Here is a 115343-nt window from a genome sequence, read left to right on the forward strand (position 1 = left end):
CGAGCCAATAAGCGTTCCGTTTTTTGTCGTCGTGTATTGAATTTGTTCCTTCCTGCCGCGTAATAGATCCTCATATTGTTGTTCTAAACCACTTCTACCAACTCGATCATTTCTGCTGTAGCCTTTACTTAAATAATTTGCTTCTTCTTCAGCTGGTATTCCTTGCTCTTGTGTCGTTATGCTACCAAGCAGACTCGTTAATGAAGAACCATATGGATATTTTCGGTTCCAGTCTGTTGTAGCATTTATACCTGGTAGTTTATCTAAATTCTCTGCAATTCTTGCATATTCCTCTGCAGTTACATTTTCATTTTTTACAATCTGAGGTGTTAAAGAATAAGCCTTATCCAATTCCTTCTTAATTGCTATTACTTCTAGCTCTTGTTTTGAAAAATCCTGGATTTCATCCTCGGTTATTCGTTCGAGTGTAGCTTGATATACTTCTGCATTAGACATGTCTTCTTTTTCTTCAGCTGAAAGTCGTTCATCTGCCTCCTCTTTATTTAACAAATACCAGTATTCTTTACGATTTCTTTCGGTAATCCCTTTAAGCGTCTTTTCATCATCCATCTTAATGTATTCCGCTAACGTCTCTGCGAGCTCTAGACGATCTTCTGCTTGTACTCCTTTTGGCGGTGTGTACGTTATCGAATATAATGCTTCATTATCAACGATAACATCACCATTTCGATCATATATTTTACCCCTGGGTACAGGGATTTTAGTTGTATCCAAGTTCGTCCGTTCGATTTCCTGCTGGAAGTCCTCCCCATTTAAAATCTGAACAACTCCTAGTTGCAGAATCAATACGGAAAACAATAAAAACACAACAAAAAACAACATATTAATCCGAAAGGGCAGCTGTGCTCTCTTCTTTTTTTTCTTCTTACTCATTTATTTTCCCCCAGTGAAAATAATAATTTTTTCATCAGTAAATTTGGCGATTTTAAGCCTTTAGGTAAATGTCCTGGTTGATCAGATAAGAAATTTTTATGCTATCTTATCTGATCAACAACCTTATCACTAATTTTACCATATTTAACGATTTTTTTCGTCTGTAATTTGCTCTTTTAATAAAATCTCTTTCTTTTTTGGGCTACCTAAATAAATCTTACGTACTGCAAAGTAAATCATAAAATGACCTGCACCGAAAATCGCAAGTAAAACGGGAATAACCTCCTCCGCCCGAAAGAAATATACGCCTGCAAGAAAAACGATTATTGATAGAACTCGTCCACTATTTAGAAACAATTCACGAACAACCATATATTCTACACGCATTTCTCCAGCTTTCCAAGCCTTACCGATTACATCAAAGGTAAGTGATACATACGGTACATTTATTACCGGGTACGCTATTCCAATTACAATTGCATAAATCATGAGTAAGAGATAGTTTATCTCGATAATGATAATAAAGAGGGAAAAGTAAAGAAGTATTGCTCCAACGAGTATCGCCTTTTTGCGCATGGAAGGTTTAATAAATTTCGTAGCAATTAAATAAAAAACTGCAGATAGACCCGATAGAAACATGTTAAATGTTCCAAGCGCGAATTCACTTTTTGTTACTAAGAAAACCCAGATTGAAATAACAAAAGCAAAAATTCCTTCTCTTAACCCCTGAAAAAAATGTGCATGAAGAATTCTGTTCCAATTTTTATTACGATGCCTTTCCCCTAAAATTCGCTTAAAGCGAAAAACTCCTTCTGCACCTCGGCGTTTCAATAGAAAACTAATTCCAACGGCACACGCAAATAAAGCGAAGGAAATCCCAAATATAACCGTATAACCAATATTATTGGTCATTTTAGCGATAATTGCCCCAGCTAAAAGTGGGCCTGTCATTCCACCTAAAGACTGCAAAATTCCAAGAAAACCATTGAAAAAATCTCTCGTATCAGGCTCTGTTATTTCGAATGTTAATACATTATAAGCTAGCCAATAAAAACCATAACCAATTCCCAATAAGCTACCGAGTAAGAAGTTATATTTTGAAGCTTGATCACCAATAAGAAGAACACTTAAGAAAAACACGCATAGAAAAATAACGCCCAATCTCAATACAATAATCCGATCTACCTTTTTGGCGAGCTTTCCTGCAAGTATAAAAGTAATTGGCTGAAATAGACAAATTGCTAAATTATAATTAGCAATAGTAATGTAGTCCCCTGATTGTTTCCATAAGTATATATTTACAAACGTATTGGATAGAAAAATCCCAAGTGAATAGAGTCCACCAATGAGCAGTAAAATCAATAAGTCACGATTACTTTCCATTTTATTTTGAAAAAACAGGATCACCTTTTGCATAGTCGATTACTCCTTTTGCGTCTCTCTTAGTGTGAACGAAGGAGTAACAGATATACCAAAAAAACACGCGGAATTAACCGCGTGTTTTTCTTCATTTATTTTGCTTCGTTATAGTTTTTTGCTACTTCATCCCAGTTAACAACATTCCAGAATGCTGAAATGTAATCTGGACGTCTGTTTTGGTAGTTTAGATAGTACGCATGCTCCCAAACGTCTAAGCCCAATAATGGTGTTTTTCCTTCCATTAATGGAGAATCTTGGTTTGGAGTGCTTGTGATTTCTAATTCACCATTATTTAATACGAGCCATGCCCAGCCTGAACCAAAACGTCCTGCTGCAGCTGCTGCAAATTGTTCTTTAAATGCATCTAGCCCACCAAATTTAGCGTTGATTTTATCTGCAAGCTCGCCAGTTGGCTCGCCCCCGCCATTTGATGAAAGAAGCTTCCAGAAGAAGCTATGGTTAGCATGTCCTCCACCATTATTACGTACTGCAGTACGAATGTTCTCAGGAACTGCATTTAAATCACTGATAAGTGCTTCAACTGATTTTCCTTGAAGATCTGTTTGTCCTTCTAGTGCTTCATTTAATTTGGTAACATACGTGTTGTGGTGCTTCGTATGATGAATATTCATTGTCTCTTTGTCGATAGTTGGTTCCAATGCATCGTATGCATAAGGTAACTCAGGTAGTTCAAATTTTGCCATAATTTTTTCCTCCTTAAATGAATCCAAGTTATTAAGGTTTGTCGAACCTTTAATTAAAAGGTTATCAGAGCTTTGCTATTCATGCAAATTTTTTGCCTTATAAAATACAAGAATCTTATCATTTTTTGGTAGATTAAATTATTTAATTTATGCAAAAGAAAAAACAAGCAATATGCTTGTTTGGAAAGTGGCTCGGGACGGAATCGAACCGCCGACACACGGATTTTCAGTCCGTTGCTCTACCGACTGAGCTACCGAGCCGTTATGTAATTATAAAATCTAGTCTGCTTATAAAATACTAAATGGAGGAGGTAGAGGGATTCGAACCCCCGCGCGGTTTGACCCGCCTGTCGGTTTTCAAGACCGATCCCTTCAGCCGGACTTGGGTATACCTCCGTATTTTTTTGGTGGACCCTGCAGGACTCGAACCTGCGACCGATCGGTTATGAGCCGATAGCTCTAACCAACTGAGCTAAGGGTCCTGGAATTTTGTTAAATAATGGGGCGACCGGTGGGGATTGAACCCACGTATGCCGGAGCCACAATCCGGTGCGTTAACCACTTCGCCACGACCGCCATTATGTAATTATTTATGTATGGTAGCGGCGGAGGGGATCGAACCCACGACCTCACGGGTATGAACCGTACGCTCTCGCCAGCTGAGCTACGCCGCCACTTGGCTCCACAGGTAGGATTCGAACCTACGACCGATCGGTTAACAGCCGATAGCTCTACCACTGAGCTACTGTGGAATAGTTAGAAAACATGTCTGAAATTTTTATTTCTATTTGTAATTTTAACTTTTTAGTAATTATTACTTCTTATAGGTTATTAGCGACAAAATATAATTTACCATGTTTTAGATTTGCTGTCAATACTTTTTTGCACAACACAAAACTTTATAATCAAACGCAAAATTATTATGTACTTGTCTTTTCTGCGACTGCGAGATTTATAGTATCACGTTCTAAAATTTATTTCAACACATAAATGGATAAATTGTTGTTTTTTGTAGAAAATTTTAATTTTATATAATAAAAAAAGGAGGTCTCCCCCCTTTTATTTACTCACCTAAAACTTCTTCGGCAATATTAACTGCATGATCACCAATTCGTTCCAAGTTACTGATAATATCTACAAAAACGATACCAGCTGACCCACTGCATAATCCTTCATTCATACGAATGATATGCTTTTTGCGGAATTGGCGCTCCATTTTGTCGATTTTATCTTCTTTTTGGATAACTTCTAATGCCGCTTCACGATCCATTTTATCAAGTGATTCTACTGCTTGCTTAACCGTTAAGAGTGTTAAGTCAAACATCGTATTTAAATCTTCCAGTGCTTGCTCTGTTAAGTTAACTTTATTCGATATTTTATAATCAATTAACTCAATAATATTCTCATAATGATCGCCAATTCTTTCAATATCACGAACTGAATTCATTAATGAAGTGTGCTTTACACTTTCCGCATCAGATAATGATCCAGCTGCAATATTAACGAGATAATCCGTTATTTTACGGTCTAAGTTATTTAGTGCGCCTTCAACCTGCATCGCCATTTCCGAATGTTTTTGGTTTTGTGTGGTAACGTACAGATTCGTTTCCTCTAAGCCTTGATGTGCATATTCACCCATCCGAATAATTTCTGCTTTTGCTTGATCCAATGCTAGTGTTGATGACTGTTGAATAAAAATAGGATCTAGGTGTTTTGGATTATATTCGATAATTGTATCCTCACCTGGAATAATTTTTGTTACAATCCATGCTAAGGCACCTATAAACCAAACTTGAATCAACGTATTAATAATATTAAAACTACCGTGCGCAAAGGCGATAGTCATTTCAGGATTTAAATTTAAGCTCGCCTGTAAATAGCCGACATAACTTGTAAATAATCCTAGGAATATAAGGAAAATGATTGTTCCTACAAGATTAAAAATAACATGTGTTAATGCAGCTCTTTTAGCTGTAATACTTGTACCTATTGCGGCCAAGACTGCTGTTATTGTTGTACCAATATTATCTCCGAATAATACTGGAATAGCTGCTTCTAATGCTATCGCACCTTCTGAGAATAGTCCCTGAAGGATACCAATCGTTGCGCTTGAACTCTGTACAATTAATGTAAATACTGTACCAACAACTACTCCTAATACTGGGCTTGCAGCCATACTTACTGTTAATTCATGAAATGCCTCAAGAGAACGCAATGGAGACATTCCACTACTCATTAATTCTAAACCGAAAAATAATGCTCCGAAACCAAAAATAGTTTGTCCAACTGCGGTAACCTTTTGATTTTTAAAGAAGAATAAAATTAATGCACCAATTGCAAGAATTGGTAAAGCGTATTCGCCAATATCAAGCCCGATAACAAACGCGGTTATTGTCGTACCAATATTAGCACCCATAATAACTCCAATTGCTTGTCTTAGCGTCATAAATCCAGCATTAACCAAACCAACCGTGAGTACAGTTGTTCCTGAACTACTCTGAATCAAACATGTTACGATAATCCCTGCTAAAACGCCTAGAAATGGGTTGGTGGTAAACCGGTCTAATATATTGCGCAGACGGTCGCCTGCTGACTTTTGAAGCCCGTCTCCCATAAATTTTATACCGAGTAAGAATATTCCTAAACCACCAATAAACTCGAATAATAACGTTTGTAAATCGATATCCACTATTGCTTTCATCCCTTCATTCTATGTTGAATCTTGTCGCTTGCGCCTCTCCCATTATTAATGATTTGTTAACCATTTGTAAAGGTTTAAGTTGAATAATTTACATTAAATTTACATAAAGATTTTTCTTCTATTTAGTAACTACCCTTAACATAGGTTTTTCATTCTTTTTTTCTCAAAAAAAAGACAATTTCCTAATACTAGGAAATTGTCTTTTAGAACATCTATGATATTTTTTCAACTAATATTTTTGTCCCATCTACTTGTGTAACCTTTACTTTACTATTCTTCGGAATCCATTGTCCGTCAGATACCGCACTATAATCTTTTTTGTTTATTTTTACAGTTCCAACAGGTCTCAGATCGTTTAACGTAATTCCTTCTTTACCAACTAACTGCTCATATTCCATATTCATAGAGTTATAGCCCGCTTCTTTTGTTAACTGGTCTTTCAAAGCAAGCTTTGTCCACATCTCTCTACGTTTAAATACTTTTAAGAAGAAGAAGGAAGCACCAGTGCCTAATAATACCCCTAAAACAGCGTATAATCCCGAAGTAAGATTATCTGCAGCCAAAGCAACAGACGTTAGCATACTTGCAAGACCTATAGTTGCAAGTGTTCCATCATTCAGTAGCTTGCCATCAATTATAATAAGTAATAATCCTACAAAATATATAATAAGCATAAGAATAAAAGAACTACTTCCAACGTAAGCTGCAAAGTATACGGTAATAAATCCAATACCTAGCAGTCCAAAAAAACCTCGCATATTAACTAAAACTTCACCAATTAAAAAAAGTGTAGCTAAAAATGTTATAACAAATCCTATCCATTGGAGATCAAAGATATCCATTTTTTATTTCCCCCTCTCTAATTTAATCATACGTATGGAATTGTAAATGGTTTCACCCAAAAGGAGAATTTTTATGTATACACTAAAAAAGCTTACACTCTATACACTCATTATATTGCTGATTATAAGTATTTTTCAAGACTTAATGGTTAGCAACAGCAGGAATGTTGAACATGACGCTGAACAAATAAAGATTTCCTCCAGTAATGAATATACAATTGCACATGTAAAAGTTCTACCTGGAGATACCATTTTTTCAATTGTTGAATCGCTGAATGAAGATAGCATTTCAATGTTTCATTCAGAGGATATAATCAAGCATTTTAAAGAATTAAACCCAACAACAGACCCACACAAACTAAAACCTGATACATTTTACTACTTTCCCTTATACCAATGAATCATTATATAAAGTCCTGTTAAACCATGACCGTTATCAAAAACTAAAACGTTGCTCTAACCATTCCGAGTGAGCGGAGGGCGGTTATTAATCGAAAAAAACAATTTTATTCGTGCAATATAAAAGCTGACGAAACATTCCTTGTCCTGTGGGAACAGCACGTGTTTGAAATCTCACCGGCTCTTCTTTCGGTGAGGCTGAATCCGTGCACTCTGGCGCGCATCCGAAGCGAACCGGACGGCAATAGTTGCTCATACTAAGCAATTAGGTTAATTCGCAGTTAAAAGGATTATTTATTGGTAGTAATGTTAATTTCTGTAAATAAAAATCAAGGTAATAAAAAGAGGCTGAAGAAATCAGCCTCATACGTTTTGTTAAAAGAATGGTAATATAAAAAGTGTGATTAAAATGGATATTGCTCCAGCTGCAATTGCTATATTTCCTAGTGTATCTGCGCCACGACTTCTGGATACAAAACCGAAGATTATTCCAGCGACTCCAAGAACCACTGGCCACATAAAGAAGGATATTACAGAAAGTGCTATACCAATCCATCCGTAAACAGTTGTTGCACCTTCATGACTACGGTCATCAGATTGCAGTTCGTAATCATCTGCTGTAAATTCGGCAGCAAATTCCTCATTCCTTAAACTATCTGACTCAATCCCGATAAAATCCTGGTCTTCGGTATGTTCTCCGTGATTTGGAGCTGGTGTCGTTTTATCTGTACGTCTGTTCATTTCGTCCATATCTTCAAGACCTCCTTATCCATTAATGAGGTGCAATTATAGTTTATGGAAAGAATCAATTTATAAAGGTGTTATTTATTGGCAGATAAGAAAATATAACACTTTTTTATCTGTTAAGTGCCATTGTGCTATCCGCCCAAAGCTTGTACTTTAAAGTATCAAGGACTTCTAAGTAAAGCAAAGACGCCTTCTAAGAGGTTAAATGATTAAATTTGAATTCACCAATTGAACAACTGGGCATAGAATAAGGTGTAATTATGAGGAGGATGAATGCATGTCAATATTTATTAAGGAAATGATAAAAAACAAACTAAAGAACCTTTCAGCTGAAGAGCTTCTACACTACAGTAAACAGTATGGTTTCCAATTAACTGAAAAGCAAGCACAGCAAATCGCCATATACTTACGTAAGAATACACGTGACCCATTTAATCAAAAAGCACGTCAAGAAATGTTTAAACATTTAGCAACAATAACTGATGAACAAACGGCTACTAAAGCAGAGCAATTATTGTATACATTAGTTCAATCCTATGGCTTAGAACATTTATTTCAATAATAAAGGAATAGCGCAGGCGCTATTCCTTTATTATGAATTCATAATTTTCTCTTTTAAATCCTCTACAAACGATCCGTTGCGAATCATATCAATTTCCAGCTTATATGGAGCTTTTTTATCCTTTTTATCTGTTCCTACATACGGTGTTTCAAGAATTTTTGGTAATGCGGTTAACTGTGGATGGTGAACAACATAATGTAATGCTTCGAAACCAATATGTCCAAAACCAATATTTTCATGTCGATCTTTATGAGCGCCGCGTTCATTTTTACTGTCATTTACATGAACAACTTTAATCCGGTCCACTCCAATAATTTTATCAAATTCATTCAGGACACCATCAAAATCGTTAACAACGTCATAACCTGCATCGTGAATATGGCATGTATCCATACAGATAGAAAGATTTTCATTATGTGTGACACCATCAATTATTTTTGCTAGTTCATCAAATGTACGACCTACTTCTGATCCTTTTCCAGCCATAGTTTCTAATGCAATTTGGACTGTGCTATCTTTTTCAAGCACTTCATTTAGCCCTTCAATAATCTTTTTTATTCCAACTTCCGACCCCTCACCAACATGGGCACCAGGGTGGAGCACAATTTGACTTGCTCCGATAGCTGCAGTGCGGTCAATTTCATTACGCAGGAAATTGACACCAAGTTCAAATGTAGCAGGTTTTATCGCATTTCCAATATTAATAATATATGGTGCGTGTACAACGATATCCGACATACCATGCTGCTCCATATGTTCACGACCCGCCATTATATTTAATTCATCAATTGGCTTTCTTCTCGTGTTTTGTGGTGCACCGGTATAAATCATAAAAGTATTTGCTCCATATGCTAAAGCTTCTTCACTTGAACCTAACAACATTTTTTTTCCGCTCATTGATACATGTGATCCAATTTTTAACACTTGTTGCACCTCTCCCTATTTCTATAAAATCTATTTCTTATATTTAGTACGCTTTGATAATTGACGTTTAATGGACTCTTGCTGTTTTTTCATTTTTTTCTTATAGCCCGGCTTTACCTTTTTCGCTTTACGAACCTGTTTCCAAGCCTCTTTTTCAATATTCGTGGTTGTTTTTGTGCGTAAGTGCCGTTCGTTCCAGGACTTTGCTTCTTTCCATTCTCCATTTTTCACTTCCATATAGGTGAAGGTTAGTCCTTTTTGTTCGAGTTTTTCAACTAATGGCAAATCCGCTTCATCATAGATGCTGATTGCTGTACCTTCCATTCCAGCTCTTGCAGTTCGGCCAACGCGATGAATATAAAACTCCTCTTCCTTTGGTATTTGAGCGTTAATGACGTGACTGACTCCTTTAATATCAATTCCTCTGGCTGCCAAGTCTGTTGCAACGACATATTGATAGCGTAAATTTTGAATATCCTTCAGGACACGTTTTCGCTCTCTGGGTGTTAGCCCACCATGAATTAAGCCAACGTCTAACCCTCTTTCCTGTAATGAATCAGCTAGTTCGTTTGCTTGTTTTTTTCCATTTGTAAAAACAATTGCCAAATATGGCTGGATTGCTTCTGATATATCATAAATAATATCTGCTTCATTACGATGTTTACGCGCAATTAATCGATGCTCCATCGTTTCCGGCGAGAAATGCTCATCTATTTTCACATATAACGGATTTTCCAAATACTTTTTGAAAAAATGCTGTAAACGTTGCGGAATTGTCGCTGAAAATACCATTAATTGAATATCTTTTTGCGACCGGATTAGTAATTGATCCACGTCTTCAATGAAACCAAGGTCCAGCATTAGATCTGCTTCATCAATTACAAAAGAAGTCGCTGAATAAATTGAAATCGCCTCATCCTTAACAAGGTCGAGAATTCTACCTGGTGTGCCGACAATTATATGTGGTGGTGTTTTTAATTTCTCCGCCATTTTTTGTTTATCAGTTCCACCTACTAATAGCTTCGCAACCCATGTGCCTTCTTTTTCCGCAAAGTCAATAATTGTTCTTACTTCGTTGTAAATTTGTGTTGCTAGTTCTCGTGTAGGAGCTGTTATCACAAATTGAACTTCTCGTTTATTCGTATTAATTCGATTAAAAAGTGGAAGTAAATAGGCATGTGTCTTCCCAGATCCAGTGCGCGATTGACCAATTACACTTTCTCCTTTTAGAATTGCAGGTATTACTTTGCTTTGTATTTCTGTTGGTTGGTTAAATCTCAGCTTCTCAATAGCATGATTTAATGGAGGCTCGAAAGCGAAAGGGTCAAAGTTATTTTTTTTCATAGTTGTAATACTCCTTTTGTCTTTTTCTGTTTTACACAAACTGAAAAGGATCTGTATTCGATTCGGAGACAAGAATGGTTAAATTTTCCTTATCCAAATGTTCCTTCAAATATGCTGCCGTAAATTGCTTCATTATTTTCTCAATATAGTGGCCGGCATCAATAACCCCAAGGCCCATAAGACTGGCTTCCTGCGCCATATGGAAAGTCATGTCTCCAGTAATGTAGACATCTGCTCCTTTTTTCTTTGCATGATGAATATACTTTTCACCACTACCGCCAAGAACAGCTACCTTCTGAATCTTTTTATTCAGGTCACCTGTAACGCGAAGAGCCGGAATATCAAGTGCTTTTTTTACATATTCACAAAAGCTATTTAGATCTGTTTTATTCTTCAAAGAACCAATTCTGCCAATCCCGTAACGCTTCCCTTCATTTTCCAGCGGGAAAACATCATATGCCACTTCTTCATAGGGATGGGCAGCAACGATAGCATTTATCACCTTATGCAAGATTGCTTTAGGGACAATTGTTTCCATCTTCACTTCATTTACCAATTCTAACTCATTTTTTGCTCCAAGAAATGGCTGACTACCTTCTAACGGTTTAAAAGTTCCCTGTCCTTTTGACTGAAATGTACAATGGCTATAGTTACCAATATGTCCAGCGCCACTTTCACCGAATGCCTCTCTTACCTCATCAATATGTGTTTCTGGAACATATACCGCTACTTTATACAGCTTTTCTCTGTCTGTCTCTACTAGCATATCATTTTCTTCCAATTCTAGTGCGTCAGTTAGCATATCATTCACACCACCAGGAGCAATATCCAAATTGGTGTGTGTTGCATAAACAGAGATATGATTTTCTAGCAATTTCTGAATAACTCTTCCTTGCGGTGTGTCTATATTAACCTGTTTTATGGGTTTAAACAAGAATGGATGATGTGCGATGATCAGATTTGCTCCCTTTTCAATTGCTTCATCTACAACATTTTCCATTACATCAAGTGTGATAAGAACTTTTGTTACAGGATTATGATAGGAACCAATTTGTAATCCAACATTATCCCAGTCATAGGCAAGTTCCTTTGGAGCCCATTGTTCCATAAGCTGAAAAACATCTGAATTAGTTACGTTGTTCTTCATCCTGTAATTCCTCCTTAATCCATAATAATTCTTTTTCAAATCGTTCAATTTTTTCGTTATCGACATTACTCGCTTCTTTCATTTGATTAATAATTCTTGATAGCTTCTTATATTCTGATTGCCATTTCTCATGAAATATATCAGTTTTATTTTTCAACAATATAGGGCCAAACAGTAACTGTCTTTCTAGTTGCTTTTTCGTATAAGGATCTATAAGTTCATCCGTTCCTTTTTTATCTGCTACAATTATTTCATAACGATGTCCATTTTCTTCCATAATAGTTTCATCGATAACAATAAACCCTTCTTTTAAAAGCCATCTGCGTACATTACGCTCATCCACATTCGGTTGGGCAATAATTCGTTGTACACTTGATAATTTGGATTTTCCTTCATCCAAAATTGTCTTAATTAAGGAGCCTCCCATACCCGCTATTACAACCTGCTTAATATCTGTATCGTCATCCAGCACCTCTAACCCATTACCAAGTCTTACATCAATGCGATTGGAAAGTTGATAGGCCTCTACAGTTGATTTTGCGCTATTAAATGGACCTATATTGACTTCACCTGCTACAGCCTTTGCTTTTTGATCACGTAAGCATACATAGCATGGCAGATAAGCATGGTCGGAACCAATATCAGCAAAATGAGCTCCTTCCGGAAGAAATGAGGAAACCTTCTTTAAACGTTCTGATAGTTTTAATGTATTTATCATCGTATTCTCCTTTTAGAGGATGTTTAAACACCTCTAGAATTTGAATCTACCTAAAGTCATATTTCTAAAAGCAAATTCCTATGTAAAAAAGAAAAGCTTTCTGTTTTAGCAGAAAGCTTAGACTTCATCTTACTCATTCATTATTTTTGTTCACTAAGCCATTCAGAAAGGGCTGTTAGCTCTTCACCAGCAACTTGGGATTGTGCTGGCATCGAACCGATACCATTTTGAATGATGTCTGCAATCTCATCAGCAGAATGAGTGGATCCTACAGTTGTTAAAGCAGGTCCCATTCCACCAGATAAGTCACCACCATGGCACGCCGCGCAGTTTGCCTGAAAAACTGCTTCAGGGTCTCCGCCTGTAGTTTCCCCTTCTTGTGATTCTTCTGTTTGTTCAGATCCGCCCTCTTCAGCAACTTGAATATCTGCACGCTGATTCAAGCCGACAAATGAAATAATGACTACTGTTAGTACCCCTAAAATTGCAATAATTGCATACGGTACAACTGGGTTTCTTCTCATTTGTAGTTCCTCCTTATGTACTCCCCATTATATATTTATACATACATTATATAGTTTACTCGAAAATTGGTTTTTTTTAAAGGAATAAGTTATAAATATAGAAAACCAGTATACAGCAAAGTAAATATTATCGCTAAAATACTAATTATTTGTAGATATTTTATTTTTCTTTGCTTACTTACTATAAACCAATAGATAAAATTACTAATTAAAACTGTAATTTGTAGCATATTACTATCCAGGATTAATTTCGAGATAAACGTAGTAAATAATAGCAATACTAATAGTGACGCAATAAGCGGTACGTGTAAATAAGGATGCCCAATTTTACGAAAATAATTCATTATCCATACTAAATAGCTAAAGAATAACAGTAAAATGCCGAGTTGCAAAACGGAAGCAAATTCAGTAAAATATAAGACAAGAAGTGAAAACGGTATCATGAGCAATGATAATATTAAATGTGTTACATCTAATACTGTCCATTGTCTTATTTTAATATTGTTATCCGCCTCTTCTGAGAAGGCTTCACCATTTGTGTATAATGCAAGAAGATAATCACAGTAGGTTTCAGGAAGCAAGCGGTTTTCTTTCCAATACTTAATTTCTTTAACAATAACAGCGATTCGTTCTGCCGCCAAAAGTATCACCCCTATGCAGGATGGATAGGATGGAAGCCAGGATAGTCATCATTCACAGTACTTGCGAATAATGACCACACCTATCAGTCCAAAAAGTCCTTTAATCGTTTGCTACGGCTTGGATGTCTTAATTTTCTAAGTGCTTTTGCTTCGATTTGACGGATGCGTTCTCTTGTTACACCAAAGACTTTACCAACTTCTTCGAGTGTTCTTGTACGCCCATCGTCAAGGCCAAAGCGAAGACGCAAAACATTTTCTTCTCTATCTGTTAAAGTATCCAACACATCTTCAAGCTGCTCTTTCAATAGCTCATATGCAGCATGATCGGATGGAGATACCGCCTCCTGGTCCTCGATAAAATCTCCTAAGTGTGAGTCGTCCTCTTCCCCAATAGGAGTCTCAAGTGAAACAGGTTCTTGGGCAATCTTTAAAATGTCACGAACCTTATCAGGACTAAGCTCCATCTCTTCACCAATTTCTTCTGGTGTTGGTTCACGGCCTAAATCCTGCAATAAGGAACGCTGCACCCGTATTAATTTATTAATCGTTTCTACCATATGAACAGGAATCCGGATAGTTCTAGCTTGGTCAGCTATTGCTCGTGTGATTGCTTGTCTAATCCACCATGTTGCATACGTACTGAATTTAAAGCCTTTACGATAGTCAAATTTTTCGACAGCCTTAATCAGACCCATGTTACCTTCCTGAATTAAATCAAGGAAAAGCATACCTCGACCTACATAGCGTTTTGCGATACTTACAACTAGACGCAAGTTAGCTTCTGCTAAGCGACGTTTTGCTTCTTCATCGCCTTCTTCAATTCTTGATGCGAGCTCAATTTCTTCAGCAGCCGATAATAGGTTTACTCTTCCGATTTCCTTTAAATACATACGAACAGGATCATTTATTTTAATTCCTAAAGGAACACTTAAGTCGTTTAAATTAAATTCCTCTTCTTTTGCGATCTCCTGCATGTTTGGATCTTCATCAGATTCACCAATCACTTCTACACCTTGTTCTTCCAGGTACTCATAGAATTCATCCATCTGATCGGATTCAATATCAAAGTTGGATAAACGGTCTGCCACCTCTTCATAGGCTAACGTACCGCGTTTTTTACCCATTTCAACAAGCTTTTCCTTTGCTTGGTCAAGCGTCATTTCAGTTTCCTTTGTTTGCGAAGGCTTCTTGTCGGTCATGAGTCCCCCTCCTTCTTGACTAATTAGATAATTAATTTGTATTTTTCAATTGCTTTTGAAGATTAATGATTTGCATTGCTATTTGAGCTGCTTTTAAGGGATCATTTTGCTGCTCAGCAATCTTTTGCTGCTCTTTCAGTGATTTGATATTAACAGAGTCATTCGATTCATGTTGAATAATCCGAATGTAATCATTAATTTCCTTATCACTTATTTCTTCTCTTATCGGTGTCATAGCGATCTCTGCTACAAGCTGTTTCAATCGGTCATCATGAAGCCTTTCAATAAACAAGCTCATATCAGCCGAATGTCCTTCTTCATAATAAGCATATAAATAGGTGGCAATAATTTTATAGTCATCAACATTAAATCTTGCACCTAATTCATTTTGTACCCTCTCTGTAATATGAGAGTTCTGCAACATATATGCTATTAATTTTTTCTCTGCGTTATAAAAAGCTGGAAGAAGTTTCTTACTACGTTGTTTGAATGCTGTGTTATTAGTATATCTGTTCTTTCCCGGCTTATCCTCAAGCTTTTCTTGTTTATGCCTGTAGCCTTGCATTTCCGCTGATAAAGTTTCAATAGAAATCTGATGTGCTTCGCTCAATTCATTTAAATAATATTCCCTTTCAATAGGGCTCTCAATCATGGCAAGCTCTTTCAATATATTTTCTATATAGGATATGCGGTCCCCTTCCAAATTTAGATTATAATCTTTTTGGAGGTAGCGCATATAGAAACTCATATACGTGTCACTTGCTTTTATGACCTGATTCATAAAAGCCTCTGATCCATGCTTTTTAATAAAGCTGTCAGGATCCATATCTTCATCAAGGTTTGCTACTTTTATTGCACAGCCAACACTTCGTAATAAATTCGCAGCCTTATATGTTGCTGCTTGACCCGCTTTGTCACCATCGTAGCAAATAACGACCGTATCAACATAACGATTTAAAAGTTTTGCCTGAGGTTCGGTCAACGATGTTCCAAGTGTGGCCACTACGTTTTTCACCCCAGCTTGATATGCTGAAATGACATCCATATACCCTTCAAATAAAACAACTTCATTTTGCTTGCGAATATGTTTTTTGGCTAAGTCAAAATTATATAGTAGCTTGCCTTTTTGAAATAGCTCGCTCTCGGGACTGTTTAAATATTTCGGCTGCTCATCTGTTATCGAGCGCCCACCGAAAGCTACAGTTTTTCCAATATGATTTCGGATTGGAAAAATTACTCTTCCTCTGAATCGGTCCGTAACCCGATTGTTATCGAGCTCGGAAATAATGCCAGCTTTTACTAATAATTGTTGCTGAAATCCTTTTTTAGCAAGAAATTCCGCAATGAAGTCTTGTGCATTAGGTGCAAACCCTAACTGAAAGGCTTCAATTGTTTCGTCATCCATTCCTCTTTCCTTCAGATAGTGATACCCTTCTTTTCCATCCTTTGTAAAGCGTAAAAGGTGATGATAAAGCTTACGTAGCCAGTCATACGCCGATAAAACATTCTGGCTTTCTAAAGACATTGATGATTCCTTATTCATCCCACTATCTGGAAGCGTAATCCCACTTCTATCGGCGAGGAATTTCAAAGCCTCATAGAAGGAAAAACTCTCGATCTCCATCATGAAAGTTATAGCATTCCCACCTTTACTACATCCAAAACAATGAAAAATCTGTTTTTCCTGAGTTACCGTAAAAGATGGTGTTTTCTCTCCATGAAATGGACATAAACCGACGTAGTTTCTACCTTGCTTCTTTAATTGTACGTACTCGCCAACAACATCTAAAATGTCATTGGACTTTCTAATCTCTTCAATAACCTCTTCTGGTATTTGATTGGCCATATTAACCACCATACTATACTAATATTCGTGACGGATTAAAAAAATCCTTCATGTTTCGACATTTTTTTCTTCAAAACCGAAAAAAATTACCCTCTGTTACGATCGGTAAGTCTAAGAAGGTCATTTCCATCTACTCCATATTTAATTACTATTGTACCTCCTGCAGCTAAAATATAAACTAACGAATAACCAACTATTGAGATTTTAACAATAGTAGAGCTATCTTTAATAAAGTAATTCTACATAATCACCCTAAAATCCTTCTTGTTAATGAATGTTTTATTTTTCAGAATAACAGTAGAGGATAGCTTTTTTACGTATATGTTTACACAAAGATTTATTATAATACATTTTATAAAAGATATCTATTATAATGACTTATTTTCCTAAGAACAGAAAACATTCTGCTCGTGTATAGGAGCAGAACGTTTTGCATAATCCAATTCAATTATTTTTGAATCATACGCATGATAAGATTCGCAGTTTCTTCTACTGCTTTGTGGGAAACATCTATTACTGGACATTTAATCTTGTTAATTACCTTATCAAAATAATCAAGCTCTTGATGAATACGATCCATATTTGCATATGTCGCTTGATCACCTAATCCTAAAGCCTTTAACCTTTCTTTTCGAATGCCATTTAATTTGTCAGCAGTGATACGAAGTCCAATACATTTCGCTGGGTCAACTTCAAATAATTCTTCTGGAGGGTCAACCTCAGGCACAATCGGTACATTAGCCACCTTAATGCGTTTATGTGCTAAATACTGAGATAATGGTGTTTTGGATGTACGAGAGACACCAACTAAAATAATATCTGCACGAGCTATCCCCCGGGGATCTCTTCCATCATCATATTTTACAGCAAACTCAATTGCTTCTATCTTTTTAAAGTAGTCCTCATCAAGCTTATGTATCAGTCCTGCTTCCTGTCGGGGACTTTTATCAAATACACGCTCCATTGCTTCAAGTGTTGGTCCCATTATATCAATAGCTTCTACTTGCATTAACTTTGATCGTTCGTTCAAATAGTTTCTTAACTCAGGATCAACAAGTGTAAACCCAATCATTCCTCTTTTTTCTTTCGCGATTTGCAGGAATTCATCGATTGTTTCTTTATCCTCAACATATGGTACACGCTGTATTTTGTAATCCCCATTCGCAAACTGACTTAGACCTGCCTTTACCACTAATTCAGCAGTTTCCCCCACAGAGTCAGATAATACAAAAACAATTGGTTGAGTATTCATTACGACAACTCTCCTCCATCCCTTTTGAAGTTTTCTTACACATGGTCACCTATTGTTAACTCTACTAATGCTTTTGTCATTGTCGTCTTCGTCACTCTGCCCACGACCTCAAGCCCCGCATCTATTTCTTTAACAACTGGCAATCCATCAATTTGTCTTGTTATCAATTTTTGAGCAGCATCAATTAGCAGGTCATCTTTTCGACATACTGCAATATTTGGCATCCTTGTCATAATTATATGTACAGGGACAGCACTTAAATTCTGTTGCCCAATACTTGCTCGCAACAAGTCTTTGCGGGATAGTACTCCTGTTAAACAGGAGTTATCATCTACAACAAATAATGTTCCGACATCTTCAAGAAACATGGTTGATATGGCGTCATATACAGACACACTATCCTTGACAACGACAGGTACTTGTAAAAATTCATGTACTTTGAATTTTTTTATTTTCTCTGTAAGTAATTCCGAACCAGTTTTCCCCGTATAAAAATAACCGACACGCGGGCGGGCGTCTAAGTACCCGGCCATGGTTAGGATTGCTAAATCCGGTCTCAAGGTAGCTCGTGTCAAATTTAATCGATCTGCAATATGTTCTCCTGTAATTGGACCGTTACCTTTAACTATTTCAATGATTTGTTCCTGTCTTTTGGATAATTCCACCTTTTCACCACCCGAAAACAATATGTCATACTATTTCTTTATATTATATAGCAAAAAGGGAAAATACGTTATACTTTTGATTACGTCCAGCTACAGCGCTAAAGCTGTAGCGAGACTTCCCTCACCTCCGTACGATAAAGAAGACTTGCCGACTGGCTAAGACATGAGGCCTAGTCGCACTTATACCCTTGCGGCGAAAGTCAACATCGCCTCTTGGTAAAGGATGGCCGACTAAAACCAGGCTGCGCCTAACGTCGGCATACCCCTAATGGGGCATGTTTCCTTTATCTTCTACGTAGGAATCTTCGACTCGTCGAACCACCCCAAAGTTCGGGGCGCAGTCCGTACGTCGCTAACCGGGCGCTTCCGCTCTTGTGCTTAAAAGTGCTGTTTCCATTGTATTAATTGTAGATCAGCATATTCTTTAATCAACATAGAAAGTACATTGATAAGCGAAAGACGATTCGTACGTATATCCTCTTCATCTGCCATTACCATATTATTGTCAAAGAATGTATGGATTGGAATAGCTAATTCCTCTAAGCATGCTAATGCCTTAACCGCATTTTTTTGCTTATTGTACGTATTGAATGTGTCGCGAACCACGTTATATTGCGAAAATAGTGCTACTTCAGATTCTGTTTGAAATAGTTCTGTACGTACAGTTGTACCCTCTGCTTTATCAGATAAATTAAGGGCTCGAACTAATGCCTCTTGGATATGCTTAAAGTTTTCATCATTACGCTTTTCAGATAAAAGTTTTGCCTTTGCAATTGTATAATCAAAGTTTCCTATTGCGCGATGTACAACCGCATTAATCACATCCTGCTCGACATTTAATTCTTTAAGCAAATAAGATGCGCGAAGTTGGAAAAATTCTTTAAGCTCTATCGCTACCTTTTCTTGGTTTTCCAGCTCGATATCTAATGTTTGATATAAAGAAGTAACAATCTCTAGCAGGGTTTCCAGTGAAATATCCCATTTTCTATCAGCTATGATACGTAATACACCTGTTGCTTGTCTGCGAAGTCCATACGGATCCTGGGAACCCGTTGGAACTAAACCTATAGAGATACATCCCACAATTGTATCCAGCTTATCGGCAATACTTACTATCGAACCAATTAATGTTTTAGGAAGCTCTCCATTTGCTTGCTTTGGTAAATAATGCTCGCGTATTGTTCCAGCAACAAGTGAATCCTCACCAAAATGAAGTGCGTATTTTTCGCCAATAATTCCCTGTAGTTCAGTAAATTCATTAACCATATTTGTCATAAGATCAAATTTACTTATTGTTGCAGCTCTTACTACTTTTTCCTTTTGATCACCATCGAGTCCAATTAAATCTGTTATCTTTGTACTTATATGAACAACTCGCTCCACTTTATCATGAATCGTTCCTAATTCTTTCTGGAAAACAACACGTTCTAATTTTTCCTGATAAAAATCAATGGATTGTTTAAGGTCTTCTTCCAAGAAAAACTCTGCATCTGCTAATCGTGCACGGAGAACTTTTTCATTTCCTCGAATTACAGTCGCAAGTTCATGTACATCTCCATTTCGAACCCCAACAAAACGTGCTAATAATTGCCCGTCTGTAGCTGTTACAGGAAAATACCGTTGGTGTTCTTTCATAGAAGTAATGAGAACCTCTGATGGTAAATTTAGAAAACCTTCTTCAAATGCCCCTATGAATACTGTTGGATATTCAACAAGGTTCCTTACTTCATTTAGTAAATCAGCGTCAACCGGAATCAACAGATTATTGGCCTCTTCCAGTGTTTTAATACCTTCAATAATCATTTCCTCACGTTTTTTAGGATTTACAATTACATAATTGTCAAGCAAGGAAGACTCGTATTCAGAAGCTGTAGCTAAACGGATCTCTTTCCCTAAGAAACGATGACCATATGTTATATTGCTTGTTTGTACGCTAGTGATTTCAAACGGAATAACTTCGCTCCCGAATAATGCAACAAGCCAACGAATCGGACGGGCATAACGAAGTGTTTCTTTTGCCCAGCGCATATTTTTGCCAAATTGAATCGACTCTAGTATTGCTTTGAAATCAGGAAGCAATTCTTGAACAGGCTTCCCCTCAATATGCTTTTTCACAAAAATATAGGATATACCTTTAATCTCTTTCGTATAAATATCGTCAGGTGTTTTCCCTTGGCCTCTTGTAAAACCAATAGCTGCTTTTGTCCAATCGCCATTTTCATCTTTAGCGATTTTCTCAGCAGGCCCCTTAGCTTCTTCCTCAATTGTGGTTTGGAATTCTTCCATTTCGTGAATATAGACAGCTAAACGTCTCGGTGTTGCAAATGAAGTAATCGAGCCGAAAGGAATTCGAAGTCCTTTTAACCACGCTTCTGTTTTTGATAATAATTGCTGCTCTGCATCATCGATAAATCGTGCAGGTAGCTCTTCTAGTCCGATTTCAAATAATACATCTCTTGCCATTTAATTTTCCTCCTTTTCAAGCATTGGAAATCCTAACTTCTCACGTTCTGCAACATAGGTTTTGGCGATACTGCGGGCTAAGTTGCGGATTCGTGAGATGTAACCAGTCCGTTCGGTCACAGATATAACACCTTTGGCATCAAGTAAGTTAAAGGTATGCGAACATTTTAAAACATAATCATATGCAGGAAATACAAGTCCTTTATTCATCGTGCTCTCTGCTTCTTTCTCATACATAGAAAACAGCTGGAAGAGCATTTCAGTATCAGATTCTTCAAACGTATATTTGGAATGCTCGAACTCCGGCTGATAAAAGATATCACGCACCGTTACACCGTTATTCCATTCTAAATCAAACACATTTTCCTTATCTTGGATGTAGGAAGCGAGACGTTCAATTCCATAAGTTATTTCGACGGTTACTGGATTTGCTTCAAGTCCACCGATTTGCTGGAAATATGTGAATTGGGTTATTTCCATACCATCAAGCCATACTTCCCAACCGAGTCCAGCAGCACCTAATGTGGGATTTTCCCAATTATCCTCGACAAAGCGAATATCATGTTCAAGCGGATTAATTCCAAGCTTTACTAAAGAATCTAAGTAGAGTTGTTGAATATTAGCTGGAGATGGCTTCATAATCACTTGAAATTGATGATGCTGATACAAACGGTTTGGATTTTCACCATATCGGCCATCTGCAGGCCTTCTTGATGGCTCTACATAAGCAACATTCCATGGTTCTGGTCCAAGACTGCGTAATAATGTCATTGGTGACATCGTTCCTGCTCCTTTTTCCGTATCATACGCTTGCATCAAAATACAATTTTGATCTGACCAATGCTTTTGTAATGTTAAAATCATTTCTTGGATATTCATTAAAAATTACCTCCAGATTCATTAATCTTAAAACGTTAAAAAACCGTCCCTATGTCTACATGTTATAGACATAGGGACGGTTTTTACCGCGGTTCCACCCTATTTGCTCCATATAATTGCGTGTTCAAAAAAAGGATGAATAGCAAGCCTGCAAGCTTCCACAAGTTGTGATGACTTCGATACTCGACACAGAACGTGTTGATAGTTTCGTCTTAGTCAAAGATCAACACCCTTATGTTGTGTCATTTTCATCGGCCTTTTTGAACAATCTGTATTAGAGCCACTTTATTTTCTTTGCTCAGGAGTTCCTTTCCCAGACATCTAGTTATCCAGCTCACACTATCCTGGACTCGCTTTAAATAGAATTGGAACTGGTACTTATCTCCATCTTCGCAAATCATTATTTAATATTGAAATATGTAAAAATCATACTTTATCATTTTCATTCTGTCAATCGTTAGCTACATTAATTTGTCAAGCTGTGTTAGAAATTTCCTTGTTTTTAAATAAAATCCACCATATTGATCATAATATGCATTTAATAAATTTCGAAGAAGCTCCTTATTTTCTGGCTTGATGGAGATAGTCCCGATACGTTCTAAACCAACTGATGAAAACATAAAAAGTAATTTAGCGATCGTATCTGGAAGCCCGATTGCCTCCCCATCAATGTACCTGCAGCGGGTACAGAGCATTCCACCTTCAGCAATTGAAAATGCGAATGGCATTTGTCGATTGCCACAATTGGTACAACGGTCAACAGTAGGAGCAAATCCTCCTTTTTCGAATAACTTCAACTCATACATCATTAATGGTATCTCGGCTTCTTCATTTTCAGATATCCAAGTCATGGTTTGAACAAATTGATCAAACAGGTATGGATCTGGACTTTTTTCATCCAGTAATTTATCTGTAAGCTCTGTCATATAGGCTGCATAAGCGGTTTTAACAATATCCTCCCGAATTGGACGAAAGGAATTAACGATTTCTCCTTGCTGAATCGTGCTCAAGCCTTGATTCACATATACAAATAGTTGAGCGCGTATAAACGGCTGTATAACCGCAGCCATCCTACTTTTTGGTTTTTTAGCTCCTCTAGCAAGCGCTGTGAATTTTCCAATGTTTTTACTAAGGATTGTTACAAGCTTATGGGTTTCTCCATAATCCCTTGTTTTAATGATGATTCCATCTATTTTCTCTAGCACACAGCTTCACCCTTTTTCTTGTACAAAAAGAACCACAGATGCAGATTATTTCATCTCCTCCTATGAAGATGAAAGCTTCGGTTAAGATTATTGATTATTGCTTCTCATTGGTGGAATGGTTCTGCCAGCCTATTTACTCACACAACCATTCCTTCAGTTCAAACCTTCATGGTATTCGATAATGTTATATTTTTGCATCTAGTGTTACTTCTGTTTCAGTCTGTCCAAACTCTTGTTGCGATGTTGCATTTTCTATTTCCTTTAATAATAAATAGGTTTCAATGTTTCCTGTCTGACTAAATATTTTCCACGTTAGTTCGATCACAAGAAACCCCACCTTTCTTTAATGTTTAATGAAAATGTAACTTACTATTTAGAGTGGCACTTTAGCTGAAATTCATTAGTATTAAAAATTACCAAGTTTAAAGGTTGTTCAAAATGCCCGGTAAAAATGACACGTCAAGTGCTGAAAATCTGCAACGTCAGATACATTATTAGTGTTGCTATGGAGATTGCAACCATAACAGACCTCAGTCCTTTTTATCCTCTTTTCGAGTATTTATTTAGTACTCATCACTGCGATAGCCATATTCAAGCAGTTGACTTTGTCTATTCCGCCAATCTTTCTTAACCTTAACCCAAAGCTCTAAGTATACTTTAGAGCCCAGTAAAGCTTCAATATCTTTCCTGGCATTTTTCCCAATATTTTTAAGCATACTTCCTTGCTTACCAATTAAAATACCCTTTTGTGTGCTTCTTTCTGTAATAATTGTTGCTTGAACGAGCAGCTTCTCTTGCTCTCTTTTTTCGATATTTTCTATTGCAACTGCAATCGAATGAGGTACCTCTTCTTTTGTTAAATGCAATACTTTTTCCCGAATTAGTTCAGCAATAATAAAGCGTTCCGGATGGTCGGTTACTTGATCTTCTGGATAGTATTGAGGACCTTCAGGTATGTGACTTTTCAGAACATCGACTAAATGATTTACATTGTTTCCTTCCAAGGCAGAAATTGGAATAATTTCTTCAAATTTACACTTATCTTTATACTGATCAATCAATGCCAGTAATTCATCGGGATGAACCAAATCTATCTTATTAATGATTAAGAAGATTGGGCTATTTACTTTTTGCAAACGATCTAGAATATACTGATCACCTTTTCCATAACCTTCCTTTGCATTAATCATAAACAAAACAGCATCCACTTCATTAAGTGTACTTTCTGCTACGTTTACCATAAAATCGCCCAGTCGATGCTTCGGTTTATGAATCCCCGGGGTATCGATAAATATAAGCTGAGCATCCTCCGTTGTAAGCACACCTTGGATTTTATTTCTGGTTGTCTGTGCCTTATCACTCATAATAGCAATCTTTTGCCCTATAACACGATTCATAAATGTTGACTTACCAACATTGGGTCTTCCAATTATTGTAATAAATCCTGATTTAAACTGATGATTTGTTTCCATGCTGTGTCCTCCGCGACGATTTCTTTAATATGTGATTCTTTACATTATAATACTACAAATAATGCAAGCTTTCATTCAATCGACAAAAGCTTTAAAAAGATTATCTTTTCACCTAAAGTACCACAATAAATTCCAAATGCAAAGATTAACATAAAAATATGTAAACTTAACCTTCTCTTACCCGTATTATATGAAAGTAAAACACGCCAAAAAGAAGAGGCTGGGGCAAAAGTATTTTAACATAGGAAAAATACGAACAACCAACTCTAGAAATACACTTCACACATTTAGAGGTAACTGGTGAGCCCCCTGTGCTATCGCACTTCGGTGTCTCACCTATCACCTTCTCTCTCGCAGAAGTCTATGTCACTAAGTTTGTGCACGGTTCGCCTTTAAAGTTAAACACTTTCGTTATATCCCGGCCTCTTCTAGAAAAAATTATACAATTTTGGCAAAAATATAAGCAATCCAATAACCGCAGCAATAATAGCGGCAATTAATACAGCACCAGCAGCAACATCTTTTATTATTTTAGCTGCAGGATGTATCTCCGGTCTTAAGTAATCAATAAGCTTCTCAATAGCGGTATTCGTTACCTCTGCCATAAGTACCAGTCCAATGGTTAGAACAATAATAGCCCACTCTACCATTGTTAGCTTAAATAGAAACCCGGCAGTTATTGTCAATAACGTTGCTAACAAATGTATTCTAAAATTACGTTCTGTTTGCGCGATCTCCTTGATCCCGTTCCAGGCATAATTAAATCCAATTTTACGTTTCTTATCTTTCAATTCCGAACGCACCTAGTATTTCTTCTTGTCTTTTAAACATTTTCGCTTCATCTGATTTATTCATATGGTCATATCCCAACAAGTGCAAGAAACCGTGTAGCGTCAAAAATGCAAGTTCTCTTTCATAGGAATGCTCATATTCGGTTGCTTGCTCCTTCGCCTTATCTACGGAAATAACTATATCTCCAAGTGCTAACGGCATATCCTCACCAACTATTTCAATCTCCCCTTCAACCGATTCCTGCATCGCAAAAGAAATAACATCGGTAGGTGCATCTTTCCCGCGATAATTACGGTTAAGCGCTTGGATCTCTTTATTATCAACGAAATTAACGGACATTTCCGCTTCTTTAGATATACCCTCTTTGTCAGCTGCGAATTGAAGTAAACGTTCTAATAAATCAACATAGTCACTTGTCACAGTATTTGTTTCATCATGAAAATCAATGTACATTATTTTGCCTCCTTCGATGGATATTGAATTCTGGAATGAAATATTCCTTTTAACGATTCAATAATGGTTCGGTGAATAACATGTAGCTCCTTTAATGTTAAAGGACTTTCATCTAATTGTCCATCAGCGAGTCGACTCTTTACGATGGAGGCTACGATATCTTCAATTTTTTCGGTTGTAGGCTCTTCTAAGGATCGGACTGCTGCTTCAACCGAGTCACAAATACAAATAATAGCTGCTTCTTTTGTTTGCGGCTTAGGTCCCGGATACCTAAAAACGGATTCTTCCACATCCGGATTCTTTTCCTTCTCCTTATAATAGAAGAATTTCAATAAGGATGTGCCATGGTGTTGTTTGGCAATATCAATAATTTCTTTAGGCATTTTATGCTTATTTAACAATTCAGCTCCGTCATATGGGTGTCGTATAATAATCTCGGCACTTTTTTTCGGATCGATAAAATCATGGGGATTCCGAACAGATAATTGATTCTCTATAAAATAATGTGGTCGGGCCGTTTTACCTAAGTCATGATAATAGGCACCAACTCTAGCCAGCAATCCGTTTGCACCAATCGCTTCACAAGCTGTTTCGCTTATGTTTGCAACCATAACTGAATGATGGTAAGTTCCAGGTGATTCTGTTAATAATTTTTTCAAAAGTGGTTGATTTGGATTAGAAAGCTGTAATAATTTTATATCTGAAAGAATTCCAAGTATCGTTTCGAAAAATGGAAGTAAACCAATAGCTAATACTGTTGCTAGAATTGCTGACGTTAGTCCGAAGCTTGTATGTACAAAAAGGTCAAACCAGGAATATTTTTCAAAGGAAAGAAATAAAAATAGTAATACAGTAACAATATTGACAAGAGCTACACCAAGCCCAGTCTTTAAAATGGTTAGTCTATCCTTCACATTCATTAAAAAGATAATCCCAGCTAATTGACTGACAAGGAAGTAAATCCCAGCTTCCACATTTAAAGAACCTGCTATTTGCCCATTAAATATAACACTTCCTAAAATAGCATAAAGTATAGACATCACAATAGCTAATCTTTCATTGATTAACATTTTAATTAGTATAACCCCCGTGGCAATTGGGGTAACGAAAAAAAGCTGGTTGGACTGTGTTGTATAAACACTAATTATCTTCATTAAAGAAACGACAATCATGCTAATAAAAAAGATTGCAAGCATTTTTTCCAAGCTCCATTTATTTTGCTTGGATAGGTGATGCATCTCTATAGTTATAAAGCTGCAAATCATGATAATAAGCAAAGCAAGCCCGATTACTGGATAAATATTACTCTGCTCGTCCAGCAATCCAACAAGATCCAGCTTTTCATAAATTTCATTCGTTATCGTTTGTCCTTCTCTAACAATTACCTCACCAGCACGAATCATAGCTGGATCAACACTGCTTGCAGCCTCTTTTCTTGCCTCTGAGGTTTTTTCCACATCAAAAAAAGAATTTTCAACCACAGCAAAATTTGTGAGCTCCATTAATGGTTCCTTCAACGTTTCTTCTATATCCGCATATTCAATATACTGATTGACATTTGCCTTTGCAGTTTCCAAATTCTCTGTACGTACACCATTGTTTAATGTTTCCTCAAGTGCTTCTGCCAGTATCTCTTTTCCCGCATCCAATTCGTCTTCACTGAATTGTAGAAGGTGGATCAATGTACCGTCTTTTACAGAGTTGCTTATTTCATCAGATAAAATTTGCTTTAATTGGATTACTTTTTCTTGATCTGTAAGAGGTGCAGGTGTTTCCTCTTCATCACGCCTACCTTCACTTTCTTCTTCTAGTTTGAAAATACCGTCAAATATTTCCTCCACAAAACTTACTTGCTCCATCGTAACTTCATTGGATATGCTATATCTATCTTGCACAGATTGAACGGTCTCCCTTGTTTTCCGTTCCGTTTCTTGTTCATTCTCAATTGTGATAGGAGAACGAATCGTTTCACTTGCATTACTGAATCGTTCAATATCGTAGATTTCTGTTTGAACATTATTTAGCGTTATAAAAAAGAAAAAGACACCTAATAAAACTACTGGTAATAATATGAATAGCCAATTATGTTTTTTCCCTAACGACTCGAGCTTTTTACTTATTCGCTCTTTCATTCGTATCACCCCAATTTATCACGCATCAACGTACTGTATCCCCGCTCTAATTTTAGAAACCAAATATGTAAAGGGCGGGGGAAACAGTCCCGTGAATTCCTTATTCTGTTTAATGGTCTTTAGCTCATTCCCTTGTATTTCTAACAAGCAATGGGGAGGAAAGTGAAACGCTACTTTACGGGGTTTCACTTTATCAAGCATCTATACAGAAATAAGACCCGTATAGCCTAGGGTCTTTCCTGTTTTATTCTATTTCTAGTTTTCAGTTTCATATGCTGCAATGATACGTTGAACTAGTGGATGCCTTACAACATCCGTTTGATTCAAATGTATCAATGAGATTCCCTCTATAGAAGCTAATAGCTGCTGTGCAATATGCAAACCCGATTTAACCCCTTTAGGCAAATCAATTTGGGTAATATCACCAGTGATAACCATTTTTGAGCCAAAGCCCAATCTGGTTAAAAACATCTTCATTTGGGCTGGTGTTGTATTTTGCGCTTCATCTAAAATAACGAATGCATCATCCAGCGTCCGTCCACGCATGTAAGCAAGTGGCGCAATTTCAATTGTCTCTCTCTCGATCAAACGCTGTGTATGTTCCGCCCCTAACACATCATGAAGTGCATCATATAGAGGACGTAAATAAGGATCTACTTTTTCCTTTAAGTCCCCAGGTAAAAATCCGAGGCTCTCACCAGCTTCTACAGCTGGGCGCGTTAGAATAATTCGTTTAACAAGTCCATTTTTTAATGCATGCACTGCCATTACTACAGCGAGATATGTTTTACCGGTTCCGGCTGGACCGATTCCAAAGACAAGGTCATTCGCCTTAATCGCAGCGATATAGTTTTTTTGACCAAGCGTTTTTACACGAATTGATTTGCCTTTTACATTTTTCGTAATTTCGTCTTCGAAAAGCGCTTCTAGTTGTTTAATTTCACCTTTTTTTGCTAAGTCAACAGCGTAAACGACATCTCGTTCAGAAATGGTTTGCCCTTTTCTAATAACCGATAAAAGAGTGAGAAGAATTTCTTGGACAAGCGCAATCGCTTCCTCCGAACCAGAAACTCGAACAGCTTCTCCACGAGATACGATGGACACGTTTAAAAGATTTTCTAGCTGCTTCAGATGCTTATCGTTTATGCCGAATAATGCGAGCGCTTCATTCGTACCTGTTAAATGCAATTCAATTTCAATTAAGTTACCTGGCATAATCAGTCTCCTTGATTTAATGGTTCTACTCTTACAATATTTTCTTCAACTGAAACAAATAGGGTTAAGTTTACTTTACCATGCTCGATACTTTCATGCAAAACTTTTTCAGACAATATTGTTGCCTCAGCACCTAGTTCATTTTGTAGTTGAATAATAGCTTGATCAATTCCTGCTTCAATAGCTTCTTCTTTTGTTCGGCTCACTTTATTATACGTCTTCTCACTTAAAATGGTTTCAACAATTTCTATCGGGAGCTCCCATTTAAAAAAACGTAGGTTATTACCATTTGATTCTCGATGAATTTCTTTATAATCAGGCTCTCCAAATCCCCAAATTGGTAACTGAAATTCTCCTGTTTTAAGATAATATTTCTTTTTTTGGTTTCCTGTTATCTCTTCATAATTAAATTCAAGCGGTACCGTAACGGAAACCTCATACCAGGTATTTGCTGTAATTTCAGCTTCAGCAGCCACTAGCTCTTTAGCTTGTTCCTGTCGTTCTTCCGATTCATTTTCTTCGTCTTCTACCTCTTGTCCTTTCAATATTCCAGAAACCAAGAGATCACCAGGTTCCACATAATCATTCACTTGTACATGAGAGGTCCCTTTTGATACATATAAATTTGTAATAACGCCTTTTTTCGCAGCAACTAAATTTCGGGGTTGTTTTGGATCCGCTTCTTCAACGACAACCTTTTCTACTCCCTCTAAATAGAAGGTTGTCCCTTTTTGATCCACGCCAGCCCAAAGAAGTTCAGGCACATCCTTCATTAGTTTTTGTTGAATCGCTGTTGGAGGATCCAGGGAAAAAAGCCAAGCCCCTGGATGAATTCCGTAACTAACTAACTGCTTGTCTATCTTTTCTTCAATATCTTTTGGAACACCACTAATTTTAACTTCCCAAATAATATTCGATAAAAAAAAGAAGAGAAGTACACTGAAAAATAACCCAAGTACCAATGGCTTCTTTTTTAAAAATCGTCTAATTAAAAATGGATAACCGTTCTTACCAGTAAACGTAATTTTATAAATTGTTTTCCTTCTGATATGTTTCATTTGTTTGATATCGGAGAGCTTTATATTACCTTCACATAAATCGGTGTCTCTTTTTTTTACATCCCAAACGGAAATTCCAGCATTCGCACATTTTTGAAAAAACATCTCAGGAGCTGTACCTTTTACTAGAATTGTGACATAGCCAGTTACTGCTTTACTATTTAAATGCTTCAATTGTATCCTCCTCTTGTTCAAGGCTTTAGTTTCCTAAGAATTTCACTTCAGAAATAGTTCCTTCGAGTAAAATTTCTTTAGGAAGCATCATTTTTAGCACAAAGGAAGTACCCCTAATTTGAACATAGCCATTATTGGTTTTTAACTTTAGTTCATTTTCGGAATATACAGCCAAGCCTTGATGGTTTTCAATGTATATGTGTATGTTTCCAATTACCGTAATTCTAGGCATTTCAAGGATTATATCAGAAGGAAGAGAGAATTGTTCTGTTAACAAGGTGCGTAATCTTTGTTGCCATTTAGCCAATGATGATCCCCCCTCACATACATATGTATGAAGGTGCTTAATACATAAGAACAAAATGCTTGATAAAAAAGTGGGTTTTATGTGGTCTGATGATTTATATAAAATATAAACTTCACACTAATGTGCATTGATGAATTGTGGATTTATCCGCTGTGGAAACACTACGCCAGAATGGGCTCACTGATTTTCACTAACATAGTTGATTGAAACAGAAACAGTACTTTTCACTAACTAGTCCGGATGAGGCTTCAGACACCTGCCCACGGAAAGCATTCGCCCGTAGCAATCTCGGAGGGGTATTATTGCACATATTTGCAAGTTTCGTCGCAGTTTCCTTGCAAATGAGATAAAATCATAAAAAACCACTGCTTTATAAGCAATTAAGCTTATGTAGCAGTGGTTAAGATTCAACTTATTTGATTCGATCGTCTAAAACATTTTTATATGACTTTTTAGCTCTCGGTGGTCCTAGTATTTCAGACATGATAATGCCATTAACTAATCCTTTTGCACCAAGATTGCCAACTACTTGTTTCTTCAGTCTTTCTTGTTTTTTACTTGTTTCCTTCTCAGGCTCAAGTAAAATACTTCCACTATCCGCCTGTGACTTCAAATCCTCAATTTTTGAATTTGAAATAGTGCTATACTTACTAGCCAGCTTCTCCATTTGCTGCTTTTGCTGCTCTGCAATTGAGGCAGTTGAAACCGTATCTCGTGATCTTTCTTCACGATACACTCTTTGCTCTGCTACAGGCTGCGGCTTGCGTTCTGGAGTTCGCGTTCCTTCTGACACTGTTCTTCCCGGCCTTTGTGGAGGTGCTTTTTTCTTCTCTTTTTCTTGTTGTTTCTGCTTCTCATTCGAGTTGTTAAAAAAGCCGATAATCCCTGAAATAATAATGATAATTATGAAGAGGTTATCGAAAATCCAGCCCATCAGACCCCTCCTTCAATTTCATGATCCAGCTCCAGTGCCCAGCGAATAGCCTTCGTAGGAATGTTCGACTCGTCGAACCACTCCAAAGTTCGGGGCGCAGTCCGTACGTCGCTAACCGGGCACTTCCGCTTTTATTGATGAACATTATTTTTGATCATCTTCACTGCTATCTTTAGTTAATTTACCAATTGTATCACGCATACCAGTATCAGCATCAATGTTTTTATAATTCATATAATCCATAACACCCATTTTTCCTGTGCGTAATGCTTCGGCAAGTGCTTTTGGAACCTCTGCTTCAGCTTCCACAACATGCGCACGCATCTCTTGAACTCTTGCAACCATTTCTTGCTCTTGAGCAACCGCCATTGCACGGCGTTCTTCCGCTTTTGCCTGTGCGATATTTTTATCAGCTTCAGCTTGGTCTGTCTGTAGGATAGCTCCAATGTTTTTACCGATATCCACGTCGGCAATATCAATCGACAGAATTTCAAAAGCTGTTCCTGAATCAAGGCCTTTACTTAAAACTGTCTGTGAAATCGAATCTGGATTTTCTAATACTTTTGCATGTGTGTCTGAACTACCAATTGTACTTACAACACCTTCACCAACACGAGCGATAACTGTTTCTTCCCCTGCTCCACCGACAAGTCGATCAATGTTTGCACGTACAGTAATTCTAGCAAGTGCTTTTACTTCGATACCATCCATCGCGATACCAGCAATAAATGGGGTTTCAATTACTTTCGGATTTACACTCATTTGAACAGCTTCTAATACGTCACGCCCTGCTAAGTCGATAGCAGCCCCGCGTTCAAATGGAAGCTCAATATTTGCACGATGCGCAGCTATTAAAGCATTTACTACTCTATCTACGTTACCACCCGCTAGGTAGTGACTTTCCAATTGGTTTGTTTTGACGTTTAAACCTGCTTTATGTGCTTTGATTAAAGGATTAATTACACGGTTTGGAACAACTCGACGTAATCGCATTCCAATTAGTGTAAAAATACTAACCTTTACTCCAGCAGCTAAAGCACTAATCCATAGCGCCACTGGTACAAACGTGAATAAAATTGCAACTGCAATTAAGATTACCGCAATAATAATAAGCGGCATTAATTCTGTTAATGACATTAAAAATTCCTCCTTATGATTTTCATGTATAGCATTATACTTCTCTAACTACGACACGAACTCCTTCAACTCTTACCACTTTAACAGACTTATTACGATCAATAAAGCTTCCTTCTGAGACAATATCAATTCGTTCACCGTCAAATTCTCCAATGCCCGATGGTCGTAAAGGGGTGGCAGTAATACCTTCCATACCGATTAACTCCAACCGATTTGTGGATGATACATATCCTTGCTCTGTTGCAGTACTATCCCTAAGAATAATATGTCGAAAAACCCCTTTATCCATGCCAATTCGTTTAAAAAGAATAATTGCAACAATTAGCGTAACAAGAAATGCAATTCCGATACTCATCGACATATGACCTAAATCGTATCCTGACATAAATAATGAACCGATGATGGCACCAATTCCAAGGAGTCCTAAAATCCCACCTGGGACAAAAAATTCAGCTACAATCAAAATAATACCTAGTACTAGTAGTATGACAGCTTCCATACCTGCTAGTCCTGCAACGATATGACCGTAGAAAAATAATAATAAAGAAACAATCCCCATTATTCCTGGTACTCCAAATCCAGGAGAATACAATTCCACGATTAAGCCAAGACTTGCCACAGATAGAAGAATTGGGATTACAATTGGGTTTGTTAGAAATCGTGCTACTTCCTCTGCGACAGTCGGTTCTGTCTCAATTATGGAAGCATTCGACAAACCAAGTTCATGCAGCAATTCCACTCGATCATCCACAATTCCATTCGCATAACCGACTTCTACAGCATCTGCTGGGCCAAGTGTTAAAAACCTTCCTTCAGGTGCCCCGTATTCAGGCAGGTCAATACTACTATCGGCCATAGCTAATGCATAAAGTGGATCTCTCCCAGTAGATTCAGCAGCACTTTTCATTGCCGCAAACCAAGCTGATTGCGCTTTTTCATCTGCTGCTGTACCATCAGAATTAATCACACCGCTTGCACCCATTGTTGCATGTGGCTTGAAGTAAATGGTTTCAGAAAATAACGCGATATAAGAACCAGCTGATAATGCCTCATTAACGATAAATGCTGTTGTCGGGATTGGTAGACCCTGGATAATTTGACCGATTTGACCTGCTGCATCGACCCTCCCGCCTGGAGTATCAATTTCAAAAATAATATGATCGGCACCAGCTTCAACCGCTTCCGAAGTTGTGCGCTCTAAAAAAGCCTCTAGCCCACGCTCTACTTCTCGTTCAATCGGTATAACATAAACTGACTTTCCACCACCTTGTTCCTCGGCACTAGCAATTGAAATATTATCCAAAACAAGGTAAATAAGTGCTATGGAGATGGCTGCAATTATGAGTATGTATTGTTTGAGTCGTTTCCTCGACATCATTATTCACCTCCCTCAGCCTGTTATCAATTAATACGGAAGTGGTATGGGATTGGTTTCAATTTTTAGCAAATAGAAAAGTATACATCATTTCAATTTGCACAAATGCACCAACGTATCGACCAAAGACCTAGCGACTAGTAGTTCTCTAACAGGAGTTATGTCATAATTAGATACTATCATAATCTTATCCATTGAGAAACTTTGATGGTGCTTATCTTCCACATTTCTAAAAGGCTTATAATTTTCATATTGAATAAAAGTGCAAGCGCCCGGTTAGCGACGTACGGAGGTGAGGCAAGTCTCGCTCTAGTCGTTGGGCGCTGGAGCTGGACGTAACTGTTTAGATAACTAAGTTATCCACAGCATTCAAATTTTTTCGTTTACTTACGAACAAGAAAAGAATCCCAAGCCTAATGACTTGAGATTCTTTAACTTATTATTGTAATTCTTGTTGTACAAGTTTTTTTATTTGAGAGCCATCTGCTTTGCCCTTAACCTTAGGCATTACAGCGCCCATCACTTTACCCATATCTTTCATTGATGTAGCATTTACTTCCTGAATCGTTACTTGGATAATTGAAAGTAGTTCTTCATCCGAAAGTTGCTTCGGTAAATACTTTTGTAAAATTACCAATTCATTTTCAAGTTTTTCAACTAAATCTTCACGTCCAGCAGATTTAAATTCTTGGAGGGAATCTTTCCGTTGTTTAACTTCTCTGGATAAAATTGTTAGATCTTCGTCCTCAGATAGTGTATCTTTACTAAGTTTAATCGATTCATTCTGGATAGAAGCTTTCACCATGCGAATAACGCTTAGCGTTTCTTTATCCTTGTTCTTCATAGCTTGCTTCATGTCTTGGTTCAATCGATCAAGTAACGTCATACGCTTGCACCCTCTTTAGAATTTACGCTTTCTAGCAGCTTCAGATTTCTTCTTACGTTTAACACTAGGTTTCTCATAGTGTTCACGTTTACGATATTCCTGTAGTGTACCACTTTTTGACACACTGCGTTTGAAGCGACGAAGAGCATCCTCAAGAGACTCGTTTTTACGAACGCGAGTTGTATTTGACATGCTAATTTCCCTCCCTCCGAAGCACAAAACCAATTTATACCGACATGACTACCTTCTCATGCCTTTTTAAAGTATAATATATTCCTACAATCTGGTCAACGATTATTTAACTAATTATACTAGTAAATACTTCTTTTATTACTAATTTTGCTGAATTAATAATCGTCAGTGCCTGTAATTCCATTGATAATATCGACTCCAGCACTAGCACCAATGCGGGTTGCACCTGCTTCAATCATTGCGTTCATTCCTTCTAAATCACGAACACCGCCAGATGCTTTAACCCCCATTTCGGCACCAACTGTCTCGCGCATCAGTTGAACATCTTCAACCGTTGCACCGCCACTTGCAAAGCCTGTAGAAGTTTTAACAAAATCAGCACCTGCTTCTTTTGCTAATTGACAAGCACGAACTTTCTCATCATCAGTTAACAAAACTGTTTCAATGATTACTTTTGTTAAAGCTTTCCCTTTAGCCGCATTCACAACAGCTTGAATATCAGCTTTTACAAGATCGTCATTCCCAGACTTTAATTCTCCAACATTAATGACCATATCCACTTCTGTTGCACCGTCTTTGATTGCTTGTTCTGTTTCAAAAGCTTTAACAGTCGTTGAATTAGCTCCCAGTGGAAAACCAATTACAGTACAAACCTTTACTGTTGTTTCTTTTAAGTTCTCAAAGCAATAAGCAACCCAATGCGGATTGACACATACAGATGCAAAATCGTACTCCTTCGCTTCTTCAACCAATTTCTTTATTTGTTCCTTCGTTGTATCCGGCTTTAATTGTGTATGATCAATATATTTAGCTAATTTATTACTCACCTTAAACTTCCTTTCTAAATACGTTATTGATTAACTATCTTTTCACCAGCATGTGTTGCATGTTCCATAACCCTAACAAATGTACCTTCATTATATGGATATCCAGATTTCGTGATTTTCACACGAACAATCTTGCCAATCATGTCTGCAGTGCCTTCAAATTGCACTTTCATATAATTATCTGTATAACCTACAAGCAATTCAGGGTGGTTCTCGTCCAGGATACGCTCTTCCGGAATAACTTCGAGAACTTCATTCTCATACCCGGAAGCATATTCTTTCGCTAATTGGTCAGACAATGAAATAAGGCGGTGAACACGCTCTTCTTTCACTTCATCATCTACTTGATTATCCATACGTGCAGCTGGGGTACCAGTTCTTCTTGAAAACGGGAATACATGAAGCTCTGAATAACCAATCTCTTTTATAAAATTGTACGTTTCCATAAATTCTTCTTCCGTTTCGCCTGGGAATCCAACAATAACATCTGATGTAATTGCCAAGCCAGGTAACGCTTTTCGAATTTTACTTACCTTCTCTTTATAGAAAGCTGTTGAGTATTTTCTGCGCATTCTTGCTAAAACAGAATCAGAGCCAGCTTGTAATGGAATGTGTAAATGCCTGACAATTTTCTCTGATTTATCCAATACATCAATCACTTCGTCTGTAATTTGACTTGCCTCAATGGAAGAAATACGAATCCGTTTCAATCCTTCTACTTGTTCCAATTCCCTAAGAAGCATTGCAAAGTTATAATCCTTCATATCTTCACCATAACCTGCCGTATGGATACCAGTGAGGACAAGCTCTTTATAACCAGCTTCCACTAATTTCTCTGCTTGTCTGATTACATTCTCAGGTTCTCTTGAACGGAGTAATCCACGTGACCATGGGATAATGCAAAATGTACAGAAATTATTACAGCCTTCTTGAATTTTCAAGGATGCTCGGGTACGGTCTGTAAAAACAGGTACATCCATTTCTTCAAACACACGGTTTTTCATAATGTTAGAAACACCATTAACCGGTTCTTTCGTTTCTTGATGTTCTTCAATATACGTAAAGATATTTTTTCTTTCCTGTGTTCCTACTACAACGTCGACACCAGGAATTTCCATAATCTCACCTGGTGAAGTTTGAGCATAGCAGCCCGTTACACAAACAACTGCATTCGGGTTTTTCCGAATTGCTCTTCGTATTACTTGTCTGCTCTTTTTATCTCCGGAATTGGTAACTGTACAGGTATTAATAACATAGACATCTGAATCGTGATCAAAATCAACACGTTCATAGCCCTTTTCCATAAACATCCGCCAAATTCCTTCTGTTTCATAATGGTTCACTTTACAGCCTAATGTATGAAATGCTACTGTTGGCATTCCGAACACCTCATTTCTTCAAAATGATACGATATGCTTGCGAGCGCATAAAGCGCGGCAGTCTCTGTTCTTAAAATCCTAGGACCTAGCCGAACGGGAAGAAAATCGTTTTCTTTTAGTATGTTTACCTCTTTCTCAGAAAACCCACCTTCTGGACCGATACAAACTAGAATGTTTTGTCCAGCTTCAAATCTATTAACTATATTACCAAAAGTATTAGGGTTCGAAACCCTTGCCTCTTCCTCATATGCAAAAAGTTTCACATGATAGTTTTTGCTTTCTTCAATCAACATCTCAATCGACATTGGTTTTTTCATATGAGGAACTATATTACGATGACTTTGCTCACTTGCCTCTTTAATGATTTTTTCAAATCGTTGTTGCTTTTTTTCTGCCTTCTTTTGATCCCAAATTGCTATCGAGCGTTTAGCTTGAAATGGAATAAATGCATACGCACCAAGCTCCGTTCCTTTTTGCAGGACTAAATCAAATTTATCGCCTTTAGGGATACCTTGAGCAATTGTAACATTAATTGGTAATTCTGCATTTTCGTCAAGCCAAGTTTCAATTGTAGCTTGAATTTCATCACTTGTTACTTGTGAAATCTGACAGAGGGCAGCCTTACCATATTCGCTATTACAAATAATTTTATCCCCAATATTATATCGCATGACACGGGTAATATGATGAACATCATCACCTGTAATTCGAATTAGCTTGTCTTGAAAATGAGAAGATGGAACGAAATATCTTTGCATTTGCACACCCACTTCATGTATGTCACTTTTTTTATTTTTTTCTAGCTACAATGGAAATCCAATCTTCCATCTCATTTACAGCTATAATTTCGAAACCTTGTTCCGTAAGTTTATCTTTGACGAGTTGCTTCTTATTCTGAATAATTCCTGATGTTATAAATAATCCATCACTTACAAGATTATCCCATGCATCGTCCACAAAACGAACGATAATTTCTGCCAGTATATTGGAAACAATGACATTTACTTGTTTGTTTACGTGGTCAAGTAAATTATTCTGAGCAACAACAATCTGGTTATCAAGCCCATTTAGCTTTGCATTTTGCTGTGTACTTTTTACAGCTATTTCATCCAGGTCATATGCATAGACTTCTTTTGCGCCAAGCTTTGCAGCAGCAATACTAAGTACACCCGAGCCACAACCAACATCGATAACTGCATCATCACTTGTTAAATAGGTTTCTAACGCCTGCATGCTTAGCACTGTTGTAGGATGTGTGCCCGTACCGAAAGCCATGCCAGGATCTAGTTCAATAATGATTTCATCACTGGAAACTGGTGTATACTCTTCCCACGTTGGTGTTATGGTTATTTTTTGGGAAACCTTCACAGGTTTATAATATTTCTTCCACGCAGTTGCCCACTCTTCCTCATTAACCTCGCTTAAGGAAACATGGTTTTTGCCTAGATCGATATCATAAATCAATAAATTATTGATGGCTTGTTTTATTTGTTCCACCGTTTCACCGAGAAAGCTATTCATCGGTAAATAAGCCTTGATTCGCACACCTTCTTCAGGATATGCATTTGGATCTAAATCATAAATTTCTCCATAAACATTATCACGTACTTTTATTAAATCCTGCGGGTCTTCAATGACTAATCCACTTGCACCCGTTTCATGTAAAATATTAGAAATCGGCTCAATTGCTTCATTTGTCGTATGAATACAAACTTCAGACCATTTCATTATATTATTCACCCATTTCATTGGATAGTGACTCTCTTGGATATATACTGTGCTTCTTACCCTTCAAGATGCTCACCTGAAAATTATGTAGACGATGCTGCTGAACAGCATCGTTAATCACCTTTAAACGCTTTTTTAAAACGTTGGAAAATATTTTCGTCCTGTTCATCAGTAGATTCATTTCCACCAATTTCATTGAACTCACGAAGCAGTTCTTTTTGTCTATCAGTCAATTGTGTAGGAGTCATTACCTTCACTTTAATATGCTGATCTCCCTGACCACGTCCACGTACATTCGGTGCACCTTTCCCTTTAAGACGGAAGGTTTTCCCGGTTTGAGTTCCAGCAGGCACTTTCAGTTTTACTTTTCCGTGTACAGTAGGAACTTCGACTTCATCACCTAATGCTGCTTGGGTAATAGTTAATGGCAATTCACAGAAAATATGATCTCCTTCACGTATAAAGAAGTCATGTGGTCTAATCTGAACGACAACATACAAATCACCAGCAGGTCCACCGTTTTTACCTGGCTCACCTTTTCCAGTTACGCGAATTTGTTGACCTTCATCAATACCAGCAGGAATGTTGATATGAATTTTTTTGTTCTTTTTTACGCTTCCAGTTCCACCGCATGTATTACATTTATCTGGAATGATACTACCAGTTCCATTACAGTAATGACATACTCTACGGTTAACAACACGACCGAATGGCGTGTTCTGTTCTTGATTCAATTGACCAGATCCATTACAGTGTGAACATGTTTTCTTGCTTGTGCCTGGCTTAGCACCAGAACCGTTACATGTATCACATTCTTCTTCACTAGGGATTGTAATATCTGTTTCTTTCCCAAAAATTGCTTCTTCAAAATCTAATACCATCGTATATTGCAAATCTGCTCCTTGTTGTGGTGCATTTGGATCACGTGTACGACCACCGCCACCGAAGAACATATCAAATATATCGCCAAAGCCACCGAAGTCTTGTGCTCCACCGCCAAAACCACCAAAGCCCTGACCACTAGCTCCAGCATGACCAAATTGATCATATTGTGCACGTTTCTGATCGTCACCTAATACTTCATATGCTTCTTTAGCTTCTTTAAATTTATCGGCAGCATCGTCTGCTTTATTCACATCTGGGTGATATTTCCTTGCCAATTTCCGATACGATTTTTTAATTTCTTCTTTTGAAGCGCCTTTTTCGACTCCAAGTACATCATAATAATCTCGCTTGCTCAACCTTCTTCACTCTCCCGACACACTATAGCATAGGTTTTATCATATCATCAATGATTGCTTTATAGCAAATCATGATTTTCTTTAAAAAAGTCAAAGTCAAGAGAATCCTGACTTTGACTTTTGGTTAGGTCTATCCTTTATTCATTACTTACTTTTTTTCGTTGTCATCTTCAACTTCAGAGTAGTCTGCATCAACAACATCATCACTTGAATCATTTGCTTCCTGACCTTGCTGAGCTTGTGAATCTTGTTGCATTTGCTCATACAATTTTACGGATAGCTGTTGTACATGTTCTTGTAATGCTTCTTTCTTCTCTTTAATTTGATCGATATCATTCGCTTCAATTGCAGCTTTTAGTTCTTCTTTTGCTGACTCTGCTTTTTGCTTATCCTCTTCAGAAACTTTATCTCCAAGATCTTTAATTGTTTTATCTGTAGTAAAGATTAATTGGTCTGCTTCATTGCGTAATTCTACTTCTTCACGACGCTTTTTATCAGCTTCTGCATTTTCTTCAGCGTCCTGTACCATTTTTTCTACTTCTTCATCTGAAAGACCTGAAGATGATTTAATTGTAATAGATTGTTCTTTATTCGTACCCATATCTTTTGCACGAACATTAACGATACCATTTGCATCAATATCAAAGGAAACTTCAATTTGCGGAATTCCTCTTGGTGCTGGCGGGATATCCGTTAATTGGAAACGTCCTAATGTTTTATTATCTGCAGCCATTTCTCGTTCCCCTTGAAGAACGTGGATATCAACAGCTGTTTGATTATCAGCAGCAGTTGAGAACACTTGAGAATGACTTGTAGGAATTGTTGTATTACGCTCAATTAATTTTGTAAATACAGATCCCATTGTTTCAATACCTAATGAAAGTGGTGTAACGTCTAGTAGGACAACGTCTTTTACGTCACCTTGCAATACTCCACCTTGAATTGCAGCACCTAATGCTACAACCTCATCTGGGTTAACTCCTTTAGATGGATCTTTACCAATTTCCTTTTTAATAGCTTCTTGAACAGCTGGGATACGAGTTGAACCGCCAACAAGGATTACTTTATGAATTTCATTTGTTGATAACCCTGCATCTGATAGTGCTTTACGAGTTGGAATCATTGTGCGTTCAACGAGATCAGAAGATAATTCTTCAAACTTCGCACGTGTTAAATTCATTTCCAAGTGCAACGGTCCTGCTTCACCAGCTGTGATAAATGGTAATGAAATTTGTGTTTGAGATACACCAGAAAGATCTTTTTTCGCTTTCTCTGCAGCATCTTTCAAACGTTGCGTAGCCATTTTATCCTTCGACAAGTCAATTCCGTTTTCTTTTCTAAATTCTTCTACCATATAGTTAATGATAACATCATCAAAGTCATCTCCACCTAGGCGGTTATCCCCTGCAGTTGAAATTACTTCAAATGTACCGTCACCAATATCTAGAATGGATACGTCAAATGTACCACCACCAAGGTCATACACTAAAATTGTTTGGTCTTGATCATCTTTATCAATACCATATGCTAAGGCTGCTGCAGTCGGTTCGTTAATAATACGCTCAACTTCTAATCCAGCAATTTTACCTGCGTCTTTAGTTGCTTGACGCTCAGCATCATTAAAATAAGCTGGAACAGTAATTACCGCTTTATCAACCTTTTCACCAATATAATCCTCTGCATAAGATTTAATATATTGTAGAATAATAGCTGAAATTTCTTGAGGTGTATATTCTTTATCTTCAATTTTAACTTTGTAATCTGTTCCCATATGACGTTTAATGGACTGAATTGTATTTGGGTTTGTAATTGCTTGACGTTTTGCAACTTCCCCCACTTGTCTTTCACCATTTTTAAATGCAACAACAGATGGAGCTGTACGGTTCCCCTCCGGATTCGGAATAACTACCGCTTCGCCGCCTTCCATCACTGCTACACATGAATTCGTTGTTCCTAAGTCAATACCAATAATTTTACTCATAATTACAATATCCTCCTTAAACTACCTATCCGATTATTTATTCACTTTAACCATTGCTGGACGGATTACGCGATCTTTGAGCAGATATCCTTTTTGTAATTCTTCTACAACAGTATTCGATTCGATTTCTTCATCTTCGATTTGCATTACTGCGTGATGTAAAGTAGGATCAAAAGCTTTTCCTTCTGTTTCAATCACTTCAACACCTTGTGACTTTAATGCATCTTGAAATTGACGATATACCATCGTAATTCCATCAAAAAGACTTGCGTTTGCTTCCGTAACTTCTACTTGTAGAGCTCTTTCAAAATTATCTAGAGCAGGAAGCAGTTCATTGATTAAATCTTGTGATTTATACTTACGTTCTGCTTCTTTCTCTTTTTGCGAGCGTTTTTTGAAATTATCATATTCAGCCTGTAAGCGAAGCAATCGGTTGAATACTTCATCCTTTTCCGCTTTCAGTGCTTCATTCTCTGTTTTTAGCTCTTCCGTGCTAGCTGAATCAGTTTCGGTTGATTCCGTTGTCTCTTGATCGGCAGAATCAATCACTTCAACTTCATCATTGGTGATGGATCTCTCATCTGTTATTGTATCTTTATTTTGATCTTCCACCAATGCCACCTCCATATTAAAAAATTCTTAGAAAAATTACATTCGCCAAGGCTTTCAGCAAATGACTTCACCTGTGCATTGTCAATAGAAAAGTATTACTTTCCTATTTACCAAGTAAGACTATATCATGAATAGCATTTTAATGAAACTATATTGGTTACTGAACTAGCATAGATGCTAAGACCTAAGGTTAATTAATTGATTCATTTATGCATCATCATTTTTGTACCACATGTACAATGCGTCTGTCATTTCATTTGATAAGCCTCTTAGTAGAGTGATGACTTTTCTATACTCCATTCTCGTAGGACCAAGTAATGCAATAGTTCCCATATGGTCCCCTTCCATGTGATAAGAAGCAGTTATCAAACTTAAGTCCTTAATTGCTTCTACTTCGTTCTCATTACCAATCGTTACTTCAATACCACTTTTCGTGTTTTTGAGTAAATTAGCTATCTCGTCTTCTTTTTCCATCATGTTAAAGAATGAGCGAATTTTATCAACATCGTTGAATTCAGGTTGCATCAATATATTGGATTTACCTCCAATATATAGTTTGACAGGATGTTCACTCAAGAAAACAGATTTCAAATAGTCAAACGATGTATCAAAATCATCAATATACATCTTCATCAGTTGAGCAACCTCTGTTGCTAATTTCTCTTGCAATTGAACAATCGGCACTCCCTTAAGGCTATCATTCATTATATTTACCATTTTCTCTAGATCCGAAGCACGGACCTTTTCAGGTATTGAAAATGAACGGTGCTCCACATGTCCTGTATTTGTAACCAGAATAGCTACAGCGGTATGCGCTGAAAGCGGAAGAATTTGGATTTGTTTCAGTTTCGTTTCAAACATTTCTGGACCGAGAATAATCGATGTATAGCTCGTAAGCTTCGATAGAACCTCTGCAGACATTTGCACGATTTGTTCAAATTCAAAAAAGCCATCGTCGATAATATTTTTAATAATCGTTACTTCATTTGGGCTCGGACTTATAATCGGACCAATCAAATGGTCTACATAATAACGGTAGCCTTTCTCTGATGGAACTCTCCCGGAAGATGTATGAGTTTTTTCCAAGAAACCCAGTTCTTCTAAATCAGCCATCTCATTTCTAATCGTTGCTGCACTATATGGAAGGTTTTCTTTTTTAGAAAGTGCTCGTGACCCGATTGGATGCGCTGAATCAATGAAATCATCAATTATGACTTGTAAAATTGTAAGTTGCCTCTCTGTTAGCATGATGATCACTCCTGTTAGCACTCTATGTACCCGAGTGCTAATACTACTATAAAATTATCAAATGACTATTTTTTTGTCAATTAGAACGTCTTAATGCGTGTTCAAAAAGTAGGATGAAAAAGACCGAGGTCGTCTAAAGTCGCAATGTCATGGGGCTGCGATTACTCGCCCCTAGAAAAGCCTTGTTGCGATGCCGACACTAGCACGTCCTGTGCGTCGCAGTTCGAGGCAGTGTAGCTTTGAGCAGACGATCTTGCACGCAGGAAAAAGTGATTTTCTTTTCCAAGGAGCAGAACGTATGCAGTTAATACGTGCGGAACGGACTTGCACAGGATGTGTGACTTCGACATTCGACAAAGGGCGTGTCGATACTCAGTCGAAGGTCTACTGATTTCGATTTTTGTCATTTTCACCGTTTTTTTTGAAAAACCTCTCTTAGGAGATTGTTTCTATTGTAGGATCTCTGTCCAGCAGGAATTTTTCAAAGACGCGATTGCCAAGAAGCATCCCTTGTTCTGTTAACCGAATCGATTGAACATCCTCGTAAATCAAACCATTATTCAGTAGATTTTCAAGCTCTTTTTTATATAACCGTTCTATTTCGATTCCAAACCGCTCTTGAAAATGTTTCTTGTCAATACCGTTTATTTTTCGAAGTCCTAGAAACATTTCTTCTTCAATTCTTTCTTTTATGCTAACCTTATCTACTTGCAATATTGGTTTTCCATCTGCAAATGCTTTTTTTACATAAGCTGGCAGTGGGCGAATGTTTGTAACTCGTTTTCCAGGTAAATAACCATGTGCCCCAGCACCAAAACCGTAATAATAATCGTTATTCCAGTAGGTTAGATTATGTTTGCTTTCAAATCCCGGCAAAGAAAAGTTGCTTACCTCATATTGATGAATACCCTTCGATTTCATCGTACGCTTTAATATTTCATACATCATTACCTCATCGTCTTCCGGCGGACGATGGAGCTGTCCTTTTTTATGCTTTTGATAAAAAATAGTTTTTGGTTCAATTTGCAAAGCATACGTGGAATAATGTGGCAGCCCAAAAGAAAGGGCTTCATCCAACGAAGCTTGGAATTGCTCAACCGTTTGATTTGGTAGAGCATATATCAAATCAAGGCTCACATTTGCAAAATCACGCTGCTTCAGTAGATGCACTGTATCATAAACATCCTTCACACGATGCACACGACCAAGCTGTTCAAGCATCCTATCATCCATTACTTGTACACCAAATGATATTCGAGTGATACCATAGTCCTTTAATAATTTGGTTTTATCCGCATCAATATCGCCTGGATTTATTTCAATCGAAACCTCTTCAAAACTTGAAAAATCAAATTTTTTATTTAAAAATCGAAATAAAGTGTGTAATTGTTTCATCGTCAAGGCTGTTGGTGTACCACCACCGATGTACATTGTTCTCATCTTGTGCTTGTCGCCTGGCAAAACAGTATCTATTTCTTGAAATAAAGCCTCTAGGTATTCTGTAGCTAGTTCCTCATTATAGAAAAACTTTACAAAATCACAGTAATGACAAATTTGTCTGCAAAATGGAATATGAATATAAACCGATTGTATGGATTCCATAAATTGTTCAACTCCCGTAAACGAAAAAGTCAAAAAGGAAAACCATCCCACAGAAAAGCTGTGTTCAAGTTCTCCCATAAGACACAATTCTATTAATTAATCGTCGCCCATTTGAAGTACAGCCATGAATGCTTCTTGCGGCACTTCCACAGATCCAACCATCTTCATTCGTTTCTTACCTTCTTTTTGTTTCTCAAGTAATTTACGTTTACGTGAAATATCTCCACCATATAACTTGGCTGTTACATCCTTACGTACCGCTTTAATCGTCGAACGTGCAACAATTTTATTTCCAATTGCTGCTTGGACAGGAACCTCAAACTGCTGCCTCGGTATTAGCTCTTTCATTTTATCGACGATTTGTTTTCCACGATCATAAGAGAAATCACGATGGACGATAAATGATAATGCATCAATTGTATCACCGTTAAGCAGAATATCCATTTTCACAAGCTGGGAAGGCTGATAGCCAATTAGTTCATAATCAAATGAAGCATATCCCTTTGTATGCGATTTTAACTGATCGAAGAAATCATAAACGATTTCAGAAAGCGGGATATGATAAATAACATTCACACGAATATCGTCTAAATACTGCATATCAATAAACTGCCCACGTTTCTTCTGAGCAATTTCCATTACTGCACCAACATAATCATTCGGTACCATTATGGTCGCTTTTACATACGGTTCCCGAATTTCCTGGATCACTTGTGGATCAGGCATTTTGGATGGGTTATCGACCGTTGTAACTTCACCATTCGTCTTTTCTACTTCAAAAATAACACTTGGTGCAGTTGTTATGAGATTAATATTAAATTCTCTTTCAATTCGTTCCTGAATAATTTCCATATGCAACAAGCCAAGGAAACCGCAACGGAAACCAAATCCTAGTGCCTGAGAGGTTTCCGGTTCATATTGCAAGGAAGAATCATTCAATTCCAATCTCTCTAATGCTTCTCGTAAATCGTTATAGTCATTTGAGTCAACTGGATATAGCCCACAGAACACCATAGGATTTAACTTTCGATAACCCGGTAGTGCTTCATCAGCTGGTCTATTCGCAAGTGTTATTGTATCTCCTACCTGTGTATCTCCAACGTTTTTTATCGATGCTGTTATATAGCCTACATCTCCGACAGTTAGTTCATTCTTAGCAAGTGCTTTTGGGGTAAATACACCAACTTCGTTTACTTCAAACTGTTTTCCAGATGACATCATTTGAATTTTATCTCCGACTTTAATCGTTCCTTCTTTAACACATACATAGGAAATAGCCCCACGATAGGAATCATATAAAGAATCGAATATCAATGCTTTTAATGGTGCTTCTGAGTCACCAGCGGGCTCTGGTACAACTTCTGTAATTCTTTCTAATATATCTTCAATTCCAATATTTGCTTTTGCTGAAGCAAGAATTACTTCATCGCCATCAATACCAAGCACATCTTCTAATTCCTTTTTAACACGTTCTGGATCTGCACTTGGCAAATCAATCTTATTAATGACAGGAATTATCTCTAATTCATTTTCCAATGCCAAATAAACATTAGCTAAGGTCTGAGCCTCGATCCCCTGCGCGGCGTCCACGATAAGGATAGCTCCCTCACAAGCAGCGAGACTTCTGGAAACCTCATATGTAAAATCGACATGTCCAGGCGTATCAATTAAATGAAAGATAAATTCCTCTCCACTTTTGCTCGTATATGACAATTGAACAGCATTAAGCTTAATAGTAATCCCACGTTCACGTTCTAAATCCATTCCATCCAGTAGCTGTTCCTTCATTTCACGTTTTGTAACAGTTTGTGTATTTTCTAAAATTCGATCTGCTAAAGTTGATTTCCCATGGTCAATATGAGCTATAATCGAAAAATTACGTACTTTTCGTTGTTTTTTCACCATTCGTGTTGCTCACTCCTACAATACTTTCAATCCACTATCCGGGTGAAAGTTTCAAAATAAAAGCCAATAAATACTAGGTTGATTATAGCAATAGAGGCTGTTATATTCAAGAACAAACGCATAAACGGCCAGATTTATATCAATCTGAATGAGATGCAGTACGATTACATCCCTTTGGATGATTTCCAATACGTTTTGATAAACCACCGATATCATCACTTAATCTTTATAACCTAGAAAAATAATTGAGCAGTTTGATATAACACTTGCATTAATAGTTCAAAAAAGCCTTTAACCCCAGCCCCTAATATAGATGCGGCATTTTGAGTATATTGCACAGCAGTGTCCTTGCCCGCATCAGCCATCGGTTGACTTACTGGTATCGTAACTGTTTCAGCAGTAGATGCTTGCTCCTCTGTATCTTCTATTACTTCAACAACAGCCTCGTCTTCCTCTGCTGTTTGGGGTGCTTCTTTGTTCATCCCATATACTATCCCTGATAGAAAGAAAACTGCGAGTAAAAGTAGAATTAAAATAAATCGCATTGACCGTACCTCCTATGGATTTGCTTGTACTGCTTCTGCATCCCAATAATAATCACTAAATACATCTGCAACTGCATCTGCCGCTCGGTATAATTCATCTAAATTATTGTCAACACCGCCAAATTCAATTAGAACCGCATTATCTGAGAGATCTTGATTATAAATGCCGTCAACACCTGAACCTTCTTTCTGGACAACACCTCTGCTTATGCCTGGATACTTTTCTTCAATCAAGTCATGTAACTCAGAAGCTATTTTTATGTTTTTCTCATGTTCAGGGTGCTCCATTCCAACAACAAACATAATTCTGGCATACGATTCACCATTTATCACTTTTGTTGTCACATCTTTACGAGCTGAGTCCCGGTGCAAATCAAATACAAATTGGATTTCATCATTCATTGCTATTGCCTCTTCTACAAATTCTCGAGAGGCATCATAAGCTTGCGAGCGCTTCATACCTTTATCATTAAGTACTTTGTCAATATCCGTATCTTCTACCTCAGCCCCAATCCCTTTTGCCTCAAGAGCTTTGGCGAGATGGTCACTTACCTTTGTAATATTCACCTCACCATGGAAAGCGAGATCTGGATCTGTAACGTCTGGTAAATGTGGTAAGAATGATTCACGTGTATGTGTGTTATAAATATAAACCACTTTTCTACCATCTGTTGTTGGGGTTTTATTTTCACTACCTTCTTTATCCTCTTCTTTTTGATCCTTCTCCTCATTCGGTTCATCGATTAAAGCCTCACGGTCTCTCAAAACTTCTTCAAGAGGTGGTGACGATTCAAAAGGCAGGTTTGTATAGTTTGTTCCTTCACCAGCAATTAATATTTGCCTATCATAGATAGAAAATCCAGGAATTTCATTTCCCAATAAACTTCTTGGATCATCTGGCTTTAAATTCGTTGCAACATGAAAGAGCACACTTGAAAGCTTAGGTAGTTGGCGATCCTCCGGAAATGCTTGTTTAAAAGCTCGATTTTCCATACTTAGCAAGTTATAAAATACAAAACCATCAATATCTCTTGTCCATTCTGTTAATAGACTGGATGAGAAACGGTATGCCGGCTGTACAGTTGTTAAAATTCCTATACTGATAAATAGGATAAGGATACTAATAAGATAAAGACCACTTTTCCTATATATGCTATGCCCATTTCGATTTAGGTGATTGTTTTTCATAAAAATACATGATCCCACCTTCCTAACAGTTAACTCTTGTTTTAAATCTATGAGTTAAATGTGGAAGGTAGAACCATGTTTCTAAAAAATAGAGCCAATTAATAGAGTAATCGGCCCCCTTTTTAATTCATCGACTGTATGAAGCAAAATTATCGACGTTCACATTTTCATGAAGGGCAGCATTTAAACCATTAGCAATGACATTCGCCATGTCAATCATAAACCCATCAACTTCTTTTGGCGTAACCATCAAATTATGCCCTATAGGTGTTAATACCTCTGAAATAAGCTTTCGTTTCTCATCTTCAGAAAGTCCACCAACCATCCCCAAAACGGTTTGACGCTGCTCATCATTCGGCAAATCAGCTTCTGTTAACTTCTTCCCGCCGAATGCCATTCCCGCCGGTGCTAGAGATTTAGACGGATTATCTTTCTCATTCCATTCACGTCCAAAGTGTTTTAATAGAAAATCGATTGTATCACTAGTAATTGTTACAGCATCAACAACCGTTGGTACACCAATTGCTAAAACCGGTACACCCAATGTTTCCTTGCTTATTTCCTTTCTTTTATTTCCAACACCTGATCCAGGATGAATTCCAGTATCGGAAAGCTGTATGGTTTCATTCACCCGCTCAATTGATCTGGAAGCAAGCGCATCAATCGCAATAACAAAATCAGGTTGATACTTATCCGTAATCCCAAAAATAATATCACTTGTTTCAATACCTGTAACTCCCATTACTCCGGGGGTTACAGCTGCGACTTCACGATACCCTTCAGCTACTGTCTCCTGCTGAAGTTTAAATAAATGACTTGTAACAAGTATTTTTTCAACAGCCATTGGTCCTAAAGCATCTGGTGTAACATTCCAATTTCCAAGACCAACAATTAATCCAGTGGCATCGGTCGGTATGTTATTGCGAACAAGCAGTTGCTCAATCTCCTTCGCAAGTACTTTGGCAGCAGCTTCTTGTCTAGCTGTATCCTGTTTTTTAACACCATCAGCATAAATCGTTACATAATTTCCTGGTTTTTTCCCAAGCAATTTTGCTCCTGTTTCATCAATATCAACGTAAGAAATTTTTATATCGGCCTCGTGTCTTTCTTTAAACGTAACACCTTTTAACTCACTTTCTTTTTCCACTGTCTCTGTATACATATCCCTAGCTTCAACCGCTAAATCTGTCCGTACCTGGAACACCTTATTTTCATCAGCCATTAGCTTGTCTTCCCTTCATTCAATACTTACAATACTTATCAGTAATAGAATGAACCATTGACAAAAAAACATACGAAATGTTCCATGTTCTAACAATTTTATTGAAAACATCCTGTTCCTTTGGTAAAATACTCTTTGTCCACATTGAAAGTTAAACGAATGTAATGATTGACTTTGATAGGATTATTGAACATTATTACGAAACGCTTAGAATTTCGTTCATTTTTAGGAGGTGAATTAAATGGCTAATATTAAATCTGCAATCAAACGTGTAACGGTTAATAATAAAAAACGTGCGAATAACGGACCACAAAAAACAGAAATGCGTTCTGAAATCCGTCGTGTAGAAAACTTAGTTGAGGCAAATGACGTGGAAAACGCAAAAGCTGCATTAAAAAATACTGTAAAACGTATTGACAAAGCTGTTCAAAAAGGACTTATCCACAAAAATGCTGGAGATCGTCAAAAATCCCGTCTTACTAAAAAAGTAAACAGCCTATAAAACGTAAAAAACGATCCTTCATGGATCGTTTTTTTAGTGGCTCAGAAAGATTAAATATGAATGCTGTTGATTTTGCTGCCGAAACAGCCACGTCCACCTCTACATACTGCTATTCAAGAACTTTCCTTTTTTGCACTACGAAGCCGTTTGAATTAGATCATAAAGCAGAAGTTCAAAAGCAAGGTCCTTTTCCATTTTACCTTGCTTCATTACTGCATCTGTATCTGCCAATTTCCGGATAACATCCTGAAGTTTTTGAGTAGAAAATTGTCTTTCTCTGCTTAAAGCAATTTTTACGACGTATGGATGGGCACCGATGCTTTTTTGTATTTGGGATTGTCCATAACCTTTCTGCTTCAATAGCTTGACGCGCAGTATAGTTCGAAATTGAAAAGCAAGCAGACCAATCAAGGCAATTGGTTCTTCTTTCATTTTTTCTAAATCCTTAAATATAGCAATTGCCTTATGTAAATTCCGCTCCATAACAGCATCTACCAGTCGTAATGATGAGCTGCTTGAGGTGTGTGAGACTAGGTTCTCAGCGACTTCTTTGGTAATTACACCACCCTCTCCAACATATAGAGCTAACTTCGATAATTCATTTTCCAGCAAATGAAGATTTGTAGACAATTCAGTTTCGAAAATTTCGTATGCATCTCGATCAATTGTTATTTGTAGTTGGTTTGCTAAAGTATTAATCCACTGTGTTAACTCTTGCTCTTTCACTTCGTTGCAAACTGCGATCGTTGCATGCTTTTTCAATTGCTTACTGATTTTTTTCCGTTCGTCGATTTTCTCATACGGCGCCATAAGCACAAGCACAGAATACGATGCTGGTTCACTTAGATAACGCTCTAGAGATTCCAGTCTATGCTCAAATGGTAATTTACCGGGCTTGGCCTTTAAAAATTCAGGGTTGGTGGCAATGACTAGTTTTTTTTCTCCAAAAAACGGGTAGGTTTCTGCATCGGCAACAACTTCTTGAATCGGCGTTTCTTCAAGATCGTATAACGACAGATTCTCCTCTTCTCCATTCAAGACACGTTTAGTTAATTCCTGTTTTAAATTTTGCAAGAAAAACGACTCTACACCATACGCAAGATAAACAGAGGAAATTTGGTTTTTCTTTAATTGCTTGACTACTTCTATATAAGACATCTATAATCCACTCCAACTTAATATAGTTATAATGGTAAATCGGAACAGATGGAATGGCAAGAACTTTTGTTTGAATAGAGATGCCTTCATACCGAAAGCACCTCTAAATGCATCTATATAAACGCCTGATATTCAGCTCTAGAAACTGTACAGCAGACGATATTTTCACTTGTCATTAGCTTATACTGACACAGCAAAAGTATAGATGTTAAGTCTTACTAAATATGGTGATGAATAATTTTAAAAACACCTTTTTAGCATTAAGTAGATTTTTTTTATCATTTAATTTATACTAATGTTGATGACATAGGAGGGGTATATTGTGAATGAATTTGAGAAAGATGTGCAGTATAAAGGAAATGATGTAGTTGACTCCGCTCTAGGATTTGTTTTTTCATTCGTTTTCTTTTTCTTAATCTTTGCGGTCGGAGCGGCAATTAGTTTCTTCGGATAATAGCAGGCTGTACATGTAATCGTTACCTTTTACCTAAAATTTGTTGAAAGAGACTGTATCCCACAGTCTCTTTGTTCATTTCATTTGTCTTCTCCACGTAGTTTATGTAAAAACGGGAAAAATGTTCCTCCATCATCGTACTTAAATTGTACCGCGCCATGTTGATCGGTTCGTAATATTTCCACATCAAACTTTTCAAGTGTTTCTAAAACCTCTGGTGTCGGATGCCCGTAGGAATTATCTACCCCAACAGGAATGAGAGCAAATCTTGGATCAGTCGTTTCAATAAAGTCTTGATCTGTAGATGTACTGCTCCCATGATGTGCAACCTTTAATACATCCACCGACAAATTAGGATAGTTTTGTATTAACACGCTTTCTTCCGTTTTTGTAATATCACCTGTAAATAACCAGCTTACTCCACCAAATTCGGTAAATACTACAATGGAATTTTCATTTGATGATGCACGATCTTGGTCTGGGGCAAGCACATGTAATTGTTGATCGGAAACCGTAATTATATCTCCGCCCTTCACTAGAACCAATTCCGGTTTCTTTCGTATCTGCGACCATTTTTGCAACACAGATAAATCAAAATATCTACTTACAATTAATTGTTCAACTTCCATTTCTTTGAAAATAAATTCAGCGCTCCCTATATGGTCCGTATCCTCGTGTGTAAGTATAAGTGAATCGAGCTCTCTAATACCGCGAGAATAAAAGTAGGGTCGTAATATCTGCTGATAAACACTATCTGTAGGATTCATATCTTCAAAAGAAAATCGAGAACCAGCATCAATCATGATGACGCCTTTCCGATATGGCAGTTCAATTAAAAACGCGTCTCCTTGGCCTATATCGAACATTGTTACGGTTCCCTCCGAGGAAAAATACGGTCTAGCAACGATACCCATTATCAACAACGTCATTAACAAGCCTGAACGAAATGCTTTAATCAACATCCCTCGTTCCAAATCATGCATAAACAAAAGGAACAACCCAGAATAAATAATTATCGCGATAAACGGAAATCCTGAGGTTAAAAATGGATAGTAAAGAACAGAATCGATTAAATCAATAAAAGCAATAATCATTTGATGAATAAGAAAAAATAATGAATCCAATAAATTGATAAATACATTCGGCAAAAAGCTTAACGGAACAAGTATATACATCAATGGAATAACAAAAACGGTAAAATAAGGAATCACAATTAAATTAAGTATAATGGATAAAGGTTGGAAAATAGAAAAGTAATTAAATTGAATTGGAATAATAACCATTTGGGAGACGAAGCTAATTTGTAGTAATTGCCAGAAGGGAGATTTCGTTCCACCAACCAAATTCTTCGATAAAAGAATGGCAAACGTTACGAGGAAAGATAATTGAAATCCTACATGATACATAATGGTATTATCAAGAAATATGAGTAAAATAAACACAATGCTCAATATATCTGTATAACTAAAACGAAAGTTAAATTTATTTAGCAGAATGAACAGCACCACCATGATCGATGCCCTCCATACAGAAGGATCACCACCTGCTAACAGAGCATAAACAGGTAAAAAGAAAACCATAAGCCATTGCGCTTTTTCTTGTGTAAGCAGATTTAGCTTTACAAGTAAAAAATAAAACAACGCAACAATTAAACCGATATTGGAGCCAGAAATAGCGATAATATGCGATAGACTCCAACGTTGAAAAATATCCTCTGTTTCCGAATCCATCTTTGAATCATCACCAAACACAATAGCAGTTAACCATGAAGCAGTATATGCACTAAACCGACTTTCTACATGAGTTAGCAGCTGTTCGCGCAGCATATAAAAACGTTCAAGAAACTTAGAGCCGCCACATTCTACGTGTGTTAAATCTTCTAGTATAAGCTGGTAGGTTATGCCGCTTTTCAATAAATATTCTCGATAGTCAAACTGGGCGGGGTTTCTGCTTTTATTCGGAAGTTCCACACTGCCACTTACCATACAACTTGCGCCATACTTGAAGCTATCTAGGACGGGTTCAATCTCGGCCGTTTGTTTATTATTATCAGGAAAATAAAGAATGAGGATGTTATGTTTTGAATGTTGCTCTTCTAGGACAAATTCCAGCTTGTCTTGTGTTAACTGGACAGGGGATACAATTTCACCAATATAATGCGCAGTCTCACTTGATAATGCTGTGGAGGATTGACTAGTCGGTGGAGGGATATAAAGTGAAAAAAAGAAGAACATAATTAATGAAATGAAAATCGGAACTTTCTTTAATCTTCCATGAAAGTATAAGTACGATATCCAAAGTAAGAAAACAATAATTATCCAATCATTAGCGAAATAAATTCTAACAATCGCTGCACCTACTGCGAGCGCAGCAAAATGCCAATATCCTTTCAATTGAAAATTCACCTATTTCCGTTTATGAAATTGTTCTTTAGGCAGAGAGCTTCTCACCTATCTAACCTGAATAGGTGAGTTAAGCTTTTTTTCTGCATTTGATTAAGCTATTTTAAAAACAGTTTTTCAGCTTGTTCTCGAAGTACATGTGCTTCCTTATCATTTCCTGCTACTGTATCTAGTTTATCCAGCACATTTTTCATCAGCTCTGCTTTTTCCTGATAGTTTGTATCTACAGCAAGATAATCAAGTTCTACTTTTTTCGTTTGAACGCCTGCCTCTTTAAATAATTGAATGGCATATTCATGATTGTGATAGTCCTCCGCATAATAAACCGTTCGGATACCACTTTGAATTAACTGCTTTGTACATTGTAGACATGGAAAATGCGTTACATAAATGTCTGCATTATCTGTTGCAACACCAAATTTTGCACATTGCAAGAGTGCATTTGCCTCTGCATGAACAGTTCGTACACAATGACCATCAATAACATAACAACCATCATCAATACAATGAACACCGCCAGATACACTTCCATTATAGCCACCTGCTATTATCCGCTTGTCGCGGACAATTGTTGCTCCCACCATTAGTCTTGTACAAGTACTACGAAGCGCAAGCAAGTGACTTTGTGCCATAAAATATTGATCCCATGAAATTCTTTCCATATGTATTCCCCTTTGCGTATTCTCCCCCTAGTGTACATTCCAAAGTGAATTTTCGTCAATTATCAAAATCATAGATTAACCGGCTATAAACCCCATATCTGTAGAATAAGTAAACCAAAAGACAAAAAGGTGAGGGGAAACTCGCATGAATTTCGGATTCTGAACAAAGCCTGCTGGTTTCCCTTGTAGTGCTGGCAATCAGCCGGAAAGAAAAAACAACTTTATTTAAAGTTTCATTTTACGGAATTTGTATGGTGTCCTGCATGTTCTCCAATGTTTTTTGACCAATTCCTGAAACGTTTAGCAAATCTTCAATCGAATTGAATAAACCATGCTCCTCTCGGTGTTGAATAATTGCTTGTGCCTTGGCTGGACCAATTCCTGGAAGCTGTTCGATTTCCTCCTGCGTGGCCATATTTACTTTAATCTTTCCATTACTTTCAACAGAACCTGCTCCACTCTCAATCTCATCCCCAATTTTAGGCACAATAATAATCATTTCATCCTGCACTTTTTGCGCGAGGTTAATTTGACTTTGGTCAGCATCAGAAGTAAACCCTCCTGCTGTTAAAATAACATCATTCACCCTTGCATCTGGTGATACTTCATAAACTCCTGGTTTTGCAATTGCACCTTTAATATCAACAACTGCAGCTGTATTTGAGTCTTGAATTGCTTCTGCTTGTTTATCAAATGGATCTTCTGTGGATGAAACAGCTTGTAAATCTAGAATCGTTTCTTGTTCTTCGGTCGCATCACGAGTGAAAATGAGGAATAAAACAACTAAAATCGTTAAGGCAATGAAAAACGAGGATTTTTTAAGAAGGTTTAACAACCCTTTTCACATCCATTCTATAATAGTTAGTAGGAGGCGTTTCTACAGAAGATAATTCCTGTAGTTATAGATATATTCTTCATCATTTTATAAAATCCTGCTAATAAAAAAAGATCAGGAATCTCAATTATCCTGACCTTTTTTCAGCTAAAAAGAAAATTCGCTCTGAATTTTCATCCACATTATTCACTTTTGTTGAAAAATCAGCAAACAATTTAATGTTTTCAAAGCCTGACTCTTTTAATATTTTTTTATAAAATGTTACCGGATACGTTTTTTGATGATGAAATTCATCAAAACGTTTATATGTTTCTTCTTCTAAAGCAAAGAATGTCAAATCATGAAACATCTCACCAGGATCATCTCCAGCTGAACAAAACCAAATATAAGAAGCCTCATCAGTTACCTCAGCAAATGTTTGATTCATATAATTTTTCTCTACATGAGACAAGGAGTGAACATCAAAAATGAAAAGCCCACCTTCCTTTAAGCACTTCGCTATATTATGGAAGGATTTCTGCAAATCCATTGGTTCTGTTATATAATTCATAACATCACAATAACTGATAGCTACATCATACTCGAATAAACCAGTAAGTTTCGTTAAATCCTGATGTATCCATTGTATAGAAAGATTTTTTTCCTCTGCTTTATGTGCTGCATGCGTAAGCATTTCTGTCGAATAATCTACACCAGTTATATGATAGCCACGTTCTGCTAATCTTGTTGCAATTTCTCCAGTACCACATCCAAGGTCAGCTATCCTTTCAGCTTCTTTTCCAGTTTGCTTTATCATTTCTTCTGTGAAAGAAACCCACGCATCATAAGGAGCGTTTACCATTAATTGATCATACAAGGAAGCCATTTGCTGATATGCCATGATTAGCCTTCCTGACCAAGTTGTAAGGCTACGCGAGAAGCATCTCCCCATAGACGTTCTAAATTATAATAATTCCGTTCATCCTTGTGAAAAATATGACAAACAATGTCTCCAACATCGACAAGAATCCAGCGTGCGGATTCAAATCCTTCTATTCGCTTAACTTGAATTCCATTTTCATCCATCACATCTTTGATTCCACGTGCTATTGCCTGCACCTGTCTTTCATTGTTACCATGACAGATTAAGAAATAATCCGCCACTAATGATACTTGATTCATATCTAAAGCAATAATATCTTCAGCTCGTTTATCATCGCAAGCTTCAGCAATTAAATCGATAATTTCTTTATTTTTCATATAAGGAACTACCTCCAGTAATTTGTCTTGTTAAATCATTATACGCATGAAAACTATCTGGATAAACGGTTACGTTTTTAGACATTAAATAGGTTATTGTATTTTTGGATGCCATCCAACACGCCTGTGTTAAATCCTGCTCAGCAATACCTCTAACTTTGTCTATTCCCGGAAAAGATCTGCCCGGCTCGATATAATCCGCAAGAAAAATAATCTTGTCAAGTTTGCTCATCCCAGCCTTACCCGTCGTATGGTACTGAACAGCACTTTGAATTTCCTTATCCACAATACCGAATTCCCTCTCTATCAAAATAGCCCCAACTGGTCCATGCCATAGTTCATGATGATAATCGAGAAGATCTTTTGGAAGAGTGGATTTCCTTATCCAGCGCTCCATCTCGTCAAGTGAACGGTATTTTGCATAATCATGAAGAATAGCAGCAAGCTCTGCCTTCTTTGGTGACGCTTCATAGAGATGAGCAAGCTTAACAGCAGTCTCTGCAACACGCTGCGTATGCTCAAACCTTTTCACTGTTAAATGGGGTTTTACTTTTTCAGTTGCTTCTGTTATATTCATACAAATCTTTCTCCTTAATGTAGGAAATGACAGGTTCTGGTACAATGTAATGAACCGACCGCTTCCTACGCAACCAATTTCTCAACATCGATGATGAGATATCAATCATTGGAATATCGATTTCCGTAATCGGATATTCTGTAACAAGCTGATATCCCGATCGCTTCACCCCCACAAAGCGTACAAGTGAAAATAATTCATCTACTTTATGCCAATTCGGTAAGTATTCAACCATATCTGCGCCAATAATAAAGTAAAACTCTTTTTCAGGGTGCAACTTTTGCAATTCTTTCATTGTATCTACAGTATATGATTTACCTGTACGTTCTATTTCAATTGTATTCACTTTAAAGTGAGGATTACTCTTCGTCGCTAAGTGCAGCATTTGAATACGATCCTGTGCACTTGTCTTGGATGCTGTTTTATGCGGAGGTGTATAAGTAGGGATAAACCAGATTTCCTGAAGGTCCATCGCTAACCTTACTTCCTCAGCAATCAATAAATGACCTAAATGCGGGGGGTCGAATGTTCCACCCAATATTCCAATCCGTTCCATGTCAAACTCCTCTACCGTTCATTCTTGACAAATGTTAGTAAACCGAACACTTGGATCTTATGGTAATCTTAGTTGTTTATTTTCCTTTGACTCTTTATAAAGCACAATTTGATTTCCTATGATTTGAACAATATGAGCATCCGTCCCATCAGCAATCTGCTCAGCAACAGTGTCCTTATCTTCCATACAATTTTGTAGCACACTTACTTTAAGCAATTCTCTTTTTTCTAATGCTTCTCCTATTTGTTCAATCATATTATCATTAACACCAATTTTTCCAACCTGAAATATTGGCTTCAGATGGTGTGCTTCAGCTCGTAAAAAACGTTTTTGTTTACCTGTTAACATAAAAATTATCTTCCTTCCAAAATAGTTTGTAGTTGTAAATCCAAATCATCCATAGGTACCTTTTGGTTTGTCCAAATTTCGAAAGCATATTGTGCTTGGTACAATAGCATTGTATGCCCATAGTGTATAGCAGCGCCATTCTTTTCTGCTTCTTTGAGAAATTTTGTTTGTAGCGGCTGATAAACAATATCACTGGCAATTGCATTTTCTTTCACCTGGCTAAATGAAAGAATGGAAGTATCAACATTCGGTTTCATTCCTACGGACGTTGTTTGGATAATTAAATCATAATTTCCTATTCCCTCTTCAGCCTCTTTTAAAGATACAACTTTCGTATTACTTGATAGGGTGGCGAGCTTTGCTATTTCTTCTGCACTTGCCTTCGTTCGGTTTGCGATATCAATACAATCAAACCCAGCTCTATCCAGTGCATAGTATATTCCTCTTGCTGCTCCACCAGCACCAATCAACAAAATACGTTTTGATTTGTTCTGAAAAAAGGTAGGATATTTGCTTTCTAATGATCGCAGATATCCGATTCCATCTGTATTATAGCCAATCCATTTTCCCTCTCGATATACAACCGTATTTACAGCCCCCATTTGCTTCGCTGTATCATCAAGCATATTCAAATATGGAATGATCTCTTCTTTATATGGCACTGTAACATTAAAACCATCTACTTTTTCTTTTTTTAAGGTTAGTACATTTTCGTCAAATGATGCATCAGGACTAATCTCATGCAACGTATAAGTTCCTTTTAGATGTGTCCGCTCCAGGAATTTATTATGTATCCATGGAGACAAGGAATGCTGTATCGGATAACCAATCAGCTTTAAGCGATAATCCATCATTCTCCCTCCCCTTGATTACAACAATGACTTGCGAATTGTAACGGAAACGCCTTTCGGACTATGCGCAGCTACTGTCGTGTCACTACCTGAAATACTTACCCAGCCAAGCCCTGGAAAAACAATATCCGTTTTCTCCCCGTTCAATTTAAACGTACTCTCGGTAAGTTTTGGTAACTGCTCTAACGTGGTCTGATTCGGCGGTGATAATAATTCTCCTACATGGTTTTTATACAATTCATCTGCATTTTCTAGTTTGGTCCGGTGAATCGGAAGCTCGTTTGAGAAATAGCAAACAAACGACTGCCGATCTCCTTTAATAAAATCAATTCGAGCCAACCCTCCAAAATAGAGTGTTTGTCCATGATTAAGCTGATATATTCTGGCTTTTATTTCTTTTTTTGGCGTAACGATTTTCAAATCTTCATCCGATAAATAGTGAGTTAATTGCTGTTTGTTGACAATCCCTGGTGTATCAATCAATGCGCTGCTATCATCCAGCGGTATTTCGATAAAACCTAATGTGGTTCCCGGGAAATAGGAAGTTGTAATGACGTCAGTATATCCGCTTGATTGTTTAATTAAACGATTAATAAAAGTAGACTTCCCAACATTGGTAGTTCCAACAATATAAACATTCTTATTTTCACGATAGGCATCGATTTGCTGCGAGAGCTCTTCAATTCCTGATCCTTTTGCAGAAGAGATTAAGAAAACATCTTTCACTTTTATTCCTATTTCTTTCGCTTCTGAACGCAGCCACTGAGTAAGCTTGTTCTGGTTCGTTGATTTGGGCAACAGATCCACTTTATTCCCTACCAATATAATTGGATTATCGCCTGTTATTCTTGGGAGGCTTTTAATTAAGCTTCCATTAACATCGAAAATATCGATCATATGAACAACAAGACCATTTGCATCTCTAATCGTGCTGACCATTTTTAGAAAATCATCATCCGTGATTGCAACATCCTGTATTTCATTGTAATGCTTTAAACGAAAGCATCTCTTACATAATACCATTTCTTTATTTAATGAGGATGCTGGTGTATAACCAATCTTTTCTGGATCAGTTGTCTGAATTTCAGCTCCGCATCCTTGACAATAAATAATTTCCAAATCTATTCCTCCCAGCTAATCTTTCCTTTTCTGCGCATGTAATTTAGAATTCTCCGCTCGATTTTTCGGTTAATCCTTGTAATTTTTCCATCTGTTTGAACGATAGGAACAACAAGAATCGTATAGAATCCAGCGAAATTTCCTCCGAGCACATCTGTCAGGATTTGATCCCCGACTACTACAATTTCCTCTCTTTTCAGACCCATCTCTTTCGCTACTGTTTTAAATGCACGACCTAATGGTTTTCTTGCACTATACACAAAGGGCGTCTCAAGTGGCTCCGAGAAAACCTGTACCCGTTCTTGATTATTATTTGAAATAATAGTCACTTTAATATCATGATCTTTCATCAGTTTAAACCACTGAATAATTTCAGGAGTAGCATTTTTTACATCCCAAGCTACAAGTGTATTATCTAAGTCCGTAATAATCCCTTTGATACCTTTTCGCTTCAGAATTTCTGGTTGTATGTCGAACACGCTTTTTACATGTTCGTTAGGCAAAAAATTCGATAACATCCATTACACCTCAATATAACTGCAAATCAGTTCATTTTTTATCCAATACCACATTATACCCTAATCGTATAATAACTTACTAGAGATTTAAAGCAGTTGTTCAAAAAATCTCCCCCTTTTGAACAGACATTCAAAGCGCAAGCAGTTTAGTTTGCACATTTAAGTGTAACTATTATTTATATGAAGTTTTCCTGCTTTGCATTCGTTGTTTATCGCTAAAATCCGAAAGAATCGTTCGACAAATTCATACAATTTTCTAATTGTGGATAACTTTATCAACAATATTTGTTGTTCTCATATTAGCAACATCAAGCATTCACAAATCCTTATACACAAGTTATCTACAGGTTGATGTAGATAACTTGCGCCTTGTTCTTACTGTATAATCATGTTAAATTATTAATAGATTCAGCAAGCAAATTCTAAATTTTAGGAGGGCTGTATTATGGAAAATTTATCAGATGATTTACTATTAGAATCCTATTATACAGCATGTGAATTAAATTTAAGCCCTGACTTTTTATCGCTATTTGAAGAAGAAATTCACAAAAGATGTCTAACACAAAAAATTAAACGTTCAGGTTAACAAAGCATAATATAAGAAATAAAAGGCCACAACCCTATTCATGTAAGGGTTCTGGCCATTTTTTATTTTCCAAACTATTAACCCTCTGTTAAAATCTCTTCCTATTTAAAAGGAACTGTAAGATGCTGAAAATTGACGCATTGTAAGACATGCAACTCACTTAAAATTAGGTTATACTGTAAAAAGGGTCAAAATTCATCCGACATTTGTTAAGTAAATATAAAAATCTGGACCTTATTTCATTCTACTTAGAACGGTTGTTCAATTTCTAAATAAAGGAGGAATTTTATTTGACAGCTTTACATTGGGCTACGATTTCCCCATTTTTATTAGCCATTCTCATCCCGTTCATGTACAAATATGTACGCAGGATACATACGGGCTGGTTTGTATTAATATTACCGCTCGTTTTATTTATTTACTTTCTATCCTTTTTACCTGTAACAGCGAATGGGGACGTTGTTCTACGCTCTGTACCTTGGGTTCCTTCACTTGGAATCAGCTTTGATTTATACATAGACGGGCTTAGCTTATTATTTGCATTACTAATATCAGGAATAGGTACACTTGTAGTTTTATATTCTATCTATTACTTATCTAAACATAAAGAAAAACTCAATAACTTCTATGTTTACCTATTGTTATTCATGGGCGCAATGCTAGGAGTCGTTTTATCAGATAACTTGATCGTCCTTTATGTATTTTGGGAAATTACAAGTATTTCATCGGCTCTCCTTATTAGCTATTGGTTCCATCGTGAGAAATCTACATATGGAGCACAGAAATCTATGTATATTACCGTTTTTGGCGGGCTTTCCATGCTAGGTGGATTCTCACTGCTTTATGTCATGACAGGAACGTTTAGTGTTCGGGAAATTATTGCAAATGTTGACCTTGTTGCAACTAGCTCACTATTCTTACCTGCAATGATTTTAATACTACTCGGCGCATTTACCAAGTCGGCACAATTTCCATTTCATATTTGGCTACCTGATGCAATGGAAGCCCCAACCCCTGTTAGTGCTTATCTGCATTCGGCAACGATGGTTAAAGCTGGGATATATTTAGTTGCCAGAATGACACCTATTTTTGGCGGTGCTGCCGAATGGTTCTGGATTATTTCACTTGTCGGATTAACAACACTCATATGGGGTTCAATTTCAGCGGTAAGACAAAAGGATTTAAAATCTATTTTGGCTTTCTCTACGGTAAGTCAACTAGGGATGATTATGAGTCTGCTTGGAGTCGGCTCTGTTGCCTATTATTTTAATGATGGAGATAATGCACTCTATACAACTGCAATCTTAGCTGCTGTTTTCCATTTAATAAACCATGCGACATTTAAAGGTAGTTTATTTATGACAGCAGGCATCATTGATCACGAAACAGGTACACGTGATATTCGTAAGCTTGGTGGTTTAATGACACTCATGCCGATTACTGCTACTGTTTCTTTAATCGGGTTAGCAGCAATGGCCGGACTACCGCCGTTTAATGGCTTTCTCAGTAAAGAGCTTTTCTTTACTGCAATGGTAAACGTAACTGAATACGGCATTTTCAGTGTGGAAACATGGGGAATAGTTTTACCTGTTTTGGCGTGGATTGCTAGCATCTTTACATTTTTATATTGTGCTATTCTTTTCTTTAAAACGTTCACCGGAAAATTCCAGCCTGAAAAGCTTGCAGTCAAACACGTGCATGAGGCTCCAATTGGGATGCTGATCAGTCCAATTATTCTGGGTTCACTTGTAGTTATTTTTGGTTTATTCCCAAATATTCTTGCTTACACATTGATTGAACCGGCTATGGCTGCCATTCTTCCAGGTATTCTAGAGCCAGGAGAGCAATTTTATGTGAACATTTACCACTGGCACGGGTTTATTCCAGAACTGTGGATGACGATTGGTGTCATTGCTATAGGAACCGTTCTTTTCCTAACCATGAAAAAGTGGTCACAGTCTGCTTTTTATCAACATGAGCAAGATATATTTAACCATGTATATGACAGTGGCTATAATGGATTGATTAAAGGTTCACAAGTACTTACCAGAGCACAAATGACAGGAATGTTACGGGATTATTTTCTTTATATGTGTACGTTCATCGTCCTGCTCATCGGTTATACGATGTTCCGTTACGATGCATTTGCAATCAATACGGATAACTTGTCACCAATTGATCCTTATATGTGGATCGTTGCGATTCTATTAGTAATTTCTGTTGTAGCTGTACCATTTATTAATAATCGAATTACAGCTATTATTGTGGCGGGTGTTGCCGGTTTCTTAGTTGCACTAATGTTTACGATATTCCGTGCTCCTGATTTAGCATTAACACAGTTATTAGTAGAAACAGTTTCTGTTATCTTGTTTATGCTTGTTTTCTACCACTTACCTGAACTTCGTAAAGAGAAGATTAAACCGTCGTTTAAACTCATTAATTTAATTGTTTCAATTGCTGTAGGTGTTATGATAACTCTCGTTTCACTGAGTGCATTCGCTCTAGGCAGTGAAACAGATTTCACTTCCATTGCAGCATATTTTATTGAGAATTCCAAGGTTTTAGCTGGTGGATACAATATTGTCAACGTTATTCTCGTCGACTTCCGTGGACTTGATACGATGCTTGAAATCCTTGTATTAGGAATTGCAGCTATTGGAGTGGTATCAATGATCAAATTGCGACTAAAAGGGAGTGAAGATGTGTGAAACAAATGAGACCAAATGATATGATGTTACAAGTCTCTATGCGGCTCATAACATTAATCATCTTTGCTTTTTCATTCTACTTATTCTTGGCTGGTCATAATAATCCAGGTGGTGGTTTTATCGGTGGATTAATGACAGCAAGCGCTATTTTAGTTTTATATTTAGCTTTTGATATGAAAACAATTAAGAAGGCAATACCTTTCAATTTCACGACCATGATCGGCGTTGGATTGCTGTTCGCTGTTTTTACGGGAGTCGCATCCATGTTATTTGGATTTCCGTTCTTAAAACATTTCTTTGATTATTTCCAATTTCCGATCTTTGGCGAGGTAGAATTAACGACTGCACTCCCATTTGATTTAGGAGTGTATCTCGTTGTAGTCGGAGCTGCCTTAACAATTATTTTAGCAATTGCGGAGGATGATAAATAATGGAAGTACTAATGTCAATTGTAATAGGTATCATCTTTACCGTAAGTGTCTATTTATTCTTGTCGAGAAGTATCATACGCGTTATTTTAGGAACTTTACTGTTATCTCATGGTGTGCACTTACTACTGATCACGATGTCAGAACTTCAGCGTGGTGCACCACCACTATTAAATTTAGATGCCGATGCCTATACAGACCCATTGCCACAAGCTCTCGTCTTAACAGCGATTGTTATTGCTTTTGGAGTTACTTCGTTTCTTTTAGTAATGGCTTATCGGACGTATAAAGAACATAAGACAGATGATTTAGAAGAATTAAGGGGATCTGCTGATGAATAATTTAATTATCCTTCCGATAATTATTCCATTTATTATCGGAGCTGTATTAATTATATTCCCAAAACACCATCGCCTTCAGCGAGTGGTGAGTGGGTTCACTGCTGTTGGGATGCTGTTGCTGTCAATCTATTTAGCAATTGTTGTCTATCAGAATGGGATTATTGTTTTAGAAGCAGGAAATTGGTCTGCACCATTTGGTATTGTACTGGTTGCTGATATGTTTGCAACATTAATGATCTTACTTACCAGTCTATTAAGTGCAGCTTGTTTATTCTTTGCATTTAAAACCATTACACCACAGCGTGAGAAGTTTTACTTTTATCCTTTCTACTTTTTCTTGCTGGTTGGGGTAAATGGTGCTTTTTTAACAGGTGATATATTTAACTTGTTTGTATTTTTTGAAGTAATGCTGTTGTCCTCTTACGCTCTTATTGTTAACGGTGGGACAAAATATCAGCTTCGTGAGTCATTTAAATATGTCATTATAAATGTTTTTGCCTCAGCGCTATTTGTCGTTGCAGTTGCATGGCTATATTCTGTGACAGGCACACTAAACATGGCTCATATTTCGGAACGAATTGCTGAACTTGAACAAACTGGAGTGGTAAATGTCATTGCGATTATGTTCTTTATTGTATTCGCATCTAAAGGAGCCTTATTCCCACTTTATTTCTGGCTTCCAAAATCATACTTCGGTCCACCTGCTGCTATCGCTGCCCTGTTTGGAGGCTTGCTAACAAAGGTTGGTATTTATGCTATTATTCGTGTATTCACATTGGTTTTCTACCACGAACCGAGCTATACACATAAAGCTGTTATAGTTACAATTGCTGGATTTACAATGTTGTTTGGAGTGTTAGGTGCAGTTTCTCAATTCGATTTCAAACGAATACTTTCTTATCATATCATTAGCCAGGTTGGCTATATGGTAATGGGACTTGGAATCTTCACCCCTCTAGCAGTTGCCGGTGCAATTTATTATATTGTACATCATATGATTGTGAAAACCGCTCTCTTCTTATTTGCAGGAGCTGCTGAGCGAGTTACTGGTACAACGGATTTGAAGAAAATGGGTGGGCTGCTTAAAACGCACCCTGTATTATCTTGGTTGTTTTTTATTAGTGCTATTTCACTTGCTGGTATTCCGCCTTTCAGTGGTTTTTTCAGTAAGTTCCCGATTATTTTAGCTGGTTTTCAGGAAGAACAATATATTATTTCCGGTGTTGCTTTACTAGTCGGTTTACTAACCCTTTTCTCTATGATGAAGATATTTAGTTATGCTTTTTGGGGAAAACAAAAACATACAAATGAACGAGCAAAGCTGCCTATCGGTAAACTTTTATTACCAATTGCGCCTCTCGTAGCACTAACAATCATTTTAGGTATTGCTGCTGAGCCTATTTTCCAATATTCGTTACAAGTAGCTGAACAAATCATGGATCCATCAATTTATATTGAATCTGTTCTGAAGGAGTAGTTGCTATGGCTTTCCAAATTTTAGTCAATATAATAATTGCCGTTACATGGATGTTTCTACAGAATAGTTACACGGCTACTAGTTTTCTTTTTGGATACATAATAGGAATTATTATATTGTTCATCCTGCGCCGTTTTCTTGTTTTTAATTTTTATATGAATCGAGTGTGGGCAATTATTAAGTTGATCATGCTTTTCATTATCGAGCTCATTAAAGCTAATCTTGATGTCATTAAAATTGTTCTAAGCCCAAAACTTAATAATCAGCCTGGAATTGTAGCAGTAGAAACGAGATTAGAAACGAATGTTGAAATAACCTTACTTGCTGCACTTATTTCCTTGACACCTGGTACTGTATCAATGGATTTCTCAAGCGACGGAAAGACTATTTATATTCACTCTATCGATGTACCGGATAAGGAAGATATGATCGAACAAATTCGTAACTCATTTGAACGAGCGATCATGGAGGTGACGAAATAATGTTTCAAGTTATTCTTTATTTTTCACTTTTAGTATTATCAATTTCTTTGGTTCTGTTCTTAATAAGAATAATTAAAGGTCCCTCCACTCAAGATCGAATACTTGGATTGGACTGTATTGGAGTAACATTAGTTGGTTTTATCGGGATTATCATGATCCTTCAAGAAACCATTGCATACTCCGACATTATCCTTGTGTTAAGTATTCTGGCTTTTGTTGGAACGGTGGCCATGTCAAAATTCATGGAAAGAGGTGCTGTCTTTGACCGTGATTGAGATTATTACGAGCATATTCATTTTAATCGGTACGTTTTTCACTATTTTAAGCGCAATTGGTGTCATTCGCCTTCCGGATGTATATAGTAGAATGCACGCTGCTGGTAAAAGTTCAACCCTTGGGGTTGTCACATTGATGCTAGCTACGTTCATCTATTTCATTCCGACAGGTATAATCAACGGAAAGGTTTTGCTAGCCATTCTATTTCTGTTTATCACAGCACCTTTATCAGCGTTGATGGTTAATCGTTCTGCATATTACAATGGGGTACCTCTCGCTAAAAACAGTATACAGGACGATTTAAGAAAGAAATTTGAACAAGATAAAGAATAAGGATAAATCTTATTCGTAATGATAAAGAATTAAATTTTAAAAAATGGATCATCACAAGCTGATGATCCATTTTTTAATTTCCTCTCCTGCTTCATATGTAAATTCTCGATTAAAAAATAATAGAAACGGGAATACCTATGGTTAGATGAATTTATTCGTTTTGTTAACACTGAATAGAGAGGTTTTCCACGTTGAATACTTACGAGTTACTAAGCAGCTTAAAAATAAAAGCAATATATGGTGCACTACCAGAAGAAGTCCATTCCATTGAACAGGATTCCAGAAAAGTGAAAAAAGAATCATTATTTGTTTGTATTAGAGGCTTCCGATCAGATGGTCATTCTTATTATTCACAAGCCATTCATAATGGAGCAACAATTATTATTGCAGAAGAAAAACTTCCTATTGACCTTACAAAGTTTGCTTTAGTTATTGTAAAAGATACTGCAAAAGCACTGGCAATTCTTGCAAATAAGTTTTATCATTATCCTTCAAACAAGATGACGGTGTACGGTGTGACTGGAACAAATGGTAAAACAACAGTCACAACACTAATTAAGCAGTTACTTGAAAAGAATAATCAGCAAGCTGCATTGCTTGGTACAAATGGAATTGATCTTCTAAATGAATCCGTAGAAAGTGATAACACCACATGTGATGTACTAACGAATCAAAAAATACTTCATAGAGTAGCCGAGCATGGAATGGGTCACATAGTTATGGAAATTTCTTCTCATGGTCTCGCACAAGGAAGGCAACGTGGAGTTAATTTTGATGTAGTAACTTTTACAAACCTTTCACAGGATCATCTTGACTATCACAAGACGATGGAGCAGTATGGCTACACAAAAGGTCTCCTTTTTGCGCAGCTTGGAAATAATTTGACAGAAGAAAAAAATGTTATTCTAAATCGGGATGATCTATGGTATGAGATATATAATGGCATGACACCATTTGAAGTGATTTCTTACGGCATTTATAACGAAGCTGACTTTCGAGCAACCAATATTACCTACTATGAGGACCGTACCTGCTTTACATTAGGATCTCCAGAAGGGAATTTTCCCGTCACTACAAAATTAATTGGCGAATTTAATGTATATAATGTAGTAGCTGCAATCGCAACCGTATATAGTAAAACAATGATTTCTGTAAAAACGTTAGTCCGCTCACTCGCTAATATAGCCCACATAAATGGCAGAATGCAAAAGCTCGACCTTGAAGCACCAATATCAATTTACATTGACTACGCACATACCCCAGATGCGATAGAAAAAGTAATCGCTTCTGTCCAACCATTTAAGCAGAATCGTATTCTATTAGTGGTTGGTACCGGCGGAGATCGAGATGAATCGAAACGTCCCATTATGGCTGAGAAAGCATCTGTAGCTGATTTTGTAATTTTAACAATTAATGACTCAAGATATGAGGATTCTAATGCTATCTTAACGGATATGGAACAAGGAATGAAGCACAATAATTATATCTGCATTCCGAATCGAAAGGCTGCCATAAGCCTTGTTATCGACAAGAGTGAACCTGGAGATATTATTATCATTGCTGGTAAAGGGCTTGAGAAGTATCAAATCACAGAAGATAAGAAACACCCGCATAGTGACAAGGAAATCGCAATACGAAATTGTTCGATTAAGTATAATCTAAGTGTGTAGATCTAGAATCAGTAAGGACTAATTTACATTCAAACTGCAAACATACAACAAATTGCCTTAGGCTCTATCAAAGATCCCAGGGCAATTTGTTATTTAAAGAAAAGGTTAATCTTTTCCAAAGTACCATTTCCAAAGAGAAAAACCAACAATAGCATATATAGCAATTAGACCATATAGCCAAACTGTTAACATTTCATTAACAAACAATCGCTTCTCCCCCATTCTCTAATCCATTCACTTTGCTTCTTGTATACTTTCATATTCTTGGTCGGGTTCCTTAAAGATTTTTGACAAAATCAATATGACTGCGATTCCAATAAATGTTGCTACTGCACCGGCAGACATTGTACTGGGGATGATCCCGCCAAAATATAAGATAAGATATGATAATAATCCAATAAACATCGATCCTTCTGCTGCGCGTGGAGATACTTTCCTTTTAGCATAAACAGCATACAAGATTGGACCGAGGGTCCCCGCTGCTACACCTGAAATCCCAATCCACATGACGTCCCCCATATACCTTGGTGGGTTAAGCACAAGCAGAAATGCTGCTAATCCGACTAGTGGAACACTCCATCTGCTAATGAGAAGAGCGATTTGTTGCGCCTTTTCTTCACTCACATTTACATATCCGCGTTTCACTAGAAATTTAAGAAAAATATCATTAGCAAATACGGTTGAAATCGATACAAATAACCCATCAGTCGTTGACATAGCTGCAGCAAGTATAACTACACCAAATATCGCAACAAAAATTGCTGGGAATGCCCATGCGATATACTCCATAAGGGCTAAGTCAGTTGTTTCTGTTCCACTACCAATAGCTACTCTGCTATACAATCCACCAAACAGTACTAACACACATAGGGAAGCTGTTATAACATAAACTAAAATCATTTTTCCTAAATCACTTTCTCTTTTCAAACCCAATACCTTATTAAATAAATGGGGTGCCGAGGCAAAAGCCCACTGGATTGTTATGGCACCTATTACCGGTCCGATTGAATAAAAATGTAGTGATTCCGGATTAAAAACCTTAACAAGGTTACCATCCTGCGCAGCTAAATTATCAACAATACCTGCAAAAGTTGCAGTGACTCCCCCATCCCAAAATATAACAATCCCTGAAATAAATACTGCTAATCCAGCAATAGCCATCATAATTACCTGTACAGCATCTGTATAGATATCCGCAAGTGCGCCACCTGCAAACACATATAACACCACAATAGCCGTAATAAGAATCAAACCTGTTGAATAATTCATACCAAGCAGATACTCAAATATCCTTGCACCAGCTACAAATTGCGCAGCTATGTAAAAAATATTAAAAAGTAAAATTAACCCTGTTCCCACTCGCAAAATATCACTATTATAAAAATCGCCAAGCCAGTCTGGTAATGATAGTGATTTTTGTTTGGTATTCAACTTTCTTACCTTTTTTGCAACCATTAGCATTCCTATTGGGCCGCCACCTATCATTGCTAAGAAAAGCCATAAGTTAGATAGACCCCAGTCATAAGACCATCCTGGATATCCTAGAAAGGTTGCAGCGCTCAAATAGGTTGCAGCAAAAGATAGGCCTAAGATGACTGGTCCTAACGTTGTTCCTCCAGTTGCAAAATCACGGACATTTTTCGTTTTTCTGGCGCCAATATAACCAAGAAAAAGCATAACCACAAGAAAGAGTGAAAAACCTATCCATGTATATAATGTGGTAGCTTGCATGCACTGACCCCTTTCTCTGAATTATCAGCTAATTAATCGTAGTAAAAACACTATGTGCTTGGTTTTTGAATGTAAGTATAAGAATTTAAAAATACCATCACACCTTATACATGTAATTTCAATTTTCTTGCCGGATGATTGTTGGGCAAATATGGACTTTTGGTTTCAAAAAGATTTTCTCTTAATGTATTACCTTCGTAATCTGTTCTATATATTCCTCGCCTTTGTAATTCAGGTACAACATGGTCAACAAATTCCCGAAAAGTTTCTAATGAATACGATTGTGCAATATTAAAACCATCTACGTTAGCCTCAACAGCCCATTTCTGTAATTTATTTGCTATTTGTTCTGGTGTGCCAATAAATTTTGCCGTGCCATTGCCTAGACCATGATTTTGAAGTGCCTCACGAAGTGTCCACCTTTTTTGGGGATCCTTTGTATACATGTCTAAATTCCCCTGTACTGCTTCTGTTTCCATATCATCTAAATACTGATCCGGATTATATTTAGATAGATCGATACCTGTATGCCCAGATAGCAATGCAGCTGTCCCCTCATAACTAACAAGGCTTTTTAATTTCTCGTATTTAGCAAATGCTTCTTCCTCTGTAGAACCAATAATGGGAAGAACCATTGGAAAAATACGAATATCCGTTGCATTTCTTCCCTGCTCTACTGCACGTTTTCGAATATCTGCAGCGTAATTTTTCATTGCTTCCAGTGAATGTCCCTTTGTGAAAACTGCTTCAGCGTGTTTGGCTGCAAAATCTCTTCCTCTCGAAGAAGCACCAGCTTGAAAAAGTACTGGAGTCCGTTGTGGTGATGGCTCCGTCAAATGTGGACCAGGTACATGATAAAATTCACCTGTGTGATCGATCGTATGTACTTTTTTAGGATCTGCAAAGGTATCCGTCTCCTTATCATAAACAACCGCTTCGTCTTCCCAGCTGTGTTCCCATAACTTGTAAACGACCTCAAGAAATTCATCAGCACGGTCATAGCGTAAATTTTTAGGCAATCTACCTGACAGGCCCAGATTAATTGCCTCACTCTCTAAATACGATGTGACTACATTCCAAGCAATTCTTCCTTCTGTCAAATGGTCCAGTGTTGAAAGCTGGCGTGCAAGTGCGTATGGCTGGGCATAGGTTGCTGAAATCGTTGGAGCGAATCCGATGCGCTTTGTAACCGCTACCATAGCTGCAATTGGCATTAATGGATCATGTGCCGGCAATTGCACAGCATGCTTAATTGCAGCATCATGATTACTACCATAAACAGAATACGTGCCTAGCACATCGGCAATAAATACGGCATCAAATTTTCCTCGCTCTAACACTTGCGCTGTTTCTGTCCAATAATGAATTCGATTATGAAAAGCCCCCTTATCTTTTTCATGTTTCCATAACCCCATGGAATGAGGCGATGGTGAATTTTGTACAAAGCCGTTCAGATGAATTTGTTTTTCCAACTGGAACACTCCTCCTATAAATTTGCTTAGATATGGCTTTACTGCTCGCACGATTATCAGAAACAATACTACTCGTCAAAAGCGTTTAAGGCATTTACACTATGTGCGATTGCCGATCCAGCTTTCAGTGCTACAGCAACAAAAATTGCTTCAGAAATCTCTGCTAAGTTTGCTCCTGTATTTTTTGCATTTTTCGTATGCAAATTAATACAATACGCACAACCTGTTGTATGTGCACAAGCAACTGCAATTAACTCTTTTTCTTTTTCACTTAAGTTTTCTGCTTTTATGGAATGGTGATCAAAATTTAAAAATGCCTTAAAGGTTTCATCGTTCAACTTAGAAAATTCCTTTATTCGGTTGAAATACGATGCTTTATACAATTCCTCGTCACTATTTCCATCGTAAGCATTTAGTGCATTTACTCCATGTGCCGCAGCTGATCCCGCCTTTAATGCTGTTGCAACGAAAATCGCCTCTGCCACCTCTTCCTTACTTGCTTTCTGCTTTTTGACATTTTTCACATGTAAATCAATACAATACGGACATCCAGTAATGTGTGCCACAGCAACTGCAATTAATTCCTTTAACTTTACGGATAATTCCCCTTCAGCCAATGCTCGATTATTAAAAGCAAAAAATGACTCGAACGCATCTGGTGCATATTTCTTTAGTTCCTGAAGCCTTCCAAAATAATCCTTTCTGTACAAGCTATCTGTTTTTGTTACACCCATTTTCTTCGCTCCCTTTTCAAATTTACCTATTCATCGCAATATAATCTTTCCCATGATATTACTTGGTTTTTAATCAAATGAAAAAACCTCTTCTGATGAGGAAGAGGTTCTAAATCACTCATCTCATCTTTCAAGCATTTGCTTGCTGGAATTAGCACCTTGTTACATCATTGTAACGGTTGCCGCAGGATCGTAGGACCAGTTCCTCCCCTGACTCTTGATAAGAAAAATCATATTCAATTAATAGGAATTGTTCACATCATACACCTGGTAACGAATCATGTCAACTCTGTTTTTTGAATTTAATACAAAAGTTAGATATTTAGCGCAAGATGACGTTCATTTGACCTATATGAAACTATTTATTGTAACGTGCTCATTCCAAAGTTATATCGTCAAAATCTTTTGCTTTGCTAGCTCCTGTGCTACTCCAATAATCCAATCCTCTTGACCACCTACTGCACCCATTTATTGGATGCGATGAACGTTTTTTTAATCTTATCGCTAGTATGTAATATAGGTACGAGTTACAAACCAACCTTTATCTTTTCACAAAGTATTTGATGAATAAGTCCGTTATCAAATCAACTAAAACCTTAAAAAGCCTGTTTCCATAACAAATTTTCGTGGACAGACACGAATCCTCTCTTTAAGTCATAAAGATGTTATATAGGCAAAAGCCCAATCTTGAAGCAGACTGTTCACTTAGGAGGTGATTGCGTTTGTCCGGGATTTTATCTGTGCTTGCTCTTCTAATTAAGGAAGCCCTCTTTTTTGTTTCTTATGTAAAAAACCATGCATTCCCGCAACCATTACCCTCTGATGAAGAAGCGAAATACATCGAGGAAATGCAAAATGGAAGTGAAACAGCCAGAAACAAACTTATTGAACATAATCTAAGACTCGTTGCTCACATTGTAAAAAAGTTTGAGAATACTGGTGAGGATATGGAGGATTTAATTTCAATTGGAACCATTGGTCTTATAAAAGGGGTCGAAAGCTTCTCAACAGATAAGGGAACAAAATTGGCAACATATGCTGCTCGTTGTATAGAAAACGAAATATTGATGCACCTTCGCGCATTAAAAAAGGTGAAAAAAGACGTTTCCTTGCACGATCCAATTGGTCAAGACAAAGAAGGCAATGAAATCAGTCTAATTGATATTCTTGAGGCAGAGAATGATAATGTAATTGAATACATCCAATTGAATATGGAGATCGCCAAAATGCAAAAGTATTTTTCTGTTCTCGATAAACGAGAGCGAGAGGTAATTGTTTATCGCTATGGATTAAATGACTATAACGAAATGACACAGCGAGAAATCGCAAAAAAGCTAAACATATCACGAAGCTATGTCTCACGAATTGAAAAAAGAGCGCTCATGAAAGTGTTTCATGAGTACTATCGAAAAGAGCGCAATAATTAATTTGGAAGGCTTCCAAATGATAAAAAAGCCCAGAAACATGAATTTATCATTGTCTCTGGGCTTTTGCTTTTTATTTAATTCTCGTTTATAAACTCTTAACTACAGCGATAATGAGCTGGGCTGCATTTTTAGCCGCTGTTTCAAGAAATTGATCAAACGAGATGGACGATTTTTTTCCGGCAATATCAGATAATGCACGAATAATAACAAATGGCTTGTTATACTGATGGCAAACCTGTGCAACAGCTGCTGCTTCCATCTCTGAAGCAAGCATCGTCGGAAATTTTTCATGAACAAATGCAACACGCTCGGGATCTTCCATAAACGAATCACCAGTTGCAATAATTCCCTGTTCACAATTTATATCCATGCTTTTTACTGCAGCTACTGCTTTTTCAACTAACGTTTTATCTGCCTTGTACATTGGAGGTAGTCCAGGCACCTGTCCATAGCTATAATTAAAGGCAGTTACATCAACATCATGATGGACAACCTCAGTAGAAATGACGATATCTCCCACTTCCAGATTGCTAGCAAAACCGCCAGCAGATCCTGTATTAATAACATGTGTTGGTGCAAAACGTTCATGCATGATGGTAGTAGCCATTGCCGCATTCACTTTCCCAATCCCTGATTTTAACAGAACTACAGATTTATCCTGTAATTTCCCTTGAACAAATAAGCAATTTGCTACTGTTTGTTCTTGTTTTTCTGTCATCTGGTCTAATAATAGTGCAACCTCTTCATCCATTGCACCAATAATTCCGATTGTCATACTATATCCTCCATCAATCTACTTCTATTTTTTATCATTTTCAATTAGAATTTCAACCTTCGTAGGCTGCCATCCTTCATTATCAACCCACGATAGAAATACTCGAAATACTTCCGTTTCTGCTGTGTCAGATACAGTAGCAATTACCTTTTGATCGCCACCATTTTCAATCCACCATTCAATCATATCATCTCCGGTTAAACCAGTAGCTTGTGTAATTGCTCTTCGCATTTCGATTCGATCTTGTGAGCCTTCATCAAATGTTGTTGTATGTGGACCTTCTTGTTCAGTTCCAACAGGTGACCAATCTCCAGTATATGCTTCTGCAACATTATCATCTGAAGGTTCAGCGGTCTCTGTTTCAATTTCCTCATCAGCATTATTTTCTTCATTTTCATTTTCAGCTTCCTCGTCTGAAGCTAAATCATTTTCGCTTTCTTCCTGTTCAGGATTATTACCCTCAGCGTCCTCCTCATCCTCTTCCGTAATTAGAAAATCTGAGGATTCATTTTCATTATTTCCTGTTTGCTCTTCAGTTTCATCATCGCCACCGCCAAATAACCACATACCAAGCAATATGATGATGAGAAGTGCACCAGCGATAAGGAAAATGGAAATTAATTTTGTGTTTTTTCTGCGTTTTTCAAATTTGTTTAAACGTGAATGTTTGTCTGATTCACTCATTTCATTTCCCCCTTCCTAAAGTTCATGTTCAAAATAAAGAATAACATAAGTTTATTACATCTGTTACGGGAAAATCAACCGAACTCCCAATGACATACTGATAGTTTATTGAATATCATCTATCTCTATTATAGTATCATACCATATATAATATGCTGATTCATATACATCAATCACTTTTTGCTTTTACGGTTCTTATGTCGATAAAAACCCTTCTGATAAACACTTCTTTTGTATATCGGACCGATAAATATACCTACTAAAATTACTCCGATAATGATAGGTATACAGAAAGCAACCTCTCCAGCATTATCTGCGTGAAAAACAGTGGTTCTTTGCGAATAAGAGCATATGTTATATATTATTCATTTAATCAGATCCATAAGTTCTTCGTATTGGTCCCCATATCCATCCTACCAATACTAGGAAAATACCTAACAGCACTACAATAGGTATGACAGTAGCTGTTATTACACTGTCAACAATCCCTGTTTGAAGCAATAGATCTCTAAAGAATATAATTACCCATAGTATTGACTCAAAAATAAAGCGAAAGATAGGCTCAATTATACCTCTGACAAAATCAATTATGGTTGCAAAAAAATCAGCCATTCATGAATCCCTCCTTCTAAATTAATTAAAGCTGTATAATGCAATATTATACAGCTTTCTCGATGTATCAGTACCAATTTACGCAGTAAAATTCAGATTTACACATTAATTAAGATCATCAATCTGATCATCAATTTTATCTATTGCCTCTTCTTTTTCATCTTTATCCAAATCATCATTTGCTTCAATCAACTTTTTTTCCCTTTTCAGTGCTGTAATGTGAAGCTTTTTATTATCAAGATCTTTTGCTAGTTTAATTGCTTCCTCTGTATCATCTAATTGAATATAACTTCTTGCTGCTAATAATTTTGCACGCTTGTTATCTGCTAATGCATCATAAAACGTTACAACTTCCTCATAAGATTTATTGATCCAAGCTTGTTCAATTTGTACCTCGGTCAGACTGGATTCAATTGCTAAAATTGCTTCTTTTGCCTTATCTGAATTCTTTGCAACAAGTGATTTTATAACCTCTATATGATATGCTTCCCCCAGGCCAGCTGCAGCTGTAAGACTTTCAACAGTATCTAATTCAATATATTGTTCCATTAATGTACGTTCTGCACTTTCATCCAGTTGATTTGCTGATTCAAATTGCGTAATTGCTTCTTCAGTATCTCCTACAATCGTAGAACGATATGCATGCATAACGGTTCGGTTATCATCTAGTAACTGCTGAATCTCTTTATTTTTCTCAGTTAGCATTTCGATATTCTCCTCCGACTTCGCTTCCCCTTCAGCTGCTGCGGAATTTACTTCGTTGTTAAGTGGAATAACTTGAATCACATAAATGACAAGCATCCCAATAATAAGACCGAGAAGCACTCCTGATAAGAGCGTCATTTTTTTATTCGGATTTTGCGTTTTTTCAGCTTGCTGCTTAATTGGTGGCGGTGCAGGTGATCTTTGTTCCGTATGAAGGATTTGTTTTAAATCACTTATTGACTGAACGCGACGAATACTTTCTGCAATCGGCTCATTAAATTTCAGGCCGGCCAGCTTTTCGCTAATTTCATTAAATTGATAGGAACTATAAACGTATAACAAAACCCTCTTCAGTTCTTCTAAAAGCTCAGCTGTATTCATTTCCTCTTTTGGAAAGACAGAACGAATTCCTCGGTGAGCAAATTTAATATCACCTTCTGCATTTACATAAATATTTTCGGGATGAACCAATGTTGTATACTGGGTACCAATCAAGCTCTCTATCTTCAACATGTTCAATGCAGCTTTTTTCTTTAATTCATTGGATACATGCCTATAATCTTTTAATTTTTTATAATTGCTTTCTTTTTTATAAAATATCCGAATGATTTGCTGTTCAACTACATAATGCTGACATTCAAAAAACAAAGCATCCTTTCGTTTCAACTCTTCAAGCTGCTCTGCTTCTACTAGATTCGTTTCCGCTATTGGTATTTCATATACGACGACATCATCTTTTTCCTCAATCGTTCCAAATTGCAGCTTTTCTTGCTCTGCCATGCATGTTACCTCCTCAAATTTTAGTTTAGATAAATGAAATGATAATGTAACCAATTAATACAATCGATATCGATACAATTGAAATGGGACGAATAATCGACCAATCCCACTTTTGGCTCCTTTTATTTTCCCATTCTTCTTTTGCTTTTAGCATTAATATCTTTGCCTCTCGAGCATCTTGAAGGCGATCTTCTGGCTGGAGTTCAACTAATTGTGTAACACATCTATCAAGACTTTTGGGAAGCCTTTTATGTAATTTTTTGATTGGCTTTTGAACGATATAGACATATTTCCCTTGGGATAATAAGTAATATAATAATGCTCCGAGTGAAAATAAATCAGTTCGCGTATCGGTTTGTTTTTTTTCAAATTGTTCCGGGGCTGCAAAACCAACTGTGCCAACTTGAACGGTGTCCTTCATCCGATTATGCTGAAACTTCCTTGCAATTCCGAAATCAATTAGCTTTATCTCTCTATCCTTATTGATCATAATGTTTCCTGGTTTAATATCTCGATAAACAATAGGAAATGGTTTCTGTGTATGTAAATAGTGAAGTACATCGCACAGCTGTACTCCAATTTTTATGATCGTATCTACTGACAATTGATTATTGTATAGCTGAAAGTAATCCGATAATGACACTGCATCAATGTATTCCTGAACTAGGAAGAAATAATTCTCTGTTGAGAAAAAATCAATGACACGTGGCAAGTTAGAATGTTCTAGTTCACTTAGCAGCTTTGTCTCGTCAATTAATTTGGATGCTAGCTTACTTTCCATATTTGTAATTTTTACCGCCCAGCGCCGATTTGTATCGTTCACTTCCTCAACGAGATAAACTTCTGACATACCGCCTGAAGCTATATGTGACAGAACGTGGTATTTTCCATTTAAAATATCGCCTTTCTTAATATGGATATTATGTTTATTCATCGCAAAACACCTCGTCTATCACAATTTGGTTCCTTTTAAGAATGAAAAGAACCCTTTCTTTTCTGCTGCATAATCCGTATTTACATATAAATTACGAATAAGCATGAGCGTAATATTATCATTTGCATCGGAAAAATTAGAGAAATTAATTAAGTAATCACAGATCGCTTGAAGATTGGTGTACTCTTTTTCCAAACTAACCAGCATATTCTTAATTTCTTCATTGGAGAACAATGAGTAAAATCCATCACTGCAAACTAGAAAAAGGTCACTTGCTTGATAAGTTCCTTTATGGCTATACACATTAATTGTACTTTCAATTCCAAGACATTGCGTGAGTACATGTCTTTTTGGGTGGCTTCTTGCCTCTTCTTCACTCAATATTCCATTTGTTACTTGTGCCTGCACCCACGAGTGGTCTTCCGTCAGCTTTAGAAGCTCAGGCTCTGTTTCAAGAATTTCTGTGTGCTGTTCCTCTAATAGACTCGACAGATATTGCTCGTTTACAGCTTCTTGTTGAAAATATTGCTGAAGACCGTAATTCCAGTTTTTCATATGATAGATTCTACTGTCACCTATATGAATAACTGCGTACGATCCTTGATACATGACAATCATCGAAAGTGTAGTACCCATCTTCTTCCCTGTTTGCTGTGATAGAGCTTTAATTCCTTTATTAATCTGCTGCAATATATGTTCAGTTTCTTTTAAAACACGCTCGATTGTATCTTTTCTTCGAATTAACTTTGATATTCGCTTATTCCACCATTTCTCCAGCTCTGCAATCGCAAAACGACTTGCAATATCACCAATTTGATAGCCACCCATGCCATCTGCAACTACAAATAAAGCAATTTCATTTCCATTTGTATCTTTCTCCATCAAATGTAAATAGGAATCTTCATTTTTACTTTTTTTCATACCTTGGTGTGTAGCTACACCGGTTTGCCAATTTCTGCTCATTGTGAACTGCTCCACTTGAATGTATAATGTGCTTTTCCAAGTTCGAATTCATCATCTTCCTTTAATGCGTAGACCTTATATGGAACCATTGGATCTCCATTTAATTTAGAGCCATTCTTCGAGCCTAAATCCTTAATACCAAAGCTTGAACTATCAATTTTAATAATTTCAGCATGTATTCTTGAAACGCCAACAGCTGTATCAGGGTAGTTAACTGCCTCTTCGTTTCTGCCGATTAAGAAGTTATTTGTATGGATTGCAATCGTTTGTGGTGCTTCATCTGCTGACGTACGGATGAGTGTAGCCGAAATGTCAACTTCCTTCTCCATCGTAGCAACGGATAAATTAGATTCTTCCTCTAAAAGCACTGTATCTTCATTATCTGGTGCTAATAACGTTGTATCTGCCTGCGCTGCTGCAACTGGCGCAACATTTGAAGGACTAAACTGTGTTTGATACTGTTGTTTCGGTATCTGTACATTAAATCTTTGCTGCTTTTGTCTTACTTTTGGTTCCGGATTTGATTGATTATGTATTGGTTGATCTATTGCTTGTGGTACTTCTGTCTCAACTGCAGCAACACCTGGTCGCCAGATTTTCCAAAATACAAATACGGCTACAATGACAGCAACTGTTAAGATACTGCTTGTTAGCAGTACGGCTGGATTTCTATACATGTCGTAAAGCTTCCAAATGAGAGCTATGGCTAATAATGAGCCCATGATTAGATATACTTTCGTTCTAGAAGTCAATGGCGGTAGCTTCTTTTTCCCTTTTTTCTTCGTCATACTTTGACTGCCAGCAACAATTGGCTCAGAACGCGTCTGCTCTGCTGCGTTTTGATTTTCCGTAAAGCTTCCTTCCATCTGGTTACCATTCAGATAATCATGATTCGAATACATTTGGTTGACATTAGAACGAAGTGAAATCAACTCTAATAATAATGTTTTTAACCCACTTAAACTAAAGGATGCATTTTTAATGTAGTTCAAAATACTTTTAAATTCATTTCCTTGTAGACCTTCAATTTCACCAGCGACGTCCGTTAATAGTTTTTTCATATCTTCTATTACACTAGTATTTTTATCAAGGTCAATAACTGGTAAATAGGTTAAATATACATCGCTCGCATTTTGCCCGATAAATAGAAATTCCATCTGTAAGATATAATTTTTCTGATCAAGCATATAGGAACTGGCTTCCTCAAGTGTATTGATAAGAGAAAGAAATAACTGATAATAATCATTCATTGATGCTTTATTATCACGAAAGTAGGAAATTAGCTTCTGTTTTGAATTTATATCATAATGGAGCTTTGTAACCAGGTCAATATGCTCCAATGACATTGGCAGCATATGTGGTATTCGATTAGACTGAATCATCTTCAATTGAACCGCATTTAAATCATCTGCCGTTAATTTTTTGTTGTCTTTTTTGGAAAATACGATTGATTGACCATTCTCTGTCGAATAATCATATTCCAGATTGTAAATTGTTCCCATTCTTTTTCCTCCTACATGATTATGTACTATTTAAATAAATAGTTGATTGTTTTCCAGCTAGCCTTAAATACCATTCTTAATCTTTAATAGACACAACTATTATTGCTGTGCATCAGCATTCTTAAAAGGAAAACAAGTTGCTTTTGTGACTTTATATTCATACAGCTTCCTAAAATCTCGATTTAATATGAAAATGAGGTGTTGGAAAAATGCGTTTATTCATTTTTTCATGCATCAAATAATTGGATATATGTAAGTGATAACAACTGCTGGAACTACTGCATACATAAATGGAAATCTTGTAGCCTTGTTTTTTTTATAATCCTCTAATTTACGATAGTCTTTCATATACAATGAATCTCTTAAATAAAAAAACGCATCAATCATTTTTTTCATAAATGTTTTCGTTAATAATAAAATTAGTGCACTAAGTATTCCAGCAAAAACGATTGAAAGAACCATCATATTAACCACCATATCGAAGCCTACCAAAGAACCAATTGCTCCAAATAACTTAACATCCCCAGCTCCAATAGCTTTAAAGATGTACAAAATCAGGAAAATCCCGCCAGCAGTTAATAACCCAAGAAGAGAAAATAAAAGACCGCCAAAACCATCTGTAATGAAATGATAAATTATCCCGACAACTATCCCGCCGGCAGTTAGCCAGTTCGGTAGTTTTTGATTTTTAATATCGGAAATGAAAGCAATTATTAAAAATAGAAAAAGTATATAATCATGAACCCCGAGCATCTGACTCTCCCTTTCTCGTAACTAGAAACTTCCTTTACATACAAAAAATGAAATTAAGAATACTTAAATGAATAGAAAGGTATAAGTTAATATAACCCCTGGAAGGACTGCATACATAAAAGGGAAAGAAATAATTTTCGATTCTTTATCAATAATGGCAAATTGTTTATCCCATTTTCTATTTAAAAAAAGGATTCCTTTATTATACAAAATATACAGCTTCGTTCTAGTAATTATTAATAGAAGTATACCAATTACCCCTCCACAAACAATGGAATACATAAGGATATATAATACGATTTGAATCCCTGCAAATCCACCTATTGCTGCAAATAGCTTCACATCACCTGCACCAATTGCTTTAAAACCATAAAGTACCAGGCATACCACAGTTGCAACGATCAAACCAAAAACAGAAAACAGGAATCCATCAATACCATTTGTAATAAGATGCAAGATAAATGCTAGCAACATCCCACCTGCTGTTAACCAATTTGGTATTTTTTGGATTCGGATATCCCATAAAAATGCAATTATGATAAATAAAAAGAGGAAATAATCATTCATTTGCAACATGTGTTCACCTTACCTACGTATTATTCTTCTTCAAATTAGTATCCGCCAACCCAAAGACGTTCATATGCCTGCTTTTTAATTGTTATCGTCCTATCAACAAATGGTACAGTTAAATCTAAGTCGTAAGTTGCCGTAATGCCAATGTACGAGTCAGCACCACCATTGATCGATCCTGGTAATTCAACTTCAACATTTATATTAGATCCCGTGGCGGAATTGGAATTCATATTATCTGCAAATTTCTCTTGAACGATTGGAGTTACAACTGACGCTCCAAGTTGGTCTATATAATTTGAACTTGAAGGATCAAAATCCAAAAGCTCTTTTAACGATGTGCCAACTAATTTTTCAACGTCCTCCAAACTAATAATATTGGTACTAATACCAGACAGTTTATCGCTTGCAAGATTCTCGACTTGATCTGATAGAATCGTTGCCGGATAGGCATGTGTTGAAATGATTTGTGCTGTTTCAGATACAGACTTGTTCAGTGCAATTTCTGCTACAGAGATACGGATGATAGAAGCCATAAAAACTATAAATAACATAAAGAACGGTAAAACTAGCGCAGCTTCCAGTGTAATACTTCCATTTTCACTTTTTAATCGCATTCTGCATCCTCCAAACAGACTTATAAACCAGAACTATTCTTACTATTATAAGAATAGCCCCAGTATGTTCGTCTATATTTCCATGTTATTTAGCTTCGTCTTGTGTAAATTCAAATGCTACTACATTGGATAGACCAGAAAAATTTCTTCCGGTATTTAACACATACAAGTCATTAACTGGAAGATCATACAATAAAACTCCAGTATGTGACTCACCGGGTGCTATTTCTGGCCACTCTTCTGCAACACCATCCATATTAAACCATCCAAATCCAGTTGATTCCCTGTCTGTAGATAGGAATGTATTACCTAATGCATCTGCACCAGGAATCGGTTCATTCGTCAGGTTTTTAACAGTCACGTCTACAAGTACATAATTCCCTTCTCGTGATGGATCATTAGCAACTTCATCTTTTATTTCCACTGAATTTAACGTAATCTCAAATTCGCCAAAGTTGCTGCCGATATGTCCAGTATCGCCAATACCTAAACCTTCTTGATTCTCAGGATACTCCCCGTTGTTTTCTGATGCTGATTCATTTGACTCATCTTCCTGATTATTTTCTTCACCTTCAGAAGTATCTTCATCTTCATTCTCGGTAGCCTCATCCTCAGGTGTTTCTGATGTCTCTTCTTCCGTAACTGGAGTGTCCTCCACTTCTTCATCTTGTTCATCATTATTACAAGCAACGAGCAAGCTTGATAATAATGCAATAGAAAACAGACCCATAAACAGTTTTTTCATTTCATATTCCTCCTGTCATACTTAGTAAGAGTAGTTTGTTTCCGTATCGATATAGTATCTGCCATTTCTTACCTGACCTTCTAATATATTTGTACTTCCAAGCATATCAATGATTCCTGGAAGAAACCACAAATCAATCGAAGCTTCTGCATTTGCTGTGGCATAGATGGGTGCATTTTCTAAATCATCAGATGATTTCTGATCAATGACAGACTGAATTCGAGTGATACGTTCATCATCCGGATCTGGATGCAGAAATAAGAAAAGCCTTAAATAAAATTTGTAATCTGTTGAGAATGATCTAACTCCCCTAATTTTCAATAATGGAACTTCCTCACCTTTAGTCAACTTTGTAATATCATTTACTGTCTCGGTAAAAGACCAACCTACTGCGGCCAAAAATTTTGGTAACGGAAGTACTACTGCTTGCACTTGCGGTTGTGAAAATGATGAAATAAAATTAAACGCAAATCTTGTTGCTGATAATTCCAATAATGCATTTGCATAATTTATTCCCGGTGCATGATGACCATATAAAATATATTCCACTTCTCTATTTATAAATAGAAAATTTTCCGGATAACTGCCAGGTTCCATTATACCTAAACTGTCATCTGCTTCAAATCTCGTAAGAATATACTCATTTATATATGCTTTGTTTCTAATTTCAGTGGATAGGTCCCCAAGACTCTTAAATAAATTTGATACGATATCAAATGCATCTGATGCACTATCTTCAGGATCCTCCAAGTCAAGGTTTCCCGGGTTGTTCAACGAAGCATTGCCATATGTTTGAACTAATGATTCTAGTTCAGTATAGACTGGGAAATCCTGCGTAAAAGCAATTCCTTTTTGAAAGATGTCTTTTATTTTTTCAAGTTCTCTCAATGCATCCGAAAGACCACTGTTATCTTCTCCACCATCAACTCCAGTGTCTGTTTCCTCATAATTATTATCAATATATTTTCTGGCCTCATCTGTATCATTCAGTGCTGTATTAAACTTACTGATAATATTATTGAATGGTGGACGAAAAGCTGTTAAATCAAATTCAAGTATCTCAGATAATGTCTCAATTTGATATTTTACATATGGCAAAAGCCTTGTCGATGCTCCTGGTTGACCGCCATCATCAACACTATCCAAAGCCTCTTCAATATTAGAACGGGCTGTTGTGAAAAAAGAGCTATCCAAAACATAATCGTTTATCATATCCGTTAATTCACTTATTTCATTTTGAACATCTGACATGGAGCTATCACTACATTGACTATCGGAAAGGTCTCCATATTTTCCTTCAACTTCTTCCCTTGTATCATCAATTTTTTTCTGAATAGCTTCATTAATTTCCTTTGCATTGTTCAAATCAACAATTGCAGCCTCTAATTCGGTTTTATTTGTATTTGCATTATCCCGAATATCTTTCAATAAATTCCTGAGGTCATCTTCAAACTCTGAATCTTCATCTTCAATGTATGTTGGAAAATGATCTATCGCATTACCAAGATTATTTAGGTTAGGATATGTAGATGCATTTGTACCATTAACCTTATTATCAACTGAATCTAATTGATTATAGGCATTCTTCATATGGTTAATTGCTTTTTCCATTTCTGCATCTCTATCTTTAACTAAATCGTTAACATCTTTGGAAATATCAACATATATTTCTGCTTCCAGCATGGTACAGGAATAAGGCAGGATACCATCTAGTATAACTTTCCCAAACTCTATCGGTGCAGTGTATTTCATATCCTCTAATATCTGGTGTTTAACAATTTCCTTATTAGAAAAAGTACGCCCAGAATCAGGTGCGAAGCTAGTACTCTCCATTTTCGTATCTACAAATCTGAAATAGCTACCTTCTTCTACTTGTAAATTATTTTCAAATACCTTCTCAAATATCTCTCCTGGATCTTCAGCATTTTCATTTATGATAAACAATCCTTTATTCTGTACGTCCTTATTGTAGGAAGAGAATGCAGAACGAATTGCGCTTTTAGAAGCCTGCTCCACCTGGTTCTCAGCCACCATTATTCGAACAAAATCTATTAATACTGCATTAAATAAGAATAGTAAGAGGGTAACTATAATAACATAAATAGAAACAGCTCCATTTTCATTCACTATAAAGTGCCGAAATGCTGTTTTAAATCTTTTCTTCAAAATTACCCTCCTTTAATTTCCAGATATAAATTTTGTTATATACCCGGAGTAATCTGCTATTGATTTTACAGCATACATAACCAAGTCTGTTGTTCGAATAAATTCAGTAGGTTCTGTAACTACATGACTGGCCTCTGCCTCAATTTCATTTATACCAAACAAGCTGCTTAATGAGGAAGGCAAATTCAAGGGACTTCTTAATTTAACAACGATTTCACTACCTGCTAACCCATTGTTGTATTGCACTTCACCAGTGGCTCCGGGTGGCAGGATATCCGTTGTAGCTCTTCCCAGCTTTTGCTGTGGTAAACTGCCACCACCGCCAGAACCAATTTGTACGGTTGCATTTCCTTTGGAGAATATATCAATTCCAAACTGAGATAGGTACTGATCACTTGTTAATCTCCAGTAGAGACCATCTCCACCAGGGAATGTAGTATATTTATCAAATTCCCCAGTATCAATATCTTTATCACTGTTATCCCAAACAAATGCCAGTCGTTCTGCTACTGTATTTGCACTGTAGTGGAGAACGGATTGCTGATAGATTACCAGTGCAAAAAAGATAAAACTTAAGGTTAAAAGTAATAATATCGGGAATATTACTGATGCTTCGATAGTAAATGCCCCATGCTCATCCTTTTTAATTCTTTTTAAATATTTTTTCATGAATTGCATAATTTAAGTCCCCTCAAAAGGTTACTCCTGCTGGAATTCACCAATATTCTGATCACCGAAATTCAATAAATCCTCAATCCAACCCATAATTCGATCTCTAAATAGTAATGCAATTACGACAATAACAGCTATAATCAACATAATTTCCAATGTCTGTAAGCCTTCCTCATCATTCCAAAAGTTCTTAATCGATTCTTTAATCATATTCATTTTTCTTCCTCCTAAAATTCTTTTGTTTTATATTTTGTAACCTGTACTTACAAGATGGTAAGTGCAGGAAAACCAACAATAATCATAACCGCTACAAAAATGAGTATAAGCGGGAATACGAGCTTAGATGACGCCTCTTCCCCTTTTGTCTTGGAAATGGACTTTCGCTTCTCCCATAACTCATGAGACAATTCACGTAATGCAAGAATTAAATCATTACCACCCTTACGATAATTTAATAAAATTGTTGTAGTAAAAATCGAGATTTCTTGTACACCACATTTTTTACTTAAATCATTCAATACTTGATGAAAAGGTTCATTACTCACCATTTTATTAACTGTTTCAGTTAATTCTTTAATTAGTGGAGAATTCGGGTCATTTGTTTGCGTAACACATCGGATTAATGCTTGCTGCACTGTTTCCCCGGCATTCACTAACAAAATAATTTTATTCACTACTTCTGGGAGCTCCGTAAGAATTTTTTCCTTCCGTTCCTTTTCTTGACTCGAGAGCTTGCTAATCATTGCATATGGAATTAGAACAGTGAATAAAATCCCAACGATAAAGATCGTCACATCACCTTCAGATAATAACGTAAATAAAAATGTTCCTAATAAACATACAAGTGACGTTGAAATTAGTTGTGCCACATACATTCTCGTATGCTGCAACGCTGTTCTGTTGCCATATAAACTAATCATTTTTTGTTGTATTTTTGCAATTTGACTGTATAGCCGCTCCATAATCTTTAAATTATCAATAATAAATAATGATACAGGAGCCATAAACATTAGCGGATAGTCGTTTTTAAAGTCCTCAACAACTACATCATATTGCTTCCCAACTTTAACGGAAATTCCAAAATATATAAAAATTATCACTAAGGTCAATATGCCATAGACCATCATACTTCATCACACCTTAATATCCATAATTCGTTGCCCAAACCAATAGGAAAAAATAAGGATCCCCAAACAAACTGTCATAATCAGCGGACCGCCCGAACTCCAATCATACATTGGAGCTAAGTAATCCTCTGCACTGTATTTCAATAATAAAATCATTCCTACCGGTGCAACACTTAAAATTCGTGATTCGAATTTCTTGGATGCAATCATGACGGCAACTTCTTGCTGAATATCAATTTTTTCACTAATAATATCTGACGTTCTTCGAATAACTTCTACGAGGTTCCCGCCAGACCGCTTACACGTAATGAAAACATCCGCAAAATTTTGAATATCTTCAATATCGGAACGGATACTGAAATCTAAAATTGCATTCTCGATTGTCTCTCCATTTTCAATTCGCCGATTAATAATCTCGAACTCCTGAATAATTTCTGTTTTTGGATCTGGATATAGAAGATATAGATCTGACACAACTTCTTTGAAGCTATTCTCGATTGACCTACCTGCTGCAAGCGATGAGGACAGCGAGGCAATTGCTTCCTTAAATTGTAATTTTAATTTTTCCTTGCGTTTTTCTAAGAGTGTTTTCTTCTGGATTTTCGGATAAAACAATCCAGCAGCCCCAAAGATAATCGCAGCTATAAAGCTTTCATAAAATAAATAACCGATAAATGCGAAAAATATGATTGCAAGAGCTGCATAAAAGATATACTCTCTCATCAAGAGGTGATACTCCGCGTAATCGACAAGATGTGACTCGATTTGCTTATCTGATCGATGACGCATCCGTTCCATAAAATGCTTCTTTTTTAGTTGTTCCAGCTCTGTATTTTTGGCAACTTCATCCGCCAGTTCCGTTTGGTTTTCCTCTCGTTTCTTTCTTTTTGATACAGCGATAATATACCCTGCTACTAAAGCAACCAATAGGATAACTAAAATAATATCCGCCATAGCATCACCCGCTTACCTTTTCATGATCTACTTCGATACCTGCAAGATTCGCTTTTGACTGGTTAACCAGATTATTACCTGTAGAAACGAGTTTTCCGATTACTTCACCATTCTCTTTTTCTCCTTCTTCCACGAATTCATAAAGTGGATTTAAAACGACTTCACCATTTTCAACACCAAGCACTTCACTTATCGCGACAATTTTCCTTGAATTATCTCGCAAGCGCATTAAGTGAATCATAATATCAATCGCTGAAGAAATTTGCTTACGAATAACTTCCACTGGTAGGGTTGCACCATTCAGCACCATTGTTTCAAGTCTGCTCAGCATATCTTTTACAGAGTTAGCATGACCAGTGGAAAGCGAACCATCATGACCAGTGTTCATCGCCTGCAGCATATCAAGTGCTTCGGCACCACGTACTTCCCCGACGATGATTCGATCTGGCCGCATACGCAAGGAAGATTTGATTAAATCACGAATTGTAATTTCTCCCTTTCCTTCTGTATTTGCATTTCGTGTTTCCAAACTAACAAGATTCGGAACATTTTTAATTTGAAGCTCAGCAGAATCCTCAATCGTAATGATTCGTTCGTGTTGCGGAATAAAATTTGAAAGTACGTTTAAAAATGTTGTTTTTCCTGAACCCGTACCTCCACCAATAAAAATATTATACTTCGAGATGACAAGTTTCCTTAAGAATTCAGCTGCTTCTTCGGAAATCGAATCATATTTGATTAAATCCTCAATGAGCAGTGGTTTATCAGGAAATTTCCGAATCGTCATTACTGGGCCTTTTAAGGCGATCGGTGGAAGAACCACATTTACCCTAGATCCGTCTTGTAATCTGGCATCAACAATTGGTGAAGATTCATTAACCACACGATCCACTTTCGATACAATCGATTGAATGATATCCTCTAATTTTTGCTCACTTTCAAACTGAATATCTACCTTTGTCGTTGAACCAAATCGTTCGATAAAAATCTCTTTATGATTATTAATCATAATCTCTGTAATTGTCTTATCATCAATTAATGGCTGTAGAACGTCATAACCACGAAATGAGTTATAGACTCGCTCAACGAGATATTTAATCTCCGTAGACTTCAAATGTTGCTCCTTCGCATAGTCAAATACTGCAGCCTCTACATATTCCTTTAATTCATCATTCGTAATCGAGTGCATTAAATCTAAGGTTTCTCTAAGCTGCCGAATGAGATTCTTCACAATTTGTTCCTCAACCAATGGTAGAAACCCCCTCCAGTTCGACTATAATCTTATCGTGAATAATGGATTGAAGCTCTTGATTAAATTGTTCATTTCCTAATATTTCAGAGCTGGATTGCATGTTGATCCAGTTTTCTATAAATGGCAGGTAGCCATCTACGGATATCCCATACTCCCCCATCGTACCTACCATCGATCCAGTATACTTATTTAAAAGAACTGTTAGCTTATCTTTAACGATGTTTTCTTTACCCATCAACTTTAGTTCTTCTTCAAAAAACGACTTTGTTTTTAATAAACTTTGCACATCGTTTGCAATTGGCCAGATGATCTGGTCGCATTCTTTGATAGCTGCGATGTTTCTTTCGTGCAAGGAACTATCAAGATCGACAACAATATAATCATAAGCACCTGTTTCAACAATTCCATTAATTAATCGCTTTACATCAGCCTCATTGAATTCAAGCAACTCATCGGCACTAATCTCAATGTCGAAATAATCAACCATTGAATATGCGTCGTACTTTTTCAACGCTTCAATTTTAGACAAAAGCTGAGGTGATTCTGCTTTTACATAATAAAATATTTGCAATGACGGATTATCTTCAGCAGATGTAAAATATAGTCTTGTAGTATTTAATAGCTCAAGATTTAAATAAAATACTTTCGCATGATTAAGTGCCAACTGCTTACTTAAGTTTGTAGCAATTGCCGTCTTACCGCATCCTCCTATTGGAGAATAAACTGTTATTACTTTCGTTTTCTTGCTTCTTGCCAGCAGCTTACCTGCTGATTGATTTCGCTCATAATAGATTGCAAGGATACTGGAAATAAGTTGATTTAACCGCTGGTATCGAAACACAGCTTCCATCGATTCTCTCCTTGTCGATAGCTGATCATCCTCGAGTAGAATAATGCATGTTTCAGGAGCTATATTTAGCATTGGATCATATAGCTCTGGGCTAATTAACATAATGTCGATTATGTCTCCTCGTTTTAAATAGGATTCCAGTTTACCTTGTTCAGAAAAATATGTAACGATAAATCGTGACGCTTCCTCTGATATGCGCAAAAAGGCTGATAATGATTCCATATAGCTACTATTATGGTCTGCCACGACAATTCGTATTTTTTTCAATTCATTCACCACCATATTAATTATGCCTTCACTTTTTACTCACATAATATTACTAAATCTGTCACATAATTTTAAGGGGTTTTACCAAAAACAGTTATATAGTCCTGGTTTAGTTCGGGAATTATCTTGAATTTAAGATAAGGATATAGTTTTAATTTAAGATATTTGGATAAATACATATGATATATCAACAATTTCGATTAAACGTTCGTATTCTAGTCTATTTTTGAAAGAATCATTAAAAAATAGAATGCTTTATTTTATTTTCAAAAAATTATTCATATTTCCGATTGGGAAAATAAGGAATTGTATAATCGCATTGACATAGATCAATATAACTAGATGGAGATGATTAGCTGACTTTTTTCGGGAATGTAATGTAAATGTAATAATAATGAAATGTTTGTTAACGTTTTCCATCTTTCAAAAAATCGCTTTTTGATAGTACTTTATAAATAAATATGTGTATATTACGAACTAAAGTTTGAGTGCGACTAATATTAAATATACTAATATCTATTGAAATAAACAGTCTATAAGTAGCATCCTATTTCGTTCGTCTTATGATAATATGAAAATACTTACATAGATTAAAGGGAGGAACTATTTTTATGAAGTGTCCGAATTGTGGCCACAATCTTTCTGGCGTAAAGAAATTTTGTCCGGAATGCGGGTCTAACGTTTCAGAACAAAAAGCACCGAGAAATAAGAAAATATTTCTAGTCATAGGAGCTATTGTAGGAGTATTATTCATTGCAGTCATCAGTTTATATGTAGTTGGAAACAAGTCTTTTGGTACAGAACAAAGCATATCTGCTTTCGAAGATGCAGTTGCTAACGAAGATACAGCAAAACTTAAGTCCTTACTCGTTCCAGCTGTTGAATCATTTGAAATAACCGATGAGAATACAAGTGCATTTATCAATTATCTTAATTCTAATCCCGAATCACTAGATGAGCTTATTTCCAAGTTTCATAGTCAAGCAGAATTTATCAACCAAACCGATGGAAATAATGGCACTGCATACATGGATGATGTTTATGCGACTTTAAATCTTATCCATGATGGGAAGGCCTGGGCATTATTTGACGATTACAAGTTTGAAGTTATTCCTGCTATGATTACCCTAGCAGCAGAAAATGAAAACATTACATTATCCATAAATGAAGAAGAGGTTGCTACTACAACAGAGGAAACTTTTGAAGAAAGCTTCGGTCCATTTATGCCTGGAGTCTATTCTGTGCAAGCTTTATTTGATAATACATATGTAACGGCAGAGCAACATGATGATCTTGAACTTTTTAATAATCGTCAGCAAGCAGGGTTCCATGAATTTGAACTTCCGCTTGCACCGATTACTGTCCATGCACTTGAGGACGATTTTACGTTATATATTAACGATGAAGAAACTGACATAACGATTTCGGAAGGCGAACAATCAATTGGTACCTTTCCAAATGACAATTCTGTTTCCTTGGATATTAGAAAAGATTATCCATGGGGAGTTGTAAAGAGTGAAGAGATAACAATTGATAGTGACCACGTGAATTTTAACAAACTACATGCACTAAATGACGAAGCCCTCCATGCGTTAATGGAACAATTGAATGAAACGATCGCACAGTATCAAATAGCACTTTCTGAAAGAGATGCATCACTACTAAAAGATGGTATTACTGAGAATTTCAAAGAAAAATTAGAAGATCAAATTACTGACGTCGAGAAGGAAGATCCAGATTATACCGGAAAGCTAGTTCACACTACTTATGATCTATCAAAAGTAAGTGATCCGAAATTTGACGAAAACAAGGATGCTTATACGCTTGAATTTTATGTACACCATGTGTTTCATGAACCAAACAGTAACCTAGGATGGCTATTACGGGATAGGGATGAGGATCAGTACACGAGATCGAGAAAACTAACAGTCATTTATGACGAAAATGCAGGAGAATGGAAGCTTGATTCCAATGTAAATGAATACTTCATTATTGTTGATTCTGAAGCTGAGGAATTTGAGATTGCGGAGTAAATGATTTTAATAAGGGTGACAGATGTACGTTCCAAATATACATCTGTCACCTCTTCTTTTATTCCTGCTGAATTGGCATTTAAACTAAAAATGCCGGATAATAATGTTTTATAAACTTCCCAATTCATTTTTATCTTTATGAAAAGCGTATCGACTTCAATATGCCCACTTCCCCACGTTGAGTCAACACACCATTTTTTTCTTCATCGTGTTGTCAGAACATAGTTCCCTGTGGAATAGGATTGTTTCTCTTTTCTGAGGTAGTCATTTACGGTACTCCTCTACTACTTGAATAATACGGTCAATTGCATCAGTTGCGACCTGATGATTTTGTGAGAAATTTATGCGAAAGCTATCTTTAAACTTTGGTCCAAATTCAGTACCCGGGGTTACTGTAACAGCTGCTTGAACGCGAAGTACCTTTACGAAATCATATATAGAAATAGTTAATTCGGGGAACTGTGGAAATAGATAACTCCCTGCCTCTGTAGCTCTTACCTTAAAGCCTTGCGCATTCCAGAACTTTTTAACCAAATCATCCCGAATTGCCTGGTGTTGTGCAATCCTTTTTTCCATCCATCCTTTCGGTTCAGAAAACCAAGATTTCAATACGGCTTGGTTATAGCCGCCAGCACGCAGGGACACGATAGCCTGTAGTTTCTCCATACGATCGATGATTTTGGCAGACCCAAATGCTACTCCAAGCCTATACCCACTTAACGACTCAGTTTTTGATGGACCCATAATCGTGATTATATTTTCGGGATTTAAGATATTCTGTGCACAAAGATGTGTATACGCACGTCCATCAAAAATTTGACGGGAATACAGCTCATCAACGATAACTGCTACCCCATAGTTTTGAGCCAGTTCTGCAATCTCATAAATTTCTTCCTGTGAATAAATGACGCCTGTAGGATTATTAGGATTAGAGAATAAAAAGAGTCTAACACCAGCTCGGAAAGCATCCTCTAACTGCGTTAAGTTCAAACCTGCTGAATTGTCATTATCGAAATAGTCCATATGGACAGGGACAACCTCACCATCAAAAAATTCGACTAGTTTTCGGTTAGCAAAATAGTCTGGTTCTACAATTGCAACTTTATCCCCTCTTGAAATAGAAGCTCCCATAGCTAGAAAAAGTGCACCTTGCGTGCCTGGCGTAATAATAAGATTCTGCTCTGCATTAATCGTTGTACCCGCAAAAATCGAAAGCTTTTCTGCTGCATCCTCACGAATATTTTTACTTCCACGATACTCCGTGTAGGCCTGTTTCCCACCAGAATTTACACCTTCAATAAAAACGTCCAATGATCCTGGTATTGGCTCGAAAGCATCAACATCACCATGTGAAAAATCAACAGATGACCCAAGCATTCTCTTCTTGTGAATATCAACCTCAACGGTATTCTGTCGTACTTCTTGTCCTGGCGCATATTCAGCACCTAGTTTTAAAAACTTTTCTTCTAATAAGCTCATACGTATTCCCTCCCTCTCTTTGTCATTCCTTACCACTTTGCATAATCCTTGATTATTCTCTATAGTTATAATAGTAGCTCTTTAAGGATTACAACTCCAATACGAAAACATTTATAATGATATATCCTTTTCTCTATATGCCAAATAAAATGGTACATAAAAAGTGAATGTACATACTTCTTTTTAAAAATAGTATAAAAGGGAAATTTTTAAAGTACGTCTATAGTAAAGGGGATTCCAGGACTCTAATGCTCAAAAATATGGATTATGTATATGAAGTATATTTGAATAGAAGTTTCTCAAAAGCAGCAGAAAAGCTTTATATTTCACAGCCAGCACTTAGTGCGACAATTAAGAAGGTAGAGGCAGAAATTGGTCTTCCTATTTTTGATAGGAGTAGTAATCCAATCCAACTAACACCAGCAGGAAGATATTATATTGAATCAATCGAGTACATCATGCATCTAGAAAAAGAAATGCGATCCTATTTTAATAGCTTAGCGGATCATAAACAGACGTCTATCAATGTTGGGGGAGCTTCCTTCTTCTGCACTTATATTTTACCAACAGTCGTTCAGGAATTTAAACTTAAACATCCAGATTATATGGTGCATCTCCTCGAGGCTAATGCAGATGATTTAATGAAAGATCTGCGTTCAGGCACTGTTGATATTGTGATAGATGTTGAAATGAAAGGAGATCCTAAAGTATTCGATTCTTATGCTTGGGAAAGAGAAAATATTATACTTGCAGTTCCTTCCTATTATAAAATAAACAATGCCTTGGAAAAATATCGTCTAACTTTCAAAGATGTTGTAAATGGGCAATATTTGAGTGAGAAATATCCGAAAGTCAATCTAAAGGCATTTGAAAAAGAAAATTTCCTATTGCTAAAAAAGGGAAACGATATGTACCAGAGAAGTTTGAAGATGTGTAAAAAGGCAGGTTTCACACCCAGTGTAACCATGTATCTAGATCAGATGCTTACTTCCTATTATATTGCTTGTAATGGAAAAGGGATTGCTTTTGTACGTGCTGGAGTTACCCATTACGTAGAGGCAACCGATAAATTATTTTTCTATAAAATTAATGATATAAACGCTTATCAAAATATTATGTTGTATTATAAAAAGTCCCAACCACTTTCAAAAGCCGGTATGGATTTTATTACATTTTTAAATAAGAGGAGTTTGTCTTCCTTTAAATCAGAATAAACGCTCACTCCAAGATGAGCGTTCAAAAATTTGCTCTATTTCTCTTTCATATGATACTTTTTATATTTCTTTCAACGATTTTTTGTGTAACTTCTAGGAATTCTTCAATTTCCTCTACAGTGTTACAGTGTAAAGGCGATATCCTAATTGCACCTTCCATTCCAAATGATTGCAACATTCTTTTGGAATAAATGCTTGATGCTACACGATCATAAACAATAATGTTTTCAGCTCCATATTGATTAACCGCTTCATGATAGTCAAAAGACTCTATACGAATAGCAACGATAAAATCCCTTTTGGACAAATCTTCATAGTCAAGATAGACGGTGATGCCCGGGATATTTCTTAACCCTTTTGCTTTATCTGTTCCATCCAGCATAACTTCAAGAAGAGATCGTTCATGTAAAGCAATCCGATTCATTCCTTCTACAAACATTTTTCTTCTATCATGCTCATCGGAAAATTTACTTCCTATCCAGCAAACATAATTTACAACCTCACTGATGGAAGCAAAATGTCCAGGTGTTGAACTGCCAAGTTGTAAATCACTGTTATCCTTTCCAAACAGGCGGTGATGTGGAAGTTTTGCAGCTCTTTCAGAAAGATAAGCAATCCCGCTTCCCCTCACTCCGAAAAATTTATACGGTGCTATATTCATCGCATCTACAGGGGTTTTTTCGATATCAATTAAACCATGTGGGGCATGCTGCACAGCATCAATAATAATATATAAATCTGGTTTTATTCTTCTTGCTTCTTTTACAATTGTCTCAATATCTAAAATGGCGCCTGAAATATTCGATGCATAAATAACACTCAAAAAACAAGTGTCGCTGTCAATAAGTTTCGTTATTTCATCTACATCCACTCCTCCTGTTACAGGGTTAGTGTTAGCAACACGAAATTCCTTTCCTAACTTATTTGCATAAAACTTGGCAGCATCAAATGCAGATGGATGCTCTAATGCGGTAGTAACAATATTTGATCCCTCAATATTCTCAGCAATCACACCAGTAATTTCAAACATAGCCTGGGAAGCAGTTAGGTAAGTTGCAATGCTCCCTTCTTTCGCATTAAATATTGTTCGTGTATCATTTATTCCTTGTTGTTCAATTTCAAATAAAAATTTTGCTGTTTCATGGTCACGTCCGGGATGATCTGGAATCAAATCGAACTGCGCAAATTTTTCATTGGCGCTTTTCAGTCGAAAGGATCCTCCTGCGTTGTCAAGAAACAGTCGCTTCTTCTGTGTATGGGGATCAATATCAACAAATGCAAACTTATCTCTGATTTGACTTAGTAAATCATTACTAAACAATGTTTCAGTCGTCAGCTTAACCAATTAGTAGCACCTCCATTATTTTCTAATAGGTCTTACAATAATAGTAATACTTCTAAATTGGTAACTCCAATACGAAAAAGTTTATAATGATATACATTTTTCTCTATGATTATCTAATAAAGATCGAATGTGTTAGGATTAAAAATACATAATATGTTGTTACGGGGAATAAAAAGTTGGGTATACCTATAAAAAATAGTGGCTACCATGTCCATTTAAACATAGTATCCACTACTCATTGTAAGATTGATTTATAAATTACTACTCCACTTTCGTAATTTTAACTTGAATATCGCCACCAGGGGTTGCCACTGCTACCTCTGTCCCAATTTCATGACCTAATAAGCTTTTTGCCATTGGAGAATCATTGGAAATTTTTCCTTCAAATGGATCCGCTTCCGCACTTCCAACGATTGTATAGGTTTCTTCATCTCCATCAGGTAATTCCATGAAAGTTACGGTTTTACCTAAAGAAACAACATCTGGATTATCATTATCATTTTCAATGATGACTGCATTGCGAATCATTTTTTCCACTTGTGTAATACGTTGTTCAACAAATGCTTGGTCATCTTTTGCCGCATCATACTCGGAGTTCTCAGATAGATCGCCAAAGTCTCGTGCAACTTTAATTCGTTCCACAACCTCTTGACGTCGATCTGTTTTCAAATAATGTAATTCCTTCTCTAATTTTTCTTTCCCCTCTTGTGTCATATAATAACTTTTCTCTACAACCATTCAAAACACTCCTTCTTTTCACTATACAAATAAAAATAAGCGTTAAAGCTTATGCTGACGATAAAAAAAATATACTAAAGATTACTATGGCAGATTTGTAACCGTTTTTCAATCTTTTTGTTTTAGTGGTCGTTCAAAAAGTCCGGTGAAAATGACACTTCGAGAACAGATGACCTTCAACTAACTTCCGACACGTCCTGTGTCAACGTCGAAGTCACCACATGCTATAGAAGCTCGTTGGCTTACTTTTCCACTCTTTGGAAAAGAAAATCACTTTTCCTGCGTGTAAAATCGCCTGCTCCAAGCTACGCCGCCTCGAACTGCTCGGTCCTTTCCATCCTTCTTTTTGAACCTACACTTTATTTTTTTGCTAAGATTGTTTCGATTTTAGAAGCCATTATATCAATCGCTACATGGTTTTGTCCACCTTCAGGAATTATAATATCTGCATATCGCTTCGAAGGCTCGATAAATTGTAAATGAGCAGGTCGTACACTATTAATATACTGGTCAATAACGGAATCTAATGAGCGACCTCTTTCCTTAATATCCCTTAATAACCTGCGAATAATACGAAGATCGGCATCTGTATCAACAAATACTTTAATATCCATTAAATCAACTAGCCGTGGATCTTCAAGTATTAAAATTCCTTCAACAATAATTACTTCTTTCGGTTTTACATGTATTACTTCATCTGATCGTGTATGAATTTTATAATCATAAACAGGCTTTTCGATAGGTTTATGATTCATTAAATCACGTAAATGGTCAATTAGCAAATCATTATCAAACGCTAATGGATGGTCATAATTCGTGTTTAACCTTTCCTCCAATGGAAGATGACTTTGATCTTTATAATAATAATCTTGTTCTACAACAAGAATGGTTTTATCTGTAAAGCGTTGACAGATGGAGCGTGTTACAGATGTTTTACCACTGCCACTTCCACCGGCTACACCGATAACTACTGGCTTGTCCCGCACGAAAAAGCACCTCTCCTTATTTCATTTTATAACTTACTGCTACTCCATCTCCTATTGGCAAAATCGTTGTTTTGAAGTCGGGATGATTCGTTAGCATCTCATTGTAATTTCTTATTTTATCTACCATCTTCTGATAACGCTTCGGAACATCAAGAGGGTTCGCGACGAATCCTCGGAATAACACGTTATCCGAAATGATAATGCCATTTGGATTTAACATTGGGTTAGCAAGTTCAAAGAAACGCTCATATTGACCCTTTGCCGCATCAATAAAAATCAAGTCAAACCGTTTTCCATGTTCAGCTAGTTCTACAAGTATGTCTAGAGCATCCCCTTGTATTACCTCGATGTGTTCTTGTTTACCTAATGCTTCAATGTTTTTTACTGCTTGAAGATAGCGTTGTTCGTCTTTTTCAATTGTTATAATGAAAGCATTGGAACTCGCTGCTTGCATTCGTAAAGCAGAATATCCAATCGCTGTTCCTATTTCTAATATTTGCCCGGGACGTGTTAATCGCACGAGCTGTGCTACAAAGTTCATGCCTGACCTATCCATAATCGGCACCTGATCAGCTTTGGCTTCCGATTCGAGTTTAGTTATCCAATCTTCTTGATCTGGTAATAGAGCTGTTAAATATTTAGTTATTTCTTCGTTCATTCTTTTACCTCTTTGCTCGTTATAGTACCTTTTATACTTATAAAAACGGGAAATGTGAAATAGATATTTCACATTCCCAGATAATTATTTCATATATTCATCCCTGTTTTGTAAATGCTCCTCGTACGTTTCAGCATAATATATTTCCCCTTTTTTGTCGTGCAGGAAATACATATAATCCGTATCTGCTGGTTCAACTACGGCGTTTAAAGAGCTTTCCGCAAAATTGGCAATTGGGCCAATTGGCAATGCAGTGACTTTATATGTGTTGTACGGGGAATCTATTTCCAAATCCTCATACGTAACAACCTCATTATGCTCCCCTAAAGCGTATAGAACAGTAGGGTCTGTCTGAAGTGGCATCTCCGCTTCCAAGCGATTATAAAATACTCCTGAAATTTGTTGTCTTTGTTCCTCGCTTGCCGTTTCTCTTTCAACGAGTGAAGCAAATGTAAGTGCTTCGTGTACATTAAAATCTAGTTCCTCAATAGCTGGCATATATTTAGATACTACGTTTTGTGTTTGATCAAGCATTCCCTCAACGATTGATTCAATGCTTGGGGATTCGACGTAATAATCATAAGTCGAAGCAAATAAATAGCCTTCTAATGGTGTTCGAATATCGGGATCGAGTATTTCTTCTGATAAAAGATTTGGGTATCGTTCCATCAATTCTTTAACATAAGCTCGATCATTAACGGTTTCGAGAAATTCCTCTTTTGTAAAGTCAAATCGCTCACTATATATTTCAGCAATTTGATCAATTGTTAATCCTTCAGGAATGGTCACGGTATGGACCGCATCCAGTATTACGCGTCCATTTTTCAGTGACTCTATAATTTCATCAAATGTCATGGCAGGTGTAAAGGTATATTCACCCGCTTGAAAATCAGACTCATTATTAAATTTTACATAGAACCGAAAAACTCTTCCATCTTTAATAATTCCGTTTTCCTCTAAAATTGCAGCAATATTTGAGCTTGAAGAACCGATTGGTATTTCTACTGTAATTTCTTCTTCACTTTCTGCATCTACAGGCTCCAGAGCCGATTTCACGTATAAATAGCCTGAAATTGCACCAATGGCTAATATCAGGAACAAAGCAACAAGTATAATCAATACAATCTTTCTTACAGTACTTGCCTCTTGGCTTCTGGTAATAAGGTTGTCCTTAAAACTGCCTGACCCTTTCTTTTTGGACATCCAATATCCCCCTTTCATCCGCTATATTATACTAAAAAATGATATTTTTATCCATAATATAGCGGAATTCAACAAAGGCACATGCGGTTCTATAGCAATAATAGGTTGATTTACAGTTTAAAAGGTTTAGCGGATTTTTATCCTTCCACTTTTTTAATGATTTGGTTTGGATAAGACCTACCTTTCTGAAATAAACGTTTTGATATAGATAGCACGTCTTAACCTTCCATCAATCAAGCAAAAGCTGATGTCAAAAATGACATCAGCTCCGTTTTTATGAAATTAATACTTACGATTCATCTTCTTCCTCTGCTAATGTGTTTAGCATTTCTTCAACGATGTCCCATTCTTCATCTGATTCAATTGGGAAGAGTGATAAGTCGGAGTCGTCTGTTTCCTCATATCGGAATGCATATACTTCTACTTCCTCATCATCTGCTTGTTCAGCAGGAACAACTGCAATATATGTTTGTCCTGTTTCATCTACATCAAATGTAAATAATACTTCAAATAGATGCTCTTCACCATTTTCATCTGGTATAATAATTCTTTCCTTTTCTTCTAATCCCATACTATCACTCCTTTATTTTTGATCAAGATAGCCTTGCAGTATCATCACTGCTGCCATTTTATCAATTATCTTTTTTCTTTTTTTCCTACTCATATCTGCTTCCAAAAGTACGCGTTCTGCTGCGATGGTTGAAAGCCGTTCGTCCCACAACTCGGTTGGTATACCATGTACTTCTTCCAAATGACGTGCGTATCTTTTTGATGCTTCACCACGTTCGCCAATTGTACCATTCATATTCTTCGGTAATCCAACGATAGCTTTTCCGATTTCATGCGTTTCTATAATTGATTTTAGTTCAGCATCCGCTGAATGAATATCGGCTTCATCCCATTTTATCGTTGTTACACCCTGTGCTGTCCAACCAAAAGCGTCACTCACTGCTACACCTATCGTTTTTGAACCTACATCTAATCCTACAATTTTCATCTGCTTATCCTTTACTTATCTTTATGCTGTTCCAAATAAAACTTAACCAATTCTTCAATAACTTCATCTCGTTCAACTTTGCGAATTAAATTTCTGGCATCATTGTATCTTGGAATATACGCTGGATCGCCCGACAATAAATAACCTACTATCTGATTGATCGGATTATATCCCTTTTCTTGCAGAGACTCATGTACCGTCAGAAGAATATCTTTTATATCCTGGTCGAATGGTTCCTCTGAGAAATTAAATTTCATTGTCTTATCTATTGAACTCATCGTGACACCTCGTTCCAAGTTTGCCTTGTTATAATACAATCGCTTCTAATTCATATTCTAACATGTTTATACAAATTATTATATCTTTTTCCAAAGAAGGATACAAACTGTCCCTACTTTTCGTTAGAACTTCAGTCCAAAAATGTTGCTTAAGCCTGCTTAATATTTTCAATTATATAATGTTTAGCTGCTTCTAGTGCTTCTGCAATTTTTGCTGGATTTTTACCACCTGCTTGTGCCATATCTGGGCGTCCACCGCCACCACCGCCGCAAATGGTTGCAGCTTGTTTGATTAGGTTCCCAGCATGTAAGCCTTGCTCAATCAAATCTTTTGACACACCTGCAGCTAATTGAACCTTTCCATCATTTTCAGCCGCAAGTAAAATGACACCAGAATCTAACTTTTGCTTCAATTCGTCGAGCATCTTACGTAATTGATTCATATCTTTCACGTTTACCTTTTGAGCTAGAAGGCTTATATCCTGAATGGATTCTACCTTATCTAAGATAGATGAAGCTTCTAAATTGGATAATTTCGCACTTAAGGACTCATTCTCTTTTTGTAATCCTTTAATTTCTTGATGCAATCCTTCGATTCGTTCTGGAAGCTGTTCTTCTTTTGATTTAGCAAGCTTTGCAGATCTGCTAAATACTTCTAATTTATCATTGAGGTATTCATATGCATGTTTACTTGTAACAGCTTCAATTCTTCTTGTACCAGCCCCAATACCGCTTTCTGATACAATTTTGAATAAGCCAATTTCAGAAGTGTTCGTCACATGGCAACCACCACATAACTCTAGACTGTAATCACCAATTTGAACAACTCTTACAACATCGCCATATTTTTCACCGAATAAAGCCATTGCACCCATCTCTTTTGCTTCATCCAGTTTCTTATTATCTATAAACAAGAAAATTGATTCCCACACTTTTTCATTAACAATGTGTTCAATCTGTTTCAGTTCATCCTTCGTTACAGGATTAAAATGGGAAAAATCAAAGCGTAATCGCTCTGGTGTCACTAATGAACCCGCTTGGTTTACATGTGTGCCTAAAACGTCCTTCAACGCCTGATGGAGCAAATGTGTTGCCGTGTGGTTTTTGATGACTGCTGTACGGAAGCGCTCATCCACCATTGCTTTTACGCTCTCACCTGCATGAAATTCACCTTCTTTAATTTCAACACGATGAATATGCTGGCCTTTTGGTGACTTCTGTACATCCAGTACATACGCAGATGCATTTTCTGTGTATATCCAACCATGGTCTGCAACCTGCCCACCACTTTCAGCATAAAAAGGAGTCCGATCTAAAAATAATAAAACTTCATCACCTTTTTTCATGGTGTTTACAACTTCTTTTCCACCAATAATGGATGCTATCGTTGTATCCACTTCAAGCTGATCATAGCCGACAAATTCACTTTCAATCTTGATTTCACTTAAAACTGTATCTTGAACTTGCATGGAATCTACCTTTTGTCTTGCATTTCTAGCACGCTCACGTTGCTTTTCCATTTCCTGTTCGTAACCTTCCTGATCAATAGTGAAACCTTGTTGTTCTACATATTCTTCAGTAAGCTCTTTCGGGAAACCGTACGTATCATAAAGTCGGAATACTTCCTCACCAGGAAACATCGTATTTCCTGCAGCTTTTTCTCGATCCATAATGGATGATAGTATATGCAATCCATCATTTAGCGTTTCATGGAAACGCTCCTCTTCCACCTTGATAATATTTTGAATAAATTCACGCTGACGTAAAACTTCTGGGTAGAAGTCTTTCATTATTTCACCAACGGTATCGACTAATTCATACATAAATGATTTCTCAATTCCAATTTCTTTTGCAAATCGAACTGCTCGTCGTATGAGTCTTCGTAGTACATAGCCTCTGCCTTCATTTGATGGAACCGCACCATCACCTATTGCAAAGCTTACCGTGCGGATATGATCAGCAATGACCTTAAATGCCGTATCACCCTCATCACTATTTCCATAGGTAGTATTTGCAATAGCTTCCGTTTTACGGATAATTGGCATAAATAAATCCGTATCAAAATTCGTTGGTACCTGCTGAATGATCGATGTCAATCGCTCAAGGCCCATTCCAGTATCAATATTTTTCTTTGGCAACGGTGTGTACGTGTCATCTGGATTATGATTGAACTGGGAAAATACAAGATTCCACACTTCCAAATAACGGCTATTCTCTCCACCTGGATAAAGCTCTGAATCATTGGGATCATTTCCATATGCTTCACCACGGTCATAGAAGATCTCCGTATTTGGTCCACTTGGTCCTTCACCAATATCCCAGAAGTTTTCCTCTAAGCGAATAATTCTCTCTTTTGGAATTCCAATTTCATTCAGCCAAATGTCATATGCTTCATCATCCTCTGGATGTACGGTAACAGATAGTAATTCTTTATCAAAACCGATCCATTTCTCATCCGTCAAAAACTCCCAGGCCCAAGTTATTGCTTCTTTTTTAAAATAATCACCAATGGAGAAATTCCCTAGCATTTCAAAAAATGTATGGTGTCTTGCTGTGAAGCCAACATTTTCAATATCATTTGTGCGAATGGACTTCTGTGCATTCACAATACGCGGGTTTTCCGGAATTACTCGACCGTCGAAATATTTCTTCAATGTTGCAACCCCACTGTTAATCCATAATAATGTTGGGTCTTCGACAGGAACTAGAGAAGCACTTGGTTCTACCTGATGTCCTTTCTCTTTGAAAAAGTCAATAAAGAGTTGTCTTATTTCTGCTGAGCTTAATTGTTTCATGAATCATTCCTCCAAACGTTTTATAAAGCGAAACTTCATTCAGTGGGGTTTTCGTTCTTCCTCCACTGAATGTTAGTTGAACAAAATTAGGAATTTACAGGCTGTTTCCCCCAACCTTCACGCGATTCGGGTTCCCTCACACTTAAAAATGGGGGGATTACAGCTCGTTAATGCGTGATAAAATTAAAAAATCCCCTCTCTGCATTGAATGCAGGGACGAGATTTGTTCGCGGTACCACCCTAATTATGAATGATAAAATCATTCATCACTTAAACATGGTAACGGTATGAGACCGACGGGGATTAGCCGTACTCCAGCTTAGCTTTCCATGAGGCTATGTTTAGGATTTCTTTCAACCAAGGAAACCCCTCTCTTTAAACTAGCTGCTCATGTACTTTGTGCCTTCTTCGCGTTTCATTTATTATGATAGCGTAATTATAAAAAACTTTTGTTGCATTGTCAATGATTAGACCGTAGAGAAACAAACTGTATGGCAATCACTTTTAAAATCGTTAATGCAGGGACAGCCAATATCATACCCCAGACCCCAAATAATTGACCACCTAATAATAAAACAAAGATGATTGCTACAGGATGAATTTTAACCGTTTTCCCCATAATATACGGAGATAAAAGGTTCCCTTCGATTACTTGAATGACAAAAATAGCAATAATCACAAATATTACAGTGTTCCCCCCTATTGTATAGGAAATCATCACCACAGGGATTGCACCAATGATTGGTCCGAAATACGGAATAATATTTGTAACTCCCATTACAATCGCTAAAAGCAGCGCGTAATTAACATCAAGCAATTTAAAAATGATTAGACATGCAATACTAACAAATAAACTGACGATCAGCTGTCCTCGAATATAGCCTCCAAGTCCTTTATCAACTTCTCTCAATAATTCAGCCGCTTCATCCTTATATTTATTTGGAATAAACCACATAAAAAAAGATTCGATCTTCACATAATCCTTGATGAAGTAAAAAACGAGTACTGGTATAACCGTTATAATAAGAATCATGTCGAAAATTCGTGTAAAGCCTAAGGCAAGCCTACCAAGTAAATTATCCAAGGATGTTTCTAAAGTTGCTATCAGCTGATCAATTTTGTCATGTACTGTTTCAGGTAAAAACGAAGTATAGCTGTATACTTGATAAATCCAGCTTTCGTACATGCGAATAAATTCAGGGAGATTTTCGTTTAAATCACGGACCTGGTGAACAATAGCTGGATATCCTTTGTAAAATAAATAACCAACCCCGCCAAAAAATATTAAATAGATTAACAGGATCGCTAGACCTCGATGGATATTCCACTCATGTAGTTTTTCCACTAATGGATGAAGCAAATATGCAATTAATGCTGCAATTAAAAACGGAATGAAAAGCTTCCATAAAAATGAAAAAAAGGCTTCGTAATATGGCATTGTTTTTACAAGTAGAAAGGAAAATATAAATAACACAATCCCAATTAATAGCCAATACAGTAATCGAAAGCGCTTTTTGTCCTCAACCATGATAAACACTCCTCGGGGGCATTTTGTATTATCTCGCTATCCTAAGCCGGGAGTGTTTATGGTAATTTTCTTTCCTCTTTGGTAAACAAATCATCCAATGAGCTTAAGCTTCCATCAGCTTCGATTTGATGCACCATTAATTCATTGCTTGTCACTGTCATTTCAATAAAGCAAGTCCAGCAATAATAATCCTGTGTTCCTATCTTTCCAATGTCTTTTCCATTACAGTTCGGGCATCGTAGCATGATTTTAACTCCTTTTCGAGTATTACGCTACTATACTTGCCCGCTTGTATATTTTTTATACCTTCATTACATGAAATCATACGGTGAGATTTCTTCCTCATCCACTTCTTCGGCTTCTTCCATTTTCAAATCTTTCATTCTTCCACTTAATTGCTCTTTCAAGGACGTATAGCGTTTATTTGTATCCATTGTTTGAATCCCTTTTAAAAATGCCTGTTGTTCACCACAAATAATTAAAGACTCTTTGCTTCTCGTAATTGCTGTGTACAATAAATTTTTTCGCAGCATTCGATAATAGGTTGATACAACCGGAAGAATTACAATTGGAAATTCACTGCCTTGTGACTTATGAATCGAAATACAATAAGCATGTGTAAAATTAATATAGTTGTTTCGTTCATAAACAACTTCTTTATCATCAAAAGCAATCACAACCTGCTCCACATTATCTACATTCTCTTCCTCTCGAAAAATAGCAACAACTTCTCCAATATCGCCATTATATACGCCATCCTCTGGTTGATTGACAAGCTGAATCACTTTATCTCCAACTCGGTAAACCACATCATGGTACTTTACTTCCCGCTTCGTTTTTGTTTTTGGATTAATCAACTGCTGTAACTGTTGATTAATCATCGTGATCCCTGCCTGACTTCGATACATAGGAGCCAATACTTGAATCTCCTTGACATCAAGTCCTTTCTCTTTAGCCTTTGTGAAAATTGATGTTACTACTTGAAGCATTTGATGTTCATTACATGCAATAAAACTAAAATCTTTATCATTCTGTAACGATTGGACTGTCAGTTGATTATTTTTTATTTCATGTGCGAGCTGAATGATTTTCGATCCTTCTTTTTGGCGGTATACTTCATTCAGACGAACTAGCGGTAGTAATTTACTATTTAATAAATCTGTTAATACTTGTCCAGGTCCAACAGATGGAAGCTGGTCTTCATCACCAACAAGCAATACTTGCATTTCATCTGGAATTGCCTTAAATAAACTGTTCGCAAGCCAAATATCTACCATGGAAAACTCATCAACAATTAGAATTTTTCCGGATAGCTGTTCTTGTTCATCCTTATTGAACCCATTGCTCCCATTCCAACCCAGTAGTCTATGAATGGTCAGTGCTGGAAGACCAGTCGACTCATTCAAGCGTTTTGCAGCTCTGCCTGTTGGCGCAGTTAAAACGAATGGAAATTCAGCTGGATCATCATAATCTTTCGGATTAAGTGAAACATCATGTATTGTCGCATATGCTTTTAAAATCCCTTTAACAACCGTTGTCTTTCCAGTTCCAGGTCCACCGGTTAGAATCATTACTTTTGAATGCAACGACTGATTAATCGCAGAAAACTGTTCTTTCCCATAGCTAAGTACTTCCGATTCTTCAATATCACCCGTTATTTTCATCATTTCAGCTAGCGGTGTTTCATCTTTAATGGGCTTCTCCATAATCCGTTTTAAATTCGCTGCAAAGCCATCTTCTGCATAATAAAGCGAAGGTAGGTACACCTTAGTGTCTTTCATGATAACTTTCTTCTCTTTATTCAATTCTTCCATTTGTTCAGTAATAATACGAACCTCTTCGGAATGGATGCTAAGTAGCTCTCCAACTTGGTCTGCACAAAGTTCTATAGGAAGATATACATGACCATCCTGAATACATTTTTGCAGGATATAAATACACCCAGCTCCAATTCGGTTTGGGTGTGTCATTGATAATCCATTCTGTTTTGCGATGTCATCTGCTGTCCGAAACCCAAATCCTTCTATTGTGAACACATACTGGTACGGATCTTCTTCTAAAACTTCAATAGCTTCATCTTTATATTCTTTATAAATACGCTGTGCCATTTTTAAACCAACACCATAGTTGGCCAAATAAACTGCAACATGTTCAAATCCTTGATTCTCCTGTATACTCGATGCTAAACGTTCAGCAGTTTCTTTTTTTAGTCCTGGAACTCCCTGCAAAATACTTCCATCATTCAAAATTTTGGTGATTGCTGTTTCGCCTAAATGCTCAACGATTCGTTCCGCAGTCTTTTTCCCAACACCATAAAAGAGATCGCTTGATAAATAGGCTACTAAACCATCCTTTGTATTTGGTACAATCGTTTTATAGGAAGAAACCTTATACTGCAGTCCAAACCTGGCATGTCTTTCAAACGTTCCATAAAAGAAATAGGGGGTTTGCTCTTGGAGGTTGGAAAAATAGCCTTTTGCAACTATCTCTTTTTCTTTAAAATCTTCATTTGTATCCTGAACTCGGATCTTAATGATAGAAAAATGTTCTGTTTCATTATGAAAAATGGTATACAAAATTTCACCTTTAATATACCCTCGTTCATCTATTGTTTGTTGATCCTGTTCCATTTGAAACAACCCCACTATCTTATTTCAGCTCCAGCCCCCCCTCACCGCATGTCCCATGATGCAAACATCGACACCATACAATTTTTTGGGTCGCTATCTTCTTCGATGGGACGGTCGATACGGCAAATCTCACTAAATGAGGAAGTTATTCGTAAATCGCTAAACTGGAAGCTACACCTTTTATTTCTTGTTTTCGTTTATAAACTGCTCCACGTTTTGCTTACCGTTTAATGCAAGCAGATGGTCTGGTTGAATGCGTAATGCTTCATCAAAATGTTTCAATGCATCTTGCACCTTTTCATTAAACAATGAAATAACGCCTAAATTGTAATGGGCATCACTATGTGCCTGATTGATTTCAAGTACCCGTTTAAAGATCGCCTCTGCATCAGCTAAACTATCACTTTGTGCGAGCGAAAGCCCATATTGGAAAAGCACTTCTTCATCATCCGGATTTAGTTCCGTTGCCCTTAATAAATAGGGTAATGCTAGGCGTGGTTGTTCTTGACTTTGCAAAGTTATACCGAGCATGAAATAGACATCACTTTCTTCTAATCCTAACTCAATTGCTTTTTGAAAATTGGCTTGCGCTTTTGGAAATGCAGACTGTTCAAAATATAGATTACCTAATCCATAATAAGCAGTAGCAGCCGATGGATCTAATTCAACTGCCCTTTCTAAAAAAAGCAGTGCGCGATCATTTTCATTCACTTGCATTAACAAATTGGCGAAATTTATATAACCAACTGCGTCATTTGGATGCTTTTCAATCACTTCATTGAATAACTTTGCTGCTTCTTCAAAATTTTGTTCTTTCATATATTGTATTGCTTGTGCATTCTTGTCCACGATAAAACTCCTTACTTAACCAACATAATCCAATGCGCGATTATTTTTTATAATTTGATCGATTGTAGCTCCACCAAGACAAATATCTCCATCATAAAATACGACTGCTTGTCCCGGAGTAATCGCACGTTCGCTTTCAGCAAATTCCACATAAACGTTTCCGTTTTCTTGAACAGTAACTGTTACATTACTATCTTTTTGACGATAACGGAATTTTGCTGTACATGTAAACGTTTCAGTAATGACATCCGGGTTTATCCAGTTAACATCTGTTGCAACTAAAGCATCTGAGTAAAGTGTTTCGTGACTGAAGCCCTGTTCAACATACAAAATGTTTTCTTTCAAATTTTTCCCCACAACAAACCATGGATCCCCTGAACCGCCGATCCCCAAACCTTGACGCTGTCCAATTGTATAGTACATTAAACCATCGTGACGACCTTTTACCATGCCATCCAATGTTTGCATCTCACCAGGCTGTGCCGGTAAATATTCGCTAAGAAATTCTTTGAAATTCCGCTCACCAATAAAACAGATCCCAGTAGAATCTTTTTTATCAGCCGTAACAAGACCGTTTTCCTTTGCGATCTTCCTAACTTCGGATTTTGGTAAATGGCCGAGTGGGAACATCACTTTTTCTAAAACATCGGATGATAATTGATTTAAGAAATACGTTTGATCTTTATTGTCATCTACTCCACGAAGCATTTCGACACGTCCATCTATTTCACGTACTTGTGCATAATGACCAGTAGCTAAATAGTCTGCACCAAGTGCCAAAGCATGATTGAGAAACGCTTTGAATTTAATTTCTTTATTACACATAACATCTGGATTTGGTGTACGTCCAGCTTTATATTCATCAAGAAAATATGTGAACACTTTGTCCCAATATTGCTTTTCAAAGTTTACAGAGTAATACGGAATATCCAGCTGATTACAGACGCGGACGACATCATCAAAATCCTCCGTAGCCGTACAAACACCGAATTCATCTGTGTCATCCCAGTTTTTCATAAAGATGCCAACAACATCGTAGCCTTGTTCTTTCAAAAGCAATGCAGCTACAGATGAATCAACACCTCCACTCATGCCAATTACGACACGTGTATCTTTATTATTTTTCATTTTCTTCACTATCCTTTATAGAGGTTGTTCCAAGTACTTGAGGTTACGGATTTAATCCGTTCAACTAACATTCAATGAGGTTGTAAAGATCCCCCTGTCGAAATTTTACTTTATGCTGATAATCGTTTGACGATTCGAGAAACACGTTTAGCTGCTTCTTTCACATTTTCCTCTGTATTAAAAATGCCGAAACTGAATCGAACCGAATTCGTTGTGCATGGGTTATCCTTTCCAAACATAGCGGTCAATACATGTGACGGTTCAACGCTTCCTGCCGTACATGCGCTGCCACTAGAAGCCGCAATTCCATCTAAGTCGAAATTCGCTAAAAGTGCTTCAACATTTGTTCCTGGAAAGCTAATGTTAATAATCGAAGCTATAGCCGCTTGCATATCTCCATTCACTTCAAATTGTACTCCATTTTCTTCTAACGTTCGAATAAATAGCTCTTTATATGCCTGATACTGTTCTTTCCTGCTCACTTTATTTTCCATTGCTAGCTCAACAGCTTTTTGAAAACCAAAAGCACCAGCAACATTTTCCGTCCCTGGGCGACGTTTACGTTCCTGTTCCCCACCATGTTGCAGTGATTTTAACATGACTTTTTCATTTGCATACAAGAAACCGATACCTTTTGGCCCATTTATTTTATGCGAAGAAACCGTAAGCATATCAATTCCCAATTCCTTCACATCTATATCAATTAAACCATATGCTTGTACGGCATCTGTATGGAAATATGCTTGATGGTTATGCAGAAGTTCTCCTATTTCCTTAATCGGCTGAATAATTCCCGTCTCATTATTGACAAACATTATTGACACTAGAATCGTTTGTTCTGTTAATGCAGCTTGTACATCCTCAATCCGTATTTTTCCATTTTCATACACCGGAATATACGTAACATCAAAACCAAGGGTCTCAAGCTCTTCAGCTGTATGAAGTACTGCATGATGCTCTTGTACCGTTGTTATAATGTGGTTTCCTTTTTGCCGATTTGCTAACGCCGTTCCTAAAAGCGCGAGGTTATCTGCTTCGGTCCCTCCACTTGTAAAGGTAATTTCTTTTTCATTCGCGTTAATGCTTAACGCCATAACACGCCTAGCTTCATCAAGTATCTGACGTCCTTTTCTTCCAAAAGAATGCACACTTGATGGGTTACCGAAACTTTCTTTATATACTGGAAGCATTGCTTGAATAACTTCCTCATCCATTGGCGTTGTTGCAGCATGATCCAAATAAATTGGTTCCATAATACATTTCCTTTCTGCTTCCAGCTTAGCGCCCAACGACAAGCGAGACTGACCTCACTTCCGCAAGAATGATCGACAAGCCAGACTACCCCTAAGTACGGGGAGTCCATATATCGTTACCCCGGCGCTTCCGCTTTTGTCCTTAAATATAAAACATGTAAGAATCCTGCACTTCATCATCATCATGATTTGCTAAATTTTCTAAAGTGGTATTATCTAAAACGTTCTTTACCGCATCACGAATTTCTAACCACAACGCTTGCTGTGCAGGTTGCTCATCTTCAATTCCTTCCACAATTGTAAGGGGACCTTCCAGAACACGGATAACATCCCCTGCCGTAATTTCCTTCGGTTCCTTCGATAAAATATATCCACCATATGCACCACGGATACTTTTAATCAATCCGGCATTTCGTAGCGGTGAAGCAAGTTGTTCTAAATAATGCTCCGATAAGTTATTTTCTTGGGCAATTGCCTTTAACGATAAAGGACCATCCCCGTGCTTTTTTGTTAAAGCTATCATAATGGTTAAACCATATCTACCCTTAGTTGAAATTTTCATCTATTATGCACCTCTGTTTCTTTCAAACGCCCATTCGTTTATAATATTTGTTATTATAGCATGAATGGAGTAGGTCTTGCATTTTAGCAATCCTAATACAATTAATTAATTATATATAAAGGGAGATATAAATGAAACAAAAACCTCTCGCATTTCGAATGAGACCTGAATTAGTTACAGATATTATTGGACAGGAACACCTTGTCGGCGAAGGAAAAATCATAAATCGAATGGTACAAGCAAACCAATTAGCATCGATGATTCTTTTTGGACCACCTGGAACGGGGAAAACTTCCATGGCATATGTACTTGCTAAAAGTGTCGGTCTTCCAGTTAAAATGCTTAACGCAGTTGCTGACAAGAAAAAAGATATGGAAATAGTAGTCGAAGAAGCAAAGATGATGGGACAGGTCGTCTTAATACTTGATGAAGTACATCGCTTAGATAAAGCAAAGCAAGATTTCCTGCTGCCTCATTTAGAAAGCAATTTAGTAACATTAATCGGCTGTACGACAAGCAATCCCTATCATTCAATTAATCCAGCAATTCGTAGTCGATGTCATTTATTTGAATTGCATGGTTTAACTTCAGAAAATGTAAAAACTGCGATTCACCGTGCTTTGGAAAATAGTGAAAATGGTTATGGAAATAAAGATATTGTTATTACAGATCCGGCAATTGACCATATTGCGAATTCAGCTAATGGCGATTTAAGATCTGCTTTAAACGGACTGGAGCTTGCGGTCGCATCCACGCCTGAAAATAACGATAACCAAATTATAATTGATTTGGACACAGCTGAAGAATGCATGCAAAAGAAAAGTTTTTCACATGATAAAAATGGCGACGCACACTATGACGTGCTTTCTGCTTTCCAAAAATCAATTCGTGGAAGCGATGTGAATGCTGCGCTGCACTATTTAGGCAGATTAATTGAAGCAGGTGACCTTGATAGTATCGCCCGCCGAATGATTGTCATTGCCTATGAAGATATTGGTCTTGCAAATCCACAGGCTGGTCCACGTGCTGTTGCAGCAGTTCAAGCTGCAGAAAGACTTGGGTTCCCTGAAGCTAGAATCCCATTAGCTGTAGCGATTATTGAACTTGCCCTTTCCCCCAAATCAAATACGGCATATAAAGCGCTTGACGCAGCTTTATCCGATATTCGAAGTG

Annotated in this window: 112 protein-coding genes, 6 tRNA genes, 1 riboswitch and 1 other annotated feature (2 of these 120 running past the window's edge); of the genes, 17 read left to right on the forward strand and 101 right to left on the reverse strand. The window is 36.9% G+C overall.

Features of this window, described 5'->3' with window-relative positions:
* The 11 genes from NST46_RS16720 to NST46_RS16770 all read right to left on the reverse strand — a co-directional run.
* Positions 1-894 carry the beginning of a peptidoglycan D,D-transpeptidase FtsI family protein gene (locus tag NST46_RS16720; RefSeq protein ID WP_341137493.1) on the reverse strand. 1233 nt of this gene lie to the left of the window's left edge, so the window shows 894 of its 2127 coding nt (coding positions 1-894); its start codon is at positions 892-894; its stop codon lies beyond the left edge, outside the window.
* Between the two features lie 144 nt (positions 895-1038).
* Entirely contained in the window at positions 1039-2310 is a 1272-nt protein-coding gene (locus NST46_RS16725) for an MFS transporter (protein WP_095307013.1), read from the reverse strand.
* Between the two features lie 95 nt (positions 2311-2405).
* Positions 2406-3017, reverse strand: coding sequence for a superoxide dismutase SodA (gene sodA, locus NST46_RS16730; protein ID WP_341137494.1), 612 nt, complete (start codon positions 3015-3017; stop codon positions 2406-2408).
* 188 nt (positions 3018-3205) lie between these two features.
* Positions 3206-3278, reverse strand: a tRNA-Phe gene (locus NST46_RS16735).
* Positions 3279-3320: 42 nt separating this feature from the next.
* Positions 3321-3413 (reverse strand) — tRNA-Ser (locus NST46_RS16740).
* 9 nt (positions 3414-3422) lie between these two features.
* Positions 3423-3499: transfer RNA gene (locus NST46_RS16745), tRNA-Ile, on the reverse strand.
* A gap of 18 nt (positions 3500-3517) precedes the next feature.
* Positions 3518-3593 (reverse strand) — tRNA-His (locus tag NST46_RS16750).
* 21 nt (positions 3594-3614) lie between these two features.
* Positions 3615-3691 (reverse strand) — tRNA-Met (locus NST46_RS16755).
* A 3-nt stretch (positions 3692-3694) separates the two neighbouring features.
* A tRNA-Asn gene (locus NST46_RS16760) sits at positions 3695-3769 on the reverse strand.
* Between the two features lie 311 nt (positions 3770-4080).
* Positions 4081-5718, reverse strand: coding sequence for a Na/Pi cotransporter family protein (locus tag NST46_RS16765; protein WP_285844503.1), 1638 nt, complete (start codon positions 5716-5718; stop codon positions 4081-4083).
* Between the two features lie 212 nt (positions 5719-5930).
* Positions 5931-6560: an NfeD family protein gene (locus tag NST46_RS16770; protein ID WP_095307016.1), complete on the reverse strand. Its 630-nt coding sequence runs from the start codon at positions 6558-6560 to the stop codon at positions 5931-5933.
* Between the two features lie 73 nt (positions 6561-6633).
* On the opposite strand from NST46_RS16770, the gene NST46_RS16775 reads away from it, so the two are divergent.
* Positions 6634-6960 carry a hypothetical protein gene (locus NST46_RS16775; RefSeq protein ID WP_118889136.1) on the forward strand — a complete coding sequence of 109 codons (327 nt, stop codon included), beginning with the start codon at positions 6634-6636 and terminating at the stop codon, positions 6958-6960.
* A 374-nt stretch (positions 6961-7334) separates the two neighbouring features.
* On the opposite strand, the gene NST46_RS16780 is transcribed toward NST46_RS16775, so the two are convergent.
* Positions 7335-7709 (reverse strand): hypothetical protein, encoded by a 375-nt coding sequence (locus NST46_RS16780; RefSeq protein ID WP_095307018.1) that lies wholly within the window; start codon positions 7707-7709, stop codon positions 7335-7337.
* A gap of 274 nt (positions 7710-7983) precedes the next feature.
* Here NST46_RS16780 and NST46_RS16785 point away from each other — a divergent pair, with 274 nt between their 5' ends.
* On the forward strand, positions 7984-8268 hold the full coding sequence (locus tag NST46_RS16785) for a DUF2624 domain-containing protein (RefSeq protein WP_095307020.1): 285 nt from the start codon (positions 7984-7986) through the stop codon (positions 8266-8268).
* A gap of 30 nt (positions 8269-8298) precedes the next feature.
* Here NST46_RS16785 and NST46_RS16790 read toward each other — a convergent pair whose 3' ends face one another.
* From NST46_RS16790 to gpr, 39 genes are all read right to left on the reverse strand, one after another.
* On the reverse strand, positions 8299-9192 hold the full coding sequence (locus NST46_RS16790; protein ID WP_118889135.1) for a deoxyribonuclease IV: 894 nt from the start codon (positions 9190-9192) through the stop codon (positions 8299-8301).
* A 30-nt stretch (positions 9193-9222) separates the two neighbouring features.
* Entirely contained in the window at positions 9223-10536 is a 1314-nt protein-coding gene (locus NST46_RS16795; protein WP_118889134.1) for a DEAD/DEAH box helicase, read from the reverse strand.
* 31 nt (positions 10537-10567) lie between these two features.
* Positions 10568-11683, reverse strand: a complete 1116-nt coding sequence (locus NST46_RS16800; protein ID WP_095307023.1) for a Nif3-like dinuclear metal center hexameric protein — start codon at positions 11681-11683, stop codon at positions 10568-10570.
* On the reverse strand, positions 11664-12401 hold the full coding sequence (locus NST46_RS16805; RefSeq protein ID WP_095307024.1) for a tRNA (adenine(22)-N(1))-methyltransferase: 738 nt from the start codon (positions 12399-12401) through the stop codon (positions 11664-11666). Before NST46_RS16805 ends, NST46_RS16800 begins: the two co-directional genes overlap by 20 nt.
* Positions 12402-12541: 140 nt before the next feature.
* Positions 12542-12925 carry a cytochrome c550 gene (gene cccA, locus NST46_RS16810; RefSeq protein WP_095307025.1) on the reverse strand — a complete coding sequence of 128 codons (384 nt, stop codon included), beginning with the start codon at positions 12923-12925 and terminating at the stop codon, positions 12542-12544.
* A gap of 89 nt (positions 12926-13014) precedes the next feature.
* The gene (locus tag NST46_RS16815; RefSeq protein ID WP_095307026.1) at positions 13015-13566 is read right to left on the reverse strand and encodes a hypothetical protein; all 552 of its coding nucleotides are present in this window, start codon (positions 13564-13566) and stop codon (positions 13015-13017) included.
* Between the two features lie 83 nt (positions 13567-13649).
* Entirely contained in the window at positions 13650-14765 is a 1116-nt protein-coding gene (gene rpoD, locus NST46_RS16820; RefSeq protein WP_095307028.1) for an RNA polymerase sigma factor RpoD, read from the reverse strand.
* 31 nt (positions 14766-14796) lie between these two features.
* Positions 14797-16611, reverse strand: a complete 1815-nt coding sequence (gene dnaG / locus NST46_RS16825) for a DNA primase (RefSeq protein WP_095307029.1) — start codon at positions 16609-16611, stop codon at positions 14797-14799.
* Positions 16612-17059: 448 nt separating this feature from the next.
* Positions 17060-17863: a pyruvate, water dikinase regulatory protein gene (locus NST46_RS16830; RefSeq protein ID WP_341137495.1), complete on the reverse strand. Its 804-nt coding sequence runs from the start codon at positions 17861-17863 to the stop codon at positions 17060-17062.
* A 35-nt stretch (positions 17864-17898) separates the two neighbouring features.
* Complete coding sequence (locus NST46_RS16835; protein ID WP_095307031.1) at positions 17899-18528, reverse strand: helix-turn-helix transcriptional regulator; 630 nt, start codon at positions 18526-18528, stop codon at positions 17899-17901.
* Between the two features lie 378 nt (positions 18529-18906).
* Positions 18907-20991, reverse strand: coding sequence for a glycine--tRNA ligase subunit beta (gene glyS / locus NST46_RS16840; protein ID WP_341137496.1), 2085 nt, complete (start codon positions 20989-20991; stop codon positions 18907-18909).
* On the reverse strand, positions 20992-21870 hold the full coding sequence (glyQ, locus tag NST46_RS16845) for a glycine--tRNA ligase subunit alpha (RefSeq protein WP_095307033.1): 879 nt from the start codon (positions 21868-21870) through the stop codon (positions 20992-20994).
* 461 nt (positions 21871-22331) lie between these two features.
* Positions 22332-23075 (reverse strand): DNA repair protein RecO, encoded by a 744-nt coding sequence (gene recO / locus NST46_RS16850; RefSeq protein ID WP_095307034.1) that lies wholly within the window; start codon positions 23073-23075, stop codon positions 22332-22334.
* Between the two features lie 184 nt (positions 23076-23259).
* Positions 23260-23400 carry a YqzL family protein gene (locus tag NST46_RS16855; protein ID WP_095307036.1) on the reverse strand — a complete coding sequence of 47 codons (141 nt, stop codon included), beginning with the start codon at positions 23398-23400 and terminating at the stop codon, positions 23260-23262.
* 238 nt (positions 23401-23638) lie between these two features.
* Positions 23639-24547 (reverse strand): GTPase Era, encoded by a 909-nt coding sequence (era, locus tag NST46_RS16860; RefSeq protein WP_095307037.1) that lies wholly within the window; start codon positions 24545-24547, stop codon positions 23639-23641.
* 428 nt (positions 24548-24975) lie between these two features.
* On the reverse strand, positions 24976-25338 hold the full coding sequence (locus NST46_RS16865) for a diacylglycerol kinase family protein (protein WP_240033759.1): 363 nt from the start codon (positions 25336-25338) through the stop codon (positions 24976-24978).
* A complete protein-coding gene (ybeY, locus tag NST46_RS16870) occupies positions 25328-25792 on the reverse strand; it encodes an rRNA maturation RNase YbeY (RefSeq protein WP_095307039.1) in 465 nt (154 codons plus the stop codon). Before ybeY ends, NST46_RS16865 begins: the two co-directional genes overlap by 11 nt.
* Complete coding sequence (locus NST46_RS16875; protein ID WP_095307040.1) at positions 25792-27924, reverse strand: HD family phosphohydrolase; 2133 nt, start codon at positions 27922-27924, stop codon at positions 25792-25794. Before NST46_RS16875 ends, ybeY begins: the two co-directional genes overlap by 1 nt.
* A 255-nt stretch (positions 27925-28179) precedes the next feature.
* Entirely contained in the window at positions 28180-29139 is a 960-nt protein-coding gene (locus tag NST46_RS16880) for a PhoH family protein (protein ID WP_095307041.1), read from the reverse strand.
* Positions 29140-29141: 2 nt separating this feature from the next.
* Positions 29142-30371 carry a sporulation protein YqfD gene (gene yqfD, locus NST46_RS16885; RefSeq protein WP_095307042.1) on the reverse strand — a complete coding sequence of 410 codons (1230 nt, stop codon included), beginning with the start codon at positions 30369-30371 and terminating at the stop codon, positions 29142-29144.
* Positions 30372-30396: 25 nt separating this feature from the next.
* The gene (yqfC, locus tag NST46_RS16890; protein ID WP_095307044.1) at positions 30397-30678 is read right to left on the reverse strand and encodes a sporulation protein YqfC; all 282 of its coding nucleotides are present in this window, start codon (positions 30676-30678) and stop codon (positions 30397-30399) included.
* A 412-nt stretch (positions 30679-31090) separates the two neighbouring features.
* Complete coding sequence (locus tag NST46_RS16895) at positions 31091-31612, reverse strand: hypothetical protein (RefSeq protein WP_095307045.1); 522 nt, start codon at positions 31610-31612, stop codon at positions 31091-31093.
* Between the two features lie 144 nt (positions 31613-31756).
* Positions 31757-32749, reverse strand: a complete 993-nt coding sequence (gene floA, locus NST46_RS16900) for a flotillin-like protein FloA (protein ID WP_095307046.1) — start codon at positions 32747-32749, stop codon at positions 31757-31759.
* A gap of 34 nt (positions 32750-32783) precedes the next feature.
* Positions 32784-34127, reverse strand: a complete 1344-nt coding sequence (locus NST46_RS16905; RefSeq protein ID WP_118889125.1) for an NfeD family protein — start codon at positions 34125-34127, stop codon at positions 32784-32786.
* A gap of 436 nt (positions 34128-34563) precedes the next feature.
* The gene (locus tag NST46_RS16910; RefSeq protein ID WP_095307048.1) at positions 34564-35010 is read right to left on the reverse strand and encodes a GatB/YqeY domain-containing protein; all 447 of its coding nucleotides are present in this window, start codon (positions 35008-35010) and stop codon (positions 34564-34566) included.
* 15 nt (positions 35011-35025) lie between these two features.
* Complete coding sequence (gene rpsU, locus NST46_RS16915; protein ID WP_010650937.1) at positions 35026-35202, reverse strand: 30S ribosomal protein S21; 177 nt, start codon at positions 35200-35202, stop codon at positions 35026-35028.
* Between the two features lie 155 nt (positions 35203-35357).
* A complete protein-coding gene (deoC, locus tag NST46_RS16920; RefSeq protein WP_303447262.1) occupies positions 35358-36029 on the reverse strand; it encodes a deoxyribose-phosphate aldolase in 672 nt (223 codons plus the stop codon).
* Positions 36030-36052: 23 nt separating this feature from the next.
* Entirely contained in the window at positions 36053-37408 is a 1356-nt protein-coding gene (gene mtaB, locus NST46_RS16925; protein ID WP_095307050.1) for a tRNA (N(6)-L-threonylcarbamoyladenosine(37)-C(2))-methylthiotransferase MtaB, read from the reverse strand.
* The gene (locus NST46_RS16930; RefSeq protein ID WP_118889123.1) at positions 37396-38166 is read right to left on the reverse strand and encodes a 16S rRNA (uracil(1498)-N(3))-methyltransferase; all 771 of its coding nucleotides are present in this window, start codon (positions 38164-38166) and stop codon (positions 37396-37398) included. Before NST46_RS16930 ends, mtaB begins: the two co-directional genes overlap by 13 nt.
* Positions 38167-38197: 31 nt before the next feature.
* Positions 38198-39136 carry a 50S ribosomal protein L11 methyltransferase gene (gene prmA / locus NST46_RS16935; protein WP_118889122.1) on the reverse strand — a complete coding sequence of 313 codons (939 nt, stop codon included), beginning with the start codon at positions 39134-39136 and terminating at the stop codon, positions 38198-38200.
* 113 nt (positions 39137-39249) lie between these two features.
* Positions 39250-40377: a molecular chaperone DnaJ gene (dnaJ, locus tag NST46_RS16940; RefSeq protein ID WP_095307054.1), complete on the reverse strand. Its 1128-nt coding sequence runs from the start codon at positions 40375-40377 to the stop codon at positions 39250-39252.
* 148 nt (positions 40378-40525) lie between these two features.
* Complete coding sequence (gene dnaK / locus NST46_RS16945) at positions 40526-42358, reverse strand: molecular chaperone DnaK (RefSeq protein WP_095307055.1); 1833 nt, start codon at positions 42356-42358, stop codon at positions 40526-40528.
* 33 nt (positions 42359-42391) lie between these two features.
* Positions 42392-42970, reverse strand: a complete 579-nt coding sequence (gene grpE / locus NST46_RS16950) for a nucleotide exchange factor GrpE (protein WP_251659031.1) — start codon at positions 42968-42970, stop codon at positions 42392-42394.
* A 207-nt stretch (positions 42971-43177) separates the two neighbouring features.
* Positions 43178-44218, reverse strand: a complete 1041-nt coding sequence (gene hrcA, locus NST46_RS16955) for a heat-inducible transcriptional repressor HrcA (protein WP_095307057.1) — start codon at positions 44216-44218, stop codon at positions 43178-43180.
* Between the two features lie 435 nt (positions 44219-44653).
* Positions 44654-45820 (reverse strand): radical SAM family heme chaperone HemW, encoded by a 1167-nt coding sequence (gene hemW / locus NST46_RS16960; RefSeq protein WP_118889120.1) that lies wholly within the window; start codon positions 45818-45820, stop codon positions 44654-44656.
* A gap of 96 nt (positions 45821-45916) precedes the next feature.
* Positions 45917-47725: a translation elongation factor 4 gene (gene lepA, locus NST46_RS16965; RefSeq protein WP_095307060.1), complete on the reverse strand. Its 1809-nt coding sequence runs from the start codon at positions 47723-47725 to the stop codon at positions 45917-45919.
* 233 nt (positions 47726-47958) lie between these two features.
* Positions 47959-48270: a hypothetical protein gene (locus NST46_RS16970; protein ID WP_341137497.1), complete on the reverse strand. Its 312-nt coding sequence runs from the start codon at positions 48268-48270 to the stop codon at positions 47959-47961.
* Positions 48271-48282: 12 nt separating this feature from the next.
* Positions 48283-49458, reverse strand: a complete 1176-nt coding sequence (gene spoIIP / locus NST46_RS16975; protein WP_341137498.1) for a stage II sporulation protein P — start codon at positions 49456-49458, stop codon at positions 48283-48285.
* 127 nt (positions 49459-49585) lie between these two features.
* A complete protein-coding gene (gene gpr / locus NST46_RS16980; RefSeq protein ID WP_095307066.1) occupies positions 49586-50680 on the reverse strand; it encodes a GPR endopeptidase in 1095 nt (364 codons plus the stop codon).
* A gap of 241 nt (positions 50681-50921) precedes the next feature.
* Here gpr and rpsT point away from each other — a divergent pair, with 241 nt between their 5' ends.
* Positions 50922-51182: a 30S ribosomal protein S20 gene (gene rpsT, locus NST46_RS16985; RefSeq protein WP_095307068.1), complete on the forward strand. Its 261-nt coding sequence runs from the start codon at positions 50922-50924 to the stop codon at positions 51180-51182.
* Between the two features lie 135 nt (positions 51183-51317).
* Here rpsT and holA read toward each other — a convergent pair whose 3' ends face one another.
* Positions 51318-52340: a DNA polymerase III subunit delta gene (gene holA, locus NST46_RS16990; protein ID WP_251659033.1), complete on the reverse strand. Its 1023-nt coding sequence runs from the start codon at positions 52338-52340 to the stop codon at positions 51318-51320.
* 322 nt (positions 52341-52662) lie between these two features.
* On the opposite strand from holA, the gene NST46_RS16995 reads away from it, so the two are divergent.
* A complete protein-coding gene (locus NST46_RS16995) occupies positions 52663-52794 on the forward strand; it encodes a YqzM family protein (RefSeq protein WP_095307072.1) in 132 nt (43 codons plus the stop codon).
* A gap of 80 nt (positions 52795-52874) precedes the next feature.
* Here NST46_RS16995 and NST46_RS17000 read toward each other — a convergent pair whose 3' ends face one another.
* From NST46_RS17000 to NST46_RS17050, 11 genes are all read right to left on the reverse strand, one after another.
* Positions 52875-55199 carry a DNA internalization-related competence protein ComEC/Rec2 gene (locus NST46_RS17000; RefSeq protein ID WP_341137499.1) on the reverse strand — a complete coding sequence of 775 codons (2325 nt, stop codon included), beginning with the start codon at positions 55197-55199 and terminating at the stop codon, positions 52875-52877.
* Positions 55200-55294: 95 nt separating this feature from the next.
* A complete protein-coding gene (locus NST46_RS17005) occupies positions 55295-55858 on the reverse strand; it encodes a ComE operon protein 2 (protein ID WP_095307075.1) in 564 nt (187 codons plus the stop codon).
* Positions 55859-56096: 238 nt separating this feature from the next.
* Complete coding sequence (locus NST46_RS17010; protein WP_303447276.1) at positions 56097-56693, reverse strand: helix-hairpin-helix domain-containing protein; 597 nt, start codon at positions 56691-56693, stop codon at positions 56097-56099.
* 127 nt (positions 56694-56820) lie between these two features.
* Positions 56821-57573, reverse strand: a complete 753-nt coding sequence (locus tag NST46_RS17015) for a class I SAM-dependent DNA methyltransferase (protein WP_303447279.1) — start codon at positions 57571-57573, stop codon at positions 56821-56823.
* Positions 57574-57575: 2 nt separating this feature from the next.
* Positions 57576-57932 carry a ribosome silencing factor gene (gene rsfS / locus NST46_RS17020; RefSeq protein WP_095307078.1) on the reverse strand — a complete coding sequence of 119 codons (357 nt, stop codon included), beginning with the start codon at positions 57930-57932 and terminating at the stop codon, positions 57576-57578.
* Entirely contained in the window at positions 57922-58509 is a 588-nt protein-coding gene (gene yqeK / locus NST46_RS17025; protein WP_303447282.1) for a bis(5'-nucleosyl)-tetraphosphatase (symmetrical) YqeK, read from the reverse strand. Before yqeK ends, rsfS begins: the two co-directional genes overlap by 11 nt.
* Entirely contained in the window at positions 58487-59065 is a 579-nt protein-coding gene (locus tag NST46_RS17030) for a nicotinate-nucleotide adenylyltransferase (protein WP_303447283.1), read from the reverse strand. Before NST46_RS17030 ends, yqeK begins: the two co-directional genes overlap by 23 nt.
* Before the next feature lie 57 nt (positions 59066-59122).
* Positions 59123-59413: a ribosome assembly RNA-binding protein YhbY gene (gene yhbY / locus NST46_RS17035; RefSeq protein ID WP_341137500.1), complete on the reverse strand. Its 291-nt coding sequence runs from the start codon at positions 59411-59413 to the stop codon at positions 59123-59125.
* A gap of 5 nt (positions 59414-59418) precedes the next feature.
* Positions 59419-60264: a shikimate dehydrogenase gene (aroE, locus tag NST46_RS17040; protein WP_095307083.1), complete on the reverse strand. Its 846-nt coding sequence runs from the start codon at positions 60262-60264 to the stop codon at positions 59419-59421.
* 18 nt (positions 60265-60282) lie between these two features.
* Positions 60283-61383, reverse strand: coding sequence for a ribosome biogenesis GTPase YqeH (gene yqeH, locus NST46_RS17045; protein WP_095307084.1), 1101 nt, complete (start codon positions 61381-61383; stop codon positions 60283-60285).
* A gap of 2 nt (positions 61384-61385) precedes the next feature.
* A complete protein-coding gene (locus NST46_RS17050) occupies positions 61386-61901 on the reverse strand; it encodes a YqeG family HAD IIIA-type phosphatase (protein ID WP_095307085.1) in 516 nt (171 codons plus the stop codon).
* A gap of 445 nt (positions 61902-62346) precedes the next feature.
* On the opposite strand from NST46_RS17050, the gene NST46_RS17055 reads away from it, so the two are divergent.
* The 9 genes from NST46_RS17055 to NST46_RS17095 all read left to right on the forward strand — a co-directional run bounded on the left by NST46_RS17055 (position 62347) and on the right by NST46_RS17095 (position 70202).
* Entirely contained in the window at positions 62347-62487 is a 141-nt protein-coding gene (locus NST46_RS17055) for a sporulation histidine kinase inhibitor Sda (protein ID WP_095307086.1), read from the forward strand.
* A gap of 290 nt (positions 62488-62777) precedes the next feature.
* Positions 62778-65195 (forward strand): Na+/H+ antiporter subunit A, encoded by a 2418-nt coding sequence (locus NST46_RS17060; protein WP_303447286.1) that lies wholly within the window; start codon positions 62778-62780, stop codon positions 65193-65195.
* Positions 65192-65626, forward strand: a complete 435-nt coding sequence (locus NST46_RS17065) for a Na(+)/H(+) antiporter subunit B (protein WP_118889116.1) — start codon at positions 65192-65194, stop codon at positions 65624-65626. The genes NST46_RS17060 and NST46_RS17065 overlap by 4 nt, the downstream gene beginning before the upstream one ends.
* Complete coding sequence (locus tag NST46_RS17070; protein ID WP_095307089.1) at positions 65626-65964, forward strand: Na(+)/H(+) antiporter subunit C; 339 nt, start codon at positions 65626-65628, stop codon at positions 65962-65964. Before NST46_RS17065 ends, NST46_RS17070 begins: the two co-directional genes overlap by 1 nt.
* Positions 65957-67441 (forward strand): Na+/H+ antiporter subunit D, encoded by a 1485-nt coding sequence (locus NST46_RS17075; protein ID WP_303447287.1) that lies wholly within the window; start codon positions 65957-65959, stop codon positions 67439-67441. Before NST46_RS17070 ends, NST46_RS17075 begins: the two co-directional genes overlap by 8 nt.
* A 5-nt stretch (positions 67442-67446) precedes the next feature.
* Positions 67447-67923 carry a Na+/H+ antiporter subunit E gene (locus NST46_RS17080; RefSeq protein WP_095307092.1) on the forward strand — a complete coding sequence of 159 codons (477 nt, stop codon included), beginning with the start codon at positions 67447-67449 and terminating at the stop codon, positions 67921-67923.
* Complete coding sequence (locus NST46_RS17085; RefSeq protein ID WP_095307093.1) at positions 67923-68198, forward strand: Na(+)/H(+) antiporter subunit F1; 276 nt, start codon at positions 67923-67925, stop codon at positions 68196-68198. The genes NST46_RS17080 and NST46_RS17085 overlap by 1 nt, the downstream gene beginning before the upstream one ends.
* Entirely contained in the window at positions 68191-68532 is a 342-nt protein-coding gene (gene mnhG / locus NST46_RS17090) for a monovalent cation/H(+) antiporter subunit G (protein ID WP_316246654.1), read from the forward strand. The genes NST46_RS17085 and mnhG overlap by 8 nt, the downstream gene beginning before the upstream one ends.
* 191 nt (positions 68533-68723) lie before the next feature.
* Positions 68724-70202: a UDP-N-acetylmuramoyl-L-alanyl-D-glutamate--2,6-diaminopimelate ligase gene (locus tag NST46_RS17095; RefSeq protein WP_341137501.1), complete on the forward strand. Its 1479-nt coding sequence runs from the start codon at positions 68724-68726 to the stop codon at positions 70200-70202.
* A 234-nt stretch (positions 70203-70436) separates the two neighbouring features.
* Here NST46_RS17095 and NST46_RS17100 read toward each other — a convergent pair whose 3' ends face one another.
* The 3 genes from NST46_RS17100 to NST46_RS17110 all read right to left on the reverse strand — a co-directional run bounded on the left by NST46_RS17100 (position 70437) and on the right by NST46_RS17110 (position 74139).
* Positions 70437-71933: a sodium:solute symporter family protein gene (locus NST46_RS17100; RefSeq protein ID WP_118889113.1), complete on the reverse strand. Its 1497-nt coding sequence runs from the start codon at positions 71931-71933 to the stop codon at positions 70437-70439.
* Positions 71934-72037: 104 nt separating this feature from the next.
* The gene (locus NST46_RS17105) at positions 72038-73405 is read right to left on the reverse strand and encodes an LLM class flavin-dependent oxidoreductase (RefSeq protein ID WP_341137502.1); all 1368 of its coding nucleotides are present in this window, start codon (positions 73403-73405) and stop codon (positions 72038-72040) included.
* A 68-nt stretch (positions 73406-73473) separates the two neighbouring features.
* Positions 73474-74139 carry a carboxymuconolactone decarboxylase family protein gene (locus NST46_RS17110; RefSeq protein ID WP_095307098.1) on the reverse strand — a complete coding sequence of 222 codons (666 nt, stop codon included), beginning with the start codon at positions 74137-74139 and terminating at the stop codon, positions 73474-73476.
* Positions 74140-74259: 120 nt separating this feature from the next.
* Positions 74260-74366, reverse strand: a riboswitch (SAM riboswitch).
* 495 nt (positions 74367-74861) lie between these two features.
* Here NST46_RS17110 and sigK point away from each other — a divergent pair.
* Positions 74862-75566, forward strand: coding sequence for an RNA polymerase sporulation sigma factor SigK (gene sigK / locus NST46_RS17115; RefSeq protein WP_095307099.1), 705 nt, complete (start codon positions 74862-74864; stop codon positions 75564-75566).
* Between the two features lie 85 nt (positions 75567-75651).
* On the opposite strand, the gene mtnN is transcribed toward sigK, so the two are convergent.
* The 18 genes from mtnN to NST46_RS17205 all read right to left on the reverse strand — a co-directional run bounded on the left by mtnN (position 75652) and on the right by NST46_RS17205 (position 92494).
* On the reverse strand, positions 75652-76341 hold the full coding sequence (mtnN, locus tag NST46_RS17120) for a 5'-methylthioadenosine/S-adenosylhomocysteine nucleosidase (RefSeq protein ID WP_251659037.1): 690 nt from the start codon (positions 76339-76341) through the stop codon (positions 75652-75654).
* Between the two features lie 24 nt (positions 76342-76365).
* A complete protein-coding gene (locus NST46_RS17125; RefSeq protein ID WP_118889111.1) occupies positions 76366-77025 on the reverse strand; it encodes a YrrS family protein in 660 nt (219 codons plus the stop codon).
* Between the two features lie 369 nt (positions 77026-77394).
* Positions 77395-77637: a hypothetical protein gene (locus tag NST46_RS17130; protein WP_095307103.1), complete on the reverse strand. Its 243-nt coding sequence runs from the start codon at positions 77635-77637 to the stop codon at positions 77395-77397.
* Positions 77638-77742: 105 nt separating this feature from the next.
* Positions 77743-79122: a type VII secretion protein EssB/YukC gene (locus NST46_RS17135; RefSeq protein WP_341137503.1), complete on the reverse strand. Its 1380-nt coding sequence runs from the start codon at positions 79120-79122 to the stop codon at positions 77743-77745.
* Positions 79123-79147: 25 nt separating this feature from the next.
* Positions 79148-80056 carry a serine/threonine protein kinase gene (locus tag NST46_RS17140; protein ID WP_095307105.1) on the reverse strand — a complete coding sequence of 303 codons (909 nt, stop codon included), beginning with the start codon at positions 80054-80056 and terminating at the stop codon, positions 79148-79150.
* An 18-nt stretch (positions 80057-80074) separates the two neighbouring features.
* On the reverse strand, positions 80075-81019 hold the full coding sequence (locus NST46_RS17145; protein WP_303447298.1) for a PP2C family protein-serine/threonine phosphatase: 945 nt from the start codon (positions 81017-81019) through the stop codon (positions 80075-80077).
* Positions 81016-82521: a DUF6382 domain-containing protein gene (locus NST46_RS17150; RefSeq protein WP_251659041.1), complete on the reverse strand. Its 1506-nt coding sequence runs from the start codon at positions 82519-82521 to the stop codon at positions 81016-81018. The genes NST46_RS17145 and NST46_RS17150 overlap by 4 nt, the downstream gene beginning before the upstream one ends.
* A gap of 234 nt (positions 82522-82755) precedes the next feature.
* Positions 82756-83274: an A24 family peptidase gene (locus tag NST46_RS17155; protein WP_118889106.1), complete on the reverse strand. Its 519-nt coding sequence runs from the start codon at positions 83272-83274 to the stop codon at positions 82756-82758.
* 63 nt (positions 83275-83337) lie between these two features.
* On the reverse strand, positions 83338-83850 hold the full coding sequence (locus NST46_RS17160; RefSeq protein ID WP_118889105.1) for an A24 family peptidase: 513 nt from the start codon (positions 83848-83850) through the stop codon (positions 83338-83340).
* A gap of 35 nt (positions 83851-83885) precedes the next feature.
* Positions 83886-84461, reverse strand: a complete 576-nt coding sequence (locus NST46_RS17165) for a TadE/TadG family type IV pilus assembly protein (RefSeq protein WP_118889104.1) — start codon at positions 84459-84461, stop codon at positions 83886-83888.
* Between the two features lie 85 nt (positions 84462-84546).
* Entirely contained in the window at positions 84547-85206 is a 660-nt protein-coding gene (locus NST46_RS17170) for a DUF4352 domain-containing protein (RefSeq protein WP_341137504.1), read from the reverse strand.
* A 21-nt stretch (positions 85207-85227) separates the two neighbouring features.
* On the reverse strand, positions 85228-87372 hold the full coding sequence (locus tag NST46_RS17175; RefSeq protein ID WP_118889102.1) for a DUF5702 domain-containing protein: 2145 nt from the start codon (positions 87370-87372) through the stop codon (positions 85228-85230).
* A gap of 12 nt (positions 87373-87384) precedes the next feature.
* A complete protein-coding gene (locus tag NST46_RS17180; RefSeq protein ID WP_341137505.1) occupies positions 87385-88050 on the reverse strand; it encodes a TadE/TadG family type IV pilus assembly protein in 666 nt (221 codons plus the stop codon).
* Positions 88051-88071: 21 nt separating this feature from the next.
* Entirely contained in the window at positions 88072-88260 is a 189-nt protein-coding gene (locus tag NST46_RS17185) for a Flp1 family type IVb pilin (RefSeq protein WP_095307117.1), read from the reverse strand.
* A 47-nt stretch (positions 88261-88307) separates the two neighbouring features.
* Positions 88308-89171 (reverse strand): type II secretion system F family protein, encoded by an 864-nt coding sequence (locus NST46_RS17190; RefSeq protein ID WP_095307118.1) that lies wholly within the window; start codon positions 89169-89171, stop codon positions 88308-88310.
* A 6-nt stretch (positions 89172-89177) separates the two neighbouring features.
* The gene (locus NST46_RS17195; protein WP_095307119.1) at positions 89178-90125 is read right to left on the reverse strand and encodes a type II secretion system F family protein; all 948 of its coding nucleotides are present in this window, start codon (positions 90123-90125) and stop codon (positions 89178-89180) included.
* Positions 90126-90129: 4 nt separating this feature from the next.
* Complete coding sequence (locus NST46_RS17200) at positions 90130-91374, reverse strand: CpaF family protein (RefSeq protein WP_240033757.1); 1245 nt, start codon at positions 91372-91374, stop codon at positions 90130-90132.
* Positions 91367-92494 carry an AAA family ATPase gene (locus NST46_RS17205; protein ID WP_340001878.1) on the reverse strand — a complete coding sequence of 376 codons (1128 nt, stop codon included), beginning with the start codon at positions 92492-92494 and terminating at the stop codon, positions 91367-91369. The genes NST46_RS17200 and NST46_RS17205 overlap by 8 nt, the downstream gene beginning before the upstream one ends.
* Before the next feature lie 611 nt (positions 92495-93105).
* On the opposite strand from NST46_RS17205, the gene NST46_RS17210 reads away from it, so the two are divergent.
* Positions 93106-94527: a zinc ribbon domain-containing protein gene (locus NST46_RS17210; RefSeq protein ID WP_341137506.1), complete on the forward strand. Its 1422-nt coding sequence runs from the start codon at positions 93106-93108 to the stop codon at positions 94525-94527.
* Between the two features lie 264 nt (positions 94528-94791).
* On the opposite strand, the gene NST46_RS17215 is transcribed toward NST46_RS17210, so the two are convergent.
* Positions 94792-96006, reverse strand: a complete 1215-nt coding sequence (locus NST46_RS17215) for a pyridoxal phosphate-dependent aminotransferase (RefSeq protein ID WP_303447314.1) — start codon at positions 96004-96006, stop codon at positions 94792-94794.
* A 260-nt stretch (positions 96007-96266) separates the two neighbouring features.
* Between NST46_RS17215 and NST46_RS17220 the strand changes: the two genes are divergently transcribed.
* Entirely contained in the window at positions 96267-97220 is a 954-nt protein-coding gene (locus NST46_RS17220; RefSeq protein ID WP_341137507.1) for a LysR family transcriptional regulator, read from the forward strand.
* A 46-nt stretch (positions 97221-97266) separates the two neighbouring features.
* On the opposite strand, the gene NST46_RS17225 is transcribed toward NST46_RS17220, so the two are convergent.
* From NST46_RS17225 to cymR, 16 genes are all read right to left on the reverse strand, one after another.
* Positions 97267-98565 carry an aminotransferase class V-fold PLP-dependent enzyme gene (locus tag NST46_RS17225; RefSeq protein ID WP_095307125.1) on the reverse strand — a complete coding sequence of 433 codons (1299 nt, stop codon included), beginning with the start codon at positions 98563-98565 and terminating at the stop codon, positions 97267-97269.
* 261 nt (positions 98566-98826) lie between these two features.
* On the reverse strand, positions 98827-99303 hold the full coding sequence (gene greA / locus NST46_RS17230; RefSeq protein ID WP_095307126.1) for a transcription elongation factor GreA: 477 nt from the start codon (positions 99301-99303) through the stop codon (positions 98827-98829).
* A 359-nt stretch (positions 99304-99662) separates the two neighbouring features.
* Positions 99663-100289 (reverse strand): uridine kinase, encoded by a 627-nt coding sequence (gene udk / locus NST46_RS17235; RefSeq protein WP_095307127.1) that lies wholly within the window; start codon positions 100287-100289, stop codon positions 99663-99665.
* A gap of 16 nt (positions 100290-100305) precedes the next feature.
* Entirely contained in the window at positions 100306-100947 is a 642-nt protein-coding gene (locus tag NST46_RS17240) for an O-methyltransferase (RefSeq protein WP_095307128.1), read from the reverse strand.
* Between the two features lie 84 nt (positions 100948-101031).
* On the reverse strand, positions 101032-102150 hold the full coding sequence (gene mltG, locus NST46_RS17245) for an endolytic transglycosylase MltG (RefSeq protein WP_095307129.1): 1119 nt from the start codon (positions 102148-102150) through the stop codon (positions 101032-101034).
* A 289-nt stretch (positions 102151-102439) separates the two neighbouring features.
* Positions 102440-102721, reverse strand: a complete 282-nt coding sequence (locus tag NST46_RS17250; RefSeq protein WP_095307131.1) for a DUF1292 domain-containing protein — start codon at positions 102719-102721, stop codon at positions 102440-102442.
* Between the two features lie 12 nt (positions 102722-102733).
* Positions 102734-103147, reverse strand: a complete 414-nt coding sequence (ruvX, locus tag NST46_RS17255; protein ID WP_095307132.1) for a Holliday junction resolvase RuvX — start codon at positions 103145-103147, stop codon at positions 102734-102736.
* A gap of 11 nt (positions 103148-103158) precedes the next feature.
* Positions 103159-103425, reverse strand: a complete 267-nt coding sequence (locus tag NST46_RS17260) for an IreB family regulatory phosphoprotein (RefSeq protein ID WP_095307133.1) — start codon at positions 103423-103425, stop codon at positions 103159-103161.
* A 149-nt stretch (positions 103426-103574) separates the two neighbouring features.
* The gene (alaS, locus tag NST46_RS17265; RefSeq protein WP_341137508.1) at positions 103575-106220 is read right to left on the reverse strand and encodes an alanine--tRNA ligase; all 2646 of its coding nucleotides are present in this window, start codon (positions 106218-106220) and stop codon (positions 103575-103577) included.
* 209 nt (positions 106221-106429) lie between these two features.
* Positions 106430-106638 (reverse strand) — a binding site (T-box leader).
* A 42-nt stretch (positions 106639-106680) separates the two neighbouring features.
* The gene (locus tag NST46_RS17270; RefSeq protein WP_095307136.1) at positions 106681-107748 is read right to left on the reverse strand and encodes an AI-2E family transporter; all 1068 of its coding nucleotides are present in this window, start codon (positions 107746-107748) and stop codon (positions 106681-106683) included.
* A 56-nt stretch (positions 107749-107804) separates the two neighbouring features.
* Positions 107805-107993, reverse strand: a complete 189-nt coding sequence (locus NST46_RS17275; protein WP_095307137.1) for a hypothetical protein — start codon at positions 107991-107993, stop codon at positions 107805-107807.
* A gap of 66 nt (positions 107994-108059) precedes the next feature.
* Positions 108060-110378 carry an SF1B family DNA helicase RecD2 gene (gene recD2, locus NST46_RS17280; RefSeq protein ID WP_341137509.1) on the reverse strand — a complete coding sequence of 773 codons (2319 nt, stop codon included), beginning with the start codon at positions 110376-110378 and terminating at the stop codon, positions 108060-108062.
* A 180-nt stretch (positions 110379-110558) separates the two neighbouring features.
* A complete protein-coding gene (locus NST46_RS17285; protein ID WP_095307140.1) occupies positions 110559-111227 on the reverse strand; it encodes a tetratricopeptide repeat protein in 669 nt (222 codons plus the stop codon).
* A gap of 15 nt (positions 111228-111242) precedes the next feature.
* Positions 111243-112355, reverse strand: a complete 1113-nt coding sequence (gene mnmA, locus NST46_RS17290) for a tRNA 2-thiouridine(34) synthase MnmA (protein WP_341137510.1) — start codon at positions 112353-112355, stop codon at positions 111243-111245.
* 110 nt (positions 112356-112465) lie between these two features.
* Positions 112466-113608, reverse strand: coding sequence for a cysteine desulfurase family protein (locus tag NST46_RS17295; protein WP_341137511.1), 1143 nt, complete (start codon positions 113606-113608; stop codon positions 112466-112468).
* Between the two features lie 142 nt (positions 113609-113750).
* Positions 113751-114170, reverse strand: a complete 420-nt coding sequence (gene cymR / locus NST46_RS17300; RefSeq protein WP_341137512.1) for a cysteine metabolism transcriptional regulator CymR — start codon at positions 114168-114170, stop codon at positions 113751-113753.
* 131 nt (positions 114171-114301) lie between these two features.
* Here cymR and NST46_RS17305 point away from each other — a divergent pair, with 131 nt between their 5' ends.
* Positions 114302-115343, forward strand: partial view of a replication-associated recombination protein A gene (locus NST46_RS17305; RefSeq protein ID WP_341137513.1) — the 5' portion only. It continues 236 nt past the right edge of the window; only the first 1042 of its 1278 coding nucleotides appear in the window; the start codon lies at positions 114302-114304; the stop codon falls past the right edge of the window.

The organism is Oceanobacillus sp. FSL W7-1309 (assembly GCF_038002145.1).
GTDB classification, from domain to species: Bacteria; Bacillota; Bacilli; order Bacillales; family Amphibacillaceae; genus Oceanobacillus; species Oceanobacillus profundus.

Bases quoted from the DNA above. Each gene is read 5' to 3' on its own strand.
- NST46_RS16725 (WP_095307013.1), bottom strand. From the start codon at position 2,310: ATGCAAAAGGTGATCCTGTTTTTTCAAAATAAAATGGAAAGTAATCGT.
- sodA (WP_341137494.1), bottom strand. From the start codon at position 3,017: ATGGCAAAATTTGAACTACCTGAGTTACCTTATGCATACGATGCATTG.
- NST46_RS16765 (WP_285844503.1), bottom strand. From the start codon at position 5,718: ATGAAAGCAATAGTGGATATCGATTTACAAACGTTATTATTCGAGTTT.
- NST46_RS16770 (WP_095307016.1), bottom strand. From the start codon at position 6,560: ATGGATATCTTTGATCTCCAATGGATAGGATTTGTTATAACATTTTTA.
- NST46_RS16775 (WP_118889136.1), top strand. From the start codon at position 6,634: ATGTATACACTAAAAAAGCTTACACTCTATACACTCATTATATTGCTG.
- NST46_RS16780 (WP_095307018.1), bottom strand. From the start codon at position 7,709: ATGGACGAAATGAACAGACGTACAGATAAAACGACACCAGCTCCAAAT.
- NST46_RS16785 (WP_095307020.1), top strand. From the start codon at position 7,984: ATGTCAATATTTATTAAGGAAATGATAAAAAACAAACTAAAGAACCTT.
- NST46_RS16795 (WP_118889134.1), bottom strand. From the start codon at position 10,536: ATGAAAAAAAATAACTTTGACCCTTTCGCTTTCGAGCCTCCATTAAAT.
- NST46_RS16800 (WP_095307023.1), bottom strand. From the start codon at position 11,683: ATGAAGAACAACGTAACTAATTCAGATGTTTTTCAGCTTATGGAACAA.
- NST46_RS16805 (WP_095307024.1), bottom strand. From the start codon at position 12,401: ATGATAAATACATTAAAACTATCAGAACGTTTAAAGAAGGTTTCCTCA.
- cccA (WP_095307025.1), bottom strand. From the start codon at position 12,925: ATGAGAAGAAACCCAGTTGTACCGTATGCAATTATTGCAATTTTAGGG.
- rpoD (WP_095307028.1), bottom strand. From the start codon at position 14,765: ATGACCGACAAGAAGCCTTCGCAAACAAAGGAAACTGAAATGACGCTT.
- dnaG (WP_095307029.1), bottom strand. From the start codon at position 16,611: ATGGCCAATCAAATACCAGAAGAGGTTATTGAAGAGATTAGAAAGTCC.
- NST46_RS16830 (WP_341137495.1), bottom strand. From the start codon at position 17,863: ATGAATACTCAACCAATTGTTTTTGTATTATCTGACTCTGTGGGGGAA.
- glyS (WP_341137496.1), bottom strand. From the start codon at position 20,991: ATGGCAAGAGATGTATTATTTGAAATCGGACTAGAAGAGCTACCTGCA.
- glyQ (WP_095307033.1), bottom strand. From the start codon at position 21,870: ATGAATATCCAAGAAATGATTTTAACATTACAAAAGCATTGGTCAGAT.
- era (WP_095307037.1), bottom strand. From the start codon at position 24,547: ATGGAAACAAATCATCAGTTTAAATCAGGATTTATTACAATAATTGGA.
- ybeY (WP_095307039.1), bottom strand. From the start codon at position 25,792: ATGTACATTGATTTTCATGATGAAACAAATACTGTGACAAGTGACTAT.
- NST46_RS16875 (WP_095307040.1), bottom strand. From the start codon at position 27,924: ATGAAAGAGCGAATAAGTAAAAAGCTCGAGTCGTTAGGGAAAAAACAT.
- NST46_RS16880 (WP_095307041.1), bottom strand. From the start codon at position 29,139: ATGCCAGGTAACTTAATTGAAATTGAATTGCATTTAACAGGTACGAAT.
- NST46_RS16895 (WP_095307045.1), bottom strand. From the start codon at position 31,612: ATGGGCTGGATTTTCGATAACCTCTTCATAATTATCATTATTATTTCA.
- floA (WP_095307046.1), bottom strand. From the start codon at position 32,749: ATGTCATTAACAGAATTAATGCCGCTTATTATTATTGCGGTAATCTTA.
- NST46_RS16905 (WP_118889125.1), bottom strand. From the start codon at position 34,127: ATGATGTCGAGGAAACGACTCAAACAATACATACTCATAATTGCAGCC.
- NST46_RS16910 (WP_095307048.1), bottom strand. From the start codon at position 35,010: ATGACGTTACTTGATCGATTGAACCAAGACATGAAGCAAGCTATGAAG.
- rpsU (WP_010650937.1), bottom strand. From the start codon at position 35,202: ATGTCAAATACAACTCGCGTTCGTAAAAACGAGTCTCTTGAGGATGCT.
- mtaB (WP_095307050.1), bottom strand. From the start codon at position 37,408: ATGCCAACAGTAGCATTTCATACATTAGGCTGTAAAGTGAACCATTAT.
- NST46_RS16930 (WP_118889123.1), bottom strand. From the start codon at position 38,166: ATGCAAAGATATTTCGTTCCATCTTCTCATTTTCAAGACAAGCTAATT.
- prmA (WP_118889122.1), bottom strand. From the start codon at position 39,136: ATGAAATGGTCTGAAGTTTGTATTCATACGACAAATGAAGCAATTGAG.
- dnaK (WP_095307055.1), bottom strand. From the start codon at position 42,358: ATGAGTAAAATTATTGGTATTGACTTAGGAACAACGAATTCATGTGTA.
- hrcA (WP_095307057.1), bottom strand. From the start codon at position 44,218: ATGCTAACAGAGAGGCAACTTACAATTTTACAAGTCATAATTGATGAT.
- hemW (WP_118889120.1), bottom strand. From the start codon at position 45,820: ATGGAATCCATACAATCGGTTTATATTCATATTCCATTTTGCAGACAA.
- lepA (WP_095307060.1), bottom strand. From the start codon at position 47,725: ATGGTGAAAAAACAACGAAAAGTACGTAATTTTTCGATTATAGCTCAT.
- NST46_RS16970 (WP_341137497.1), bottom strand. From the start codon at position 48,270: ATGCGATTTATTTTAATTCTACTTTTACTCGCAGTTTTCTTTCTATCA.
- spoIIP (WP_341137498.1), bottom strand. From the start codon at position 49,458: ATGAAAAACAATCACCTAAATCGAAATGGGCATAGCATATATAGGAAA.
- gpr (WP_095307066.1), bottom strand. From the start codon at position 50,680: ATGGCTGATGAAAATAAGGTGTTCCAGGTACGGACAGATTTAGCGGTT.
- rpsT (WP_095307068.1), top strand. From the start codon at position 50,922: ATGGCTAATATTAAATCTGCAATCAAACGTGTAACGGTTAATAATAAA.
- holA (WP_251659033.1), bottom strand. From the start codon at position 52,340: ATGTCTTATATAGAAGTAGTCAAGCAATTAAAGAAAAACCAAATTTCC.
- NST46_RS17005 (WP_095307075.1), bottom strand. From the start codon at position 55,858: ATGGAAAGAATTTCATGGGATCAATATTTTATGGCACAAAGTCACTTG.
- NST46_RS17015 (WP_303447279.1), bottom strand. From the start codon at position 57,573: ATGGCATATCAGCAAATGGCTTCCTTGTATGATCAATTAATGGTAAAC.
- rsfS (WP_095307078.1), bottom strand. From the start codon at position 57,932: ATGAAAAATAAAGAAATTATCGATTTAATTGCTGAAGCTTGCGATGAT.
- yqeK (WP_303447282.1), bottom strand. From the start codon at position 58,509: ATGAATATAACAGAAGCAACTGAAAAAGTAAAACCCCATTTAACAGTG.
- NST46_RS17030 (WP_303447283.1), bottom strand. From the start codon at position 59,065: ATGGAACGGATTGGAATATTGGGTGGAACATTCGACCCCCCGCATTTA.
- yhbY (WP_341137500.1), bottom strand. From the start codon at position 59,413: ATGTTAACAGGTAAACAAAAACGTTTTTTACGAGCTGAAGCACACCAT.
- aroE (WP_095307083.1), bottom strand. From the start codon at position 60,264: ATGGATTATCGCTTAAAGCTGATTGGTTATCCGATACAGCATTCCTTG.
- NST46_RS17050 (WP_095307085.1), bottom strand. From the start codon at position 61,901: ATGTTATCGAATTTTTTGCCTAACGAACATGTAAAAAGCGTGTTCGAC.
- NST46_RS17055 (WP_095307086.1), top strand. From the start codon at position 62,347: ATGGAAAATTTATCAGATGATTTACTATTAGAATCCTATTATACAGCA.
- NST46_RS17070 (WP_095307089.1), top strand. From the start codon at position 65,626: ATGGAAGTACTAATGTCAATTGTAATAGGTATCATCTTTACCGTAAGT.
- NST46_RS17075 (WP_303447287.1), top strand. From the start codon at position 65,957: ATGAATAATTTAATTATCCTTCCGATAATTATTCCATTTATTATCGGA.
- NST46_RS17080 (WP_095307092.1), top strand. From the start codon at position 67,447: ATGGCTTTCCAAATTTTAGTCAATATAATAATTGCCGTTACATGGATG.
- NST46_RS17085 (WP_095307093.1), top strand. From the start codon at position 67,923: ATGTTTCAAGTTATTCTTTATTTTTCACTTTTAGTATTATCAATTTCT.
- NST46_RS17100 (WP_118889113.1), bottom strand. From the start codon at position 71,933: ATGCAAGCTACCACATTATATACATGGATAGGTTTTTCACTCTTTCTT.
- NST46_RS17110 (WP_095307098.1), bottom strand. From the start codon at position 74,139: ATGGGTGTAACAAAAACAGATAGCTTGTACAGAAAGGATTATTTTGGA.
- mtnN (WP_251659037.1), bottom strand. From the start codon at position 76,341: ATGACAATCGGAATTATTGGTGCAATGGATGAAGAGGTTGCACTATTA.
- NST46_RS17125 (WP_118889111.1), bottom strand. From the start codon at position 77,025: ATGAGTGAATCAGACAAACATTCACGTTTAAACAAATTTGAAAAACGC.
- NST46_RS17130 (WP_095307103.1), bottom strand. From the start codon at position 77,637: ATGGCTGATTTTTTTGCAACCATAATTGATTTTGTCAGAGGTATAATT.
- NST46_RS17135 (WP_341137503.1), bottom strand. From the start codon at position 79,122: ATGGCAGAGCAAGAAAAGCTGCAATTTGGAACGATTGAGGAAAAAGAT.
- NST46_RS17140 (WP_095307105.1), bottom strand. From the start codon at position 80,056: ATGAATAAACATAATATCCATATTAAGAAAGGCGATATTTTAAATGGA.
- NST46_RS17145 (WP_303447298.1), bottom strand. From the start codon at position 81,019: ATGAGCAGAAATTGGCAAACCGGTGTAGCTACACACCAAGGTATGAAA.
- NST46_RS17150 (WP_251659041.1), bottom strand. From the start codon at position 82,521: ATGGGAACAATTTACAATCTGGAATATGATTATTCGACAGAGAATGGT.
- NST46_RS17155 (WP_118889106.1), bottom strand. From the start codon at position 83,274: ATGCTCGGGGTTCATGATTATATACTTTTTCTATTTTTAATAATTGCT.
- NST46_RS17160 (WP_118889105.1), bottom strand. From the start codon at position 83,850: ATGTTGCAAATGAATGATTATTTCCTCTTTTTATTTATCATAATTGCA.
- NST46_RS17165 (WP_118889104.1), bottom strand. From the start codon at position 84,461: ATGCGATTAAAAAGTGAAAATGGAAGTATTACACTGGAAGCTGCGCTA.
- NST46_RS17170 (WP_341137504.1), bottom strand. From the start codon at position 85,206: ATGAAAAAACTGTTTATGGGTCTGTTTTCTATTGCATTATTATCAAGC.
- NST46_RS17180 (WP_341137505.1), bottom strand. From the start codon at position 88,050: ATGCAATTCATGAAAAAATATTTAAAAAGAATTAAAAAGGATGAGCAT.
- NST46_RS17185 (WP_095307117.1), bottom strand. From the start codon at position 88,260: ATGAATATGATTAAAGAATCGATTAAGAACTTTTGGAATGATGAGGAA.
- NST46_RS17190 (WP_095307118.1), bottom strand. From the start codon at position 89,171: ATGATGGTCTATGGCATATTGACCTTAGTGATAATTTTTATATATTTT.
- NST46_RS17195 (WP_095307119.1), bottom strand. From the start codon at position 90,125: ATGGCGGATATTATTTTAGTTATCCTATTGGTTGCTTTAGTAGCAGGG.
- NST46_RS17210 (WP_341137506.1), top strand. From the start codon at position 93,106: ATGAAGTGTCCGAATTGTGGCCACAATCTTTCTGGCGTAAAGAAATTT.
- NST46_RS17215 (WP_303447314.1), bottom strand. From the start codon at position 96,006: ATGAGCTTATTAGAAGAAAAGTTTTTAAAACTAGGTGCTGAATATGCG.
- NST46_RS17220 (WP_341137507.1), top strand. From the start codon at position 96,267: ATGGATTATGTATATGAAGTATATTTGAATAGAAGTTTCTCAAAAGCA.
- greA (WP_095307126.1), bottom strand. From the start codon at position 99,303: ATGGTTGTAGAGAAAAGTTATTATATGACACAAGAGGGGAAAGAAAAA.
- NST46_RS17240 (WP_095307128.1), bottom strand. From the start codon at position 100,947: ATGAACGAAGAAATAACTAAATATTTAACAGCTCTATTACCAGATCAA.
- mltG (WP_095307129.1), bottom strand. From the start codon at position 102,150: ATGTCCAAAAAGAAAGGGTCAGGCAGTTTTAAGGACAACCTTATTACC.
- NST46_RS17250 (WP_095307131.1), bottom strand. From the start codon at position 102,721: ATGGGATTAGAAGAAAAGGAAAGAATTATTATACCAGATGAAAATGGT.
- ruvX (WP_095307132.1), bottom strand. From the start codon at position 103,147: ATGAAAATTGTAGGATTAGATGTAGGTTCAAAAACGATAGGTGTAGCA.
- NST46_RS17260 (WP_095307133.1), bottom strand. From the start codon at position 103,425: ATGAGTTCAATAGATAAGACAATGAAATTTAATTTCTCAGAGGAACCA.
- alaS (WP_341137508.1), bottom strand. From the start codon at position 106,220: ATGAAACAATTAAGCTCAGCAGAAATAAGACAACTCTTTATTGACTTT.
- NST46_RS17270 (WP_095307136.1), bottom strand. From the start codon at position 107,748: ATGGTTGAGGACAAAAAGCGCTTTCGATTACTGTATTGGCTATTAATT.
- NST46_RS17275 (WP_095307137.1), bottom strand. From the start codon at position 107,993: ATGCTACGATGCCCGAACTGTAATGGAAAAGACATTGGAAAGATAGGA.
- recD2 (WP_341137509.1), bottom strand. From the start codon at position 110,378: ATGGAACAGGATCAACAAACAATAGATGAACGAGGGTATATTAAAGGT.
- mnmA (WP_341137510.1), bottom strand. From the start codon at position 112,355: ATGAAAAATAATAAAGATACACGTGTCGTAATTGGCATGAGTGGAGGT.
- NST46_RS17295 (WP_341137511.1), bottom strand. From the start codon at position 113,608: ATGGAACCAATTTATTTGGATCATGCTGCAACAACGCCAATGGATGAG.
- cymR (WP_341137512.1), bottom strand. From the start codon at position 114,170: ATGAAAATTTCAACTAAGGGTAGATATGGTTTAACCATTATGATAGCT.